Annotated in this window: 91 protein-coding genes and 1 other RNA gene (1 of these 92 running past the window's edge); 27 read left to right on the plus strand and 65 right to left on the minus strand. The window is 68.2% G+C overall.

The window, feature by feature from the left end; all coding sequences use genetic code 11:
- The 6 genes from prmA to WKR98_RS27825 form a co-directional block, all read right to left on the minus strand.
- Positions 1–89: the beginning of a 50S ribosomal protein L11 methyltransferase gene (prmA, locus tag WKR98_RS27800; protein ID WP_124691167.1), read on the minus strand. The gene continues 805 nt to the left of window position 1, outside the view; only the first 89 of its 894 coding nucleotides appear in the window; the start codon lies at positions 87–89; the stop codon falls past the left edge of the window.
- Positions 90–104: 15 nt separating this feature from the next.
- Positions 105–1,454, minus strand: a complete 1,350-nt coding sequence (accC, locus tag WKR98_RS27805; protein ID WP_124691168.1) for an acetyl-CoA carboxylase biotin carboxylase subunit — start codon at positions 1,452–1,454, stop codon at positions 105–107.
- A gap of 168 nt (positions 1,455–1,622) precedes the next feature.
- Positions 1,623–2,084 carry an acetyl-CoA carboxylase biotin carboxyl carrier protein gene (gene accB, locus WKR98_RS27810; RefSeq protein ID WP_124691169.1) on the minus strand — a complete coding sequence of 154 codons (462 nt, stop codon included), beginning with the start codon at positions 2,082–2,084 and terminating at the stop codon, positions 1,623–1,625.
- 22 nt (positions 2,085–2,106) lie between these two features.
- A complete protein-coding gene (gene aroQ, locus WKR98_RS27815; protein ID WP_124691170.1) occupies positions 2,107–2,541 on the minus strand; it encodes a type II 3-dehydroquinate dehydratase in 435 nt (144 codons plus the stop codon).
- 139 nt (positions 2,542–2,680) lie between these two features.
- The gene (locus WKR98_RS27820) at positions 2,681–3,211 is read right to left on the minus strand and encodes a TlpA family protein disulfide reductase (RefSeq protein WP_238160178.1); all 531 of its coding nucleotides are present in this window, start codon (positions 3,209–3,211) and stop codon (positions 2,681–2,683) included.
- Positions 3,212–3,288: 77 nt separating this feature from the next.
- Positions 3,289–3,906 carry a hypothetical protein gene (locus WKR98_RS27825; protein WP_124691172.1) on the minus strand — a complete coding sequence of 206 codons (618 nt, stop codon included), beginning with the start codon at positions 3,904–3,906 and terminating at the stop codon, positions 3,289–3,291.
- Between the two features lie 112 nt (positions 3,907–4,018).
- On the opposite strand from WKR98_RS27825, the gene mpl reads away from it, so the two are divergent.
- The 3 genes from mpl to WKR98_RS27840 are packed head-to-tail and all read left to right on the plus strand — an operon-like array spanning position 4,019 to position 8,086.
- Entirely contained in the window at positions 4,019–5,419 is a 1,401-nt protein-coding gene (gene mpl, locus WKR98_RS27830) for a UDP-N-acetylmuramate:L-alanyl-gamma-D-glutamyl-meso-diaminopimelate ligase (RefSeq protein WP_124691173.1), read from the plus strand.
- On the plus strand, positions 5,416–6,030 hold the full coding sequence (locus WKR98_RS27835; protein ID WP_124691174.1) for a YqiA/YcfP family alpha/beta fold hydrolase: 615 nt from the start codon (positions 5,416–5,418) through the stop codon (positions 6,028–6,030). Before mpl ends, WKR98_RS27835 begins: the two co-directional genes overlap by 4 nt.
- A gap of 7 nt (positions 6,031–6,037) precedes the next feature.
- Positions 6,038–8,086 (plus strand): ribonuclease catalytic domain-containing protein, encoded by a 2,049-nt coding sequence (locus WKR98_RS27840; RefSeq protein ID WP_124691175.1) that lies wholly within the window; start codon positions 6,038–6,040, stop codon positions 8,084–8,086.
- A 37-nt stretch (positions 8,087–8,123) separates the two neighbouring features.
- On the opposite strand, the gene WKR98_RS27845 is transcribed toward WKR98_RS27840, so the two are convergent.
- From WKR98_RS27845 to WKR98_RS27865, 5 genes are read right to left on the minus strand one after another with little or no spacing between them, the layout of a single operon-like run.
- Complete coding sequence (locus WKR98_RS27845; RefSeq protein ID WP_124691176.1) at positions 8,124–8,777, minus strand: GntR family transcriptional regulator; 654 nt, start codon at positions 8,775–8,777, stop codon at positions 8,124–8,126.
- A 32-nt stretch (positions 8,778–8,809) separates the two neighbouring features.
- Entirely contained in the window at positions 8,810–9,226 is a 417-nt protein-coding gene (locus WKR98_RS27850) for a RidA family protein (RefSeq protein ID WP_124691177.1), read from the minus strand.
- A gap of 22 nt (positions 9,227–9,248) precedes the next feature.
- Complete coding sequence (locus WKR98_RS27855) at positions 9,249–10,187, minus strand: alpha/beta hydrolase (RefSeq protein WP_341435263.1); 939 nt, start codon at positions 10,185–10,187, stop codon at positions 9,249–9,251.
- Positions 10,174–11,391 carry an FAD-dependent oxidoreductase gene (locus WKR98_RS27860; protein ID WP_341435264.1) on the minus strand — a complete coding sequence of 406 codons (1,218 nt, stop codon included), beginning with the start codon at positions 11,389–11,391 and terminating at the stop codon, positions 10,174–10,176. Before WKR98_RS27860 ends, WKR98_RS27855 begins: the two co-directional genes overlap by 14 nt.
- An 18-nt stretch (positions 11,392–11,409) precedes the next feature.
- Positions 11,410–12,402 carry a Bug family tripartite tricarboxylate transporter substrate binding protein gene (locus WKR98_RS27865; protein ID WP_341435265.1) on the minus strand — a complete coding sequence of 331 codons (993 nt, stop codon included), beginning with the start codon at positions 12,400–12,402 and terminating at the stop codon, positions 11,410–11,412.
- A gap of 218 nt (positions 12,403–12,620) precedes the next feature.
- On the opposite strand from WKR98_RS27865, the gene WKR98_RS27870 reads away from it, so the two are divergent.
- The 6 genes from WKR98_RS27870 to mgtE all read left to right on the plus strand — a co-directional run bounded on the left by WKR98_RS27870 (position 12,621) and on the right by mgtE (position 18,386).
- Complete coding sequence (locus WKR98_RS27870; RefSeq protein WP_124691180.1) at positions 12,621–13,028, plus strand: VOC family protein; 408 nt, start codon at positions 12,621–12,623, stop codon at positions 13,026–13,028.
- A gap of 56 nt (positions 13,029–13,084) precedes the next feature.
- Positions 13,085–14,035 (plus strand): NAD(P)-dependent oxidoreductase, encoded by a 951-nt coding sequence (locus tag WKR98_RS27875; protein ID WP_341435266.1) that lies wholly within the window; start codon positions 13,085–13,087, stop codon positions 14,033–14,035.
- Positions 14,036–14,052: 17 nt separating this feature from the next.
- Positions 14,053–15,036: an energy transducer TonB gene (locus WKR98_RS27880; protein ID WP_124691182.1), complete on the plus strand. Its 984-nt coding sequence runs from the start codon at positions 14,053–14,055 to the stop codon at positions 15,034–15,036.
- Positions 15,036–15,875, plus strand: coding sequence for a shikimate dehydrogenase (aroE, locus tag WKR98_RS27885; RefSeq protein WP_341435267.1), 840 nt, complete (start codon positions 15,036–15,038; stop codon positions 15,873–15,875). The genes WKR98_RS27880 and aroE overlap by 1 nt, the downstream gene beginning before the upstream one ends.
- Position 15,876: 1 nt before the next feature.
- Positions 15,877–16,662 (plus strand): monofunctional biosynthetic peptidoglycan transglycosylase, encoded by a 786-nt coding sequence (gene mtgA / locus WKR98_RS27890; protein ID WP_124691184.1) that lies wholly within the window; start codon positions 15,877–15,879, stop codon positions 16,660–16,662.
- A 254-nt stretch (positions 16,663–16,916) separates the two neighbouring features.
- The gene (gene mgtE / locus WKR98_RS27895; protein ID WP_124691185.1) at positions 16,917–18,386 is read left to right on the plus strand and encodes a magnesium transporter; all 1,470 of its coding nucleotides are present in this window, start codon (positions 16,917–16,919) and stop codon (positions 18,384–18,386) included.
- Between the two features lie 4 nt (positions 18,387–18,390).
- Here mgtE and WKR98_RS27900 read toward each other — a convergent pair whose 3' ends face one another.
- The 7 genes from WKR98_RS27900 to WKR98_RS27930 form a co-directional block, all read right to left on the minus strand.
- Positions 18,391–19,068, minus strand: a complete 678-nt coding sequence (locus WKR98_RS27900) for a 4-carboxy-4-hydroxy-2-oxoadipate aldolase/oxaloacetate decarboxylase (RefSeq protein WP_124691186.1) — start codon at positions 19,066–19,068, stop codon at positions 18,391–18,393.
- A complete protein-coding gene (locus WKR98_RS27905; RefSeq protein ID WP_124691187.1) occupies positions 19,065–19,715 on the minus strand; it encodes an RraA family protein in 651 nt (216 codons plus the stop codon). Before WKR98_RS27905 ends, WKR98_RS27900 begins: the two co-directional genes overlap by 4 nt.
- A gap of 35 nt (positions 19,716–19,750) precedes the next feature.
- Complete coding sequence (locus WKR98_RS27910; protein WP_124691188.1) at positions 19,751–20,419, minus strand: RraA family protein; 669 nt, start codon at positions 20,417–20,419, stop codon at positions 19,751–19,753.
- A 30-nt stretch (positions 20,420–20,449) separates the two neighbouring features.
- A complete protein-coding gene (locus WKR98_RS27915) occupies positions 20,450–21,457 on the minus strand; it encodes a DODA-type extradiol aromatic ring-opening family dioxygenase (RefSeq protein ID WP_341435268.1) in 1,008 nt (335 codons plus the stop codon).
- A 45-nt stretch (positions 21,458–21,502) separates the two neighbouring features.
- Positions 21,503–22,561 (minus strand): CobW family GTP-binding protein, encoded by a 1,059-nt coding sequence (locus WKR98_RS27920; RefSeq protein ID WP_341435269.1) that lies wholly within the window; start codon positions 22,559–22,561, stop codon positions 21,503–21,505.
- A gap of 50 nt (positions 22,562–22,611) precedes the next feature.
- Positions 22,612–23,619 (minus strand): amidohydrolase family protein, encoded by a 1,008-nt coding sequence (locus WKR98_RS27925; protein ID WP_124691191.1) that lies wholly within the window; start codon positions 23,617–23,619, stop codon positions 22,612–22,614.
- Positions 23,620–23,691: 72 nt separating this feature from the next.
- Positions 23,692–24,960 carry an aromatic ring-hydroxylating dioxygenase subunit alpha gene (locus WKR98_RS27930; protein ID WP_341435270.1) on the minus strand — a complete coding sequence of 423 codons (1,269 nt, stop codon included), beginning with the start codon at positions 24,958–24,960 and terminating at the stop codon, positions 23,692–23,694.
- 143 nt (positions 24,961–25,103) lie between these two features.
- Between WKR98_RS27930 and WKR98_RS27935 the strand changes: the two genes are divergently transcribed.
- Both WKR98_RS27935 and WKR98_RS27940 read left to right on the plus strand, forming a co-directional pair.
- Positions 25,104–25,850 carry a FadR/GntR family transcriptional regulator gene (locus tag WKR98_RS27935; protein ID WP_124691193.1) on the plus strand — a complete coding sequence of 249 codons (747 nt, stop codon included), beginning with the start codon at positions 25,104–25,106 and terminating at the stop codon, positions 25,848–25,850.
- A 162-nt stretch (positions 25,851–26,012) separates the two neighbouring features.
- On the plus strand, positions 26,013–27,008 hold the full coding sequence (locus tag WKR98_RS27940) for a tripartite tricarboxylate transporter substrate-binding protein (protein WP_161567922.1): 996 nt from the start codon (positions 26,013–26,015) through the stop codon (positions 27,006–27,008).
- Between the two features lie 22 nt (positions 27,009–27,030).
- On the opposite strand, the gene WKR98_RS27945 is transcribed toward WKR98_RS27940, so the two are convergent.
- Positions 27,031–28,209 carry an alpha-hydroxy acid oxidase gene (locus tag WKR98_RS27945; RefSeq protein WP_341435271.1) on the minus strand — a complete coding sequence of 393 codons (1,179 nt, stop codon included), beginning with the start codon at positions 28,207–28,209 and terminating at the stop codon, positions 27,031–27,033.
- A gap of 102 nt (positions 28,210–28,311) precedes the next feature.
- On the opposite strand from WKR98_RS27945, the gene WKR98_RS27950 reads away from it, so the two are divergent.
- Positions 28,312–28,974 (plus strand): glutathione S-transferase family protein, encoded by a 663-nt coding sequence (locus WKR98_RS27950; RefSeq protein ID WP_124691195.1) that lies wholly within the window; start codon positions 28,312–28,314, stop codon positions 28,972–28,974.
- A gap of 28 nt (positions 28,975–29,002) precedes the next feature.
- Here WKR98_RS27950 and WKR98_RS27955 read toward each other — a convergent pair whose 3' ends face one another.
- Both WKR98_RS27955 and WKR98_RS27960 read right to left on the minus strand, forming a co-directional pair.
- Entirely contained in the window at positions 29,003–29,977 is a 975-nt protein-coding gene (locus WKR98_RS27955; RefSeq protein WP_124692487.1) for a PDR/VanB family oxidoreductase, read from the minus strand.
- 14 nt (positions 29,978–29,991) lie between these two features.
- Positions 29,992–31,743 (minus strand): thiamine pyrophosphate-requiring protein, encoded by a 1,752-nt coding sequence (locus WKR98_RS27960; protein ID WP_161567923.1) that lies wholly within the window; start codon positions 31,741–31,743, stop codon positions 29,992–29,994.
- A 270-nt stretch (positions 31,744–32,013) separates the two neighbouring features.
- On the opposite strand from WKR98_RS27960, the gene WKR98_RS27965 reads away from it, so the two are divergent.
- Both WKR98_RS27965 and WKR98_RS27970 read left to right on the plus strand, forming a co-directional pair.
- Positions 32,014–33,291 carry an aromatic ring-hydroxylating dioxygenase subunit alpha gene (locus tag WKR98_RS27965; RefSeq protein WP_124691197.1) on the plus strand — a complete coding sequence of 426 codons (1,278 nt, stop codon included), beginning with the start codon at positions 32,014–32,016 and terminating at the stop codon, positions 33,289–33,291.
- 131 nt (positions 33,292–33,422) lie between these two features.
- Entirely contained in the window at positions 33,423–34,673 is a 1,251-nt protein-coding gene (locus WKR98_RS27970) for a porin (RefSeq protein ID WP_124691198.1), read from the plus strand.
- 68 nt (positions 34,674–34,741) lie between these two features.
- Here the strand turns inward: WKR98_RS27970 and WKR98_RS27975 are convergent, their stop codons facing one another.
- Complete coding sequence (locus WKR98_RS27975; protein WP_124691199.1) at positions 34,742–35,242, minus strand: aromatic-ring-hydroxylating dioxygenase subunit beta; 501 nt, start codon at positions 35,240–35,242, stop codon at positions 34,742–34,744.
- Complete coding sequence (locus WKR98_RS27980) at positions 35,239–36,666, minus strand: aromatic ring-hydroxylating oxygenase subunit alpha (protein WP_341435272.1); 1,428 nt, start codon at positions 36,664–36,666, stop codon at positions 35,239–35,241. Before WKR98_RS27980 ends, WKR98_RS27975 begins: the two co-directional genes overlap by 4 nt.
- Before the next feature lie 103 nt (positions 36,667–36,769).
- Between WKR98_RS27980 and WKR98_RS27985 the strand changes: the two genes are divergently transcribed.
- Positions 36,770–37,780: an NAD(P)-dependent oxidoreductase gene (locus WKR98_RS27985; protein ID WP_341435273.1), complete on the plus strand. Its 1,011-nt coding sequence runs from the start codon at positions 36,770–36,772 to the stop codon at positions 37,778–37,780.
- Between the two features lie 39 nt (positions 37,781–37,819).
- On the opposite strand, the gene WKR98_RS27990 is transcribed toward WKR98_RS27985, so the two are convergent.
- Entirely contained in the window at positions 37,820–39,259 is a 1,440-nt protein-coding gene (locus WKR98_RS27990; RefSeq protein WP_341435274.1) for an amidohydrolase family protein, read from the minus strand.
- Between the two features lie 113 nt (positions 39,260–39,372).
- Between WKR98_RS27990 and WKR98_RS27995 the strand changes: the two genes are divergently transcribed.
- Positions 39,373–39,723 (plus strand): non-heme iron oxygenase ferredoxin subunit, encoded by a 351-nt coding sequence (locus tag WKR98_RS27995; RefSeq protein ID WP_341435275.1) that lies wholly within the window; start codon positions 39,373–39,375, stop codon positions 39,721–39,723.
- A 9-nt stretch (positions 39,724–39,732) separates the two neighbouring features.
- On the opposite strand, the gene WKR98_RS28000 is transcribed toward WKR98_RS27995, so the two are convergent.
- From WKR98_RS28000 to WKR98_RS28040, 9 genes are all read right to left on the minus strand, one after another.
- Positions 39,733–40,563 carry a FadR/GntR family transcriptional regulator gene (locus WKR98_RS28000; RefSeq protein WP_161567925.1) on the minus strand — a complete coding sequence of 277 codons (831 nt, stop codon included), beginning with the start codon at positions 40,561–40,563 and terminating at the stop codon, positions 39,733–39,735.
- An 83-nt stretch (positions 40,564–40,646) separates the two neighbouring features.
- Complete coding sequence (locus WKR98_RS28005) at positions 40,647–42,107, minus strand: aldehyde dehydrogenase family protein (protein WP_124691205.1); 1,461 nt, start codon at positions 42,105–42,107, stop codon at positions 40,647–40,649.
- 44 nt (positions 42,108–42,151) lie between these two features.
- Positions 42,152–43,189, minus strand: coding sequence for an ABC transporter ATP-binding protein (locus tag WKR98_RS28010; RefSeq protein WP_124691206.1), 1,038 nt, complete (start codon positions 43,187–43,189; stop codon positions 42,152–42,154).
- A complete protein-coding gene (locus WKR98_RS28015; RefSeq protein WP_341435276.1) occupies positions 43,186–44,208 on the minus strand; it encodes an ABC transporter ATP-binding protein in 1,023 nt (340 codons plus the stop codon). Before WKR98_RS28015 ends, WKR98_RS28010 begins: the two co-directional genes overlap by 4 nt.
- Positions 44,205–45,116 (minus strand): ABC transporter permease, encoded by a 912-nt coding sequence (locus WKR98_RS28020; protein ID WP_341435277.1) that lies wholly within the window; start codon positions 45,114–45,116, stop codon positions 44,205–44,207. Before WKR98_RS28020 ends, WKR98_RS28015 begins: the two co-directional genes overlap by 4 nt.
- Positions 45,113–46,027, minus strand: a complete 915-nt coding sequence (locus WKR98_RS28025; RefSeq protein ID WP_341435278.1) for an ABC transporter permease — start codon at positions 46,025–46,027, stop codon at positions 45,113–45,115. The genes WKR98_RS28020 and WKR98_RS28025 overlap by 4 nt, the downstream gene beginning before the upstream one ends.
- 7 nt (positions 46,028–46,034) lie before the next feature.
- Entirely contained in the window at positions 46,035–47,573 is a 1,539-nt protein-coding gene (locus WKR98_RS28030; protein ID WP_124691210.1) for an ABC transporter substrate-binding protein, read from the minus strand.
- 24 nt (positions 47,574–47,597) lie between these two features.
- On the minus strand, positions 47,598–48,878 hold the full coding sequence (locus WKR98_RS28035; protein WP_341435279.1) for a Rieske 2Fe-2S domain-containing protein: 1,281 nt from the start codon (positions 48,876–48,878) through the stop codon (positions 47,598–47,600).
- Positions 48,879–48,900: 22 nt separating this feature from the next.
- Complete coding sequence (locus WKR98_RS28040) at positions 48,901–49,914, minus strand: DODA-type extradiol aromatic ring-opening family dioxygenase (protein WP_341435280.1); 1,014 nt, start codon at positions 49,912–49,914, stop codon at positions 48,901–48,903.
- A 305-nt stretch (positions 49,915–50,219) separates the two neighbouring features.
- On the opposite strand from WKR98_RS28040, the gene WKR98_RS28045 reads away from it, so the two are divergent.
- Positions 50,220–50,972: a FadR/GntR family transcriptional regulator gene (locus WKR98_RS28045; RefSeq protein ID WP_161567926.1), complete on the plus strand. Its 753-nt coding sequence runs from the start codon at positions 50,220–50,222 to the stop codon at positions 50,970–50,972.
- A gap of 38 nt (positions 50,973–51,010) precedes the next feature.
- Here WKR98_RS28045 and WKR98_RS28050 read toward each other — a convergent pair whose 3' ends face one another.
- Together WKR98_RS28050 and WKR98_RS28055 are read right to left on the minus strand one after the other, a co-directional pair.
- Positions 51,011–51,997: a Bug family tripartite tricarboxylate transporter substrate binding protein gene (locus WKR98_RS28050; protein WP_124691214.1), complete on the minus strand. Its 987-nt coding sequence runs from the start codon at positions 51,995–51,997 to the stop codon at positions 51,011–51,013.
- A gap of 37 nt (positions 51,998–52,034) precedes the next feature.
- Positions 52,035–53,105, minus strand: coding sequence for a mandelate racemase/muconate lactonizing enzyme family protein (locus WKR98_RS28055; RefSeq protein WP_341435281.1), 1,071 nt, complete (start codon positions 53,103–53,105; stop codon positions 52,035–52,037).
- 138 nt (positions 53,106–53,243) lie between these two features.
- Here WKR98_RS28055 and WKR98_RS28060 point away from each other — a divergent pair, with 138 nt between their 5' ends.
- On the plus strand, positions 53,244–54,206 hold the full coding sequence (locus WKR98_RS28060; RefSeq protein WP_161567929.1) for a LysR substrate-binding domain-containing protein: 963 nt from the start codon (positions 53,244–53,246) through the stop codon (positions 54,204–54,206).
- A gap of 6 nt (positions 54,207–54,212) precedes the next feature.
- Here the strand turns inward: WKR98_RS28060 and WKR98_RS28065 are convergent, their stop codons facing one another.
- Complete coding sequence (locus tag WKR98_RS28065) at positions 54,213–54,530, minus strand: YciI family protein (RefSeq protein ID WP_124691217.1); 318 nt, start codon at positions 54,528–54,530, stop codon at positions 54,213–54,215.
- 169 nt (positions 54,531–54,699) lie between these two features.
- On the opposite strand from WKR98_RS28065, the gene WKR98_RS28070 reads away from it, so the two are divergent.
- Positions 54,700–55,170 carry a RidA family protein gene (locus tag WKR98_RS28070; protein WP_341435282.1) on the plus strand — a complete coding sequence of 157 codons (471 nt, stop codon included), beginning with the start codon at positions 54,700–54,702 and terminating at the stop codon, positions 55,168–55,170.
- Between the two features lie 283 nt (positions 55,171–55,453).
- Here the strand turns inward: WKR98_RS28070 and secA are convergent, their stop codons facing one another.
- The 4 genes from secA to WKR98_RS28090 all read right to left on the minus strand — a co-directional run bounded on the left by secA (position 55,454) and on the right by WKR98_RS28090 (position 61,202).
- A complete protein-coding gene (secA, locus tag WKR98_RS28075) occupies positions 55,454–58,198 on the minus strand; it encodes a preprotein translocase subunit SecA (protein ID WP_341435283.1) in 2,745 nt (914 codons plus the stop codon).
- Between the two features lie 198 nt (positions 58,199–58,396).
- Positions 58,397–59,359 carry a tripartite tricarboxylate transporter substrate-binding protein gene (locus WKR98_RS28080; protein WP_124691223.1) on the minus strand — a complete coding sequence of 321 codons (963 nt, stop codon included), beginning with the start codon at positions 59,357–59,359 and terminating at the stop codon, positions 58,397–58,399.
- A 77-nt stretch (positions 59,360–59,436) separates the two neighbouring features.
- Positions 59,437–60,318, minus strand: coding sequence for a phosphate ABC transporter substrate-binding protein (locus WKR98_RS28085; protein WP_341435284.1), 882 nt, complete (start codon positions 60,316–60,318; stop codon positions 59,437–59,439).
- Entirely contained in the window at positions 60,318–61,202 is an 885-nt protein-coding gene (locus tag WKR98_RS28090) for an amidohydrolase family protein (RefSeq protein WP_341435285.1), read from the minus strand. The genes WKR98_RS28085 and WKR98_RS28090 overlap by 1 nt, the downstream gene beginning before the upstream one ends.
- Before the next feature lie 111 nt (positions 61,203–61,313).
- Between WKR98_RS28090 and WKR98_RS28095 the strand changes: the two genes are divergently transcribed.
- Complete coding sequence (locus tag WKR98_RS28095) at positions 61,314–62,378, plus strand: LysR substrate-binding domain-containing protein (protein WP_341435286.1); 1,065 nt, start codon at positions 61,314–61,316, stop codon at positions 62,376–62,378.
- A 53-nt stretch (positions 62,379–62,431) separates the two neighbouring features.
- Here the strand turns inward: WKR98_RS28095 and WKR98_RS28100 are convergent, their stop codons facing one another.
- On the minus strand, positions 62,432–63,388 hold the full coding sequence (locus WKR98_RS28100) for a M23 family metallopeptidase (RefSeq protein ID WP_124691227.1): 957 nt from the start codon (positions 63,386–63,388) through the stop codon (positions 62,432–62,434).
- Positions 63,389–63,470: 82 nt separating this feature from the next.
- On the opposite strand from WKR98_RS28100, the gene WKR98_RS28105 reads away from it, so the two are divergent.
- Positions 63,471–63,959 (plus strand): DciA family protein, encoded by a 489-nt coding sequence (locus WKR98_RS28105; RefSeq protein WP_341435287.1) that lies wholly within the window; start codon positions 63,471–63,473, stop codon positions 63,957–63,959.
- 230 nt (positions 63,960–64,189) lie between these two features.
- On the opposite strand, the gene lpxC is transcribed toward WKR98_RS28105, so the two are convergent.
- The 16 genes from lpxC to mraZ all read right to left on the minus strand — a co-directional run bounded on the left by lpxC (position 64,190) and on the right by mraZ (position 83,485).
- Positions 64,190–65,113, minus strand: coding sequence for a UDP-3-O-acyl-N-acetylglucosamine deacetylase (gene lpxC / locus WKR98_RS28110; protein ID WP_124691229.1), 924 nt, complete (start codon positions 65,111–65,113; stop codon positions 64,190–64,192).
- Between the two features lie 117 nt (positions 65,114–65,230).
- Positions 65,231–65,734, minus strand: a complete 504-nt coding sequence (locus WKR98_RS28115; protein ID WP_124691230.1) for a peroxiredoxin — start codon at positions 65,732–65,734, stop codon at positions 65,231–65,233.
- A 303-nt stretch (positions 65,735–66,037) separates the two neighbouring features.
- Positions 66,038–67,216 (minus strand): cell division protein FtsZ, encoded by a 1,179-nt coding sequence (gene ftsZ, locus WKR98_RS28120; RefSeq protein ID WP_124692488.1) that lies wholly within the window; start codon positions 67,214–67,216, stop codon positions 66,038–66,040.
- Between the two features lie 279 nt (positions 67,217–67,495).
- Positions 67,496–68,728 carry a cell division protein FtsA gene (ftsA, locus tag WKR98_RS28125; RefSeq protein WP_087841729.1) on the minus strand — a complete coding sequence of 411 codons (1,233 nt, stop codon included), beginning with the start codon at positions 68,726–68,728 and terminating at the stop codon, positions 67,496–67,498.
- Complete coding sequence (locus WKR98_RS28130; RefSeq protein WP_124691231.1) at positions 68,725–69,540, minus strand: cell division protein FtsQ/DivIB; 816 nt, start codon at positions 69,538–69,540, stop codon at positions 68,725–68,727. Before WKR98_RS28130 ends, ftsA begins: the two co-directional genes overlap by 4 nt.
- Before the next feature lie 20 nt (positions 69,541–69,560).
- Positions 69,561–70,505: a D-alanine--D-alanine ligase gene (locus WKR98_RS28135; protein WP_341435288.1), complete on the minus strand. Its 945-nt coding sequence runs from the start codon at positions 70,503–70,505 to the stop codon at positions 69,561–69,563.
- Positions 70,502–71,941, minus strand: a complete 1,440-nt coding sequence (gene murC / locus WKR98_RS28140) for a UDP-N-acetylmuramate--L-alanine ligase (RefSeq protein WP_124691233.1) — start codon at positions 71,939–71,941, stop codon at positions 70,502–70,504. The genes WKR98_RS28135 and murC overlap by 4 nt, the downstream gene beginning before the upstream one ends.
- 6 nt (positions 71,942–71,947) lie before the next feature.
- A complete protein-coding gene (murG, locus tag WKR98_RS28145; RefSeq protein ID WP_124691234.1) occupies positions 71,948–73,015 on the minus strand; it encodes an undecaprenyldiphospho-muramoylpentapeptide beta-N-acetylglucosaminyltransferase in 1,068 nt (355 codons plus the stop codon).
- Positions 73,012–74,205 (minus strand): putative lipid II flippase FtsW, encoded by a 1,194-nt coding sequence (gene ftsW / locus WKR98_RS28150; RefSeq protein WP_124691235.1) that lies wholly within the window; start codon positions 74,203–74,205, stop codon positions 73,012–73,014. Before ftsW ends, murG begins: the two co-directional genes overlap by 4 nt.
- 4 nt (positions 74,206–74,209) lie before the next feature.
- Positions 74,210–75,748 (minus strand): UDP-N-acetylmuramoyl-L-alanine--D-glutamate ligase, encoded by a 1,539-nt coding sequence (gene murD, locus WKR98_RS28155; protein WP_341435289.1) that lies wholly within the window; start codon positions 75,746–75,748, stop codon positions 74,210–74,212.
- 24 nt (positions 75,749–75,772) lie between these two features.
- Positions 75,773–76,942 carry a phospho-N-acetylmuramoyl-pentapeptide-transferase gene (gene mraY, locus WKR98_RS28160; protein WP_087841735.1) on the minus strand — a complete coding sequence of 390 codons (1,170 nt, stop codon included), beginning with the start codon at positions 76,940–76,942 and terminating at the stop codon, positions 75,773–75,775.
- Complete coding sequence (gene murF / locus WKR98_RS28165) at positions 76,932–79,895, minus strand: bifunctional UDP-N-acetylmuramoyl-L-alanyl-D-glutamate--2,6-diaminopimelate ligase MurE/UDP-N-acetylmuramoyl-tripeptide--D-alanyl-D-alanine ligase MurF (protein ID WP_124691237.1); 2,964 nt, start codon at positions 79,893–79,895, stop codon at positions 76,932–76,934. Before murF ends, mraY begins: the two co-directional genes overlap by 11 nt.
- 2 nt (positions 79,896–79,897) lie before the next feature.
- Positions 79,898–81,634 carry a peptidoglycan D,D-transpeptidase FtsI family protein gene (locus tag WKR98_RS28170; protein ID WP_124691238.1) on the minus strand — a complete coding sequence of 579 codons (1,737 nt, stop codon included), beginning with the start codon at positions 81,632–81,634 and terminating at the stop codon, positions 79,898–79,900.
- Positions 81,631–81,981: a cell division protein FtsL gene (gene ftsL / locus WKR98_RS28175; RefSeq protein ID WP_124691239.1), complete on the minus strand. Its 351-nt coding sequence runs from the start codon at positions 81,979–81,981 to the stop codon at positions 81,631–81,633. The genes WKR98_RS28170 and ftsL overlap by 4 nt, the downstream gene beginning before the upstream one ends.
- Positions 81,982–81,990: 9 nt before the next feature.
- Positions 81,991–83,052 (minus strand): 16S rRNA (cytosine(1402)-N(4))-methyltransferase RsmH, encoded by a 1,062-nt coding sequence (gene rsmH, locus WKR98_RS28180; protein ID WP_124691240.1) that lies wholly within the window; start codon positions 83,050–83,052, stop codon positions 81,991–81,993.
- A 4-nt stretch (positions 83,053–83,056) separates the two neighbouring features.
- Positions 83,057–83,485 carry a division/cell wall cluster transcriptional repressor MraZ gene (gene mraZ / locus WKR98_RS28185; RefSeq protein ID WP_124691241.1) on the minus strand — a complete coding sequence of 143 codons (429 nt, stop codon included), beginning with the start codon at positions 83,483–83,485 and terminating at the stop codon, positions 83,057–83,059.
- Between the two features lie 407 nt (positions 83,486–83,892).
- Here mraZ and WKR98_RS28190 point away from each other — a divergent pair, with 407 nt between their 5' ends.
- Genes WKR98_RS28190 through WKR98_RS28210 form a run of 5 tightly spaced genes read left to right on the plus strand, consistent with a single transcriptional unit; the run spans position 83,893 to position 89,646 of the window.
- Positions 83,893–85,062 carry an acetyl-CoA acetyltransferase gene (locus WKR98_RS28190; protein WP_341435290.1) on the plus strand — a complete coding sequence of 390 codons (1,170 nt, stop codon included), beginning with the start codon at positions 83,893–83,895 and terminating at the stop codon, positions 85,060–85,062.
- A gap of 11 nt (positions 85,063–85,073) precedes the next feature.
- Positions 85,074–86,633 (plus strand): class I adenylate-forming enzyme family protein, encoded by a 1,560-nt coding sequence (locus WKR98_RS28195; protein ID WP_341435291.1) that lies wholly within the window; start codon positions 85,074–85,076, stop codon positions 86,631–86,633.
- Positions 86,630–87,607, plus strand: a complete 978-nt coding sequence (locus WKR98_RS28200; protein ID WP_341435292.1) for a Bug family tripartite tricarboxylate transporter substrate binding protein — start codon at positions 86,630–86,632, stop codon at positions 87,605–87,607. Before WKR98_RS28195 ends, WKR98_RS28200 begins: the two co-directional genes overlap by 4 nt.
- Before the next feature lie 51 nt (positions 87,608–87,658).
- Positions 87,659–88,669, plus strand: coding sequence for an MBL fold metallo-hydrolase (locus tag WKR98_RS28205; RefSeq protein WP_341435293.1), 1,011 nt, complete (start codon positions 87,659–87,661; stop codon positions 88,667–88,669).
- Positions 88,669–89,646, plus strand: coding sequence for a fumarylacetoacetate hydrolase family protein (locus tag WKR98_RS28210; protein WP_341435294.1), 978 nt, complete (start codon positions 88,669–88,671; stop codon positions 89,644–89,646). Before WKR98_RS28205 ends, WKR98_RS28210 begins: the two co-directional genes overlap by 1 nt.
- A gap of 10 nt (positions 89,647–89,656) precedes the next feature.
- On the opposite strand, the gene WKR98_RS28215 is transcribed toward WKR98_RS28210, so the two are convergent.
- From WKR98_RS28215 to WKR98_RS28245, 7 genes are all read right to left on the minus strand, one after another.
- Positions 89,657–90,214, minus strand: a complete 558-nt coding sequence (locus WKR98_RS28215; RefSeq protein WP_124691247.1) for a LuxR C-terminal-related transcriptional regulator — start codon at positions 90,212–90,214, stop codon at positions 89,657–89,659.
- 53 nt (positions 90,215–90,267) lie between these two features.
- An RNA gene (gene rnpB / locus WKR98_RS28220) (RNase P RNA component class A) lies at positions 90,268–90,679 on the minus strand.
- An 11-nt stretch (positions 90,680–90,690) separates the two neighbouring features.
- A complete protein-coding gene (locus tag WKR98_RS28225) occupies positions 90,691–91,521 on the minus strand; it encodes a DUF3025 domain-containing protein (RefSeq protein WP_341435295.1) in 831 nt (276 codons plus the stop codon).
- Entirely contained in the window at positions 91,503–92,558 is a 1,056-nt protein-coding gene (gene pyrC / locus WKR98_RS28230) for a dihydroorotase (RefSeq protein ID WP_341435296.1), read from the minus strand. Before pyrC ends, WKR98_RS28225 begins: the two co-directional genes overlap by 19 nt.
- Positions 92,559–92,688: 130 nt before the next feature.
- Positions 92,689–94,191, minus strand: a complete 1,503-nt coding sequence (locus tag WKR98_RS28235; RefSeq protein WP_341435297.1) for an amidohydrolase family protein — start codon at positions 94,189–94,191, stop codon at positions 92,689–92,691.
- A gap of 90 nt (positions 94,192–94,281) precedes the next feature.
- On the minus strand, positions 94,282–95,475 hold the full coding sequence (locus WKR98_RS28240; RefSeq protein ID WP_341435303.1) for a M20 aminoacylase family protein: 1,194 nt from the start codon (positions 95,473–95,475) through the stop codon (positions 94,282–94,284).
- Positions 95,476–95,527: 52 nt separating this feature from the next.
- Complete coding sequence (locus WKR98_RS28245; protein WP_341435298.1) at positions 95,528–96,367, minus strand: DUF3047 domain-containing protein; 840 nt, start codon at positions 96,365–96,367, stop codon at positions 95,528–95,530.
- 256 nt (positions 96,368–96,623) lie between these two features.
- Between WKR98_RS28245 and WKR98_RS28250 the strand changes: the two genes are divergently transcribed.
- Positions 96,624–96,995 carry an SWIB/MDM2 domain-containing protein gene (locus WKR98_RS28250; protein ID WP_087841749.1) on the plus strand — a complete coding sequence of 124 codons (372 nt, stop codon included), beginning with the start codon at positions 96,624–96,626 and terminating at the stop codon, positions 96,993–96,995.
- An 82-nt stretch (positions 96,996–97,077) separates the two neighbouring features.
- Here WKR98_RS28250 and WKR98_RS28255 read toward each other — a convergent pair whose 3' ends face one another.
- A complete protein-coding gene (locus tag WKR98_RS28255; protein WP_341435299.1) occupies positions 97,078–98,265 on the minus strand; it encodes a PQQ-dependent sugar dehydrogenase in 1,188 nt (395 codons plus the stop codon).
- Between the last annotated feature and the right edge of the window lie 230 nt (positions 98,266–98,495).

Below are 98,495 nucleotides of genomic sequence, written 5' to 3' on the forward strand. Positions count from 1 at the left end.
ACCGACACCGACAACACGCCCGCTTCCAGCAGCGCGTCGGACAGCGGCTCGGCCAATTGCTCGGGGCAGTCGAACACCAGTTCGCGCATACGGACTCGCTACCTTCAGTCCGGACGCTGGGACAGGCGATGCTCCAGATAATGGATGTTGGTTCCGCCTTCGATGAAGCGGGCATCCTGGAGCAATTCGCGATGCAGCGCGATGTTGGTCGAAATGCCGTCGACCGCCATTTCCGACAGGGCGATGCGCATACGCGCCAGCGCCTGGTCGCGCGTATCGCCATAGGCGATGACCTTGGCGATCATGGAATCGTAGTTCGGCGGCACGAAATAGCCGTTGTAGACGTGCGAATCGACGCGGATGCCGGGGCCCCCGGGAACGTGCCAGTTGGTGATGCGGCCCGGGCTGGGGGTGAAGCGGAACGGATCCTCGGCGTTGATCCGGCATTCGATGGCATGGCCGCGGAACACGACGTCGCGCTGGCGCAGCCGCAGCTTCTCGCCGGCGGCGATGCGGATCTGCTCCTGCACCAGGTCCACGCCGGTGATCGCCTCGGTGACCGGGTGCTCGACCTGGATGCGGGTGTTCATTTCGATGAAATAGAACTCGCCGTTCTCGTACAGGAACTCGAACGTGCCCGCGCCGCGATAGCCGATCTTGCGGCAGGCGTCGGCGCAGCGGTCGCCGATGCGGTCGATCAGCCGGCGCGGGATGTGCGGCGCCGGCGCTTCCTCGATGATCTTCTGGTGGCGGCGCTGCATCGAGCAGTCGCGCTCGCCCAGCCAGATCGCGCCGCGCTGGCCGTCGGCCAGGATCTGGATCTCGACGTGGCGGGGGTTCTCGAGGAACTTCTCCATGTACACGTCGGGATTGTTGAACGCGGCCGCGGCCTCGGACCGCGTCATGGTCACGGCGTTGAGCAGCGCGGCCTCGGTGTGGACCACGCGCATGCCCCGGCCGCCACCGCCGCCGGCGGCCTTGATGATGACCGGATAGCCGACCTTGCGGGCGATCTGGATGATTTCCTTCGGATCCTCGGGCAGCGCGCCGTCGGAACCGGGCACGACGGGAACGCCGGCCGCGATCATGGCCTGCTTGGCGCTGACCTTGTCGCCCATCATGCGGATGGATTCAGGCTTGGGGCCGATGAACACGAAGCCGCTCTTCTCGACCCGCTCGGCGAAATCGGCATTCTCGGACAGGAAGCCGTAGCCCGGGTGGATGGCCTCGGCGTCGGTAACCTCGGCCGCCGAGATGATGGCCGGCATGTTCAGATAGCTCTCGCGCGAAGGCGCGGGCCCGATGCAGACCGACTCGTCGGCCAGCTTGACGTACTTCGCCTCGCGGTCGGCCTCGGAGTGCACGACCACGCTCTTGATCCCCAGCTCGCGGCAGGCGCGCTGGATGCGCAGGGCGATTTCCCCGCGATTCGCGATCAGGATCTTTTCAAACATGAACGAATGTCCTGAAAAAGTCGGACGGCTGGTCGGGGCGCCTTCCTCCGGCGGCGTCGCGGCGGACGATGCCTTGCCGGGACTGGCGCGCCGGTCCCGGCGCCCGACTGATAACACGGTGTGGAGCGCATCAACGGGCAAGGTGTCGATGCGCATGGTGTGGACCGGTCAGCCGATCACGAACAGGGGTTGGCCGAATTCGACCGGCTGGCCATTCTCGACCAGGATTTCCTTGATGGTGCCGGCCTTGTCCGCCTCGATCTCGTTGAGCAGCTTCATGGCCTCGATGATGCACAGGGGATCGCCTTCCTTGACCGCCTGGCCCACGTCCACGAACGCCGCGGCGCCGGGGTTGGGCGCGCGGTAGAAGGTGCCGACCATGGGCGACTTGACGACGTGGCCCTGGGCCACGACGGGCGCCGGGGCGGGCGCGGCTTCCGGGGCCGGAGCCGGCGCGGCGGCGGCCTGCGGCATGACCTGATAGGCCTGGACCGCCGGCGCGGCGGTGAACTGGCCACCTTGCGCGAACTTGACGATGCGCACCTTGCCTTCGCCTTCGGTGATCTCCAGCTCGGCGATGCCGGACTCGGCAACCAGGTCGATCAAGGTTTTCAGTTTTCTAAGATCCATGGGGCTTCCCCAGTAATTTTCTTCAATGCGACAGCGCGTAGCGCACGGCCGCTTCATAGCCATCGGCGCCCAGCCCGGCGATCACGCCCACGGCCAGGTCGGAAAAATAAGAACGGTGCCTGAAGGCTTCCCGCTTGTGCACGTTCGACAAATGAACTTCGATGAACGGCACCGCCACCGCCGCAAGCGCGTCCCTGACCGCCACGCTGGTATGCGTGTAGGCCGCCGGATTGATCACGATGAAATCGACACCTTCGCCCGCGGCCGCCTGGATGCGGTCGACCAGCGCACCTTCGTGGTTGCTCTGGAACGAGGCGAGCGATGCGCCGTGCTGCTGTGCCAGGGCCAGCAGCCGTGCATCGATGTCGGCCAGCGTCGTCGCACCATAGATACCGGGCTCGCGCGTGCCGAGCAGATTCAGATTCGGGCCGTGCAAAACCAGGATGCGATGGGCCATATGCCTGCGATGCGATACGGAAGGGCGCGATTTTTACGCAAAACACGCCATATTGTCTATCAATTGTAACGAATTCGACGATTCTGCCTATGTCGGGGACATCCCGCCGCCGGGGATGCCCCGGGGATCCGCACCGCATTCAGGCAGTCTTGAGCACGCCCCGCAGGGTGTCGGGCTTGATCCGGCCGGAATACTGATGGATTACTCCCCCTTTTTCGTCGATCACTACCGTATACGGCAGGCCGCCGCTGGCGTTGCCCAGCTCGCGCGCCAGTTCCGTACCGACATTGCCGGCGATCAGCAAAGGATAACCCACGGGCACCTTTTCGACGAATTTCCGCATGTTGGCGGCCGAATCGATGCCGATCCCGACAAACTGCGCCGTATTGGCGAACTCCTTGTGCAACATGTCCAGTTCCGGCATCTCGTCCACGCAGGGCGGGCACCAGGTGGCCCAGAAATTCACCACCAGGCGCTGTCCCCGCCATTGCTGGAACGGATAGGCACGGCCGTCCAGCCCCTCCAGCGTCTGCGCGTACAGGATATTCACCGCCCGGTCGGACGCGGCATCGGGCGCCAGGCGCCACCAGGCCACGCCGCCGCCCACCAGGGCCGCCGCGACGCCCGTGCCGCCGTACACCAGCAGCCGGCGGCGGGAAGACGAGTTCACTGGACTACCCTCCTGTCGCTGCGCGACATCCTCCCCGCGGGAGGTCGCGCGCCCTTCGGGCGGCCGGGCGGGCGCGCTCATGCCGTTTCCCCCTGCATCCGCCCCTCCACGTCGTCCAGCAGCCGGGCGACGGCCCGCGCGTCGCCGCGCTCGGGGCGGCCGTCCGGGCCGGGCTTCAAGGCCCCGCGCAGCGCCAGGCCATCATAGATGCTCAACATGACGCCTTCCTCCTGCCAGAGGAAGTACAGGGCCTCGACCTTGCCGCGGCCGCGGAAATCCGGGCGCTCGCCCACTTCGTATTTGATGCCATGGTTCAGGAGGAATATCTCGACTTCCTTGGACGAATCGGCGAAGCACTGCAGGGCGATGTCGGAATGCTCGCCGGCGGTGCCGTTCCAGACAGGACCGACCAGGTAGGGCTGGAATCGTTCCAGCAGGTCCATGACCGACAGCGCCACCCGCCGCAGCCTGGCGAGGCGCGCGGGCTGGGTATCCCCCATGAACAAGGCCTGATATTCGCGGACCTCGCTCTCTATTTCGTCATTGTCCGGCAGCACGTCGCCGCGGGGCAGGCTGCCCGCCCCGACCAGCTGCTTGACCGCCTTGCGCTTGGCCGTGCTGTAGTCCAGGCCGTCCTCGGCGATCATCCGGGCCGCGGCGGCGGCGATTTCCTGGCGCAAAGAAGAAAACGACATGATTGCTCCGAGGAGGTGACCCCGACATCATACTTCGTCCCCGGTCCGACCCGCGGCGGCCCGGTCCGGCCCGGGCGTCTACAATCCATACCCCGACCGGAAGCAGGCAACCATGCATCTACACATACTCGGCATCTGCGGCACCTTCATGGGCGGCCTGGCGCTGATCGCGCGGGCGGCCGGGCACCGCGTCACCGGCTGCGACGCCGGCGTCTACCCGCCCATGAGCACCCAGCTCATGGAACAGGGCATCGAACTCATCGAAGGCTTCGACGCGAGCCAGACGGCGCTGAAGCCGGACCTGTTCGTGGTCGGCAACGTGGTAAGCCGCGGCAATCCGCTGATGGAAGCCATCCTGAACGAGGGGCTGCCCTACACCTCCGGTCCGCAATGGCTAGGCGAGCACGTGCTGCCCGGCCACCACGTGCTGGCCGTGGCCGGCACGCACGGCAAGACGACGACGACCTCGATGCTGGCCTGGATCCTGGAATCGGCCGGACTGCAGCCGTCCTTCCTGGTGGGCGGCGTGCCGCAGGACTTCGGCGTATCGGCGCGCCTCCTGCCCGGCCGGGGCGCCGCGCGGCCGGTATTCGCGATCGAAGCCGACGAGTACGACACGGCCTTCTTCGACAAGCGCTCGAAGTTCGTCCACTACCGGCCCCGCACCGCCATCCTGAACAACCTGGAATACGATCACGCCGACATTTTCCCGGATCTGGCCGCGATCGAAACCCAATTCCACCACCTGGTGCGGACCATCCCCGGCCAGGGGCGGGTCGTGGCGCCCACCCGCACGCCCGCCATCGATCGGGTGCTGGCGCGCGGATGCTGGTCGGAAACGGTCACATTCGGTGCCGAAGGCGACTGGCAGGCGGGGCCGGAGGACGCCTCGGGCACCTTCGAGGTCGTCCACCGGGGCAGGTCCGCTGGCCATGTGGCCTGGACGCTGAGCGGCGAACACAACCGGATGAACGCCCTGGCGGCCATCGCGGCGGCCGAGCACGCGGGGGTCGCCCCGGCGGACGCCGTGGCGGCCCTGAGCCGCTTCGCGGGGGTCAAGCGCCGCATGGAGCTGCGCGGCACCGTGGACGGCGTGCGGGTCTACGACGACTTCGCCCACCATCCCACCGCCATCGCCACCACCCTGGCCGGCCTGCGTGCCCGGGTGCCGGGCCAGCGCATCCTGGCCGTACTGGAACCGCGCTCGAACACCATGAAGCTGGGCGCCATGAAGGCCCAGCTTCCCGGCTCGCTGCAAGACGCCGACCTGGTGTTCTGCTTCGGCGCCCAGGACGGCAAGCACGCGCTGGGCTGGGACCCGGCCGAGGCGCTGGCGCCGCTGGGCGACCGGGCCAGCGGCTGGTCGGACCTGTCCGCCATGGTCGCGGCCATCGCCGCCGCCGCGCGCCCCGGCGACCACGTCGTGGTGATGAGCAACGGCGGCTTCGGCGGCGTGCACGACAAGCTGCTGCGGGCGCTGCGCGAGCGCGCTCCCGGCGCCGGGGGCGCATGATGCTGCTCTACCTGCACGGGTTCCGGTCCTCGCCCGCCTCGGCCAAGTCGCGGCAGCTGGCGCAGGCCATGGCCGAACGCGGCCGCCGGCGCGAATGGGCCTGCCCGCAGTTGCCGGCCAGCCCGCGCGCGGCCATGGAACTGGTCGAGCCGCTGGCGCGCGACATGCAGCAGCATGCGCGCGCGAACGGCGGCGAACTGACCCTGGTGGGCTCCTCGCTGGGCGGCTACTACGCCACCTGGCTGGCCGAACGGCTGGGCTGCCGCGCCGCGCTGCTCAACCCCGTCGTGCACGGGGCGCGCGACCTCGCCACGCAGGTGGGCGAACACCTGTCCTACCACGACGGCCAGCCTTTCAGCTTCACCGCCGGCCACGTGGACGAGCTGCGCGCCTACGCCGTCGCGCGCATCACCCGTCCCTCCCGCTACTATCTATTGGCGGCCACCGGCGACGAAGTGCTGGATTGGCGCGAAATGCGCGACCACTACGCGGGCGCGCGGCAGCACATCATCGAAGGCGGCGACCACGGCATCACCGACTTCGAGCCTTACCTGCCCGGCGTCCTGGCTTTCGCCGACGCCGCGGCAGACGACGAATCACTCCCTGGGTAAACACACGATGCATGTCCTCTACGAGGATGACGGCGGATTCAAGGCCGCCACTGTCCTGAGCGAAACCGACACCAGCCTGCAGGTCGAGGCGGCCAGCGGCAAGCGCAGCAAGATCAAGAAATCCGCGGTCATCGTGCGTTTCGAGCAGCCGTCGCCCGAGGCCCTGCTGAAGGAGGCCGACGCGGCCTCGCAGGACCTGGACCTGGAATTCCTGTGGGAATGCGCGCCCAAGGACGACTTCGACATCCCCGTGCTGGCCGAGGAATACTACGGCCACCCGCCCACCCCGGTGGAACAGGCCGCCATGCTGCTGCGCGTGCACGGCGCGCCGGTCTATTTCCACCGCCGCGGCAAGGGCAAGTACCGCCCCGCCCCGCCCGACATCCTGGCGGCCGCGCTGGCCGCGCTGGAAAAGAAGAAACGCCAGGCCGAACAGCAGCAGGCCTGGGTGGACGAGATCAAGGCCGGCACCCTGCCCGAGCCGCTGGCCCGGCAGGCCGAGACCCTGCTGTTCAAGCCCGACAAGAACACCCTGGAGTGGAAGGCGCTGGACGCCGCCTGCACCCAGTTGCAGAAGCGCCCCGAGCGGCTGCTGATGGACCTGGGCGCCTTCCCCAGCGCGATCGCCATCCACAAGCGCCGCTTCTATACCCAGCAGTTCCCGCGTGGCACGGGCTTCGCCCCGGCCGAGGTGCCCGCCATCACGCGTGAACTGCCGCTGGCCGAGGTCGAAGCCTATTCGGTGGACGACATCACGACCACCGAGATCGACGATGCGCTGTCGGTGCAGGCGCTGGAGGACGGGACGCTGCGGGTCGGCATCCACATCGCCGCCCCGGCCCTGGCCGTCACGCGCGACAGCGACCTGGACGCGCTGGCCCGCGCGCGCATGTCCACCGTCTACATGCCGGGCGCCAAGATCCCGATGCAGCCCGACGAGGTGATCGCCGCCTTCTCGCTGGATGCCGGCCGGCCCGTGCCCGCGCTGTCGCTGTACGTCGTCGCCCATCCCGACACCGGCGAGGTCCTGTCGCACGAATCGCGCATCGAGCGCATCGTCGTGCGCGAGAATCTGCGCCACAACACGCTGGACGATCTGGTCGGCGAAGAACAGCTGGACGACCCCGCCGCCGAACTGCCCTACGGCCACGTCTTCCGCCCGCTGTGGCGGCTGGCCAAGGCCCTGTCCCGCCGCCGCGACGAAGTCCGCGGCAAGCCCGAGTCGAACAACCGGGTCGACTTCAGCTTCTACGTGGACGGCGACCCCGATCACCCCGAGTCGGCGCATGTGCGCATCGAGCAGCGCAAGCGCAACGCGCCGCTGGACCGGCTGGTGGCCGAATACATGATCCTGGCCAACAACCTCTGGGGCGGGCTGCTGTCGTCCTGCGGGGTGCCGGGCATCTACCGCTCGCAGCAGATGGGCCGGGTGCGGATGGGGACCGCCGCGGCGCCCCATGATTCGATAGGCGTGCCGCAGTACGCCTGGTGCACTTCGCCGCTGCGCCGCTATGTGGACCTGGTCAACCAGGGCCAGTTGATCGCCGCCATCGAGCACGGCGTATCGGCACGCCTGGTCGCCCCCTTCAAGCCGCGCGAGGCCGACCTGTACGCCGTCATCAGCGCCTTCGAGGCCAAGTACGGTGCCTATGCCGATTTCCAGCAGGCCATGGAACGCTTCTGGTGCCTGCGCTGGATCAAGCAGCAAGGCCTGCGCCGGATCGAAGCCGTGGTCCTGCGCGAAGACCTGGTCAGGTTGAAGGACGCGCCCTTCTATACCCGCGTGGGCACCCTGCCCGACCTGGAGCGCGGCCGCCACGTCCTGCTGGAAGTGATGGGCGACGACGAACTCGACCTGAGCCTGGACTGCCGCTTCCTGGACGTGGTGGATGCGCAGGGGGACGCCGAGGACATCGAGGACGAGCCGACGGCCGAAGCCGCGGCGGAAATCGCCGAGACCGACGCGGCGGACGGCCCCGACGCCACGGACCAGCGCCTGGACGGCGCGGGCGCGCCCGCCCCTGACGACGGGCCGAAGCCGGAAGAAGGGGCCTGAGGCACCCTGGCCTCAGCGGTCGCCGGCCGGTCCGGGCTCAGGCGTCCTCGTCCTGGCGCGAGCGGATCAGCCGCAGCACGTGATTGCTGAGGCGGGCATGGTGGCTGCGCATGGCGTTGTACGCCGCCTCGCAGTCGCCGCCCAGGATGGCATGGACGATGGGCCCGTGCTCGTCCTGCGACACCGACAGCCGGTCGTGCACGTGGGCCTGGGCCTGGCGGAACGGCGCCAGCCGCTCGCGCAGGTCGGCCACCATCGAGGCCAGCACCTCGTTGTGGGCGCCGGCCAGGATCTGGGCGTGGAACTGGCGGTTGTTGTTCAGATACCCGGCGACGTCCTCGTTCCGGGCGAACTCGGCGCTCTGTTCGTAGATGAACTCGAGCTCTTTCTTCTCCATGGCCGTCATGCATTCGGCGGCGCGGCGCGCGCACAGCGCCTCCAGCTCGCAGTCGGCCTCCAGCAGCTTGGCCAGCTCCTTGACGCCGATGGAGGCGACCACCACGCCCCGGCGCGGCATCACCTCCACCAGCCCCCGGCTGCCCAGTTCGCGCAGGGCCTCGCGGATGGGCGTGCGGGACACGTTGAACTTCTCGGCCAGCGACCGTTCCTCGAGCTTGGTGCCCGGCGGATAGGTGCCGTCGATGATTTGTTCAGCCAGCTGCTTGGATATCTTGGAGGAAATCGTGGACATGACTACCCGATTGGTCAGTAGGCCGCATGCGGTCACGGCCGGGGCCGGCATGCCACCACTTTCATCTCGACGATCATGTCGGGACGCGGAAGCTCGCTGACCGCCACCGTGGTGCGGGTGGGGCCGCCTGCATCGAAATACTCGCCGTAGACCGCATTGTATTTCGGGAAGTCCTTCATATCGGTCAGGAATACCAGGATGTCGATGCAATCGGCCAGGGTTGCGCCGGCCTCGGCCAGCGTGGCCCGCACGTTCTCGATCACCACGCGGGTCTGGACCTCGATGTCGCGGGTCACGCTGCCGTCGGCATGGCGGGTGGCGCCGGCGATGGAGCCGTCGGGCAGCCGGGCGCTGATGCCCGACAGGTAGATGCTGTCGCCCATCGTCTTGTAGTGGGGATACTTGCCCAGCGGCTGGGCGCGGGTGGCAAGCGTGGCGGAATCACTCATGGGGAACCTCGAAGAAGGAAGATCAGGCGATGCTGCGGAAGAAATCCAGGATCTCGCGGCCCAGCGTTTCCTCGCCGCTGTCGAAGTGGGCCACGATGGACGTGTGGTTGTGCCGCATCATCTGCACGAAGCGGGGAACATAGCCGCGCGCGCGGGCCACGCGCTGGCAGAACTCCAGCCCGTAGAGGTCCAGGTAGGGATTCTCGTACTGCGCGATGGCGATCATCACCGGCAGGTCCGACTCGGCGGCGTAGGCCATGGGCGAATCGGTCTCGTGGCGGGCCGGATCCGTGCCGAAGTAGGCCTCGACCGCCCTGGCGTTGGGATTGCCCGGCAGCGTGTCGGCCTGCAGCCGGGCGCTGACCAGCACCGCGCCCAGCACGCCGGGGTCGGGCCGGTAGCCCCGGCGCGGATCGAAGCAATAGGTAGCCACGTGCGTGCCGCCCGCCGAATGCCCGATCAGGAACATGCGGCGGGGGTTGCCGCCGTAGGCGGACACGTGTCCGGCCAGCCAGCGCACGGCGGCGGCCACGTCGTCGGCGCCGCCCGGGAACGGCGCCTCGCCCGCCAGGCGGTATTCCATGTTGACCGCCACCATGCCCTGGCGCGCGAACCAGTACGACACGTTGTCGTAGATGTGGCCGTTGGAGCTCTTGGACCCGCGGATGAAGGCGCCGCCATGCACGAAGACCACGACATCGGCATCGCGCGCGCCGTCGGGCGTGAAGACGTCCAGTACCTGGCGCGCGCTGTCCCCGTACGGCAGGTCGCGCGCGACGGCGATCCCGTCCTTGGGCGCCGCCGCGACCAGCGGCGAATACAGCTTGACGACCAGGTCGCGGAAGCGGTTGATGTCGGTGCCCCAGACGGGGCCGGCGCGCTCGAGTTCGGCGGCCTGCTCGGGCGGCAGGCTGCCCAGCGTGCGGGTGGGGTCGATCATGGTGTCCTCAGGTGATGGCATTGGCGGTTTCCAGGCTCTCCAGCAGCGAGGCACGGCGCATGTATTGCCGCGCGCCGGCCGGATCGTCCGCGATGCGAGCCAGCTCTTCGAATTTCTTCTGGCGGCTGGGCTCGTCTTTTTCTTCCAGCATTTTCTTGTTGGCGATGGTCTGCGCCTGCACGAAGGCCACCGCGGCATGGCGTCGCTGGCGGCTGTACTGGTCCAGCAGCGCCTCGTCCGCGCCCCGCAGCACCGCGCCCAGCTTGCCGGCCAGGTTGATGGCGTCGTGGATGCCGCCGTTCATGCCCATGCCGCCGATGGGATTGTTGACGTGCGCGGCGTCGCCGGCCAGCAGCAGCCGGCCGCGCCGGAAAACCTGCGCCACGCGCTGGTTCACGCCGTACACGTTGCAATAGGCCACCTCATAGCGCCCGGCCTTGGGGAAGAACTTCTGCAGCCGGGCCTCGACGCCCCGTTCGCTCAGCGCCTCTTCCTCGGACTCGTCCACGCGGGTCGGGAAGATGGCGCGCCATAGCCCTTCCCCGGCCTCGCCACGGACCTTGAACAGGTTGCACCATTCGTCCGGGTCGGAGAAATAGTTGCGGTAGGCGTAGTCGGGATGGGCCCCCTGGAAATCGAAACTGGTGGCGATCTTGATGAAACGTTCCTGGTAGGTGAAGCCTTCGAACGGGATGCCGGCGGCCTTGCGCACCGTGCTGCGCCCGCCGTCGGCGCCGATCAGGTAGGCGCCGCGATAGCGCCGTATGCCGTCGGGCCCCCGGGCCGTGATCTCGACGTGGTCGGCATGCTCCTCGACCTGCTCGACCGCATGCCCGTAGCGTACGTCGAAATCCGACTCGTCGGCATACTGCTGCGCGATATCGCCCGTCAGCTTGTACTGCTCGTACTGCAGCACGAAGGGAAAGCGGAAGACGTCCGCCATCGCGCGCAGGTCGAACTCCGCGATCAGCTTGCCTCTGACCCGGTCGCGGTACTGGTAGGTCTCGGACACCAGGCCGCGCGGCACGATGGTCCGGGTCACGTCCAGTTCGTCCAGCATTTCCAGCGTGGTCGGGTGGATGGACGCGGCGCGCTGGTCCTTGACCGGTCCGGGCTCCTGCTCGAACACGGTCACCGGTATGCCCTGCCGGTTCAGCGCCAGCGCGCACACCATGCCCACGGGGCCGGCCCCGACGATGAGAACGCGCTGCTTGTCTGCTTGCATGATGATCCTTCTCCTGGGTTATTGGGGCTTGATGCCGGCCATTTCGATCATCGGCTTCCACACTTCGATGTCGCGGCGAATGCGCTGGGCGAACTGCTCCTTGACCTCGGGCAGCGGGGTGATGCCGGCATCCTCCAGCTTCTTGCGGAAGGCGGGGTCGGCCAGAGCCGCCAGCACCGCGCCGGAGATCCGGTCCACGGCTTCGGCCGGCATGCCCGCCGGCCCCAGCAGCCCGTTCCAGGTCTCGACCTCGGGAATGCCGGGTACCGATTCGGCCAGCGCCGGCACGTCCGGCAGCTGCTTGACCCGATTCTTGCTGGATACGCCCAGCAGCCGCACGCGCGCGTCGCGGGCATAGGGCACGACCTCGGACAGGTTGCCGGAATACATGTCGATCTGGCCGGCCACCACGTCGCCCAGCGCCAGCGACGCCCCCTTGTACGGCACTTCCACCACATCGATGCCCGTGTACTTGGCGAAGACCAGCGCCGACAGGTGCGTCAACCCGCCCACGCCGGCGTTCCCCATGTTGAGTTTGCCGGGATTCTTCTTGGCATAGGCGATCAGCTCCTGCACGTTCCGCGCCGGAACCCGGGCGTTGACCGTGATCACGAACGGATTGCCGCCCACGTTGGCGATGGGCACGAAGTCCTTCACCGGGTCGTAGCGGATCTTGTTGGTGAACGGCGCCGTGGATATCTGCGTAAGCGTGCCCATGAACAAGGTGTAGCCGTCGGCCGGCGAACGCGCCACGTATTCCGCCGCGATCAGGCCCGCCGCACCGGCCTTGTTGTCGACCACGACCGGCACGTGCAGCGCCTTGCCGAGCTGCTCGCCGATCAGGCGCGCCATCAGGTCGGTGTTGCCGCCGGGTGCATAGGGCACCACGATGGTGATCGGCCGCACCGGCCAGGAGGGTGCGGCCGCGCCGGCCGTGAAGGCCGCCCCCGATGCCGCCATGGCCAGGGCCACGGCCCCCGCCTTCATGCAAGACCTGCGTTGCTTTTTCATTCCGAGCTCCAGTTTGGTGGGGTGACCCATGACGCACTCGCCCGAGGCGCCGGGCCACACGGAGACATCCGATGCAACTTACATGCCAAATCAATTTTAGGTATTCACTAAACCAACAACAAAAATCCTTTTCTAATTTTGGTATACCTGTAATATAGAATGGAACACCAAAAAATGGGAAGCCCCATTTTTCATCCCTCGAACGACCAGGAGCATTCATGGAAAAACTCAGGCACATCGCCCTCTCGGTGGAAGATCCCGAAGCCGCCGCCCAATTCTTCGAAAAAGCCTTCGGCATGACGCGGGCCGGCAAGGCCATGCGGGGCGTCTACATGACCGACGGTGTCATGAACGTGGCGCTGCTGAACTTCGCCAACGAGACCGTGCCCGGCTACGCGGGCCTGAAGGACGTGCGCGGCGTGATCCACTTCGGCATGTGGGTCGACGACCTGGAAGCCGCCGAGAAGCGCATCACCGAAGCCGGCGGCACCTACCTGACCGGCCGCAAGGAAACCGACCCCAACGTGTTTTATGAGGTCAAATACCGGATGCCGGACGGCACGGTCTTCGACATCACGGAAAATGGCTGGAAGGGCGCCGTGAAGGAAGTCAAGCCGGCCGGCTGAAACGTCCGAGCCCCTGCGCCGCGCGCGGCGCACCGCCCCATTCCTGGAAGCCCCCGATGACCCGACACGTCCTGACCACCATTCCCCTGCCGCCGGCGCTGCGCGACGGTATCGCGCGCCACTATCACCTGCACGAGAGCGCATCGGACTTCGGCGACGGTGCCACCGCCGACGTCGAAGCGGTGGTCACCAACGGGTCGATCGGCCTGACCGCCGCTCAGATGGACAGGCTGCCCCGCCTGCGGGTGGTCTGCTCCATGGGCGCCGGCACCGAGAACATCGACATCGCCGGTGCCCATGCCCGAGGCATCGTGGTCACGAACGCCCCCGGCGCCAATGCCGCCACGGTGGCCGACCATGCGATCGGCCTGGCCCTCGCGGTCGCGCGGGGCCTGCGGACCCTGGGCAACCGGCTGGCCCGCGGCGAAGCCTGGACCGCCCTGCGCGCGCCCCGCCCCAGCCTGAACAAGTCCCGCGTGGGCGTCATCGGCCTGGGCCAGATCGGCCGGATGGTGGCCGACCGCGCCGCCGCCTGCGGCGCCGACATCGGCTATCACAACCCTTCCCCCAAGCCCGGCGCGCCCGGCACCTACTACGCCGATCCGCTGGAGCTCGCCCGCAACAGCGATTTCCTGTTCGCCTGCTGCCCCGGCGGCCCGCGCACGCGCCACCTGTTGAACCGCGAGATGTTCCAGGCCCTGGGGCCCGGTGGCGTCGTCATCAACGTCTCGCGCGGATCGGTGCTCAAGACCGGCGACCTGCTGGAGGCGCTGCGCGCCGGTCAACTGGCCGGCGCCGGGCTGGACGTGCTCGAGGAAGAACCCGAACCGCCCGCCGCGCTGCTGGCTGAGCTGGCGGGCATGGACAACGTCGTGCTGACGCCCCACATCTCGGGCCGCTCGCCCGCGGCCATCCTGGTGCAGCTCGACATGATGCTGGAGAGCCTGGAAGACGGCCTGGCCGGCCGCCCGCCGCGCTACGCCGTACGGCCATCCGCTTCCGCCTGACGCTTTACAATCGCGGGGTGTCGCATTCCCCCGCTCCCCTCCCCCCTGACGGCAAGCCCGCGGCCTCCGGCCCCCGGCCTTCTTCCACGCAGGATCCGCTGCCGCGCCGGCTTCGGCGCGCCGGCGCGCGCGTCCTCGACCAACTGGCCGAGGACTGGACCACCCGCCCCGACCGGCGCTATCTGATGAGTGCCCTGGCGATCTCGCTGTTCGCCCACCTCATCCTGTTCGCGCTGCATTTCACCGCGCCCCGGCCCACGCGCCCCGAGCGCGACGACGGGCTGGAAGTGGTGCTGCTCAACGCCGGCACCGGCCACGCCCCGGCCCAGGCCCAGCTGCGGGCGCAGGTCGCCAGCGACGGCGGCGGCGATGCCGCGTCCGGCCATGCCAAGGCGCCGGTGCCGCACTCGGCCGCCAGCCGCGACGGCAAGCTGCTGGCCGAACTGCAGCAGCGCCAGGCGGCGCTGGAGGCCGAACAGCGCCGCCTGACGGCTTCGCTGTCGCGCGACCACGGCCAGGCGCCCACGCCTCCCGGCCCGCTGGGTGCGCCCGCCCCCGAACGCAACCCCACCCAGGTCCGGGCGGAACAGCTCGCCCGCCAGTTCGCCGAAATCTCCCAGCGCGTCGACGACTACAACAAGCGTCCGCGCCGGCACTTCTTCGCCCCATCCACCTCGGAATACCGCTTCGCGGTGTACGTCGAGCAATGGCGGCAGCGGGTCGAGACGCTGGGCAACCGGAACTATCCGGCCGCCGCCCGCGGCAAGGTGTACGGCTCCCTGCGCATGACGGTATATATACGCAGCGACGGCACCGTCGAACGCATGGACATCGACAAGCCTTCAGAACATAAAATACTGAACGACGCGGCCAGGCGGATCGTCGCGCTGGCCACGCCGTTCGCCCCGTTCCCGCCCCAGATCGCGCGCGACACCGACGTGCTGGCCATCACGCGCACCTGGTACTTCACCAACGACAAGCTACTCGCGAAACCCGGCTGATGTCCTCCGCTCCCGCCCGCTACGCCGTCATCGGCAACCCCGTCGCCCACAGCAAATCGCCCTGGATACACGCGCGGTTCGCCGAGCAGACCGGCCAGGCCCTCACCTACGAGGCCATCTGCGCGCCCGTCGACGGTTTCGCCGCCCAGGTGGCCGGATTTTTCGCGGCGGGCGGCGGCGGACTGAACGTGACCGTTCCCTTCAAGCTGCAGGCCTTCGAACTGGCCCGCGCCCACCTGAGCCCCCGCGCCATGGCGGCCGGGGCGGTCAACACCCTGTGGATGGCGGACGGACGGCTGCACGGCTGCAATACCGACGGCGTCGGCCTGATCGCCGACCTGCGGCGGCTGGGCGCGCGCCTGGCCGGCGCGCGCGTGCTGCTGGCCGGGGCCGGCGGCGCCGCGCGCGGCATCCTGCTGCCGTTGATCGAGGCCGGCTGCGCCCGCATCGACATCGCCAACCGCACGGCGGCCCGCGCCGAGGAACTGGCGACTGCGTTCCCGGCCGGGCAGGCCGCGCTGCGGGGCAGCGGCTATGCCGACCTGCAGGCCGGCGGCGGCTGGGACCTCGTAATCAATGCCACCGCCAGCAGCCTGGACGACCAGGCCCCGCCCCTGCCCGCCGGCGCCTACGCCCCCGGCGCGATGGCCTACGACCTGATGTACGCCGCCCGGCCCACCGCCTTCCTGCGCCAGGCGGTGGCCGACGGCGCCTCGGCCACCGCCGACGGCCTGGGCATGCTGGTCGGCCAGGCGGCCGAGAGCTTCCACATCTGGCGCGGCGTGCGGCCCGATCCGGCACCGGTGCTGGCCGCGCTGCGCAAGCTGCTCTCCGCCTGACATGCCTCCCCGCCGCCCCCCACGCGCCACCCGCCGCCGTCCGCTGGCCGGCCGCGTCGCGGGCATGGCCATGCGCCTGGTGCTGGCCGCGGTGGCGCTGTTGCTGCTGTACCAGGTCTGGCTGTTCGGCTGGGTGCTCTGGTATGCCTACATGCCGCCGGGCTCGACCTCGGTCATGCGCAGCGAGCTTGCGCGCCTGCAGGAGCGCGATCCCCACCGGCGCCTGAACTACCAGTGGGTGGACTACGGCCGCATCAGCAACAACCTCAAGCGCGCCGCCGTCGCCGCCGAGGACGCCAATTTCCTGGAACATGGCGGCATAGACTGGAACGCGGTCGAAAAGGCCTACGACCACAACCGCCAGTTGGCCGAAGCGACCGAACGCGCGATGGCCCGCGGCCGCAAGCCGCCCTCGCGGCCCATGCGCGGCGGCTCCACCATCACCCAGCAGGTCGCCAAGAACCTGTTCCTGTCCAACTCCCGCAACTACCTGCGCAAGGGCCAGGAAGTGGTCATCACCTACATGATCGAGCTGGTCATGACCAAGCAGCGCATCCTGGAGCTGTATCTGAACATCGCCGAATGGGGCGAGGGCGTCTTCGGCGCCGAGGCGGCGGCCCGCCACTATTTCAAGACCTCGGCCGCCAACCTGTCGTCCTACCAGGCCGCGCGGCTGGCTTCCATGCTGCCCCGGCCCCGCTTCTACGACAAGAACCGGGGCTCGGCCTACCTTGCCTCGCGCACCGACCGCCTGCTGCGCTGGATGCCGGGCGCGGCCATTCCGTGACGCAATTGCAACCAAGCGCGCCAACTGGCGGAGCCACGCAGACGAATGTCATGTGGCGCGCGTACAATTGCCGCGTCGTCAACTTCGCAGTGCGTGCGTGCTGCTTTCCCGGTATGGCCTCACAGCCACGACCTAGACCCTTACTACCAGCCGGCCTTTTGTTCCCCGGCCCGCGTTCGAGCCCCATCTGAGTCCGCCCGCGTCAGGCGCCAGACCCAAGGCCCGTGCGGGGCCGTCTTGTGTTTTCCCGCGCGATGGTCGAACAAGCAACCCAACTCAAATCGCTCGAGCGCAATCGGCTCGAGCCCGAAGATGCCCAGGAAGCCCTGGAGCATGTCCAGGAACTGCTGCGACGCCAGCACCTGGTCGAAGAACTGGTGCACCGGCAGGAAGCCGGCGATACCCGCGCCCCGCTGGTCGAGGCCCTGGTCCATCGCCAGCATGACGCCGAACTCGGCGCGCTGCTCGAGGACCTGCATCCGGCCGACATCGCCTTCATCCTCGAATCGCTGCCCAAGGAAGACCGGCAGGCGGTCTGGCAACTGGTCCGCCCCGAACGGGCCGGCGAGATCCTGCTCGAAGTGGCCGACTGGGTCCGCGAGTCGCTCATCTCGACCATGGACCAGGAGGAACTGGTCGCCGCGACCGAGAACCTCGAAGCCGACGAGCTGGCCGACCTGGCACCCGACCTGCCGCCCGAGGTGGTGGCCGAGGTCCAGAAGGGCCTGACCGACGAGGAACGCGCCCGCCTGACCGAAGTCATGAGCTACCCCGAGGATTCGGTCGGGGCCATCATGGACTTCGAGATGGTCCGCGTGCGCAACGACGTCACGCTGGAAGTGGTGCTGCGCTACCTGCGGCGCCTGCAGGAACTGCCCGACCACACCGACCAGATCTTCGTGGTCGACCGGCACGACAAGCTGATGGGCAGCCTGGCCATCAACCGCCTCATCGTCAGCGACCCCGAGACGCAGGTGGCCGACGTGATGGAAACCGAGATCCTGACCCTGGCGCCGCTGGACGAAGCCGACGAGGCCGCCGCCGCGTTCGAGCGCTACGACCTGGTGTCGGCGCCGGTGGTGGACGCCGTGGGCCGCCTGATCGGGCGCGTGACCGTGAACGAGGTGGTGGACGTGATCCGCGAGGCCTCGGACGAGCAGGCGCTGTCCAAGGCCGGTCTGCAGGAGGAAGACATCTTCGCGCCCATCCCGCAGGCCATCCGCAACCGCGCGCCCTGGCTGCTGGTCAACCTGTGCACCGCCTCGACCGCCGCCTTCGTCGCCTCGCGCTTCGAGGACACCGTGGGCCACATCGTCATCCTGGCCTTCCTGATGTCCATCGTCGCGGGCATAGGCGGCAACTCCGGCAACCAGACCATGACCCTGATCATCCGGGCGCTGGCGGTGGGCCGCATCAACTCGGCCAACGTCGGCAAGCTGGTGCGGCGCGAGCTGGAGATCGCATTGGTGGTGGGACTGGGCGGCGGCGCGGTGGCCGCTTTGTTCGCCTGGGCGATCTCGGGCCGCTACTCGCTCGGCCTCGTCATGATGGCCGCCATGGCCCTGAACCTGCTGGTCGGCGCCTGCATAGGCATGCTGGTCCCCCTGACCCGCAGCCGCTTCGGCAAGGACCCGGCCATCGGCTCCTCGGTGCTGCTGACCTTCGCGACCGACACCATGGGGTTCTTCATCTTCCTCGGCCTGGCGACGCTGTTCCTCCTATAGCCGGTCACCGGTTCCAGTTATAGATGTCCAGGGAGTTTTCGCCGGCCGCCAGGCGTTCGATGATCCTGGCTTCATCCTCCTCGCGCTGGCGGGCCTTGGCCAGGACCTCGTCGACGCGGGCCCGGGGGATGGCGACCACGCCGTCGGTGTCGCCGACGATCAGGTCGCCCGGCTGCACGGTGACGTCGCCGAACAGCGTCGGCGCGTTGATCCAGCCGCGCGCATCGAAGTCCTTGCCCGTGCCCCGTATGCACAGGCCGCGCGCGAAGACGGGAAAGCCGAAGCGCTCCAGGATGGCGCCGTCGCGCACGCAGCCGTCGATGACCAGCCCCGCCAGCCCCCGGGCGCGGGCCGCCTGCGACATGACCTCACCCCAATAGCCCGCCTCGTAGTGGCCGCCGACATGCACCACCAGCACGTCGCCCGGCCGGGCGGCGACGATGGCGCGATGCAGCCACAGGTTGTCGGCCGGCGGCGACTGCACCGTGACGGCGGCACCGCAGATGCGGAACGAGGGATGCACCGGCTTGATCGCCGACGGCAGCGCGCCGATCTTGCCGGCCGCTTCGTGCAGGGTCGAACTGGGCAGCGCCGAAGCCTGCTCCAGCTGGGCCGGACTGGGCCGCTCGATGTCCACCGTGACGGTGGGCAGCGACATGAACGGGAAGCGGCTCTGGCTCATTTCTTCCTCGTCTGCAGGGTGTGGTAGCCGAATTCGCGCCGCGCCTCGTCCAGGCGCATGCCGCCTCGCACCGCCTCGCGGATGCGGTCCTCCACCATCGCGATTTCCTCGGCCGCCGCCAGCACGGTTTCCTCGTGCACCTGCGGCACCACGATCAGCCCGTCGGCGTCGCCGCGCAACAGGTCGCCCGGCGCGACGCGGGCATTGCCGATGTTGACCGGCACGTTGGTGGCCTCGACCTGCACGCGGTCCTTGCCGGTGCGCATCCAGTGGTCGCGACTGAACACCGGGTAGCCCAGGTCCATGCACAGCGACACGTCACGGCAGATGCCGTCGATCACGGTACCGCCCAGCTTCCGGCGATGGGCGATCTCGGTCATGATGTCGCCCCACACGGTGCAGTCCACCCGTCCGCCGTTGTCCAGCACGACCACGTGGCCGTCGGGGACGTCGTCGATGAAATCGCCCACCGTGCCCGGCGGCGTGGAAGCGGGGCCGTACAGGATGGTGAAGGCGCGCCCCGCCAGGCGGAAGCCGGCGGTGCGCGGCTTGATGCCGTGGCACTGGCCCTGGATGCCCAGCCTGTCCAGCGCGTCGCTCAGCGTGGCGGTATCCAGCCTGGCGATGCGTTCTACGTTCTTGTCCATGTCGTCTCCGGTTGTTCCTGGTTGCCGGTCCGCGCTCAGCGGGCCAGCATGTTCTCGTAGTTGGCGCCCATCACGTCGGTGATGCGGCGGCCGGCCATCAGCGCCCGGGCCATGGCGGCCTCGCGCGCGGCGATCTCCTCGGCCACGCGCAGCACGGCCTCGGCCTGGGCGGCGGGAATGAACACCGCGCCGCTGCTGTCGGCGACCGCGTAGTCGCCGGCCTCGACGGTCACGTCGCCGATCCGCACCGGCACGTTGGTGCCCGCCTCGGCCACGCGGCCGCGCGCGGTGAACGCGGTGGTGGCGCGCGCATAGATGGGAAAGTCGTACTCGTGCGCCTCATCGGCGTCGCGCACCGGGCCGTCGGCGATCACGCCCGCCAGGCCTCGCAGCTTCGCGCCCAGCGACAGGATGCCGCCCCACGATCCCGCGTCCACGCCCGTGCGCTGCTCGACGACGACGATGTCGCCCGGCTCGGCCGACTCGATCGCGGTCGTGCCCAGGTGCCGGGGCGGTCCGTCGTGCCGGGGCGCCTGCGAGGCCTCGACCAGCTTGAGCGTCACCACCCGCCCGGCGATGCGGCGGCTGGCGGCGCGCCTGGGCAGGCCCGTCACCGTCCCTTTCAATCCCAGCTTGTCCAGCGCATCCGAAAAGGCGCAGCTGTCGATGCGCTGCATGCGCCGCACGATGTCCTTGCTATCCATGTCTTGCGTTCCCTTGGTTCTTGCGCCGCGTCACTGCCACGACGCGAAGGCCATGCCGCTGCCCGTCCCGGCCTCGGTCCGGTAGCACGGCACGTAGTCGATCACTTCCATCTTGCGGCCCAGGTCGTTCATGGCCGCCACCAGCGGATACCAGCTCTTGATCTCGCAGGTATTGCCCTCGAAATGCGACTCGGGCACCGCGGCCAGCGCCGCCTCGTCGCCCCGGCGCATGGCGTCCAGGATCCGGCGGTCCAGTTCCTCGTCCACGACGAAATGGGTGAACCCGCCCGAGGCCACGATCGCCACCCGCAGGTCGGACGGCAACGCCGCGATGCCCTTGGCCAGCGCGTGCCCCATCTGCAGGCAGCGTTGCGTGAGCGGCCGGTTGGGCGGCACGCCCACATTGGTGAAGACCGGCACCGACGGCGGCGGCGCATCCTCCATGATGCGGCGATAGATGAAGCCAAAGGCATGGGGGATGCCGTGCTGGCGGTCCATGCCGCCGGGCAGCCGGTACGACACCGCCACGTCGAAGGACTCGGCCACCAGCGTCTGCACCAGGCTCTCGGCGATCCGCTTGTCGCCCGGGTAGACCGCGCCCCCCGGCGGGCAGTGGCCTTCCTCGGCCACCGCGACGCCAGGCGGCAGGCGCCGGACCTGCTCTTCGGACAAGGGGGTGTTGGGAATCTCCTCGCCGGCGTAAATGGTGAAACCGGCGGTCAGGTCCTCGCGAAAGACCTCGCGCTGGTCGTTGCCCAGGATGATGGCCACGTCCGCCCGCGCCGCGCGGAAGCGCCGCGCCATCTCGTCCAGCGCTCGCTGGCAGGCGTCGTAGCGCACCTGCCGCTGCGACAGGCCGGCCTCGTCGTGAAAGCCCGGCTGCCGTTCGGCCAGCAGCGTGGCGTAGTCCATTTGCCGGCCGCGGTACCAATGCCGCTTGTTCTCGCGGTCGGAGCCGGCGCGCAGGTCCCACATGTCCGGCGGCGTCGCCAGCAGGGGGCCGTGCGAACACGCCAGCGCGCACACTACCTCAGCCATTTCCTTCTCCTTGGATCACGGCGTGCGTTCGATACATTGTCATGGTCAGTCCTCGGCCATGGCCAGGGCGAGCGCATCGGCGATCACCTCCCGGTCCAGGCCCTGGGTGATGAACACCAGGCGGGAATCGCGGTCCTGGTCGGGCCACCGCGCCAGCGTGACGGGATCGTGGAACAGATGCTGCACCGCGTGCACCGCGACCGGCGCGCTTTCGTTGCGCAGATTCAGCAGGCCCTTCATCCGCAGCAGCGCATCGCCATGGAAATAGGCCAGCCCGCCCAGCCAGGCGCTGACGCGCTCCCAGTCCAGGGGCTGCGCGAAGCGGAAGGCATGCGTGCGTATGCCGGCGTCGTGCCGGCCCGGCCTGCCCGCATGGTCGCAGTCCGGGCTGCAGACGTGGCGCATGACGTCGGCCAGGTAGCCGTCCGATTCCGGTTCATCGCCGGATTCGGAGGCGCGATGCCGCGGCAGCGCGTCCACCTCGAACAGGCGCGCCGGATCCACCTCGCCGCGGTCGGCGCGCACCACGTCGGCCTCGGGGTTCAGCCGCGCCAGCCGCCGCAGCAGCGCCTCGGTCCGGACCTCGTCCGCCAGATCGGTCTTGGTCAGCACCAGCCGGTCGGCCACCGCCGCCTGCTTCACGGATTCGGGCTGGCGATCGAGCTGGGCTTCCCCGTTGACGGCGTCGACGGTCGAGATCACGCTGTCCAGCGCGTACAGCTGGCGGACGTCGGCATGCTTGAGCAGCGAATGGATGATGGGCGCGGGATCGGCCAGCCCCGTGGTTTCGATCACGACCCGGCGAAAGGCCGGGATCTCGCCCCGTTCGCGCTTGTCGTGCAGCTCGCGCAGCGTGGCGGCCAGGTCGTCGCGTATCGTGCAGCAGACGCAGCCGCTGGCCAGCAGCACGGCCTCGCCGCTGACGGCCTCGACCAGGTGATGGTCCAGGCCTATTTCGCCGAACTCGTTGATGATGACCGCGGTGTCGGCCATGCCCGGATGGCGGATCAGGCGGCCCAGCAGCGTGGTCTTGCCGCTGCCCAGGAAACCCGTCAGCAGCGATACGGGGGTGCGCAGCGCGGGCGCGATGGCGGTCGTGCTCATGTCCGTCCCTTCGGGCGCGGGGCGCGCCGGCGGCGGCCCCGTCCTGGTTCCTACTGCCGCAGCTTGAAGACCTTGCGGGCGTTGTCCTCGAAGATCTTCTTCTTGTCGGACGCGCTCAGCCAGTCGAAGCCCTCGATCATGGGCTTGACGTCGTCCATCGACCGGCCGGTGGCCGGATTCACCGACGACCCCACCCCCGGGCACTCCGTGCCGAACAGGCAGCGGTCCACGCCCACCGTCTTGATCAGCAGGCGCAGCGCCTCTTCGGTATACAGCACCGTGTCGAAGTAGAGCTTTTCCATGCGATCCGTGAAGCGGTCGCCTTCCGGCCGCCGCAGCGAGGGCGCCTGGAAGCGGCCCAGCTGATAGGGGATGGCGCCGCCGCCGTGGCTCACCACCACCTTCAGGTCGGGGAAGTCCTTGTAGACGTTGGAGTTCAGCAGGCCGAACACCGCCACCGTCTCTTCATTGATGAAGTGCAGCGAGTACGGCACCCGCTCGGAGCGCGAGCCCGTGCCGTGGATGTGCGCCGGCACGTCCAGCTCGCACAGCTTCTCGTACAGCGGATACCAGTAGCGGTCGCCCAGCGGCGGCGCTTCTTCCGAACCGTTCTCGAACGGATCGGGGTTCAGCAGGCAGCCGCCGAAGCCCAGTTCGCGGATGCAGCGCTCTAGCTCGGGCAGCACCCGTTCGACCGGTTCGCCCGCCACCTGGGGCAGGCCGGCCACGCCGGCGAAGGTCTCCGGGAAGAGCTGGGTCTGCCGGTAGATGATGTTGTTGCACTCTTCGGTGAACCAGTCGATGATCCGCGCCGGGCGCTCGGACTGCATCAACTGGAAAGGCCGGGGCGACACCAGTTGCAGGTCGGTGCCGTGTTTCTTCAGGTAGTCCAGGTGCCCCATCGGCCAGGTCTCGGCCTTGTTGGCGGCGGCCCGGATCTCGTCGTCCGTGACTTTCACCTTGCCGCGGCCGTGGCTGCCGCGGCTGGCGAGCAGGCTCGCCTTGTAGGCCCACAGTTCCGTGGGCGCGCTTACGTGGGCATGGCAATCGATGATCATGGGTGGGTCTCCTCCATCCTCGCTATAACACTCATACAGTATTATACATATCCACCGCGTTTGGACCAGGGCTCAGTGGCCGCCGCCCTCGTCCAGACCCATGGCTTCGCGATAGGCGCGCGCCACCGGCTCGGGCTGGCCGGCCTGGAAGACGTAGTCGTGCAAGTGCCGGCCGAATATCGGATGGGCCTTCAGTTCCGCCAGCGGCATGCCGCCGGTCAGGATCTCGCGAAAGGCCAGCGGCAGTTCCACCTTGTGGTTCCGCTCCGGATCGCGCAGCACCCCCTTGGGGTCGGCGCCCGCCGCCACGGCGTCCAGTTCCTCGAAGAATTTCTTGCGGATCATGGTGATGCCCCGGTCGCTGGCGCTGAGGTTCTCCAGGCTGCGGTCGGCGATCCGCCCCTGCCCCACCCATGCCACGAAGTCCTGGTTCATCACGTGCGACGAGATCCAGTCGCCGTTTTCGTCGCGGATGGGACCGTGCCAGGTGGGAATGGACGCCTGCACGTAGGGTTCGCTTTCACGGGGAACGCGGGTGTAGGACCAGCACACGCTAAGCGTATTCTCGTCGTCGATGGGGACGCGCCATTCGAAGTGGTCGCCCAGGAAGACGGCGTTGGGCCACAGGCACACGCGCCCCACCGCCCACATCGGATCCTCCTTCCTGCCATTGCCCCGGACGCGCCGGTACAGGAAACCGTGCTCGAATTCCTCGAAGCCGACTTCCTTGTGCGCGGGCGAATAGGGTTGCAGCACGCCCCGCTGGCGCAGGCTCCAGTTGTTGTGCATCCATTCGAAGTGCACCGGATCGATGGAGTTCTCCTGGCACTGGAACCAGTTGCAGGGGATTTCCGAGATGACGATCTGGCGAAAGCCGTTGGGCCAGGAAAAGGCTTCCCAGTCCGGCAGGAGCGGCGCGGGCGCCGGCCCCATGTAGGCCCACAGGAGACCCGCCTTTTCCTGTACGGGATAGGCCGTGATCCGGATGCGGTCCTTCATCCGGGCCTCGGGATGGGCGACGTCCTCGTAGGGCTGCTCCAGGCAGGCGCCGTCCGCGCCGAAACGCCAGCCGTGGTAGTTGCAGCGCAGCCCCTCGGACTCCACAAAGCCGTAGACGAGGTCCGCCCGGCGGTGGGGACAGTGGCGATCGACCAGCCCCCACTTGCCCTCCAGGTCGCGATAAAGCACCAGGTCTTCGCCGAACAGACGCATCGGCTTGGTGGCGCGGCGCTCGAACTCCGTGACGCCCGCGATCGGCATCCAGTAGCGCCGCAGCAGGTCCCCCATGGGCGTGCCCCGTCCCACGCGGGTCAGCAACTCGTTCTTCTCTTGGTTCAGCATGATCAGCCAGTGTCTAAGGATCGAAAGGAAGAGCGCGAGGCTCCTTGGCCTATCTATATTATATATCATACTTAAACCCGACAAGGTATGGCACCCTATAATGCGGTCCACCGCCATCACGCTTTGCGCTCAAAGGAACCGGATTGGCCAGCAAGTCCCTTTCTTCGCCCCCGTCGTGGGCAGCCGTCCCCAACGCCACGCTGTCGGGCGGCATCGTGGCGCAGATACGGGCGGCGGTCCTGAGCCGGGAAATCGTCGCCGGGCAGTTCCTGGGCAGCGAAGCCGCGCTGTCCGAGCAGTTCGGCGTCAGCCGCATGGCGGCGCGCGATGCCCTGCGCACCCTGGAAGGCCTCGGCATCGTCGAGATCCGCATGGGCGCCCGCGGCGGCGTCTGGGTCGCCCAGGGCAACCCGGACCGGCTGGCCGACGCGCTGGCCATCCATCTGAAGCTCATCGGCATCACCTCGGGCGAAGTGTTCGACGCCCAGATGGCGATCGAGGAAATGGCCGCCAGGCTGGCCGCCGAACGGCGCGACGAGGCCGACCTGGAACATCTGCGCGCCGTCCTGGCCGAGCTGTCTGCGCTGAAAAATGAACTCGACCGCTTCGCCGATGCGGCCATGCGTTTTCACGAAGCCATCGTGCGCGCCTCCCACAGCCGCATCCTGCTGGCCCAGTTCCATGCCTTGAGCTTCGTGCTCGAACCGGTGCTGCGCCCCAACCTCACCTCGGCCTCGGCGGTCCGCATCGTGCGCCACCACAAGCTGCTGCTCGAGGCCATCGAGTCCGGCGACGGCCTGGAGGCGGCCCGGCTCATGCAGGAGCGGCTGGCCTACCAGCGCGCCAGGACGCTGTCCCAGGAAGCGGATCCCGCCTCGCGCGGGGACTGACGCCCCCACTTTTTTAGGACCCGGCCCGCCGCCTTTGATCAAAGGCGGCGGGCGCCGTCACGTGCGAAGCATGCTTTCTCTTTTCAAGATTTATATATATTATATATTATAGATAGAGCCCGGCGCACAGAAAGCCGGTCCCACCCCAATATGGAGACAGCCATGGTTCACGCGTTCCCGTTCTCAGCCGGACTGCCGCTCGCGGTCGGGCTGCTCGTCTGTTGCACCGGCGTCCAGGCGCAGCCCGACCCGGCCGCCCCGTCGCCCTACCCCCGCCGCGCGATCAAGATCGTCGTGCCCTACAGCCCGGGCACGAGCGCCGACGCCATTGCCCGCCGCGCGGCCGAACAACTGTCGCAGCGGCTGGGGCAGAACACCTACGTCGAGAACCGCTCGGGCGCCAGCGGCATCATCGGCACGGCCTATGCCGCCGGCGCCGCGCCGGACGGCCACACGCTGATGGTCGGCCCCACCACGCTGGTCATCACGCCCGCTTTCCGCCCCACCCCCTACGATCCGGTCAAGAGCTTCGTACCCGTGGGCCAGATCGCCGAAAGCGCCCAGGTCGTCGTTACCGGCGCGAACACGCCCGCCGGCAACTTCAAGGAACTGGTGGCCCTGCTCAAGGCCCGTCCCGACGATGCGTCCTATGCCTCGCCGGGCATCGCGTCCACCGCCCACCTGTATACGACCGTGCTGCAGAACATGGTGGGGGTGAAGATGCGCCACATCCCCGCCAGCGGCCTGAACACCGCGCTCATGGACGTGGTCCAGGGCAGCGTGACCATGATGATCGCGCCCATCGAGGCGGCGCGGCCGCTGGTTGCCTCGGGCAAGCTCAAGGCCATCGCGCAGACGGGCGGCGCGCGCTCGCCGCTGATGGCCGACGTGCCCACGCTGGAGGAACTGGGCTATCCCGGCTACCGGCTGGCGGTCTGGGTCGGGCTGTACGCGCCGGCGGGCACGCCGGCGCCTGTCGTGGCGCGGCTCAACCGCGAACTGAAGGCCATCTTCGATGCACCGGCCATGCGCACCGCGCTGGCCGATACGGGCTTCAACGTGGCCCTGGGCTCGCCCGAGGACCTGGGCCGCCTTACCCGTTCCGAATTCGATCGCTGGAAGCAGGTCATCAAGGCCGAAGGCATCAGCCCGGAATAATCCACGTCTCGTGGGAGGCTCGTCAGGCCGCGCGGGCCGCCTCGGCAGGCTCGCCCTGCCCGGGCTCGCCGCGGTGGATGAAGGCCGGCGACAAATCCCCGAAGCGGCGGCAGCCGATCTGCGCCAGCGTCGTCCGTACCTCGTCGGCCAGTACCGCATGCGCCTTGGCCACGCCGGCGGCGCCGAATGCCGCCGCGCCGAAGATGGGCGCGCGCCCGCAGAAGGCCATCGTGGCCCCCAGTGCGCCGGCCTTGACGATGTCCTCGCCGCCGCGCACGCCGCTGTCGAACAGCACCGGCAGCGTCCCCACCGCCTCCCGCACCGCCGGCAGCACCGCGATGGTGGCCGGCGCGGATTCGAGCTGCCGGCCGCCGTGGTTGGACACCCAGACGGCATCGGCGCCCTCCCGGGCCGCGCGCGAAGCATCGCCGGCATCCAGGATGCCCTTGACCACCAGCGGGCCCTTCCACTTCCGGCGCAGCATGGCGATGTCGCCCCAACTCACGCCGCCGCGCGACTGCGCCTTCATGAAGGCGGCCACCCGGTGGATGTCGCCGCCTTCCACGTAGCGCGAATAATTCATCAGATTGGGCATGCCGGCGCGCGCCGTGCGCAAGGCCCAGCGCGGATGCCGCGCCACGTCCAGCACGAAGCGCGGATGCGGCTGGAACGGCTGCTCGAAGCGCTCGCGGATGGAACCGTTGCGCCGCGAGCGCACCGGCGTGTCCACGGTCACGACCAGGACCTCGATGCCCGCCGCCGCAACCCGGTCCAGCAGCGCGAAGTTCAGTTCATCGTCGCGCAGCATATAGAGCTGGAACCAGCAACTGTCGGGCGCGCGCCCGGCCAGTTCCTCCAATTCGGTCGACGCGGCCGTGCTGATCACATAGGGCAGCGATTCGCGCTGGGCCGTCTCGGCCAGCATGAGATCGCAGCCGGCCCAGGCCAGGTTGGCCATGCCGACCGGCGCGAAGCCGAAGGGCTGCGCATAGGCGCGGCCGAACAGCTGCACGCTCGTGTCCACGCGCCCCGTCGCCATGCCGCGCGGGGCGAACAGCAGGCGCGCCAGCGCTTCCTCGTTGCGGCGCACCCCGGCGTCGTTGCCGGCGCCGCCGGCCAGAAAGGTGTAGGCGAATCGCGGGATCCGCGCCAGCGCGGCACGCCGCAGGTCGTCGATGCACGACACCGACTCGATATGCATGGCTGTCCCCTGCCTTGACTTGGATTCTTAATTACGCATACTGTATTACTATATACATAATGGTGCAAGCCTTGCGCCACTCGTCCACCCAAGGAGACCCTCATGAAACTCATCGGCTTTCCCCCCTCGCCCTATACCGCCCGCGTCATGCTGTTCGCGCGGCTCAAGGGCCTGGACCTGACCCGCGAATCGCCCCCCGGCGGCCTGCATTCGCCGGAGTTCAAGGCCATCAACCCGATCGGCAAGATACCGGTGCTGCAAACGGACGACGGCCAGTCGCTGCCCGAATCGAGCGTCATCTGCGACTACCTGGAAGACCTGCATCCGGAGCGCCCGGGGCTGCCGGGCACGCCGCGGGACAAGGCGCGGGCCCGTCTCATCGCCCGCGTCTACGACCTGTATGCCGCGGCGCACAGCACCACGCTAATGCGACAGGTGGGCGTGGCCGACGCCGACCTGAAGGCCCGTGCGGCGGCGCTCGAAGGCCTGGCGGCGGGGCTGGCCCACGTCGAACGCCACATGGCCGATGCGCCCTATGCCGCCGGCAGCCAGCCGTCCCTGGCCGACTGCGCGCTGCTGCCGCCCATGGTCCAGATCCGCCGCGTGGCCGCGCCCATGTTCGGACTCGCGGATCCGACCGCGGGCACGGGCCGGATCGCGCGCTGGTGGAAAACCATGGAATCGGACCCGGTGTTCGCGGAGTTCGCGGCCAGCTACGACAAGGCGGTGCAGGGCCTGGTGGAGAAGCGGCTGGCGGGCGCCTGAAGCCGGCGGGGCGGCGTTCCCGCCCCGTTCAAAGATCCAGGACCAGGCGCTCGCCCTTGCAGCCGGAGCAGCAGACCATGATGCTCCGGTTGCTGGCCTTCTCCGCCCGGGTCAGGACCAGGTCGCGATGCTCCGGCACGCCCTCCAGCACCGCCACCTCGCAACTGCCGCACACGCCTTCCAGGCACGAATGGCCCACGTCCACGCCCGCGCCAAGCAAGGCGTCGAGGATGGAGGAACCCGCCGGCACCGCCACGTCGCGGCCGGCCTTCGCCAGATGGACCGTGAATCCCCCCCGCGCCGGTGCCGGCGCGGCGTCGGCGCCGAAGTGCTCCAGATGGACGCAGCCCGCATCGCGGCACGCGGTGGCCGCTTCGAAGGCGCGCAGCATGCCGGCGGGACCGCAGCAATAGAAATGCGCATCCGGCGCCGCCGCGGATACGATGGCGGCAAGATCCAGCATCCGCGCGCCCGGCTCCTGGTCGAAGTTGACGTGCACGCGCCGCCGGGCCTGCGGCGGCAATTGCTCCAACCGGTCCAGCAGCGCCGCGTGCTGCCGGGTCCGAGCGCTGTAGTGGAGTTCCCACGAGCGGCCCAGGCGTTCAAGCTTCTGGACCATGGACCACAGCGGCGTGATGCCTATGCCTCCGGCGATCATGACCGAATGCCTGGCGCCTTCGTCCAGCGCGAAGTGGTTGCGCGGCGCGCTGATCGCCAGGCTGTCGCCGACCTTCAAGGCTTCGTGCATGTAGCGCGATCCGCCCCGGCCAGCGGGATCCTTGTTCACGGCGATGACGTAGCGCCCGCGCTCGGCATCGTCGTTGAGCAGGGAATAGCTGCGCACCATGCCGTCCCGCAGGTGGACGTCGACATGGGCGCCCGCGGTGAAGGGCGGCAGTTCCGCGCCGCCCTCGTGCGGCAGCGGCCGCAGCTCGTACGAAAGAATGCCCCGCGCCTCGTAGCGGATGGCGCGGATGTGCACGTGGAGGCTGGCGCTCACGATACCGGCCCCCGGGGTCAGGCGCCGATCACGTTCAGCAGCGCATGGCGCTTTTCCTTCCTGACCACCTCCAGCGCGCGCTTGAGCGCGGGGACCAGGTCTTCGCGGCGCGTCACGCGCTCGGACCAGCCGCCGGAGGCCTCGGCGTACTTCTCGAAGTCCGGCACCGGGTCCAGCGACGACAGCGGACCGGTCTTGGTCTCGTGCTCTTCCGCATAGCGGGCGGCATGCGTGCCCGGATAGACCGTGAGCGTCGATCGATACACGGCTTCCCAGCGGGCATTGTTGAATACCACGGTCAACACCGGCAGCTTGTGCGCCGCCGCCGCGTGGTGGCAGGCGGCGGGATTGGCGAAGATGTACGCGCCATCGCCCACCACGCAGATGACGGTCTTGTCGGGTGCCGCCTGCTGCGCGCCCAGCGCGGCGGGCAGGCCCCAGCCCAGGCCGGCGGCGGACGGATTGCCGAAGTAGGTGCCGGGCTCGTCGAAGCACATCTGCGGCCGGATGGCCGAATACTCGTTGACGAGGATCGCGTCCTGCGGACGCACCTCGTCCAGGCAGTGTGTCAGGAACAGCTTGGTGATGGGGCCGTCCTTGGCCAGCACGCGCTGCATCACGCCGGCCGCGGCCTGCCGCGTGGCGGCGGCCGACGCTTCCAGGGCGGCACGGCGGGCGGCCGCGCCGTCGGCCGCGCCCAGTTCTTCCAGCGCGGCATGCAGCGCCTCGATCAATGCGCGGGCGTTGGTCGTCAGCGTCAGATCGGAGCGGAAGCTGCGCACCGCATAGCGGTTGAACAGCGGATCGGTGCCGGCATGGGCGACGAAGGCCTCGTCGCGCGGCCGCGTCTTGCCCGGGATCCAGGGCACGTCGGTCTCCAGGAACAGCAGCGCGTCAGCCTGGGCGAAGACCGCGTCCGCATCGTGTCCCAGGTGCAGCGCGTGGCTGGACGGGAAATTGGTGTGGCGAGCCTTGGCCTCGGCCACGCCCACGCCGAATCGTTCGGCCAGCTTGACCAGCAGGCCCACGGTTTCCGGATCCGCGCCGCTGGCGGTGGTGACGATGACCGGATGGCTGGCCGCGGCGATCCGCCGGGCGAGTTCGCGCACGGCCTGGGCATCCGGATGGGGCGGCGCGGGAATGGCCACGGGCTTGGACGGCCGGAAGCCGTCCACTTCCTGGGCCAGGATCTCGCGCGGCAGCATCAGATAGACGGGTCCGCGCGGCTCGGTCATGCTGATGCCGATGGCGCGGTCGACCACCTGCTCCATGTTGCAGCCGTCCCGCAGTTCATAGTCCCACTTCACCAGCTCGCGCACCATGCCGCCCTGGTCGAGCATCTCCTGCGCCCAGTGGATTTCGCCGTTGCGCGAACCGCGCTTGCCGTCCTGGAACAGCGGCGTGCGCCCGGCCGTGAACAGCATCGGGACCTGGCTGCGCGAGGCGTTCATGATCCCGCACACCGCGTTGGCCGCGCCCACGCTGACGTGCAGCATCACGACCTGGGGCTTCTGCGAAATCATGTAGTAGCCGTGTGCCATGCCCACGGCCAGGTTCTCGTGCGTACACAGCACGGGCGTCGGGAAAGCGATGCCGGACTGGTCCGCGCGGGCGTAGGCCTCGACGATGGATACCGTATCGGTGCCCGCGCCGACGTAGAAGTAGTCGATACCGCGTTGCTTGAGCAGCGCGAGGTAGGACTCGCCTACCGATTGCGCCGGAATGACTTCGCCGCCCTGGGGGGCGGCATTCGCTTGGTCTTGTCTCATCTTGATCCCTGGCTTCGAGTGAATGGTCGTGATCTGCATTTGCACTAACTGTAATACCATTATATAGATTAAGTCTATAATCCTGACCAGGGATTTCCCGAGGAACATCGCCAGACATGCTCGTGCGCCACGACTGTCCGTGCCGTTCCAACTTGACACGAACGCCCTAACACGCATACTGTATGTTAAATAGCAGACTTGATTCACCGACAATGAACGACTTGCAGGCAGCCCCGCATGGTGGTCGCCGGATGCAGAGGGAGACGACACATGCTTAGCGAAGCGAAGAACCGCCAATTGACCCAGGTAGGGCCCGGCACCCCCATGGGAGAATTGCTGAGGCGCTACTGGCACCCCATCGCGGCGGCCAGCGAATTCGACAAGATGGACACCAAGCCCATCCGGCTGCTGGGGGAAGACCTCGTCCTGTACAAGGACCTGGGCGGCAACTTCGGCCTGATCGACCGCCGCTGCGCCCATCGGCGCGCGGACCTGTCCTATGGCTTCGTCGAACAGTCGGGCCTGCGCTGCAACTACCACGGCTGGCTGTTCGACCGCGACGGACGCTGTACCGAGCAACCCTACGAGGACATCGCTGCGCCGCACGCGCGCATGAAGGAACGCCTGCGCATCACCGCCTATCCCGTGGAGCAGAAGGCCGGCATGCTGTGGGCCTATCTCGGCCCGCAGCCCGCGCCGCTGGTTCCCAACTGGGAACCCTTCACCTGGAAGAATGGCTTCGCCCAGATCGTCATCTCCGAGATTCCCTGCAACTGGCTGCAATGCCAGGAGAATTCGATCGACCCCGTGCACTTCGAATGGATGCACTCGAACTGGAGCATCCGCCTGAAAGGCGAGACCGGCCCCTACGCCCCCACGCACGTCAAGGTGGACTTCGAGGAATTCGACTACGGCATCATCTACAAGCGCCTGCGCGAGGACACCAGCGAACGCCATCCGCTGTGGACCGTGGGCCGTGTCTGCCTGTGGCCGCAGGCCTTCTGCCTGGGCGACCACATCGAGTGGCGCATTCCCATCGACGACGAGAACACGCTCAGCATCGCCTGGGCGTTCTCGCGCGTGCCCAAGGAACAGGAACCCTATGAACAAGGCCCCATCCCGGCCTGGCACGGGCCCGTGGTGGACCCCGACACCGGCCGCTGGATCTCCAGCCACGTCATGAACCAGGACTTCGTGGCCTGGGTCGGACAAGGCACCGTGGCCGACCGCACCAAGGAAAACCTGGCCTCCAGCGACCGCGGCATCGCCATGCTGCGCAAGCGCTTCGGCGAGGACATGGACGCCGTCGCCGACGGACGCGATCCCAGCGGTCTGATCCGCGATCCGGCCGCCAACGAATGCGTCGAACTGCCCATCGCCGGACGCCACCTGTTCACCGAAGGCCTGACCCGCGAACAACTGCTGGCGCATCCGATACTCGGCAAGCACCTGGCCGACTATCCGTTCCAGGCCGGCCAGCCGGACGAGGTCAAGGCCGCGTACCGCCAGGCAATGGGCCTGCGCGACGAGGACGTCCAGGCACACTAGCCTGCTCGCGCGCCCGCCAGCAAAAACCCGGCATGCCGGGTTTTTCTTCGTTGACACTCCTTTCTTTTGCTCATACAGTATGCGCAAAACAATAACACGCATACAGTAATATCAAAAAGGAGGAGACAACGATGAAACTGGATCGTCGCCGTAACGGCAATCGCCTGCATCTGTCCTGTACCGTGGCCGCCCTTGCCGCGGCATGCATCGGCCAGGCGCACGCCCAGGCAGGAGGTGGCAGCGGAGTTCAGATCTACGGCAAGGCCTCGGTGGGCCTGGACATGTACAAGGCGGCCGGCGCCACCGCCGGCCCCGCCTCGGACATTCCCCGCGTGCGCCGCCTGTACGACTCGGGTTCGCGGCTGGGCTTCCGGGGCACGGAATCGCTGGGCAACGGATTAAGCGCGCACTTCGTCATCGAAGGCGGCTTCAACATGGACAACGGCGGCAACATCGGCCCCAACGGCAAGCCGAACACGTCCACCGGCACCCTGGGATCGCGCACCACCTACGTCGGCCTGAAGAGCGACGCGCTGGGCACGCTGCGCTTCGGCCGGCAAGACCTGTTCTGGACCAGCCCCTACATCAACCAGACCGGCTCGGACTGGGTTTCCAGCGGCTTCGGCGTGCAGAGCGGGGGAATCGGACGCGGCATGGCGGTGGGCGTGGTCCGCGTGAACGATGCCGTCAAATACATATCTCCCCGCCTGTTCGGCCTGTTCGAGGTCATCGTGGGAGCCTCGAGCACCCACCGCGAGACGATCAACGCGACCACCAGGAACAACGGTTCACTCTGGGCCCTGACCCTGCAAGGCACGAAAGGCCCCTTCGGGTACGGCTACGACTACGCGCGCAATCGCGGCAACGAACTGACCACGCCCAGCGGGGCGCTGCCTGCCGGCACCCAGGGCCAGAGCGAAGGTCACAAGCTGAGGCTGCGCTACTCCTACTCGGATACGGGCCAGGTCAGCCTGATCCTGCTGCAAAGCCAGATCACCAACGGCGGCGCGTCGCTCAATGTCGGCGCCACCGCCGACCCCAGCGCCCACAAGCTGCGGCAGCGCGGCCTGGTCCTGGGCATGTCGCAGTATTTCGGCCAAGGCAAGCGCTACCACTTCATCGCCGAGTACATGCACCTGGCCAACATCAGCGGCTGCAACGTGGCCTCGCGCTGCGACGACACGGGCGCCCACGGCTACCTGCTGGCCTTCCGCTACCTCCTGTCCAAACGCACCAACCTGTACGTCAACTACCAGAAGATCCTGAACGACAGGAACTACAACCTGGACTGGAACGGCAACAGCATGAGTTCCGCGCCGTCCGGACTGCCGGTGGGGGCCGACCCGCAGCTCGTGGGCATAGGCATCATGCACCGGTTCTGAGGCCGGCGGCGGCGCAATGGAAAAAGGCCGCCGGGGTTCGCGCCCCGGCGGCCTTCTTCGTTTCCCGCTCACACCATGTACAGGTCCAGGACCGTGGGGATGAAGTCGTTCATCAGCGTGATCTTCTTGCGGGCGATCTTCCAGCCCTCGTCCACGCGCTGCAGCCGGTGCTCGTACGATCCGAAGTAGACGTGCTGCGACTTGTACTTGGGATTGTAGACATGCGAGGTCCAGCTCGAGCGCAGGTCCATCGTGTCGTCGCCGGCCTGCTCGACGATGACGTTGGACACCGCATGGGCCGTGCGGGCCAGTGGCATCGAGGCGACCGACAGGTTCGAGCTCAGGCGCCAGACGCGGTCCACCAGCGCATTGCGCGATGCGCAGTAGACCAGCGACAGTTCGGTCTCGGGGTTCTCCGTGGGCTGATGTTCGCTCTTCCAGGCCGGGATCCAGTAGACCGCGTCGCTGGTGTACAGGTCGACCCATTCGTCGAAGCGCTGCCGGTCCAGCAGGTGGGCCTCGCGGTACAGGTATTCCGCCGCGTGGGCAGGCGTCAGGGCTTGGTTCATCGTACGGTCTCCACGAGGCGGGCGGATGCGGGGGCGGGCTGGCTGCGTGCGGCGGCCTCGTCGGCGCGCTGGCCCGCCTGCAGCAAGGCCCGCCAGGAACGGTAATAGGTGTGGAAGATGGTCTCGTCGCCCAGTTCCACGCCGCCGATGACCGACGACAAGGCCTTGACGCCCAGCCGGTCGATGAACGGATCGCCGTCGGGACCGGCTAGCATCATGCCGCGCGCGTGGCCTTGCAGCCAGGGGGAGACCGGATTCAGGTGGCCGTCCTGGCAGTCTTCATAGTTGACGGTGTCGTCGGGCGTGGCCAGGCCGCTGGGATTGAAGAAGTCCTCGTATTGCCGGATGCGCTGGGCCCGCGCCGCGGCGCTTTCGCCGACCGGCGCTATGCAATAGGTCAGCATCTCGGTCTTGTCGACCGAGATCGGGCGAATGATGCGCAGTTGGCTGGAGGCGTTCTCGGCTACCTGCACATTGGGAAACAGCGTCAGGTTGCGGGTGTTGAACATCCAGTCCCGCCGGGCTTCGCCGAACCGTTCCTTGAGTTCCTCCGCGCGCTCGAACAGGGGATGGCTGTCGTTGACGGTGCGCCGGTTCCAGTTCAGGTTGTGGCCGTGCTCGAACGATGTGGAGCCGCCGGCGATGTGCTCGAGCCCGTCGGCCGGAAACTGCATGGCCTTGCGCCCGCCCCGCCCCCGCACGTTGGCGCGCACGGTGCCTTCCCAGCCTTTCTCGGCGCGCCGGTCCAGCACCTTGAGATAGGACGGGTGGGTGGAGGTGAAGTGATACTGGTCCGAGCAGTTCTCCAGTTGCAGCTTCCAGTTGCCTTCGAAGGTGAAGCCGACCACCCCCGGCACCAGCTCCAGACCCTGCGGACTGGTATCGACGGCGATGTCGATGAAGGTCCTGGCCTCGCCCAGGTATTCGGACAGCGGCAGGACGTCGGCGGACAGGGCACCGAACATGAAGCCCCGGTAGACCTCGAAGCGCGGCAGCGCCGCCAGATCGTGGCTGTCGTTGTCGAAGGCGGGGCTGTACTGGCCGTCGTCCTTGAACTTCAGCCCGCGTATCCGGCCCGCGCTGTCGAACGACCAGCTGTGGTACTGGCAGACGTGGATCTTGCGATTGCCCTGCGCGAGGTGGCACAGCCTGGCCCCCTTGTGCGGACAGCTGTTGATGAAGGCATTCAGGTTTCCTTCCCCGTCGCGCATGACGACGACCGGATGGCGGCCCACCGTCGTCGTCATGTAGTCATGGGGATGGGGGACTTGCGAGTCCAGGCCCAGAAAAACCCAGTTCCGCTCGAAGATGTACTTCATTTCCATCTCGAAGATCTCGGGGTCGCTGAACACGCTGCGGTGCAGGCGGAAGACGCCGTCCTCGGGACGGTCGTCCACCAGCGAAGCAATGTCTTTCTTGCTCATGTCTCTCTCCTACCGGGGGTTTGCTTATTTGGTATTACCAAATAATTAGTATAATGGTATAGCTGTATAAAACGATTGGCAACCGGAAGAGAGGAGCAAAGCAATGGCATACAACGTGGTCATCTCGGCCCGCCTGGGGCCCTACGAAAGCCTGGCCGACCTGCTGGCATCGGCCGGCTGCGCGGTCAGCCGGCTGCCGGTGGAGGCGCAGCACTGGACCCCGGAACTCATGGCCCGTTTCTGTCCCGAAGCCGACGCCTACGTCGGCATGTTCAACGGCATCCGCATTCCGGCCGAAGTGCTGGAGGCGTCGCCCCGGCTGAAGGTGGTCACCTCCCCCATCATCGGCACCGAGCACATCGACGTCGCCCGCGCCAGCGAACTCGGCATCGTGGTCGCGCATGGCGCGGCGGCCGAGAACTTCGTCGGCATGGCCGAGGCGTCGGTCATGCTGATCGCGGCGCTGCGCAAGCGGCTGCTGGCGAAGATGCGCACGCTGGCCGACGGCGTCTGGCGCCCCGCGCCCCTGGGCGGCATGGTGCATGGCTCCACGGTTGGCCTGGTGGGCTTCGGCAATATCGGCCGCACCGTTGCCCGGATGCTGGCCCCCTGGGGCTGCCGCATCCTCGTCGCCGACCCCTACGTGCAGGCCGACGTGGTCCGGGACCACGGCGCCGAACTGGTATCGCTGGACACCTTGCTGGCGGAGTCCGATACCACCGTCGTCCTGGTCACGCTGACCCGGGAAACCCATCACCTGATCGACGCGGCCGCGATCGCGAAGATGAAGGCAGGCGCCAGCCTGATCAACGTCGGCCGCGGCGGCTGCGTGGACGAGGCGGCGCTGCTGGCCGCGCTGGAATCGGGACGGCTGTCGGGCGCGGCCATCGACACCTGGGAGACCGAGCCGCTGCCGGCGGACGACGCGCTGCGCCGGCATCCCGCGGTGATAGGCACCGGCCACGTCGTCGGCCATTCGGAAGAGCTGTATGCCCGCATGCCGGGGGTCGCGCTGGAGAACACCCTGCGTGCGCTGCGGGGGGAAACGCCGCTACACGTGCGCAACCCCGAGGCGCTGCCGCGCTGGCGCGAACGCCTGGCGGCGCTGGCCTGAACACGGCGCGCTCCGGACCGCGTCCGGAGCGCCGGCGGATCAGGCCGCCGCCGGCGTGCGCTCCCGCAGGAATGCCTGCGCCGCGTCCTGGATGACCGTCCCATCGAAATAGGCGGGATTCATCGACAGCATCATTTCCGCGCAGTTGTCGAAGGTCAGCGCCTTGAAGTCCTCTTCCGTGATCAGCTCGGCCTGGATCAGGTTGTAGGCTTCGGACAGGATGCTGCGCGCGTCCATCACGTCCCAGTGTCCGATGTCGGAACCGAACATGGCCTTGAGCGTGGCGCCCACCGGATTCAGGCGCCGGTTGAACGCCACCGACAGCATCCGGTCGTCGGCCTCGCAGCCGAAATAGAAGTTGTCGCAGAACAGCCGGCGCAGGTCGCGCACCTCGGTCATGCCAGCCGCGCCGAATTCATCGAACAGCGCCGGCCGCCCCGGCCGGGCCAGCCCGTGGTGCGGGTTCTGCAGAAAGCGTTCGGCCGTGTGGCGCGCGTCGCCGAACTTCTCGAACAACTCGGCCATCAGCGCGATGTCCAGCTTGTCCGGGTCCAGGCTGCTTTGCAGATAGCGCACGTTGCGCTTCTCCCAATGCTCGACGATGTCGTTCAGCAAGGTCAGCGCCCAGCCCGCTCCGCACTCCAGGAAACCGAACTTCAAGGTCGGAAAGCGGTTCGTCACGCCGCCCAGGAACAGCGAGCGACAGAAGTACTCGGATCCCGACGCGAAGCTGCCCAGGTGGTTGAAGACGTAGTTCGTGGGCGAGTTGCGCGTACGGGCGCCATGGGCCGAGGTGTGGCACAGCGGCGCCACGCCCAGCTCGACGCAACGGCGCCAGAACGGGTCGTAGTCGTGCGGGCTGTCCATGGCGATGGACGTCACCTTCTGCGCGTGCGCCGCCAGGTCTGGCGCGGCCGCGGCAACGTCGGGATGCGGCGTGCGGATCTCCGTGCCTATCATCACCGCCTTGTGTCCCAGCTCGAGCACCGCGTGATCCAGCTCGCGTATGGCTTCCTCGGGCGTGTAGGTGGGAATGACGGCCACCGGGCGGATGCGGTCGCCCACGTCCCTGAACATGTCCGCGTACATGGTGTTGAGCGCGCGGCAGCGGACCTGGCGCAGCTCGTCGTCGGGGATGTACAGGCCACCTATGCCGTTGGTCGTCAGCATGTGGGCGAAGTCCAGCCCCGCGCGGTCCATCTGCGAGCGGAAGTACTTGGGCAGCATGGCCATGGCGCGGTCGCTGGTGTTCCTGCCCGACGGCGCGCCCCACCACAGCCCCTTGGTGGCGTTGTCGGAAAACGCCGGCCCCTTGCGGCCGCGCTGGCGCGACCGCTCCATCAGCTCGGCACCGCCGATCTCTTTGACGTAGTCGTTCAGCACGAACTCGCACTCGATGATGTGCGCGTCGCTGTCGATGATGGGATGGCGGACCTTGGCCCGCACCTGGTCTCCCGGATAGTCTGCGAATCCTGACACGATGCTCTCCTCTTCACGGATGTTCTCTTGCGTCTTACAAACACGCATACTGTTTTACCATGCTACCATACGCAAAAAAGAAAGCCCATCGATAACCGACGAGAAGGTGGAACATGCAAGCGCGTATTGCGGCAGTGGAGACCGACGCGGACCAGGCGCTGTCCTGGCATCCGGTATGCGGCGCGGACGACCTGGAAAGCGGCGGAGTGCTGCACGTGGAAACGGGAGGGCTGGAACTGGCGCTCTTTCGTCTTGACGACGGCTATCACGCCACGTCGGACATCTGTACGCACATGCGTTCGCGCCTGTCCGACGGCTACGTCAAGGATGGCACCGTCCAGTGCCCGCTGCACTTCGGCAGGTTCGACATCCGGACCGGGCAGGCGCTGTCCGCGCCCTGCAAGAAAGGCGTGCGGACCTTCGCCACGAAAGTCGACGGCGGCCGGGTCTGGATAGGGATGTAGGCGGAGGGATCAGGCCCGGCGCGCGCGGCGCGGTGCCGGTGCGGGCGCCGGGGCGGCCTGCGGTTCGGGTTCCAGCCAATAGGCGCCGGTCAGGTCCAGCGTGGCCGTGCGGATGTGGGCCAGGCGCGCGGCCATCTCGTTGCGCGCCGCTACCGCGTCTCGCGCACGGAAATGCGCCAGCATCTTCTGGGCGAATGCCACCGTGCGCTCGGCCCGGTCCTGGCGCGCGTGCAGACTGTAGTTCGATTGCAGGATCTGCCGGATGGCCAGGAACTGCGCGGACAGCGCGCGGTTCTTGGAGGCCTGCACCACCAGGGCGTGGAAATCCATCGCCAGGCCGGTGAACACTTCCGGCTCGTTCATCGAGGCGTGCAGGCGCGCCACGAATTCCTCGAGCCGCGCCAGGTCGTCAGGGCCGGCATGCAGCACGGCAAGCCCGGTGGCCTGGATCTCGATGGCCGCCTGGGCATCGACCATCTCCAGTTCCGTTACCCCCATCATCCGCAACTGGATGGACAGCAGATCGGCGTAGTGGGAGATATTGCCGGCGGCGATCCAGGCGCCACCGGCCTTGCCGGTGCGCACCTCGATCAGGCCGATGGCCACCAGCGAGCGCAGCGTGTCCCGGATGGCGACCCGCGAGACGCCGAACTGCTCGGCCAGCGAACGCTCGCTGCCCAGGTAGTCGCCCGTCTTGAGCCGGCCGGCCAGGAAGGAATCGCGGATCTGCTGGATAAGCTGGTTGGACAGCGTCTCGATGTGGACCGGTTCCCACGCGGGCGTGGCCGATGCGGTTTCGGCGCCCGCGCGGCCTTGCCTGGCGCGCTTGGAATCGGTCATGAGGCGGAGCATGGGGAAAATGGATGCAAAATTGTACACGCCGGCCGCGGGGCCCTGCCCCGCTCCCGGCTTGCGTTTCCCCGTCAGCCGGCGCGGGCCACCTTGACGACCTGCGCCTCCATGTAGCCCTTCAGGCCCAGCTCCGAGTATTCCCGCCCGAGGCCCGATTCCTTGCAGCCGCCGAAGGGCACGCCGGGCTCGGTGCCCACGTGCTGGTTGACCCAGGTCGTTCCGGCTTCCAGCCGCGAGGCCAGCGCTTCGCCGCGCACCAGGTCGTTGGTCCATATCGAACCGCCCAGGCCGAAGCGCGTATCGTTGGCGCGCCGGATGGCGTCGTCGACGTCGGTGTAGCGGATCACGGGCAGCACCGGACCGAAGGGTTCCTCGTCCACCAGGCGGGTGCCCTCGGCGATGTCGGCGACGATGGTGGGCTCGATGAAGTAGCCCGGTCCCGGCCGCGCGTTGCCGCCCGCCAGGATGCGCGCCCCGGTCCCCTTGGTGTCTTCCAGGATGCCGAGCACCCGCTCGTACTGCATCTTGTTCTGCACCGGTCCCATCGTCACGTCCGGATCGAAACCGTCGCCGACGCGGACCTTCCCGGCCAGGGCCGCCAGTTCGGCGCACATGTCATCGTAAATGCTGTCATGCACGTACAGGCGCTTGATGGCCATGCAGACCTGGCCGCTGTTGACGAAGGCGGCCTGGAAGATGCGGGGCGCGATCTCGGCCGGCTTGACGTCCTCCAGCACGATGGCCGCGTCGTTGCCGCCCAGCTCCAGCGTCACCCGCTTGAGCGTGCCGGCGGCGCTGGCCAGCACGCGCTTGCCGGTGGCCACCGATCCGGTGAACGAGATCTTGTCGATGCCGGGGTGCTCGGTAATCCATTGGCCGAGGTCATTGCCGCCCGCCACCACGTTCAGCACGCCCGGAGGCAGCACGCGCTGGGCCAGCTCGCCCAGCTTGAGCGTCGTCAGCGGCGTATACGGCGAAGGCTTGACGACCACGGTATCGCCCACATACAGGGCCTGCGTGATCTTGGGCACGGCCAGCACGATGGGCACGTTCCAGGGCGTGATCGCACCGACCACACCCAGCGGGCGGTAGTGAAGTTCGGTGCGCCCCTGCGCGTCGTCCCGGAACACTTCCGGCTTGATCTCGATGCGCGACAGCAGATCGAACTGCGCCACCGCGCGGTTCAGTTCCTCCCGGGCGCGCGCGAGCGGCTTGCCTTGTTCCGAGGTCAGGAGAGGAGCCAGTTCCTCGATCGACTCCTTCAGGGCCTGTCCGAGCTTGAGCAGGTATTCGCGGCGCTGGGCGAACGACAGTTCGCGCCAGGGCACGAACGCCCGTCGCGCCGCCGCGACCGCGCTGTCGAGCTGCGCGCGCGAGGCGTCGGGACAACGGGCGAAGGGCTGGCCCGTGGAAGGATTGACGACGTCGAAGTGCGCGCCGCTGCTTTCCGGCTTGCCGTCGATGGTATGGAAGAATTCGCCGAATGCGGAAAGCCTGGAGGCGTCCGCCGCCGCTGCCTGAGAATGACCCATGATGTAACTCCGCGTGAATGATGGGGAAAATACCGTGAAAAGGCCTAGGTGCCCGTTTTCCAGGAGATGACCTGCGCGGGCGCGCCGCCTCGCAGGTGGCACTCCACCATGCCCTGTTCGTCGTGCCGCTGGGGTGGCGCCGTCGTGCGGCAGATATCGGCGGCCTCCGGACAGCGGGGGTGGAAGTGGCATCCCGGCGGCGCGTTCAGCGGATCCGGAAAACCCCGGCCCAGGTGCAGCTCGGGCAGCCCCAGCGCCGGATCCGGCGTCAGGATGGACCCCATCAGCGCCTGGGTGTACGGATGGCGCGGCGCGGACATCAGGCGCGAGGCCTTGCCGGTTTCCACCACCCGCCCCATGTACATGACCGCGACCCGGTCCGAGATGTATTCGACCACCCCCAGGTCGTGGCTCACGAAGACATAGGTCAGTCCCAGCTCCTGGCGCAGGTCCTTCAGCAGGTTCAGGATCTGCGCCTGCACCGAGACGTCCAGCGCCGACGTCGGTTCGTCGCACACCACGATCTCGGGCTTGAGCACCAGGGCGCGGGCGATCGCCACGCGCTGGCGCTGCCCGCCCGACATCTGGCTGGGATAGGCATGGGCGAAGCGCGCGGGCAGGCCGACCTTGTCCATGATCTCGCGCACCAGCCGCGTGCGCTGGGCGGCGTCGCCGACCCGGTGCACGGCCAGCGGCGCGCCGACGATCTCGCCTATGGTCTGGCGGGGATTGAGCGACGAATACGGATCCTGGAAGATGGGCTGGATCTTGCGGGCGATCTCCAGCCGGTCGAACGAGGCGATCGGGCGGCCCTCCACCGTCATCTCGCCCGAGCTGGGCCGCAGCAGGCCCAGCATCATCCAGCTCAGCGTGGTCTTGCCGCTGCCCGACTCGCCCACGATGCCCAGCGTCTCGCCGCGCTGCACCGTCAGGCAGACGTCGTCCACCGCGCGCAACGGGCGGGGCGGCTTGAACAGCCCGCCGCCCACCGGATAGGTCTTGCACAGATGCTCCACGGACAGCACCGTGGCCTTGTCCGCGGCCACGGCGGGACGCGCGGTATCCAGGGAAACCGTGTTCATTGCAGCGCCTCCTGGACGGCATGGCGTCCGCTTTCGGCCCCCGCGGCCAGGACGCAGCGGTAGTGGTGCCCCGCGCCGGCATCCCGCATCGCGATGACGCCGTGCCCGCAAGCCTCGCCCGCGTGGGCGCAGCGATTGCGGAACGCGCAGCCCTGGGGCGCGCCCACCAGCGAGGGCACGGTGCCCGGTATGGAGCCCAGGCGCTGGCCGGGACCCGCCTCGCCCCGCGTGGGCATGCAGGCCATGAGCCCGCGCGTATAGGGATGGCTGGCGCGGCCGAAAACCTGCGCCGGCGAGCCGGACTCCACGATGCGCCCGCCGTACATGACGGCCACGTCGTCGGCCATGCGCGCCACCACGCCCAGGTTGTGGGTGATCAGGATGATGGCCATGCCCATCTCGGCCTGCAGCTTCTTGAGCAGTTGCAGGATCTGTACCTGCACGGTCACGTCCAGCGCGGTGGTGGGTTCGTCGGCGATGACCAGCGAGGGCTCGCACATCAGCGTCATGGCGATCATGACCCGCTGCCGCAGCCCGCCGGACAACTGATGCGGATACTGCGCCAGCCGTTGCCCCGCCGACATGATGCCGACGCGCTCGAGCAGCTCGACTGCCCGCTCGCGCGCCTGCTTGCGGCTGGCGCGCCGGTGGCGCACGTAGACCTCGGCCAGCTGGTCGCCGATGGTGTAGACGGGATTGAGCGCGGTCATGGGGTCCTGGAAGATCATGCCCATCCGGTCCCCGCGCAGCCGCGCGATCTCGCGCGGCGACATCCGCGCCAGGTCGCGTCCCTCGAACAGGATGCGTCGCGCCGACAGCCGGGCCTTGCGGGGCAGCAGCTGCATCAGCGCCAGCGAGGTCATGGTCTTGCCGCAGCCCGACTCGCCCACCAGGCAGAAAGTGCGGCCCGCGCCGACCTCGAAGCTGACGTCGCTGACCGCGTGCAGCAGGCCGGCCGGCACGTCCATTTCCACCGACAGGCCGTCGACCTGCAGCAGGGGTTGGGAATTCGCGCTCATGCCCTGCCCTCCGGCGCCGTGATGTCGCGCAGTCCGTCGCCCGCCAGGTTGATCGCCATGACCAGCAGGAAGATCGCCATGCCGGGCAACACGATCAGATAAGGTTTGAAGAACATCATCGCGCGCCCTTCCGAGACCATCAGACCCCAGGACGGCGTGGGCGGCTGCACCCCCAGGCCGAGGAAGGACAGGGCCGCCTCGATCAGGATGACGATGGCGATCTCCAGGCTGGCCACGACGATGATCTGGTTCATGACGTTGGGCAGGACCTCGCGAAACAGCACCCGCGTGTGCGAGGCGCCGATGGCCTGCGCAGCGTGGATGAACTCGCTGCTGCGCATCTGCTGCACCACGCTGCGCGTGACCACGGTGTAGCGGTCCCAGGTCAGGAGACCCAGGATGACCACCATGGCCGTCATCGACCCGCCCACGATGGAAACCAGCGACAGGGCGATCAGCACGCTGGGCAGCGCCAGCTTGACGTTCAGCACGTACACCACGAAGGTGTCGACCCGGCCGCCGAAGTATCCGCCCACCAGGCCCAGCAGCGAACCGATCACCCCGGCGATGGCGGCGGCGCCGAAGCCCACCGTCAGCGACACCCTGGCGCCGTAGATCAGTCGGCTCAGGTAATCCCGGCCCAGCGAGTCGGTGCCCAGCACGTGCTCCCAGGAGCCCGTGGTCCAGACCGGATCGACGAGCGTCTTGGAAAGATCCTGCGCATAGGGATCGTAGGGCGCCAGCCACGGCGCGCACACCGCGACCAGCACGGCCGCCAGCACGATGCCCGCGCCGATCAGAAAGCCGACGTGCGAGCGGGCGCGCCGCCGCATGATCGCCCGCGGCGAAGTCGGATCCCTGCGCGCAGCGCTTGGGTCCGCCAGGTTTGCGTCCATGACAGTGCTCATAGCTTGATCCTCGGATCCAGGCGCGCGTTGATCAGATCCGCCAGCATCGTCAGGAAGATGTAGCAGAACGCCAGGAAGACCAGGATGGACTGCACCACGGGGAAGTCGATCTGGCTGATGGACTGGAAGGCCAGTTGGCCGATACCGTTCAGGCCGAACACGGATTCGACGATGACCGAGCCGCCCAGCAGGAAACCCAGCGACACCGCCGACACCGAGACCACCGGCAGGATGGCCGTGCGCAGCGCGTGCTTGAACAGCACCGCACGGGCCGACAACCCCTTGGCGCGCGCCGTGCGGACGAAGTCCGAGGACAACGCATCGATCATGCCGGTGCGCGTGAGCCGCATCTTGGCCGGCATGGTCCCCAGCCCCAGCGTGACAGTCGGCAGGATGAAGTGCACCCAGGTGTCCGATCCCGAGACCGGCGCCCATTGCAGCTTCACGGCGAACACGAAGATCAGGATCAGCGCGAACCAGAAGTTGGGAATGGCCTGGCCGAACACGGCCAGCGCGAGCGCCGTCCGGTCGATCCAGGTGTTGGGCCGCATGGCCGCCACCACGCCCAGCGGAATGGCGACGAGCAGCGACAGCAGCAGCGAGCACAGCGCCAGCGCGATGGTCACGCCCAGGTGATCGACGATCAGTTCCAGCACGGGCACGCGCGAGAACAGCGAGGTACCCAGGTCGCCATGCAGCGCGCTCCACACCCAGTCGAAATACTGGACGTACAGCGGCCGGTCGAGGCCGTACATGGCGGCCACGCGGGCGATCTCCTCGGGCGTGGCGGTTTCGCCCGCCAGCGCCGAGGCCAGGTCGCCGGACAATCGCAGCAGGGCGAAGCCGATCACCGAGACGGTGATGGCCACCAGCAGCGAGACGCCCAGCCTGCGGATGAAAAACTGGAGCATGCCGTCCTCACTTCCAGTGGACTTCGTAGAAATCGAGTCCGTAGACGCCGCCCGAGGTCTTGTCCAGCACCAGGTCGCGGTTGTGGATGAATACGTCCGGCTTGGTCGACAGCGGCACCACGTACGCCTGTTCGTTGACCCGGTCGTAGGCCTTCTTGTAGATGGCTTCGCGGCGCTCTTCGTCGGTGGTGGCCATGCCCTCCTTCATCCAGGCCTGGATCTGCTTGTCGTGCCAGTAGTCGCGCGCGCCCGGGGCGAACAGGAACTGGACCGGCGACGAGGCATCCGGCAGGCCGCCCGAGGTCCACAGGCTGATCAGCACCTGCTGCTTGCCCTGGCGCTGCTTCTCCCGATATCCGGCGAAGGTGATGCGATCGACCTTGGCCCGGATGCCGACCTTGCGCAGTTCTCCCGCGACCGCCTCGGCCAGCCCGGTGGACCCCGGCGTCGCGGTCAGCTCGACGTCGAAGCCGTTGGGGTAGCCGGCCTCGGCCAGCAGCTTCTTGGCGCCCGCCGGATCATAGGCCGGGGGCTTGGTCGAGTAGGCGCAGGCGCGGTGGATGGGCAGGCACAGCGCATCCGGCGCCATCACGGCATCGCCGCCCGGCGTGACGCTGCGCGCCACCAGCGTGCGATTGACCGCCATCGCCATCGCCTGCCTGACTTTCAGGTTCGACAGCGCGGCGTTGCCCGAGCGGCCGGCCGAGTCGATGGCCATGAACTGGAAGGTCAGGCCCTCGTTGGCGCTCATCTTCAGGGTCGGCTGCTTGGACAGCATGTCGGCCTGGGCCTTGTCCGATACCTTGATGAAATCGATGTTGCCGGTCGCCAGGTTGGCGATCTGGGTCTGCGTGTCCGGCATAGGCACGGCCTCGACCCGCGCCACGCGTGCCGCCGGTTTGCACGGCGTGCCGTGCGTGTAGTCGGGGTTGGGCACGAGCACGATCCTGTCGGTCGTGAAGCTCTCGACCTTGAACGGTCCGGTGCCGATCGGGGTCTTGCGGCCGAAATCGCCCTTGTTCTTGTACTTGCCGTGCAGGTCGGACGGCACGATGGGCGTGGAGTAGGCCAGCCGCAGCATCGCCGTGGGTGCCGGGCCGTTGGTGTGGATGCGCACCGTGTACTGGTCGACTTTCTCGGCGCGCTTGAACGGCGCGTAGTTCTCGGCGAAGCGCAGGCCGTTGTTGGGATCGGTCAGCCAGCCGAAGGTATAGATGACGTCGTCGGCGTCGAAGGCCGACCCGTCGTGAAATTTCACGCCGGTGTGCAGCTTCAGTTCCAGCGTCTGGTCGTCCAGCCACTTCCAGGAGCTGGCGAGATTGGGCGCGAACTTGCCGGTGCGATTGTCGAAGCACAGCAGCGGATCGAACAGCCCGCGCGAGAACATGCCCACCTCGGGATTGGGCCCGTCGTACAGGATCATGCTGGAGATGGGTTCGACCAGTCCGATGCGCAGCGTGTTCTTGGCTTTCTGCGCGTAGGCCGCGCCGGCCGTGCAGGCCAGCATACAGGTGGCCAGCATCGTGGCGAGTCTCTTGCCTTGCATAGTGTCTCCTCCTTGTTTGGCGTGTCAGCGGTCCGCCGGGGCGGGCGCCGCTTTCAGCAATCCGGCGGCGCCGGTCTCGACCGGCACGTCGGCCGGCAGCACCACCGAGGCCGAGCGGACGCGGTACAGGTCGCCGCGCCGCGCGGCCTCGGGCACCTCGCCGGCCGCCAGCGCCTTGGCCAGGCGCAGCATGAGCCGGCGGAAGTTCACGATGCCGCGGTCCGAATGGCCGAGGTTTTCCTTGGAACGGTCGACCACCGCGCCCATGCTTTCCTGCACGGCGGCGTCCTGGTTGGGAATGCCGGTGATGCCGGTGAAGTTGTCGTTGCGCTGCTTCTCGCGGTCGATGCCGTAGTCGTTGTCGGCGCTCAGCAGGGGCAGGTAGGCCTCGTCCACCGGCCCCCAGAAGCCCTTGCGTCCGCCGCGCGTCTCGCGTTCCTCGTCCGAGTACGGGCGTGCCGGGCTGGCGCTGAACGACCAGGTCCAGGTCGTGTGGTCGTCGATCGGCACCCAAGCATGGCCGTCATAGGGCTCGCGGCTGGATTCCTTGAACGCGCCCACCGGCGGGATCATCGTGTAGAACGGCAGCAGGAACTGCGTGACGCGCCAGTAGTAATGGCCAGGCTCGGCGTTGCGGCGGGCGGCGATCACCAGCCCGGCCTCGCTCTCGCTCACTTCGAACACCGGATGCCGGTCGCTCTGGTGATAGGGATTGCGCGGCCCGGAGTCCGTGCCCTCCTTGCGGCTGTGCAGGAAGGAGATGTGGCTCGAGTCTATGCCGCCTTCCACAGCCTGCGCCCAGTTGCAGCGTTGCAGCCGCTTGGTGGCCGTGCGCTGCGCGACGGGCAGCTCCGACCACTCGAATTCCGGCAGCGGCCCCTGGGTGCCTTCGGGTCCCATGTAGGCCCAGACGACACCGCCGCGTATGGCCGTGGGATAGGCCGTGATCCGCACGCGGTCCTTGTAGTTGGTCTCGTGCGGCTCGGACGGCATGTCCACGCAGCGGCCCTCCACATCGAACTTCCAGCCATGGTAGACACAGCGCAGGCCGTTCTCTTCGTTGCGGCCGTAATAGAGCCCCGCGCGGCGGTGCGCGCAATAGGCATCCACCAGCCCGACCCGGCCGCTGGTGTCGCGGAACGCCACCAGGTCCTCGCCCAGCAGCCGCAGCCTGACGGGCGCGCCGTCGGGCTCGGGCAGTTCCTCTTCCAGCAGGGCCGGCAGCCAGAACCGGCGGAACAGCTCGCCCATGGGCGTTCCCGGCCCCACCTGTGTCAGCATGTCGTTGTCTTTCCTGGACAGCACTTCTTGCTCCTTTGCCGCGGCCTTATCGCCAGGCCGCGAATGCCATGGCCGTGCCGGTACCCGCATGCGAGCGGTAGCACGGCACGTAGTCCACCAGTTCCATCTCCAGCCCGGCCTCGGCGCACGCCGCGGCCACGGGCAGCCAGTTCTTGCACTCGGACGTGCCCGATTGCAGGGTCGCCTCGTCGATGCCGCGCAGCCAGTCCTCGTCGCGCCGCCGCATGGCATCCAGCAGGGCGCGGTCGAAGGTCTCGTCGATGACGAAGTGGCTCAGCCCCCCGGAGGCGATCAGCGCCACGCGCAGCGCCTGCGGCCACGCGGCCACCGCCTGGGCCAGGGCCCGGCCGAAGTCCATGCAGCGTGCGGCGCGGGGCTGATTGGGGGGATAGAAGGTGTTCAGCATGAACGGCACGTGCGGCAGCACGCTGCCCTTCATCAACCGTTGATAGACGAAGCCGAAGGCATGCGGCATGCCCGTGGCCGGACCGGGTCCGCGCTGCGGCATCTCGTCGGACTGCGCCAGGTCGAAGCCGGCGTCGGCCAGCGCGGCGCCCAGGTGGGCCGCCAGTTGCGGGTGGCCGGGGTAGCGCGACGACACGGCGGGCTTGATGGCCGTTGCCGAAATGGCAATGGCCGGCGACAATTTCGCCAGGCGCTCGGGATGCACGGGCTCGTCGGCGACCTCGGCCCCCGCGTACATCCACAGCGCGGGCGTCAGGCGCGCGCCGAACACCTCGCGCTGGTCGTTGCCGACGATGATGGCCACGTCCACGCGGGCTTCCTGCAGGCGCGCGGCCAGTGATTCGACCGCCTCTGCGCAGCGCTGCGCATGGCCGGCCATGGCATCAGGCGTGACGCGTTCGTCCAGGCCTTCCGCCGCCCGCATCGCGGCCAGTTCGTCGAAGCCGTAGGTGGCGCCGCGATAGGGATGCGCCGTCTCCGCCCGGTCCGCTTCCACCCGCAGGCGCCATTTGTCGGGAGGCGTGGAAAGCTGCGGCCCGTGCGAGGTTCCCAGCCCGAGGACTATTTGCGCCATGCCGCGCCCCTCGAGCCATATCGATGTGTCCCCATTTGCCCGTTTTCTGGTAAGTTATTTTAATAGTCATACTGTATGAGTGATCACCAGGAGTGTCAAGGCCGCTCCCTCGCGGCCCGACACGCGCGCGGACCGGGCAGGCCGTCTTAACGCATTGATTCCGTAATGTTTTTTGATGAGATGAGCGGATTTTTTAGTGTTTATACTGAGCCCGGGTCGCCGTATCGCGGCAGGGGGCCCGAGGTCATGAGAGCGGATATAATCGCTCATACAGTCTGCGACTTATGAACGGTGGAACAGAAAAAATGGCACGTACGAGAGCCGATCTACCTGTGTGGCGCGCCGGACGCACCGAATCCACGGCCATGCGCGTTGAAAAACAGATCAAGGAAGCCGTGCTCGACGGCAAGCTGCAACCCGGCGATTTCCTGGGTTCCGAGAACGATCTGGCCGAGCAGTTCCAGGTCAGCCGCCTGCCCATCCGCGAAGCCATGGGGCGCTTGCAGGCGCTGGGCGTGGTGGACGTGCGCACGGGCGCGGGCGGCGGCACGCGCATCGCCAATGGCAACGACGCGCCGGTAGTCGAGGCGCTGGCCATCCAGCTCAAGCTGATCGGCGTCGGCTCGGACGAGGTCTTCGACGCTCAGCTCATCATCGAGGCCAGCGCCGCCGAGATCGCCGCCAAGCTCGCGAACGCCGACGACATCGCCAAGATGGAAGCGTGCCTGGCACGGGTCGAGGAACTGGTGTCCTCGCCGGAAGACTTCACGCCGGAGAAACTGACCACCGCCTCGCTGGCCTTCCACCAGTCCATCGTCGACGCCTCGCACAACCAGTTCCTGTCGTCGATCATGAAGGCGATCTCGTACGTGCTGTACCGCTCGGTCAATCCGTACACGACGCCGGCGGTGGGCAAGCGGCTGGTGCAGCGGCACCGCAAGATGCTGGCGGCCATCGTGGCGCGCGACGGCGAACTGGCCAGGCAGCTGCTGGCCGACCACGTGGCCAAGGTCCGCGCCAAGCACGGCGCCGCGGACAAGAATACGGCCGGCAACTGAACCGGCCCGGGCGGCCCCGCGGGCCGCCCGCCAAGCGGTTAGTCGACCTGGATGTTGCGCGCCTTGATCAACCGCGCCCAGCGCGCCTGCTCGTCGCGCATCAGCGTGGTCATCTGCGCCGGCTGGTTCAAGGCGGGAACCGAACCGATTTCCTTCAGGTTCTCGATCATGGCCGGATCGGCCAGGACCCGCGCGATGCCCGCGTGAATGGCCTGCACCTTGTCGGCGGCCATGCCGGCGGGCGCCAGCACGCCGAACCAGCTCACGCCATCCACTCCCGGATAGCCCTGCTCGGCAATGGTGGGAATCTCGGGCGCCGACGGGCTGCGCTCGGTGCCCACCAGCCCCAGGGCCTTCACCTTCCCCCCCTTGAGCAGCGGCAGCGCCGCCGGCAGGTCGACGAACACGCCGGCGATCTGGCCGCCCATGACGTCGGTCAGCGCGGGCGCCACCCCCTTGTAGGGCACGTGGACGAAGTTGCCGCGCGTGGCATCCTTCATCAGCTCCATGTACAGGTGCGTGATGTTGCCCGTCCCCGCCGAACCGATCGGAACGGGATTCGCGGACTGGCGCGCGTAGGCGACGAACTCCTTCATGTCCTTGGCCGGCAGTTGCTTGCCCACGAGCAGGGCGGTGCCGTTGGCCACCACGCGGCCGATCGGACTCAGGTCCTTCAACGGGTCGTAGTTCAGGTCCTTGTACAGGACGGGGCTGATGGTCAGCATGCCCGAGGTCGCGAACAGCAGGGTCCCGCCGTCGGGCGCAGCCTTGGCCACCGCCTGCACGCCTATCGTGCCGTTGGCGCCGGGGCGGTTGTCGATGATCACGGTCGCCTCCAGCTGCGGCCCCAGGCGCTCGGACAGCTTGCGCGCGATCAGGTCGGCCGGACCGCCGGGCGAGAACGGCACGACCATGCGGATCTGGCGCGGCAGCGGCTGGGCGGCGGCGTTGCCGGCCAGCGTCGCGGCCAGCAGGAACAGTGCGGATTGCAGGAGGGGGCGGCGGGGAAGCATGGTCAATTCCATGGACGTTCCTTGAAAAGAAATGTACGGACGGACGCGATCAGGACGCGCGGCGGACGACGCCCACGCCCGGGCCTTCCGGAACGTGGAGATGGCCGTCCACGACCTTCAGGCCCTCGAACGGATCGTTCAGCAGCTTCTGGAACTCGGCCAGCTCGCAGGCATAGGTGATGTTGGGCAGCGCCACGGCCAGGTGCAGGGCATGGGCGGCCAGCAACTGGCTGCCGACGTTGGCGCCCATCCGGCATCCCAGGTGCGCGACTTCGCAGATGCGCGCGGCCGTCTGCACGGCGCGCAGGCCGCCCATCTTGGGCACCTTCAGGCTGACCGCGTTGATCGAGCGGCTCGCCGCCAGGCGGTAGGTCGACGACGCGTCATAGGCGCTTTCATCGGCCTCGATGGCGATGCTGGAGGCGCGCGTGACTTCCTGCAACCCGTCCAGGTCGTCGGCCCGCACCGGCTGCTCGATGATGTCCACGTCGAATTCGACGGCCCGCTGGGCGAACACGATGGCGTCCTTGGCGCGGTAGGACTGGTTGGGGTCGGCCACCAGCCGCACGGCGTCGCCCACCTGGCGCCGCACCGCGCGCAGGCGCTCGATGTCCTCGCGCACGGAACCGCCCACCTTGAGCTTCAGGTGGCGGTAGCCCTGGTCCACCAGGCGCTGCGCGCGCTCGGCCATCTCGGGAGGCGTCTTCAGGCCCAGCATGCGGCAGATGGCGATACGGTCGGTGGTCTTGCCGCCCAGCAGCTCGTACAGCGGCACGCCCAGGAGCCTCGCCTTCAGGTCGTGCAGCGCGCAGTCGATGGCCGCCTTGGCGGGATTGTTGCCCACCAGCGCGGCCTGAACGCGCACGAGGTTCGCCTCGATCGCCATCGCGTCCTGGCCGACCAGCGCCGGGCAGATGCGCTGCAAGGCGCCTTCCACCCCCAGCGCCGTCGCGGCCAGATGGGGAAAGGCCGCGGCATAGCCCCAGCCTTGCGTGCCGTCCTCGGCCGTCAGGGTCAGCACGACGGCATCGTTGGTCGGATAGGCCTGGCCCGCGAATTTCCAGTTGGGATCTTCGTCGGGCAGGCTCAGGTGTTCAAGGGAAAAAGCGGTGATCTTCAAGGCACTCTCCGGCATGGCAGGGATGCGGCCACTCTATCAGCGGCCCGGCCGTGCGATCATTCGCATTCGGGCGGCCGGGCAAACCAAATGGTTATGGGTCGGCCTCCACCCTCTCCTTCCTGCCGTCGGGGTTCATACATGGAAGCCGAGCGATCGATCGAGCGCGTGCTGACCACCCAGGTCAAGCTGCGCCATCTGCTGATGTTCAAGACCGTGGCCGAATGCGGTGCCTTGTCGCGCGCGGCGGAAACGCTGCACATGTCGCAGCCCGCGGTGTCCAAGACCATCCACGAACTCGAGACGCTGCTGGGCGAGCGGCTGCTGGATCGCACCGCCAAGGGCGTCGTGCCCACCGTGTTCGGTAGCCACGTCCTGCGCTATGCCCATTCGCTGCATGCGGAACTCAAGCGCGCGGCCGAGGAACTGACCGCCCTGCGCCAGGGATCGGCCGGCAAGCTGGCGATAGGCAGCTACATGGTGGCCCTGCCCACGCTGCTGCCGCGCGCGCTGTCGCTGTTCTTCGCCGGCGGCGACGCCACGCGCGTATCGGTGGTGGACGGCAGCAAGGAAAGGCTGCTGAGCGGGCTGCAATCGGGAGAAATCGACATCGTCGTGGGACGCATGTCCGAGCAGGACGGCCACGGGCAGATCCGGCAGATCCCCTTGTACTTCGAACCCATCGTGCTGGTGGCCGGACGCCAGAATCCGCTGGCGGACAAGGCCGCGCCCACGCCCGCGGACCTGGCCGCGCAGGAATGGGTCATGCCGCACGCGAGCAGCGTCGCGCGCACGCCCATCCATATGTTCTTCGCGCGCGAGGGGCTGGACCTGCCCGCCCGCATCGTCGAGACCCTGTCGTTCCCGCTGATACGCGCGCTGCTGCTGCAACGGGACATCGTGGCCGCGCTGCCCTGGCAGATCGTCCAGGCCGACATCGAGCAAGGCATCCTGGCCAAGCTGCCGGTGGACATCGGCTATCCCGCCCTGCCCGTGGGCATCATCACCCACGCCCACAACAGCTTGTCGGCCGCCGCGCTGCGCATGGTGGACAGCCTCGAGCAGGCCGCCGGCGAACTCTACCACCGCCCGCCCGCGGCCTGATGCCGGTCAGTTGCCCTCGGCGGTGGCGGGCGCGGCCGCCGGATTCCATTGTCCGCGCCGCATGCGCGAGATCTTCACGCTCTTGAACAGGCCGGCCTTGCGGAACGGCTCGTCGCGCGAGAACGCCTCGGCCTCGGCCAGGCTGCCCACGTTCAGGATCAGCACGCTGCCCGTGCGCCCGACGCCGTCCTCGGCCAGCATGGCCCCGCCCAGCACCAGCCTGGACTCGAACCGGGCCAGATAGTCCAGATGCGCGGGCTTGACCTGCTTGCGGATCTCCGCCGCGCCGTCGTCCCGGTCTTCCTGATAGATGATGTACAGCATGCGTGCTCCTTGTCGAAACGGCCATGATACGGAGCCCCCGGCAGCGGCCGCATTCCAGTTTCGCCCGCGGTTCCAACCGGATGGTTATGGCCCCGGCGCGAAAAATCAGCCCGCGCCATGAGCCCGGGCGAGAGAATGGCTTCCTTTGTCATCATCGGGAGTCCCACCCATGCCAAGCCCCATCGACGCCCGCCTGTCGGCCCTGGGCATCGTCCTGCCGCCCGCGCCCGCGGCGCGCGCCGCGCGCATCCGCATGGCGCGCAAGCTGGGCAACCTGCTGTTCGTCTCGGGCCAGTTGCCCAGCGTGAACGGGCAACTGCGCCACGTCGGCCGCGTGGGCGACACCCTGGACCTGACCCAGGCCCAGGAGGCCGCGCGCGCCAGCGCGCTGAACGTGCTGGCCCAGGCCCACGCCGCCCTGCCCCACGGCCTGGACGACATCGTGTCGGTGGTCAACCTGCGCGGCTTCGTCGCCGCCACGCCGGACTTCGTGCGCATCGCCGAGGTGGTGAACGGCGCCTCGGACCTGATGGTGGAGGTGTTCGGGGAAGCCGGCGCCCATACACGCACGGCCGTGGGCGTGAACAGCATGCCGCACGGCGTGGTGGTCGAGATCGAGGCCATGTTCGAGGTGGTGTAGCCCCCCCCTACGCGCTTACGCGCGCCCCCCAGGGGGCGAAACCGGCGGACTGGCAAAGCCAGATCCGCGGTTTCCTGGGTCTCGTACGCGCTTCTTGGATTGGATCACCGTTGCTACCGCTGGCTGCCAGCGATAGCAACCGCGCCAAACCCAAGATAACGGTACTAGACCCAGGATGCGGTGGATCCGGCTTTGCCGCTCCACCCGCATCGCCCCCTTGAGGGGGCCCGCGCAAGCGGGTAGGGGGTGGGCCTACCAGGAAACTCGCGTAGGGGGTTCCCCCCTACGCGAGTTTCCCGTGGCACTGCTTGTACTTCTTGCCGCTGCCGCAGGGGCAGGGATCGTTGCGTCCGACCTTGGGCAGCACGTTGCGCATCGGTTCCTGTCCGGACCCCGCGGCCGCATTGGCGGCGGCCAGGGCCTCGTCGTAGTCGGAGTGGTGGTACTGCACGTTCTGCACGTGCGGCAGGGCGGCGTCCTGCTCGACCTGTTCCACCTGCTCGGCCGACTGCACGCGCACGGTCATCAGCACCTTGACGACGTCGTTGCGGATGCGGTCCAGCATGTTGGAGAACAGCTCGAAGGCTTCGCGCTTGTATTCCTGCTTGGGATTCTTCTGGGCGTAGCCGCGCAGGTGGATGCCCTGGCGCAGGTGGTCCAGCATGGCCAGGTGCTCGCGCCAGTGCGTGTCGATGGACTGCAGCAGGATGGAGCGTTCGAACTGGCCCCACATCTCGATGCCCACCAGGGTCACCTTGGCATCGTAGGCGTCGGCCGAGGCCTTGAGCACGCGCTCGAGCAGGTCGTCGTCGGTCAGGTTGGGTTCGGCTTCCACCATCTCGGCCAGCGGCAGCTCGACCTGCCATTCCAGCTCCAGCGCCTTCTGCAGGCCCGGCACGTCCCATTGTTCCTCGACCGAGTCTTCGGGCACGTAGCCGCGGAAGGTCTCGGTGAAGGTGGCCACGCGCAGGTTGGCGACCACGTCGGCGATGGAGGGGGCTTCCAGGACTTCGTTGCGCTGGGTGTAGATGACCTTGCGCTGGTCGTTGGCGACGTCGTCGTACTCCAGCAATTGCTTGCGGATGTCGAAGTTGCGGGCCTCGACCTTGCGCTGGGCCGACTCGATGGAGCGGGTGACCATGCCGGCCTCGATGGGCTCGCCCTCGGGCAGCTTGAGGCGCTCCATGATGGCGCGCACGCGGTCGCCGGCGAAGATGCGCATCAGCGAATCTTCCAGCGACAGGTAGAAGCGCGACGAACCCGGATCGCCCTGGCGGCCGGCGCGGCCGCGCAGCTGGTTGTCGATGCGGCGCGATTCGTGGCGCTCGGTGCCGATGATGCGCAGGCCGCCGGCGGCCTTGACCTGCTCGTTCAGCGGCTTCCATTCGTCGCGCACGCGGGCGATGCGGATGTCTTTCTCGGTCTCGGACAGCGCGTCGTCGGCGCGGATCAGGTCCACCTGCTTGTCGACGCTGCCGCCCAGCACGATATCGGTGCCGCGGCCCGCCATGTTGGTGGCGATGGTGATGTGGCCGGGCTTGCCGGCCTCGGCCACGATCTCGGCTTCGCGCGCGTGCTGCTTGGCGTTGAGCACCTCGTGCTTCAGGCCGGCCTTCACCAGCATGGCCGACAGCAGCTCGGAATTCTCGATGCTGGTGGTACCCACCAGCACCGGCTGGCCGCGCTTCTGGCAATCGCGGATGTCTTCCAGGATGGCGTTGTACTTTTCCTGGTCGGTCTTGAAGACCTGGTCGTTCTGGTCGGCGCGGATCATGGGCCGGTTGGTCGGCATGATCACGGTCTCGAGGCGGTAGATTTCCTGGAACTCGTAGGCCTCGGTGTCGGCCGTGCCGGTCATGCCGGCCAGCTTCTCGTACATCCGGAAGTAGTTCTGGAAGGTGATCGAGGCCAGGGTCTGGTTCTCGTTCTGGATCTTCACGCCTTCCTTGGCCTCGACCGCCTGGTGCAGGCCGTCGGACCAGCGGCGGCCCACCATCAGGCGGCCGGTGAATTCGTCGACGATGACCACTTCGTTGTTCTGCACGACGTAGTGCTGGTCGCGGAAGAACAGGTTGTGCGCCCGCAGCGCCGCCATCAGGTGGTGCATCAGGCTGATGTGGCGCGGCTCGTACAGCGACTCGCCCTCGGGCAGCAGGCCCTGGCGCTCCAGGATCTGCTCGGCCTTCTCGTGGCCGGCTTCCGACAGGTAGACCTGATGGCTTTTCTCGTCCACCCAGAAGTCACCCTCGGGCTCGGGCTCGTTGGACTTGGGCTCGGACGCCATCCGGGTCAGCAGCGGCGGCACCGCGTTCATCCGGATGTACATCTCGGTATGGTCTTCGGCCTGGCCCGAGATGATCAGCGGCGTGCGCGCCTCGTCGATCAGGATGGAGTCGACCTCGTCGACCACCGCGTAGAACAGCGCGCGCTGGCGGCGGTCCTCCACGCGGTATTCCATGTTGTCGCGCAGGTAGTCGAAGCCGAATTCGTTGTTGGTGCCGTAGGTGATGTCGGCCCGGTAGGCCTCGATCTTTTCCTCGTTGGGCTGCTGCGAGACCACCACGCCCACCGACAGGCCCAGGAACTTGTACAGGCGGCCCATCCAGGCCGCATCCCGCTGCGCCAGGTAATCGTTGACCGTCACCACGTGCACGCCCTTGCCGGCGATGGCGTTCAGGTAGGTCGGCAGCGTCGCCACCAGGGTCTTGCCCTCGCCCGTGCGCATTTCGGCGATGCGGCCGCTGTGCAGCACGATCCCGCCCAGCAGTTGGACGTCGAAGTGGCGCATGCCCAGCACCCGCTTGCCGCCCTCGCGCACGACGGCGAAGGCCTCGGGCAGGAGGTCGTCCAGCGACTCGCCGTTCTGGTAGCGTTGCTTGAACTCTTGCGTGCGGGCCGTGAGTTGCTCGTCGCTGAGTGCGGCGGTCTGGGACTCCAGCGTGTTGATCCGAGCGACCAACTTGCCGTACTGCTTCAGCAGCCGGTCATTGCGGCTGCCGAAAATTTTCTTGAGCAGAGAGGAAACCATGCGCGATATTTGCAAGCAACCGGGGCCGGGCCGTGGCCTAGCATCCCAGCCGGGATAGGGGATAAGCCAGCCAGTTTAGCACCGTGGGAGGACGTTGAATCGCGCGCCCCGTCCGCATGGACATCCCCGCCCGGCCGCCGCCCCGGCGGCTGGGCCGGCCCGGAGACGGCGCCCGCCCCTGGCCGGGACCGGTCCGGGTCAATCCCGGGTGAGCCTGGCCTCCTTGACGATGCGGGCCATCAGTTGCCTGTCCTGGACGAACAGTTTGCCAAACTCATCGACGTTCATGGCATCCGGCGCCACGCCCTGGGTGGCCAGGCGCTCCTTGATGACCGGCATCTCCAGCACCTTCGCCACGGCGGCGTTGATGCGCTGGACCACCGGCGCGGGCGTGCCGGCGGGCGCCAGCAGGCCGAACCACGACTCGAACACGTAGGAAGGCAGGCCGGCCTGGGCGATGGGCGGCACGCTGGGCAGCAGGGGCGAGGGCTGGCGCGAGGTCACGCCGATGATGCGCAGCCTGGCATCCTGCAGGTAGGCGCCAACGCCGGCATTGGGCACGATCACCGCCTGCGCCCGCCCGCCGGCCACGTCGTTGGCCGCTTCCTGGGTGGATTTGTAGGGGATGTGCAGCATGTCCAGCCCGGCCGTGCTCAGGAAATAGGCCATGGCCAGATGGGTGGAGCTGCCGATGCCGGCCGAGCCGTAGTTCAGCTCGCCCGGGCGCTTCTTGGCATAGGCAATGAATTCGGCCACGTTCCTGGCCGGCAGCGCGCTGCTGATCATCAGCACGTAGCTCTGGGTGCCGATATTGGCCACCGGCGTGAAATCCTTGACCGGGTCATAGTGCGGCTTGGCGCCCAGCGCGGCCGTGACGAAGTGGCTGGACGCGGCCATGAGCAGCGTGCGACCGTCCGGATCGGCCCGCCCCACGTTGGACGTCCCGATGGCGCCGCCCGCGCCAGGCCGGCTTTCGATGATGATGGTCTGGCCCAGCTGCTGGCCCAGTTCCTGGTAGAACGTGCGCGCCAGCAGTTCCCGGGCTCCGCCCGCCGCGAACGGCACGACGATGCGGGTGACCTGGCCGCCCACCTGGGCCTGCGCGGGAAGCGTGGGAACGGCGGCCGCCACGCAGGCGGCCAGGATTGCGAACCATTTCATGTTGTCTCCTGGGAATGAAGGCGACGGCCCCCGCCGCCGCCATAGTCGTGGCGGACCGGCCCCGTGGCCGGCTCCGGTCACAGCACGCGGGTCACGTCGTCGAACAGCTCGTCGACGGCATAGCGGCGCGGAATCAGTTTCTGGTCGTAGGCGTAGTGGATGATCAGTTCCAGCGCATGGCGGTTGGGCTCCACGCCGAACGGCGTCAGATCCGGCCCGCCGGCGTCCCGCCGGGCCGCGGCCTTGCTTTCCTGCAGCAGCCGGTAGACCTCGCGGACCACCTCCGGACGCGTCTCGCACAGCGCCCGGTCCACGGCCACCATATGGTTGATGGGCACCATGGCGTGCCGGGCACCCCACGCGGCGGCGGCCGCATGGGGATCGGGCAGCACCGGCGCCAGGCGCGGATCGTCGGGCAGGTCCGTGCCGATGATGGCCGCGTCCAGTTCTCCCGCCAGCAGCATCTCCACCATGTTCCGGCCCTCGGCCCGCGTCACCCCGGGCGGATCGGCAAATTCGGCCAGGTGCCCGTCCTCGAACGTCACCCAGCGTATTCCGTTCAGGTCCACCCCATAGTCGTCGGCCAGGATGCCCCGCACCCAGGCCACCGTGGTCTGGGCGTAGGCCCGGATCCCGATGCGTTTGCCGGCCAGCTCCGCCACCCGCAGGCGGCCACGCTCGACGTTGTGGACCAGGCAGTGATGCTGGTAGCGGCCCGCCCCCACCACGGCCGGCATCAGCACCAGGGGCTTGCCGTAGGCCTTGGCCTGCAGGAAGGTCACCAGCGCCAGCTCCGCCACGTCGAAGGCGCCCTCGCGCACCACGCGCTTGAACGCCCGGTTGGCGGTCTTGACCGGATCGAACTCGAAACCGACGGACGCCGATGCGAGCTCGCCCCGTTTCAGGGCCAGCGTGTTCGGATAATCACCCAGCAGGGTGCGCAGCATCGTCGAACCCATCACGCCCCCCTTGCCGAGGCGGCGTCCAGCGCGGGATACAGAGCCCGGGCCGTGCGATGGAAGATCCATTCCCGTTCTTCGCCGGACAGCGAGGCGGTGGCCTCCAGGGCCTCGCCCAGCAGGCTGGCCAGGCTGCCCGCCGATGCCGGGAAATTCGATCCCCAGGCGATGCGGCGGACGCCGAACACGTCGATCGCGCGCCGCAGGAAGCTGGCCTGCGTGGCCGCCCCTTCGCGGGCCTCCCGGACGTTGTGGGTGGTGAACTTGAAGAACAGGTTGGGATGGTCCGCCAGCGCGAACAGGCTGGCCGCCGCCGCATAGGGTGGGCCGTCGTCCAGCCGGGGCCGGGCGAAGTGGTCCAGCAGCACCCGCACGCGCGGGAAGCGCCGCAGGATATTCTCCAGTTGCGGCAGGCCATCGGCCCGCAGCTGCACGCACACGGGGATATCCAGTTCCTGCGCCTGCTCCCAGGCGGGAAAGCCCAGCGGGTCGTCCAGCCGCGCGGCGTGGTCGGCCGCGGTGTGGCCGGCGATGAACACGCGCATGCCCTGCAGCCCGCGGCCGTGCCAGTAGGCGACGCGCTCGGCGGCGCCGGGCTCGGCCAGGCCGATCGAATAGACGCCGATGAAACGGTCCGGCCGGGCGGCGACGGAATCCGCGACATAGCTGCTGTCGTGGCCATAGCAGGTGGAAGCCTGCACCAGCGCGACCTGCGCGATGCCTGCCTCGTCCATGGCCGCCAGCATGGCCTCGCGCGTGACCGGCCGCTCGCGCGACCAGTCGGACTGCCGGCCGGACAGCGGCGCCAGCGGATAGGCCTGCTGGTCCGAGGCGATGACGTGGGTATGAAGATCGATGATCGATGTCGGCTTGGGATGGGACACGGGGACTCCTGATCGAAGGCGCCCATCATGCCCGCATCAACATAAGCAAACCACTTAATAATCCGGCGATTATCATAAGCATTCACTTATGAAATTCCGGAGAGATCCGCCATGGCGAGACTCGACTGGTACATCCGCGCCAACCTCAAGCCGCGCCACCTCCAATTGCTGGTGGCGCTGGACGAGCTGCGCAACCTGGGCAAGGTCGCCGCCAGCCTCAACATCACCCAGCCGGCGGTGTCACTGGCTCTGTCCGAGCTGGAGAAAGGCCTGGGCTTCAAGCTGTTCGACCGCACGGCCCGGGGGGTGCAACCCAACGTCTACGGCGAATGCCTGATCCGCCAGGCCCGCGTGATGCTGAACACCCTGGCCCAGACCCGCGACGAGTTGCGCGCGCTGCTGTCCGGCGCATCCGGCCGGGCCGCGCTGGGCGCCATGCCCGCGATGACTTCGGCGCTGGTGCCCCAGGCCCTGGCCGCCCTCAAGCGGGTTTCGCCCACGACCACGGTGCACGTGCAGGAAGGCTCGATGAACACGCTGCTGCCGCAGTTGCGGCGCGGCGACCTGGACGTCCTGGTGGGCCGCCTGTCCAGTTGGCCGTCGGCGGACTTCGAGGAAGCTCCGCTGTTCGAGGGGTCGAGCATGGTCGTCGTGGGCCGCCAGCATCCCCTGGCCGGGGCGTCGTCCCTGCACTGGCGCGACCTGGCCCCCTATCCCTGGATTCTGCCGCCGGTCGCGTCCCTGCCCCGGGAGCCGCTGGAGGCCGTGTTCCAGGAACACGACATCGCCATGCCCAGCGACTACATCGAAACCCTGTCGGTGCCGGTCATCGCGACCTACCTCCAGTCCACCCAGGCCGTCGGCCTGCTGTCCCGCGTCGCGGCGCGGCACTACAGCGATCTCGGCATGCTGGCCATCCTGCCGCTGGAACTCCCCGGCCTGTTGCGCCCCATCGGCCTGACCTGGAGCAAGCAGCGCGCGCTGTCCCCCGCCAGCGAACGCCTGATGCACTGCCTGCGGGAGGTCTCGGCTGATTATGGTCCCCCCCCTACGCCCTTCGGGCGCCCCCCAGGGGGCGATGCGGGTGGACCGGCAAAGCCGGATCCACCGCATCCTGGGCCCGGCGCCGGGCCGCCCCAAGGCGGGCCCAGGCCCCCTCGGGGGGCTGCCGCGTAGCGGCTGGGGGCTCACCATCCAGGGCGCGCGTCAGCGCGTAGGGGGGCCTCTCTCTAGTCCAGCGGTCCGGGGGCTGGCAGGGTGACGACCTTGGAGAACGGTTCGACGGGCTGTTTGCCGGGGCCGTGGGTCAGGAAGTTGTTGGGGTTGACGGCGACGCCGCCCAGCCGCACCTCGAAATGCAGGTGGGAGCCGGTGGAGCGGCCGGTGCTGCCGACGGCGGCGATGCGCTGGCCGCGCTTGACCAGGTCGCCCGGCTTGACCAGCAGCTTCGACGCATGGGCATAGCGGGTGACCAGGTCATTGCCGTGGTCGATGTCTATCATGTAGCCGTAGCCGGAATGGAATTCGGCCACCTGCACGACGCCGCCCGCCGCCGCCACGATGGAAGTGCCCGACGGCGCGGAGAAATCCACCCCTTCGTGCAGGGAGCGCGTACCGGTGAAGGGGTCGACCCGCCAGCCGAACGAGGAACCGTTGTACCCCTGCGTGACGGGCATGACGGTGGGCGTCATGGCCTTGCGCACCGACAGGGTCGTCAATTGCGCGTCCAGGACGCTGAGATAGTCGGAGCGCTCGGCCAGTTGGGCTTCGAGATGATCGAGTTCGGAGCTGACGTCCTGGGGCGACATGGGCTGCGGCGACACCAGCAGCCCGCCGCGGCCCGGCACGCCCTTGGCGGAAAACGCCGGGGACACCCCCGCCAGGCCGGCGACGCGCTCGCCCAGCGCATCGAGCTGCATCAGCTTGGCCTGCATTTCACCCACGCGCTTGGCGAGCAGGTTGATGTTCTCGCGCAGCACCGCCTGCTGGCGGGCTTCTTCGCGGCTGCGCTCGGACAGGCCGGAATCGCTCCAGGGCCAGGCGATGCCGGACGCGGCGTAATTCAACAGTACGGCCCCGAGAATCAGGGCGGCACCGATTGCGGCGATCATCCCCGCAGCGAAACGGGGGGTTATGGTCAGCGTCCTCGCCTCGGACAGGCGCGGATGCACTATGATGATCTGCACGGAACGTGCCTCCTGGCGTGAGAGACGCGCCTTGCTCGGCGCCCCGTATCCTCTTGAATGTTCCCGAGACTCCAGGGAGTTCGTGATCGAAACTTTTCGTACCCGGCCCGCCGCGCCCTTCCGGAAGCGGCGCAAGCCGCAGACCCAGGCAGATCCCGCGCAGTACACCGCCACGCTGGCGTGCCTGGGACGTGACGGCAAGGGTGCCAGCCTGCTGGGCACCGCCCGCCGCCTGCTGGACCTGCAACGCCAGGTCTGCGCCGCCCTGCCCGCGCCCCTGGGCCCAGCCTGCCACGTGCTGCGCTTCGAGGATGGCCAATTGACGCTGGGCGTACCGGCCGCGGCCCATTCGGCCAAATTGCGCCAGCTGGCGCCCCGGCTGGTGGCGGCCTTGGAAAAGCAAGGGTGGCAGGTTAACGGAATCGCCGTCCGCGTTCAAGCAACGCTTACCCGTCTGGAAGAGACCGGATTGTCCCGCCCGGCCCCGCGGGCCCCGACTCGCCAGGCCACCGAGCTGGGCACCCAGGCCCTGGCCGAACTGAAAAAGAGGTTACCCCCCCCTACGCGCTGACGCGCGCCCCCCAGGGGGCGATGCGGGTGGACCGGCAAAGCCGGATCCACCGCATCCTGGGTCTAGTACCGCTGTCTTGGGGCGTAGCATTGTTGCTATCGCTGGCTGCCAGCGGTAGCACCGGTGATTCAGTTCAAGGTGGTTTCCCTAGACCCAGGAAACCGCGGATCTGGCTTTGCCAGTCCGCCGGTTTCGCCCCCTGGGGGGCGCCCGTAAGGGCGTAGGGGGGGTCACACGGTCACCCAGTCTTCGCGGAAGGCTTGGGGGGCGACCGACTTCGATTCGAAGGTGGCCAGTTCCCAGGCGTGGCGGCGCTCCAGCAGGGCGCGCACGAGCTGGTTGTTCATGCCGTGGCCCGACTTGTGGGCCACGTAGCGGGCGATCAGGGGCTTGCCCACCAGGTACAGGTCGCCGATGGCGTCCAGGATCTTGTGCTTGACGAACTCGTCGTCGTAGCGGAGCCCATCGCTGTTCAGGACGCGGAATTCGTCCATCACGATGGCATTGTCCAGGCTGCCGCCGCGCGCCAGGCCCGCGGCGCGGAGGTTTTCCACGTCCTGCATGAAACCGAAGGTGCGGGCGCGCGCGATTTCCTTGATGTAGGAATGCTTGGCGAAGTCGATTTCGGCGAAATTCGACGTGGCGTCGATGGCCGGATGGTGGAAGTCGATGGAGAAGGCCAGCGAGAAGCCGTCATAGGGTTCGAGCCGGGCCCATTTGGCGGAGGCGCCTTCGCCCTCGCGCACTTCGACCGGCTCCAGCACCCGGATGAATTCCTTGGCCGCGTTCTGTTCCTCGATGCCCGCCGATTGCAGCAGGAACACGAAGGTACCCGCGCTGCCGTCCATGATGGGCACTTCCTCGGCCGTCAGGTCCACGTGCAGATTGTCGATGCCCAGGCCCGCGCAGGCGGACATCAGGTGTTCGACGGTGGAGACCCGCACGTCCCCCTGCTGCAGCACCGACGCCATGCGCGTGTCGCCGACGGCCATCGCGGAAGCGGGCAGGTCGACGGGTTCGGGCAGGTCGATGCGGTGGAAGACGATGCCGGTATTGGGCGCCGCCGGACGCAGCGTGATCTCGACGCGCCGCCCGGAATGCAGACCGACTCCGGTGGTTCGAGTGACGCTTTTTATTGTGCGCTGGCAAAGCATGGCGGCTAGGAATCCGGGTTAATACTATATTGTAACGTTTCCGTGTTAGAGCGGGTCGGACGCCACAGGTTCCGATACGGCCGCGCACACCGTGCCGCGGCCGTGCCGGAAACGGAATTACAGCTGCTTGAGCAGGGTTTCCGCGTCGCTGATTTCGTACTTGCCGGGCGCCTCGACGTTCAGCACCTTGACGGCGCCGTCGTCCAGCAGCATGGAATAGCGCTGCGAACGCACGCCCATGCCACGCTCGGTCAGGTCGAACTCCAGGCCCAGCGCCTTGGTCCACTTGGCCGAACCGTCGGCCAGCATGCGGACCTTGCCCTGGCTGCCCTGGTCCTTGGCCCAGGCACCCATCACGAACGCGTCGTTGGTGGCCACGCACCAGATCTCGTCCACGCCCTTGGCCTTCAGGGCGTCATGGTTCTGCAGGTAGCTGGGCACGTGCTTGGCCGAGCAGGTGGGCGTGAAGGCGCCCGGCACGGCAAACACGGCAATCTTCTTGCCCTTGACCAGATCCGCGACCTGGAACGCGTTGGGGCCGAGCGAGCAGCCCTCGGTCTCCACGGCGATGAACTCGGTCAGGGTACCGTCGGGGACGCGATCGCCTACTTTGATGGTCATGGAAGACTCCTAAAAAAAATGTCCCCCCCTACGCGCTGACGCGCGCCCCCCAGGGGGCGAAACCGGCGGACTGGCAAAGCCAGATCCGCGGTTTCCTGGGTCTAGTGGGGACTGGTTGGGTTGTACCACCGGTGCTAGCGCAGGCAGCCTGCGAAGCAACAGCGCCAGGACCTCACGATACAGGAACTAGACCCAGGATGCGGTGGATCCGGCTTTGCCGGTCCACTCGCATCGCCCCCTGGGGGGCGCGCGTCAGCGCGTACGGGGGGGCTCACCCACCCAGCAAGCTGATTGAGCCTTGGCTCAATCAGCTTGCTTGCGCAGGAAGGCCGGGATGTCCAGGTGCTCCATGCCCGAGCTTTCCAGCGCCTGCACGCGCATCGACGCATCCCGCGGGTTGCGGAAGACCGTAGGCGTGTCGTAGTCGTGGTAGTTGGTGCCACCCGCCTGGGCGTTGTAGGCCGGGACGTTGTCCGTGCCCGTGCGCAGTTGCTGCATGGTGTTCTGCACCAGCTGCGGCTTGGCCTTGGTGCGGCCCAGGCCGGTCGCCACGACGGTGACGCGCAGGTCTTCGCCCATCGCATCGTCGTACGACACGCCGAAGATCACGGTGGCGTCTTCCGCGGCGTAGCTGCGGATGGTGTCCATGATCTCGCGGGTCTCGCGCATCTTCAGCGAACGGCTGGCGGTGATGTTGACCAGCACGCCGCGGGCGCCGTTCAGGTCGATGCCTTCCAGCAGCGGGCACGCGATGGCCTGCTCGGACGCCACGCGGGCGCGGTCCACGCCGCTGGCGATGCCGGTGCCCATCATGGCCTTGCCCTGCTCGCTCATGATGGTCTTGACGTCTTCGAAGTCGACGTTGACGTTGCCGTCCACGTTGATGATCTCGGCGATGCCGGCGCAGGCGTTGTGCAGGATGTCGTCGGCGGACTTGAAGCAGTCTTCCTGCGTGGCGTCTTCGCCCAGCAGTTCGTACAGGTTCTCGTTCAGCACGACGATCAGCGAATGCACGTGCTCCGTCAGGGCGTCGATGCCTTCCTCGGCCATGCGCATGCGCTTGCTGCCTTCGAAGTTGAAGGGCTTGGTCACCACGGCCACCGTCAGGATGCCGAGTTCCTTGGCGACCTCGGCCACCACCGGGCCGGCACCGGTACCGGTGCCGCCGCCCATGCCGGCGGTGATGAACACCATGTTGGCGCCCTGCAGCGCGTCGCGGATTTCTTCGCGGGCGGTCTCGGCGGCGGCGCGGCCCTGCTCGGGCTTGGCGCCGGCGCCCAGGCCGCTGCGGCCCAGGCGGATCTGCACCGGCGCGTTGGTATGCGACAGCGCCTGCATGTCGGTGTTGGCGCAGATGAACTCCACGCCCTGCACGCCGCGACGGATCATGTGAGCAACGGCGTTGCCGCCGGCGCCGCCCACACCCACCACCTTGATGACCGTTCCACGGGTATCGGTGTCTAGCATTTCGAATTTCATAATGACCTCCGGGGGTTCTGGCGGATAAGTGGCGGCTGGGAAATGTGAAATGTGAAATGTGATCGGGCCGGAATCGACCATCTGACTGACCCCGCCTTGGGATCGCGCTTCACGTTTCACCTTCCCCGGTCACGCACCTCCTCGACTCAAATAAAAAAACTGGTTTGAACGGACTGCTGGATACTCTGGACCTGCAACTGCACGGACTCAAAGAACGGGCACTGCTTCATCGGACTGCGAAGGACTGCACGATTCGGGCAACGTATGCGACGGGGGATCGCTTCAAAAATTCCCCAGGAACCACTCTTTCATACGAGAGAAAACCTGTGTGACATTTCCGGTCTGCTGCGCCACCTTGCGGCCGCGCACGCGCTGCAGCCGGGCCTCGGCCAAAAGGCCCATCACGGTCGAGAAGCGCGGGCTGCGGACCACGTCCGCCAGGCTGCCGGTGTATTCGGGCACGCCCAGGCGCACGGGCTTCAGGAAGATGTCCTCGGCCAGTTCCACCACGCCGGGCATCTGCGAGGTGCCGCCGGTCAGCACGATGCCCGACGACAGCAGCTCGTCGTAGCCCGACTCGCGGATCACCTGCTGCACGAAGGTGAACAGTTCCTCGACCCGCGGCTCGATCACGGCGCCCAGCGCCTGGCGCGACAACTGGCGCGGCCCGCGGTCGCCCAGCCCGGGCACCTCGATGCGTTCGTCGGGGCTGGCCAGCACCTGCTTGGCCACGCCGTAGCGCAGCTTGATCTCTTCGGCATCGGGCGTGGGCGTGCGCAGCGCCGCGGCGACGTCGCCGGTGATCTGGTCGCCGGCAATCGGAATGACCGCGGTGTGGCGGATCGCGCCGCCGGTGAAAATGGCGATGTCGGTCGTGCCGCCGCCGATGTCCACCAGGGCCACGCCCAGTTCCTTTTCGTCGGGCGTCAGGCAGGCCAGGCTCGAGGCCAGCGGCTGCAGGATCAGGTCCTGCACTTCCAGGCCGCAGCGGCGCACGCACTTGACGATGTTCTGGGCCGCGCTGACCGCGCCGGTCACGATGTGCACCCGCACTTCCAGGCGTATCCCGCTCATGCCGATGGGCTCGCGGATGTCTTCCTGGCCGTCGACGATAAACTCCTGCGTCAGCACGTGCAGCACCTGCTGATCGGTCGGGATGTTGATGGCCTTGGCGGTCTCGATGACGCGCGCCACGTCGGTGGCGGTGACTTCCTTGTCCTTGATCGCCACCATGCCGCTGGAATTGAAGCTGCGGATGTGGCTGCCGGCGATACCCGTGAAGACGTCCCGGATCTTGCAGTCGGCCATGAGCTCGGCCTCCTCCAGCGCGCGCTGGATGGAGTTGACCGTGGTCTCGATGTTGACGACCACGCCCTTGCGCATGCCGCGCGACTCATGCTGCCCGAGACCGAGCACTTCGAAGCGCCCTTCAGGCAGCATCTCGGCCACGACCGCCACCACCTTGCTGGTGCCGATGTCGAGGGCAACGATCAGATCCTTGGTTTCACGAGTCATGGTCTTTTCTGGTTAGGTTGCATGGTTGATGCAGGTTTCCTTGGATTCGGTTTGGCGCTGGCCGGCGGCCGGGCGGTGGTGACCGCGAAGCCGTTCGGATAGCGCAGGTCCGCATGTTCCAGCTTGCCGATGCGCGACTCGATCACCGGAATCGCCTGCACGAAGCGCTGCACGCGGGATTCCAGCGATGCGGTGTCCGTGCCGGGCGCGGTGGTCGGCTCGCGTCCCAGGTCGATGATCGCGCCGTTGGACAGCTCCACCTGCCAGGCGTAGCGGGGCGTCAGCACCACCCGCAGCGGATCGAGCTTGACCGGCGCGAACCAGCGCGTCAGTTCGGCGTAGCGCTGCGCCACCAGCTTCTCCGAGCCCTCCGGGCCGCCGAAGATCGGCAGTTGGCGGTCGTCCTCGGCCTCGCCCAGATTGGCGGTGAACGATTCGCCGTAGGTGTTGAGCAAGCGGTTCTCGTTCCACAGCCCCAGCGGCTGGTGCTCCTGTATGGTCACGACCAGCGAATTGGGCCATTGCCTGCGCAGCGAGGCCTGCCGCACCCAGGGCACCGTCTCGAACACCTGGCGCATCTGCTCCAGGTTGGCGGTAAAGAAGTTGCCCGTCAGCCGGCCGGCGATGGCCGGATGCACGCTGGCCGGCGTCACATGCTGGAGCGTGCCATCCTCGGCCTCGATCCAGATCGTCTGCAACGCGAATACCGGTCGCTGCGCCAGCCACAGCAGCGCGCACGCCGTCAGCACCAGCGCCGCGGCGAGGTACAGGGTATTGGCGATGAGGTTCAGGGTACGGGAGTCGTTCCACACAGAGTGTCCGATTCAATCTCTTACGAAGACCGGCCTGAAACCTTGCAGCGGGCGTCCTTCAGGATCTCCACGCACAGGGTTTCATAGTTCATGCCGTCGGCGGCGGCCGCCATCGGCACCAGGGAATGGCCGGTCATGCCGGGCGAAGTATTGACCTCCAGCAGATAGGGTTGGTTGTCGGCGTCCAGCATCACGTCCACCCGCCCCCAGCCTTCGCAGCTCAGGACGCGATACGCGGCCTCGCTGATTTCCTGGACGCGCTGGGTGACCGCGGGCGGCAACTGCGCGGGGCACAGGTAGCGGGTGTCGTCGGTGAAATACTTGTGTTCGTAGTCGTAGTTGCCTTCGGGCGCCACGATCTCGACCACCGGCAGGGCCCGCGCCGAGGCGCCGGTTCCCAGCACGGCCACGGTCAGCTCGCGGCCCTGGATGAAAGCTTCGGCCAGGACGTGCTCGTCGTACTCGGCCGCCAGGTCGTAGGCCGCGCGCATGCCGGCCAGGTCCGTGACCTTGGTCACGCCTATGGTGGATCCCTCGTGCGGCGGCTTGACGATCAGCGGCAGGCCCAGGCGCGTGGCCACCGCGGCCAGGTCGGACTGGCGGTCCAGGGTCTCGAAGCGCGGCGTGGGCAGCCCTTCGTGGACCCAGATGCGCTTGGTCATGGTCTTGTCCATGGCCAGCGCGGAGGCCAGCGGCCCGCTGCCGGTATAGGGGACACGCAGCAGTTCCAGCGCGCCCTGGATCGTGCCGTCCTCGCCATAGCGTCCATGCAGGGCGATGAAGACGCGGTCGAAGCGTTCCTCGGCCAGCTCGGCCAGCGAGCGCACGCCGGTGTCGAACAGGTGAGCCTGGACGCCCGCGCTGCGCAGGGCCTTGTGCACGCCGGTGCCCGACATGATGGACACGTCGCGCTCGGCGGACTTCCCGCCGTACAACACACCGACCTTGCCGAATTGCGCGCTCATTGCCCTGTCCCTTCCTGATCCGATGCTGGAGCGAACAGCGCTCCCATTCTTGCCGGCATGCTGCCGATGGAGCCGGCGCCCATCGCGATGACGACATCGCCGTCGCGCGCGAAATCCGCGATGGTCTGCGGCATGTCGGCGATGTCCTCGACGAACACCGGCTCGACCTTTCCGGCCACGCGCACGGCGCGGGCCAGCGAGCGGCCGTCCGCCGCCACGATGGGCGGCTCGCCCGCCGCATAGACCTCGGCCAGCAGCAGCGCATCGGCCGTACCCAGCACTTTGACGAAATCCTCGAAGCAATCCCGTGTGCGTGTGTAACGATGGGGCTGGAACGCCAGCACGATGCGCTGCCGCGGATAGGCGCCGCGCGCCGCTGCCAGCGTGGCGGCCATTTCCACCGGGTGATGGCCGTAGTCGTCGATCAGCGTGAAGCTGCCGCCACCGTGTTCGGCCTTCACCGGGAACACTCCCGCCTGCGTAAAGCGGCGATTGACGCCCTTGAACGCCGCCAGCGCCTCGCGGATGGCGTCATCCGGCACGCCCAGCTCGGTCGCCACCGCGATGGTGGCCAGCGCATTACGCACGTTGTGCTCGCCGGGCAGGTTCAAGGTGATGTCCAGCGGCGGCAGTTCGACCTGCCGGTCGCGCCGCCTGACGGTGAAGCACATGCGCGGGCCGTCGGTGTGGACCTCGGTCGCCCGCACCTGGGCATCGGCGGAAAAACCGTAGGTCGTGACCGGCCGCGACACGAAGGGCAGGACCTCGCGCACGTTGGCGTCGTCGATACACAGCACCGCGGTGCCGTAGAACGGCATCCGCTGCGTGAATTCCACGAACGCGCTCTTGAGCCGCGCGAAATCGTGGCCGTAGGTATCCATGTGGTCGGCGTCGATGTTGGTGATCACCGACATGACCGGCAGCAGGTTCAGGAACGAGGCGTCCGACTCGTCGGCCTCGACCACGATGAACTCGCCCTGCCCCAGCTTGGCGTTGGCGCCCGCCGAATTCAGGCGGCCGCCGATGACGAAGGTCGGATCCAGCCCGCCGGCCGCCAGCACGCTGGCGATCAGGCTGGTGGTGGTGGTCTTGCCGTGCGTACCCGCCACCGCGATGCCGCGCTTCAGGCGCATCAGCTCGGCCAGCATGACGGCGCGCGGCACGACGGGGATGCGCTTGTTGCGCGCGGCGATCACTTCCGGGTTGTTGCCCGCGACCGCGGTGGACGTGACGATGGCGTCCACGCCCTCGACGTTGTCGGCGCTGTGGCCCTGCGTGATGTGCGCGCCCAGCTCCGCCAGCCGGCGGGTGGTGGCGCTGTCGGCCAGGTCGGAGCCGCTGATGCGGTAGCCGAGGTTCAACAGCACCTCGGCGATCCCGCTCATGCCGGAGCCGCCTATGCCAACGAAATGGATGTGTCGGATTCGATGTCTCATGATGTATCAGCGTCGCGCCGCCGCCTCGCAGATGTCGGCGATCCGCTCGGTAGCGAACGGATGCGCCAGCGCTCGCGCGCGGGTCGCGGTTTCGGCCAGTTCGGCCCGTGTGCGTTGGCGCAGCCAGCCGGCCAGCCAGTCGGCCGTCAGGGCCGATTGCGGCTGCAGCCATCCGGCCTGCGCATCGCTCAAATACTTGGCATTGGTGGTCTGGTGATCGTCCACCGCGTGGGGAAACGGCACGAACAGGGCCGCCACGCCCGCCGCGCAGACCTCGGCCACCGTCATCGCGCCGGACCGGCAGATGACCAGGTCGGCCTCGGCATAGGCGGACGCCATGTCGGCGATGAACGCGCGGCAGTCGGCGTCGACCCCCGCCCGGGCATACGCGGTGCGCAGTTCGTCGATGTGTTTCTCGCCCGCCTGGTGCACCACCTGCGGACGCGCGTCCGCCGGCAGCATCGCCAGGGCGGCGGGCACGGTGCTGTTGAGCGCCTGCGCGCCCAGGCTGCCGCCCACGACCAGCAGGCGCAGCGGACCGGCGTGGCCGGCGAAGCGTTCGGCCGGCGGCGCCACGGCGGCCACCTCGGGCCGGACGGGATTACCGGTCAGCTCGCCGGGCAAGGCGCCGGGGAAGGCTGTCAGCACCTTGCTGGCCCAGCGCGCCAGCACGCGATTGGTCATGCCGGCCACGGAGTTCTGTTCGTGCACCACCAGCGGCGTGCCGCGCAGGCGCGCCATCAGCCCGCCGGGCAGCGCCACATAGCCGCCCATGCCGAGCACTACGTCGGGACGATGGCGGCGCAGCGCCGACAACGCCTGGGCCGCGGCACGGGCCAGCGTGAACGGCAGCTTGAGCAGCGTGGCCGGGCCCTTGCCCCGCACGCCGGAGAAACGCACGGGCGCCATCGGAATGCCCTGGGGCGGCACCAGCCGGCCCTCCATGGCGTCCGGGTTGCCCATCCAGACCACGTTCCAACCGCGCGCGCGCAGCGCGCCGGCTACCGCCAGCCCCGGCATGATGTGGCCGCCGGTACCGCCGGCCATGACCATCAGCGTGCGCGGCGCGTTCATAGGCGCCCTCCGCGCATCAGGATGCGGTTCTCGTAGTCCACGCGCATCAGGACGGCCAGCGCCGCCATGTTGGCGATGATGCCCGAGCCGCCGAAGCTCATGAAAGGCAGCGTCAGGCCCTTGGTCGGCAGGAGCCCCAGGTTCACGCCCATGTTGATCAGCGCCTGCACGCCTATCCACAGCACCACGCCCTTGGCGACGAGGCCGCTGAACACGCGGTCCATGGCGATGGCCTGGCGGCCAATCTCGAAGCCCCGGCGCACGATCACGAAGAACAGCGTGATCACCACCAGCACGCCGACGAAACCCAGTTCCTCGCCGATCACGGCCAGCAGGAAGTCGGTGTGCGCCTCCGGCAGGTAGTGCAGCTTCTCCACGCTGGCGCCCAGCCCCACGCCGAACCACTCGCCGCGGCCGAAGGCGATCAGCGAATGCGACAGCTGGTAGGCCTTGCCGAGCGCGTTGACCTCGGTCCAGGGATCCAGGTAGGCGAACAGCCGCTCGCGCCGCCAGGGCGCGGCCCAGATCAGCAGCAGGAAGGTCGACACCAGCACGGCGGTCAGGCCGCCGAACAGCTTGCCGTTGATGCCGCCCAGAAACAGGATGCCCATCGAGATCGCGACGATGACCACGAAGGCGCCCAGATCGGGCTCGAGCAGCAGCAAGAGGCCCGTGGCGGCCATCGCGCAGGCCATGGGCAGGAAGCCGCGCACGAAATTCTGCATGTAGGCCTGCTTGCGCACCGTATAGTCGGCGGCATAGATCAGCACGGCCAGCTTCATCAGCTCGGAGGGCTGGAAGTTGACGAAGCCCAGCGGCAGCCAGCGATGCGAACCGTTCACTTCCTTGCCGATGCCGGGAATCAGCACCGCCACCAGCAGGAACAGCGCCACGCCGAACACGGGCATCGAGAACTTCTGCCACACGTCCATCCGGATGGTGAACGTGGCCGCGGCCACCACCACCCCCAGCGCCAGGTACAACGCATGGCGGATCAGGAAATAGTAGTTGCCGTAGTTGGCGAACTTGGGCGAGTCGGACAGCGTGACCGACGCGGAATACACCATGACCAGCCCGATCAGCAGCAGCGACAGGGCCGAGGTGACGAGCGCGGCGTCGTAATTCAGCATCCGCGTGCGGCTGGGCCGCACGGCGTTGACGCTACCGGTCAGTTCGGCGAACAGGCTCATCGGGCTACACCTCCCCCCGGTCGGCCGCGAGGGACTGCACGGCGTCGACGAACTGGTCGGCGCGGTGCTTGTAGTCGCGGAACATGTCGAAGCTGGCGCAGGCCGGCGACAGCAGCACGGCATCGCCCGGCTGCGCCAGATCCAGGGCGGTGCGCACGGCGGCGTTCAGGTCGTGGCCGGTGGCCAGCGGCACGCCGGCGTCCTTCAGCGCCTCGGCGATCAGCGGCCCGTCGCGGCCGATCAGCACCACGGCGCGCGCATGCAGGGCCACGGCGCGGGCCAGCGGCGAGAAATCCTGCCCCTTGCCGACACCGCCGGCGATCAGCACGCTGCGCTGTCCCAGCCCCTCCAGCGCGGCGACGGTCGCGCCCACGTTGGTGCCCTTGCTGTCGTCGATGAAGTCGACGCCGGCGATGCCGCGCACGAATTCCACGCGATGCGGCTCGCCCCGGTACTCTCGCACCGCGCGCAGCAGCGGCGCCCAGGGCAGCCCCAGGCTGCGCGCCAGCAGCAGCGCCGCCTGGACGTTCAAGGCGTTGTGCAGGCCCCGGATCAGCAGCGCATCGACCGGCATCAGGCGGTTCACCCGGCCGTCGGGACGGGTCACGACCTCGCCCTTCTTGCGCTTGGGCGGCGGCGCGTCGAAATCCTCGGCCGCCGCTTCGGCCAGCCAGGCCACGCCGTGGCTGTGGTCCAGCCCCAGGTCGCCCGTGGCCACCGGCGCCTCGCGCCCGAAGCTGCGCACGTGCTCGGCATCCAGCCGCTCGACCATGGCGGCCACCTGGGCATCGTCGCGGTTCACGACAGCCACCGACGAGGCCGCGAGCAGCCGGGCCTTGGCCGCGCCGTAGGCGCGCATGTCGCCGTGCCAGTCCAGGTGGTCCTGGGTCAGGTTCAGCACCGCGCCCGCGTCGGGCCGCAGGCTGTGCGTGGTTTCCAGCTGGAAGCTGGACAGTTCCAGCACCCAGACGTCCGGCAGGCGGTCCTCGTCCAGCGCGGCGATCAGCGCGGTCAGCGCGGCCGGGCTGATGTTGCCCGCCACGGCCACCGAACGGCCGGCGGCTTCGATCAGGTGCCCCGTCAGCGCGCAGACGGTGGTCTTGCCGTTGGTGCCGGTCACAGCCAGCACGCGCGGCGCATACGAGCGGGTCGCAGCCAGTTCGGCCAGGGCCAGCGCGAACAGTTCGATCTCGCCGATGACCGGAATCCCGCGCTCGCGCGCGGCGCCGACCAGATCGCCCGCGGGCGCCGCATGCGGCGGCAGGCCCGGGCTGATGACGACGCACTCGACGCCTTCCAGCAGGGCGGGATCGAAGACGCTCGCACCGCCGCTGTCCCGCATGGCGTCCGCGCCCAGCCGGAAGTCGGCATGCGGCGCCGCTTCCCGCAGGGCCTGCAGGCCCGCCGGTTCGGCGCGCGAGTCGGCCACGCGCAGGCCCCCGTCCGCCCGTGCGCACCAGCGCACGGCGGCCGCGCCCGACTCGCCCAGGCCCAGGACCAGGGTGAACGGCGCTCGCGCGGCGGTTTCAACGGGGGTTTGCATGTTCAGCGATTCGTCCGACACGGTTCAACGCAACTTCAACGTCGCCAGTCCGATCAGCACCAGCATCATGGTGATGATCCAGAACCGGACGACGACCTGGGTTTCCTTCCAGCCGCTGACCTCGAAGTGATGGTGCAGCGGTGCCATCTTGAATATCCGCCGGCCCTGGCCGTAGCGTTTCTTGGTGTACTTGAACCAGCTCACCTGCAGGATGACCGACAGCGTCTCGACCACGAACACGCCGCCCATGATGAACAGCACGATCTCCTGCCGCACGATCACCGCCATGGTGCCCAGCGCGCCGCCCAGCGCCAGCGCGCCGACGTCGCCCATGAAGACCTGGGCCGGATAGGCGTTGAACCACAGGAAAGCCAGCCCCGCGCCGCCCAGGGCGGCGCAGATCACCATCAGCTCGGAGGCGCCCGGGATGTAGGGGAACAACAGGTAGCGGGAATAGTCGACGCGGCCCACGACGTAGGCGAACACGCCCAGCGCCGTGCCCACCAGGACGGTGGGCATGATGGCCAGGCCGTCCAGCCCGTCGGTCAGGTTGACCGCGTTGCTGCTGCCGACGATGACCGCCCAGGTCAGCGCGATGAAGCCGATCACGCCCAGCGGATAGCTCACGCTCTTGAAGAAAGGCACGATCAGGTCGGCGCGCGGCGGCAGGTGGTAGCCGAAGCCGCCCGAGATCCAGTCGACGAACAACGACCAGGTGCCGCCGGCGTCCGGCGCCGAAATGGCGAAGGCCAGGTACACCGACGCGACCAGCCCGATCAGCGTCTGCCAGAAGAATTTCTCGCGCGCGGGCATGCCTTCCGGATCCCGCCGCACGACTTTGCGGTAGTCGTCCGACCAGCCTATCCAGCCGAAACCGAAGGTGACCAGCAGCACGACCCAGACGAAGCGGTTGCTCCAGTCGGCCCACAACAGCGTCGACACGCCGATGGAGATCAGGATCAGCGCGCCGCCCATGGTGGGCGTGCCGCTCTTGATCAGGTGGGTTTCCGGACCGTAGGTGCGGACGGCCTGGCCGATCTTGAGCGCGGTGAGCTTGCGGATCACCCACGGTCCCGCCATCAGGCCGATGAGCAGCGACGTGGCGCACGCGAGCACCGCGCGCAACGTGATGTAGCTGAACACCGAGAAAGCCCGGTAATCCTCGGATAACCACTGGGCCAGTTCAAGCAGCATGCTTATTACCAATAGAAGAATGATCCGACGGGGGGCCGGCCTGCAACGCCTGCACCACCCGCTCCATGCGCATGAAACGCGAGCCCTTCACCAGTACCGACGCGGGACCGGCCGCGATCACGGCGGGCGCCACCAGCTCGACCGCAGCGGCATGCATGCCGCCGGCGCCGAACGCCTGGACGGAGTCGCGCGTCGCCTCGCCCAGCGCGAACAACGCGTCGATGCCTCGTTCCCTGGCATAGGCGCCAACCTCGGCGTGCATGGCCGGGCCCTGGTCGCCCACTTCGCCCATGTCGCCCAGCACCAGCACCCGTGGGCGTGGCAGCGTGGCCAGCACGTCGATCGCGGCGCGCACCGAGTCGGGGTTGGCGTTGTAGGTATCGTCGATCAGCAACGCCCCGCCGGACAGGCGGTGCCGCTGCATGCGGCCCTTGACCGGCGCGAACTCGGCCAGGCCGCGGGCGATGACCTCCAGGTCCATGCCCGCCGCCAGCGCGCAGGCGGCGGCGGCCAGGGCATTGCGTACGTTGTGCAGGCCCGCCGCGGCCAGCGCCACGTCGGCCTGGCCGTCGGGCGTGCGCAGCTGGAAGCGGGTCTCGAAGGCATCCAGCCGCAGGTCCGCGGCCGTGACCTCGACCTCGCCCGACAGGCCGAAGCGCAGGCAGCGGCGAGCGCCGGCCAGTTCGGTCCAGACGGGGGTATAGGGGTCGTCGCCGGGGAACACCGCAACGCCATCGGCCGCCAGGGCCGAGATGACGGCGCCGTTCTCGCGCGCAACGGCTTCCACCGTGTGCATGAACTCCTGGTGCTCGCGCTGGGCGTTGTTGACCAGCGCCACGGTGGGAGCGGCGATGCGCGACAGCTCGGCGATCTCGCCGGGATGATTCATGCCCAGTTCGATGACGGCGCAGCGGTGCGTATCGCGTAGCCGCATCAGCGTAAGCGGCACGCCGATCTCGTTGTTCAGGTTGCCCTGCGTCGCCAGCCGGCCGTCGACGCCATGGCGCGCGGCGAAGATGGCGGCGATCATTTCCTTGGTGGTGGTCTTGCCGTTGCTGCCGGTCACGCCCACCACCGGGATCGCGAACCGTCCGCGCCAGGCGGCCGCCAGGTCGCCCAGGGCGCGGCGGGTGTCGGCCACGACGACCTGCGGCATTCCGGCATCCTCGACGGGACGCTGCACCACGGCCGCCGCCGCGCCGGCCTCGTGCGCCGCGCGCACGTAGGCATGGCCGTCGAAACGCTCGCCGCTCAGGGCGAAGAACAACTCGCCGGCGGCCACGTTGCGCGAGTCGCTGCCGACGTGGGAGAACGCCATGCGGTCGGCACCGGCCTCGCCGTGCACGACGCCCCGCATGGCTTGCGCCGCGTCGGCTACCGTCATCAACCCGCCGGGGGCGGGCTCGGCGCGATAGGTGGCCAGGACGGCCGCGGCCTGTTCGACGTCCGAGAACGGATGGCGAACGCCGTCGATTTCCTGATAGGCCTCGTGGCCCTTGCCGGCCAGCAGGATGATGTCGTCGGGCCCTGCCTGGACGATGGCTTCCCGGATGGCGAGCGCGCGGTCGGGCCGGACGCGCACGGGGCAGCCCTCGGCCACGCCCGCCAGGATCTGGTCGATGATGGCCTGGGGCCGCTCGCTGCGGGGATTGTCGCTGGTCACCACGACGAGATCAGCATGGGCGCACGCCACCTGGGCCATCTGCGGCCGCTTGCCGGGATCGCGGTCGCCGCCGCAGCCGAATACGCATATCCGCCGGCCGCCACGGGTGCGCGCCACCGGCACGAGGGCCTCGAGCGCGCGCGCCAGGGCGTCCGGGGTGTGCGCGTAGTCGACCACGACCAGGGGCCCGCTTTCGCCGGGGGCACGGCCCGGCGCCGGCACCGCCTGCAGACGGCCGGCCGCCGGCTGGGCGGACGACAGGGCGGACGACACGCGCTGCACGCTCCATCCGAGCTCAAGCAACACGCCCGCCATCGCCAGCAGGTTGGAAACGTTGTGCTCGCCCAGCAGCGGTGTGGCGATCTGCACCGCGTGGGCCTGCCAGTTCAGGGTGAAGACCATGCCGCTGCCGGTGGCATGCAGGTCGGACGCGCGCAGCACCCGGGGCGCCGCATCGCCGGCCTGCGCCGGCTCCAGCGTGTAGGCGGTCAGCGCCACGGCCCGGCCGCTGGCCTGGAGCGAGGCGAGCAGCCGCCGGCCGGCCTCGTCGTCCTGGTTCACCACCGCCGCGGCCACGCCCGGCCACGAAAACAGCCGCGCCTTCTCGGCCTCGTAGGCGGCCATGTCGGGGTGGTAATCCAGATGGTCGCGGGTCAGGTTGGTGAAGGCGGCGATGTCGACGTGCAGGCCGTCCATCCGCCCTTCGGCGATGCCGATCGACGACGCCTCGATCGCCACCGCCGCGACGCCGTCGCGGCGCATGTCGGCCAGGGCGCGGTGCAGGGCTACCGCATCCGGCGTGGTCAGGCCGGTGGCCAGTGCCCGCGAACCGCCGTCGGGCCCAGGGATCTGGATGCCCAGCGTGCCGATCACGCCGCAGGGCATGCCGCCATCGGTCAGCGCGCGCGCGATCCACTGCGTGCACGAGGTCTTGCCGTTGGTCCCGGTGACGGCGATTACCTTCATCTCGCGCGAAGGGTCGCCATACCAGCCGGAGGCGACGATGCCCAGCGCGGCCTTCAGGCCCGCCACCGGCAGAGCCGGAATGCCCCGTTCGGCCAGGTTGCGCCTGAGCGCGGCCGTGCGGTCGGCCATGGTGTCTTCGAACACCACCGCGCTCGCCCCGCGCTCGAGCGCCTGGCCGATGAAATCGCGGCCGTCGCTGCGGGCGCCCGCATAGGCCAGGAAGATGTCGCCCGCCTGCACCGCCCGGGAGTCCAGGCGCAAATGCGAACCTGGAGAGGCATGCTTGCGCAGCCACTCCAGGATGGAGGCGGGAGACGTCGCCATCGTCACAGGCTGTCCTCCAGCGGATGCTCGGGGATGACGAGCGACTTGAACGGCGCGTCGGGTTCGACACCCAGCATGCGCAGCGTCCCGCCGGTGATCTTGGAGAACACCGGTCCGGCCACCGCGCCGCCGTAGATGCTGCCCGCCGTGGGTTCGTCGATCATGACCGCCACGACGATGCGCGGATTCGACACCGGCGCGAAGCCCGAGAACGACGCGACGTACTTGGTGGCGTAGGCACCGTTGATGATCTTGCGCGCGGTACCGGTCTTGCCGGCCACGCGATAGCCCATGACCTGTGCCTGCGAGGCCGTGCCGCCCGGCCCCACCACCGCCTCGAGCATCTGGCGCATGGTGCGCGCGGTCTTCGAGGAATAGATGCGGGTGCCGGCGGGCGGGCGCTCGGTCTTCAGGAAGGTCAGGGGCACGGTGTCGCCGTCGCGCGCGAACGCGGTGTAGGCGTGGGCCATCTGCACCAGCGACACCGACAGGCCATAGCCGTAGGACATGGTCGCCTTCTCGATGGGCCGCCATTTTTCATAGGGCCGCAGGCGGCCCGCAACCGCGCCGGGGAAATCGAGCTTGGGCGCCTGGCCCAGGCCGAGTTCCGTGTATTTCTCCCACATCTCCTTGTTCTCGATACGCTGGGAGATCAGGGTGGTGCCGATGTTGCTGGACTTCTGGACCACGCCGGCCACGTCCAGCTTGCCATAGCCGTGGGTGTCCGAAATCGTGCGCCCGTAGAAGGTCATGCGGCCGCCGCCGGTGTCGACCACGGTCGAGGGCTGCACCCGGCCCAGGTCCAGCGCCAGCGCGATCGAGAACGGCTTGATGGTCGAGCCCGGCTCGAAGGTGTCGGTCAGCGCCCGGTTGCGCAGGCGCGCACCGGTCAGGGTCTCGCGGTGGTTGGGGTTGTAGGTGGGCATGTTCGCCAGGGCGAGGATCTCCCCGGTGCGGGTATCCACCACGATGGCGGCGCCACCCTTGGCCTTGTGGCGCTCGACGGCTTCTTGCAACTGCGAAAACACTAGGTACTGCACCCGGGTATCGATGGACAGGGTCAGGTCGTGACCGTTGGCGGGCGCGCGCACCGCCTGCACGTCCTCGACCACCCTGCCCAGGCGGTCCTTGATGACCCGGCGGCTGCCCGCGCGGCCAGCCAACTGGGAATTGTAGGCCAGCTCGATGCCTTCCTGCCCGCGGTCCTCGACGTTGGTGAAACCCAGCACATGGCCGAGCACCTCGCCCTCGGGGTAATAGCGCAGCGTCTCGCGCTGCTGGTGGATGCCGTCCAGGCCCAGCGCCGCCACCTTCTCGGCCACATCCACCGGCACCTGCCGCTTCAGGTAGACGAAGGTCTTGTCTTCGTTGGCCAGCTTGCGTTGCAGGTCGCGCAGGGGGATCTCCAGCAGCTTGGCCAGTTCGGCCAGCGTGCCCGGAGGCGCCTTGACGTCCTCGGGAATGGCCCAAACAGCGCGGGCCGGCACGCTGGAGGCGACCACGACCCCGTTGCGATCGGTGATCTTGCCGCGGGAGGCCGGCAGCACCAGCGTACGGGCATAGCGCGACTCGCCCTGCTTTTGCAGGAACTCGTTCGACAGCCCCTGCAGGTACAGCGCGCGCACGGCCAGCGCCGTGAATCCGGCGAACAGCATGAACAGCACGAAGCGCGACCGCCACGCCGGCAGCTTCAGGTTCAGGACAGGATTCTCGGACGAGAAACGGACACGGCGCTTCATCGCGCACCTCCCGCTTTCGGCTTGGCCGGCAGGGGAACGCCCGGCGGACCATAGGGCAGCAGGGCCGGACCGCTCTGCGCGTCGCGCGACTGCGCCAGGTAGATCGTGCGCGCGGGCGTGACCGGCTCCATCTTGAGCGTCTTGCGGGCCACGTTATCGATCAGCGCGTGCTTGGCATGGTCGGTCTGCTCGAGCTGCAGCCGGCGCCAGTCCACGTCCAGGTCGCGCGCCACGGCCTGGGCGCGCTCCAGTTCGACGAACAGGCTGCGCGCCTTGTACTGGCTGCTGACCAGGGACAGTGCGCACCCTATCAGGGCCACCGTCAGGACGAAGAGCAGGCGCCCCATGCCGGCCTCCTATGCGCTGGCGAAAGTATGGGCGCGCGGGGTGCGCGTCCGGGCCGGCGGGCGCCGCTTGGCGGCGGGCGTCTCGGGCGTCTTGACAAAAGCCCTGCCGCCCTCGGCCGGCAAGGCCGTGTGGGTACGCTCGGCCACCCGCAGCACCGCCGAGCGGGCGCGGGGATTGGCGGCGACCTCGGCCTCGGTGGGCAGGACGCGGCCGATCGAGGCCAGCACCGGCTGCGGCCGCTCGCTCTCGCGCAGCGGCAGGCGCGCGGTTTCCGCGCCGGGCCGGGCCGCGGCGGCGATGAACTGCTTGACGATGCGGTCTTCCAGCGAGTGGAAGCTGATCACCGCCAGCCGGCCGCCGGGCGCCAACAGGTCGAGCGCCGCGGCTAGCGCACGCGGGAGCTCTTCAAGCTCCTGATTGAGGTGAATCCGTAGAGCTTGAAAGGTGCGGGTCGCTGGATGCTGGCCCTTCTCCCTCGTGCGGACTGCACCAGCCACGATGTCGGCAAGCTCGCCTGTGGTCGTGATAGGCCGTTTCTCGCGGCCAGCTGCAATCGTCTTTGCAATCTGGAAAGCAAACCGTTCTTCACCATAGCGTGCTATGACCTCCCGCATGTCATCGATGCTCGCATGGGCGAGCCATTGCGCGGCGGTTTCGCCGCGCGTCGTATCCATCCGCATATCGAGCGGGCCATCGCGCATGAAGGAAAATCCACGCTCGGCGTCGTCGATCTGCGGAGACGAAATACCCAGGTCCATCATCAGGCCGCTGATGCGGGCGATCCCCAGTCGGGACATTTCCTCGGCCAGTCCGCCAAAACCTTCGTGGACCACCGTCACCCGGCGGTCCTGCTCAGCCAGCGCGCGAGCCACCGAAATGGCCTGCGGATCCTTGTCGAACACCACCAGCCTGGCCTCGGGCCCGAGCCGCGCGAGCAGTTCGCGGGCGTGGCCGCCTCGGCCGAAAGTGGCGTCGACCCATACCCCGGCGCCAACGCCGTCGGCGGGTACGGCCAACGCGTCTATCGTCGGCTCGAGCAGGACGGGCCGATGCAGGAATGGGGTCGTCACGGCGTCAGAAAGAAAACTGGTTCAGGACTTCGGGCATGCCCTGCGCCAGCATCTCCTGCTCGCGCTGGGCCAAAACGGCAGCGTCCCACAGCTCGAAGTGAGCGCCCAGGCCGAGCAGCATCACCTCGCGCGTCAGGGCGGCGGCGGTGCGCAGCTCGGGAGCGATCAGGATGCGGCCCGCGCTATCGAGCTCGACATCCTGGGCGTTGCCCAGCAGCAGCCGCTGCAGCGCGCGCGCCTGCATCGGAAATGCGGCGATCTGCTCGCGCTTCACCTCCCAGATGGGACGGGGGTAGATCAGAAGGCAACCGTCGGGGTGCCGGGTCAGGGTCAAGCGGCCTTCGGCCTGCATCATCAGCGCGTCACGATGCCGGGTAGGGATAGACACCCTTCCCTTCGCATCGAGCGTCAGCGCGCTGCTACCCTGAAACACGGCTTTTCACCCCACTTTTTTGCACAAAATTCTACTATTTCCCACTCTAAATGAGCGATTACGCGGGGTCAAGCCGCCCGATCACGGTTTCTTCAGTAGTAACAAGGACTTAGGCGCACTTCCTCAAACCTTCACATTGCGAAATACTCTATGAAATCAGTGCATTGGCATTTGAAGTGAAGGTGTCGCGTGAAGAAAAACCGGAGAAGTGACATAAAAGGGGCGACAAGGTAACAAAACACTGCCCTTGGCCCAGGCGCCACGCGGGTCCGGCGGCTGCCGGACCCTGCGACCGGGGGCGCTACTAGCGTATTCCTACGACTAGGCCCGGCCTGCGCGGCTGGAAATAATGGCCTCCATAACGACATGCGCCGTCCCACCGCGGCCGGCGCCACCAAGGAGACGCCATGGAGACCCCCTGCATCGTGGGATGGGGCCATACCCCGTTCGGCCGCCTGGACCATTTCGACCTGGAGGGACTCATGGTCGAATCCACGCGCCTGGCGCTGGCCGACGCCGGGCTGCGGGCGGGGGACGTGGACGCGGTATTCGTGTCCCACTTCAACGCCGGCATGGTGCCCGACGGCTTCCCGTCCTCCCTGCCCTTCGGTGCCGACGACGACTTCCGCTTCACGCCCGCCGTGCGCCTGGAGAACGCCTGCGCCTCCGGGTCGGCCGCCATCCACGCCGCGCTGGACGCGATCGGCTCGGGCCGCATCCGCACCGCCCTGGTGGTGGGAGCCGAGAAGATGACGGCCGCCGACGGCCCGGCCGTGACCGCGGCGCTGGCCCGCGCGAGCTACCACCGCGAGGAAGGCGCGCGCGGCCTGACCTTTCCCGGCATCTTCGCCCTGATCGCCCAGGAATATTTTGCCCGCCACGGCGACCACGGCGCGACGCTGGCGCGGATCGCCGCCAAGAACCACGCCAACGGCGCCCGCAACCCGCTCGCCCACCTGCGGCGCGACCTGGGTTTCGATTTCTGCAACACGGTGTCCGAGCGCAATCCGCTTATCGCGGCACCGCTGCGCAAGACCGACTGCTCCACCGTCGCCGACGGGGGCGCCGCGCTGGTGCTGGCCGCCGCCCCGCTGGCGCGCGATTTCCGGCGCGCGGTGCGCTTTCGGTCCACCGTCCAGGTCAACGACTTCCTGCCCATGTCCCGGCGCGATCCGGTCGCCTTCGAAGGACCGCGCCGGGCCTGGCGGCGCGCGCTGGACGAAGCCGGTATCGGCATCCGCGACCTCGACCTGGCCGAGGTCCACGACTGCTTCACCATCGCCGAACTGCTCAGCTACGAAGCCATGGGGCTGGCCGAGGCCGGCCAGGGTGTCCGCTGCGTCGACGACGGCACGGTAGCTCCGGGCGGCGCGCTGCCCGTCAACCCGTCGGGCGGCCTCAAGGCCAAGGGCCATCCGGTCGGCGCCACGGGCGTGTCCATGCACGTCATGGCGGCCATGCAGCTGTGCGGCGAGGCCGGGGACATCCAGGTGCCGGGTGCCGAACTGGCGGGCGTCTTCAACATGGGCGGCTCCGTCGTCGCCAACTATGTCAGCGTGCTGGAACGCGCAGTCTAGGACCGATCCCGATGAATGTCGTCCAATTGCTGGTGCGCGCCGCGCGGACCCACGGCGATCGCCCCGCCCTGTACCACGGGGCCTCGCGGCTGCTCGACTACCGCGGGCTGGCCGCACGCGCGGCGGCCGTGGCCGGCGGCCTGCGCCGCCGCGGCCTCGTGCCCGGCGACCGGGTGGCGCTGTTCATGGCCAATTGCCCGGAATACCTGGAAGCCCTGTACGGCGCCTGGTGGGCCGGGCTGGCCGTCGTCCCCATCAATGCCAAGCTGCATCCGCGCGAAGCCCTGTTCATCCTGGAACATGCCCGGGCCGGCGCGCTGTTCATCAGTCCGGACCTGGCGACGGGCCTGCTGCCCCTGCTGGACGAGGCGCCGGCGATCCGCCACGTATTCGAGACCGGCACCGCCGGCTACCGGGACCTCCTGGGCGCCGTCCCCGTGCCGCCCGCCCCGCGCCGGCCCGAGGACCTCGCCTGGCTGTTCTATACCTCGGGCACCACCGGGCGCCCCAAGGGCGTCATGCAGACGAACCGGATGCTGCTGGCCATGACGGCCTGCTATTTCTCGGACGTCGATCCCGTGGACGCGGACGATGCCGCGGTCTACGCCGCGCCCATGTCCCACGGCGCGGGGCTGTACAGCCTGCCGCACATGGCCGCGGCGGCGCGCCACGTGGTGCCGGCATCCGGCGGCTTCGATCCGGCGGAGCTGGCCGGCCTGGCATCGAGCGTGGGCCGGCTGTCGATGTTCGCCGCCCCGACCATGGTCAAGCGGCTGGTGGCCCACGTCGAGGCGGCGGACGCCGACCCCTCCGGCTTCAAGACCCTGGTCTACGGCGGCGGCCCCATGTATGTGGAGGACATCCGGCGGGGGCTGGCCGTGATGGGCGACCGCTTCGTCCAGATCTACGGCCAGGGCGAATCGCCCATGACGATCACGGCGCTGCCGCGCCAGCAACTGGCCGACCGCGGGCATCCACGCTGGCTGGAGCGCCTGGCCTCGGTGGGCTACGCCCAGTCGCAGGTGGAGATGCGCGTGGCCGACGAGCACGGCGCCCCCCTGCCCGACGGCGAAATCGGCGAGGTCCAGGTGCGCGGCGACGTGGTCATGGCTGGCTACTGGCGCGACCCCGAGGCCAGTGCCCGGGCGCTGCGTGGCGGCTGGCTGTGGACCGGCGACGTCGGCGCGCTGGACGCGGAGGGCTTCCTGACGCTGAAGGATCGCTCCAAGGACGTCATCATCTCGGGCGGCTCCAATATCTATCCGCGCGAGATCGAGGAAGTGCTGCTGGCCCATCCCGGCGTGGCCGAAGTCGCGGTGGTCGGCGCGCCCGACCCGGAGTGGGGCGAGGAGGTCGTGGCCTTCGTCGTGCCCCGGGACGGCGCGCCGCCGGATCCGGCGGCGCTCGACGGCCTGTGCCTGGACCGGATCGCGCGCTTCAAGCGCCCCAAGCGCTACCGCTTCGTCGATGCACTACCCAAGAACCACTACGGCAAGGTTCTGAAAACCGAGCTCAAGGCCGCGCTTGCCGGCGGCCGCAACGAGCCAGCCCCTCCCAAGGAGACGACATGAAGACCCCTGTTGCACGCTTGTTCGGCCGCGCCGCGCTGGCCCTCGCGCTGGCCGCCTCCTGGCCCGCCCACGGATCGGAGAAGAGCTTCCCCACCCGGCCGGTGAAGGTCATCATCCCGTTCGCGGCCGGCACCTCGCCCGACGTGGTCATGCGCATCGTCGGCCAGAAACTGGGGGACATCTGGGGCCAGCCCCTGATCGTCGAGAACCGTCCGGGCGCGGGTGGCGCCATCGGCGCGACCGCGGTCGCCCAGGCCCAGCCCGACGGCTATACCCTGCTCTATACGGTCAACTCGGTGCTGTGCGCCAACCCCCACCTGTACGGCAAGCTGGGCTACGACGCCTTCAAGAGCTTCGCGCCGGTGTCGCTCATGGTCAACCTGGGCTACGTGCTGCTGGCCCGAAGCGACCTGGGCGTCAACAACATCGCCGAGATGGTCGCCTATGCGAAGAAGAATCCCGGCAAGCTCACCTACGGGTCCGCCGGCAACGGCTCGGGCAACCACATCGTGATGGAGCTGCTGACCAGCATGACCGGCACCCGCATGCTGCACGTTCCCATGAACACGAACAAGGTGCTGGCGCTGCTGAGCGGGCAGATCGACCTGGCCATGGAGCCCTATACCAACGGCGTCGCCGCGGCACGCGACGGCAAGGTGCGGCCGCTGGCGGTAACGCTGGCCAAGCGCAGCGAGAACATTCCCGACGTGCCGACCGTGGGCGAGACCGTGCCCGGCTACGTCGCCGACGCCTGGCACGGCCTGTTCGCCACCGCGGGCACGCCGCCCGAGGTGGTCGACAAGATCAGCGCCGACGTCGCCCGGGTGCTGGCCATGCCCGACGTGCGCGAGCGCCTGGCCACCGCCAGCCTGGAGCCGGTAGGATCGACGCCTGCCGAACTGCGCGACATCGTGCGGCGCGACTACGACAAATGGGGCGCCGTGATCCGCAACGCGAACATCCGGCTCGATTAGGCCACCACCGGTGGATATACACAGAACGCGGGACAACCAGAAGGAGACGACATGACGACCTCGACCGCCAAATGGCGCTTCACCAAGGGCTTGCACGATCTGGGCAACGGCCTGCACGCCTACCTCGTTCCCGACGGGAGCTGGGGCTGGTCCAACGCCGGGCTGATTTCCGACGGCGGCGAATCGCTGCTGGTCGACACCCTGTTCGACCTGCCCATGACGTCCGAGATGCTGGCCAGCATGCGCGACGCCGTGCCCGCCGCGAAGCGGATCGGTGCCCTGGTCAACACCCACGGCAACGGCGACCATACCTTCGGCAACCAGTTGCTGGAGGGATCGCGCATCATCGCTTCCAACGGCTGCGTGGAGGACATGAAGCACCGCCCACCCGAACAATACGCGGGATGGCAGAAGGACTGGCCGAACATGGGCATGGCCGGCAAGTTCTGGCAAGAGGTGATCGGTTCGCGGTTCGACTTCAGCGGCATTCGCCTGACGCTGCCCACCGAGACCTTCGATCACCGCATGGACCTCAAGGTCGGCGACAAGGAAGTCCAGCTCATCGAAGTCGGCCCGGCCCATACGCGCGGCGACGTACTGGTCTACGTACCGCAGGACCGCACCGTCTTCACCGGCGACATCATGTTCGTCGGCGCGCATCCGGCCATCTGGACCGGCCCGGTCTCGAACTGGATCGCCGCCTGCGACCGGATGCTGGGCTGGGACGTCGAGACCATCGTGCCCGGCCATGGCCCGATCACGGACAAGGATGGCGTGCGGGAATTCCGCGATTACCTGATCTACCTGCTGGCCGAATCCCGCCGCTGCCTCGAAGCGGGCATGTCCTTCGAGCAGGCGGTGGACGCCATTTCGATGGACCGCTGGGCGAACTGGGGCGAGGACGAACGGTTGTGCGTCAATGTCTACGCCTGCTACCGCGAAATCTCGGGCGGCGCGCTCCCGGCTCCCAACGTCATGGACATGCTGGCGCTGATGGGCAAACGCCATTTCGCGCGCCAGCCGCACGCCTGCGGACACGAACACTGCGACGGGAACCACTGATGAAACTGACCACCTTCCTTGCCCCCGGCGGCACGGCGCACATCGGCGCGCTGCTGCCTGGCGAAGCCACGATCACGGACTTCACCGCGGCCGACGCCGCGCCCTATTTCCGCAGCATGCTGGACCTGATCGACGCCGGGCCGGCGGCGCTCGACCACGCGCGCCGGCTGGTCGAGCGCCCCGGCGCCACCCATGCCGTGTCGGCCGTGGCGCGGCAGGCGCCGCTGCCCCAGCCCCGCCGCCTGCGCGACTGCCTGTGCTTCGAGACGCACTTCCGGCAATCGCGCGCCAACCGCTACCTGTTCGGCATCGGCACGCAGCGGCTGGACCCGGCCTCGGTCGAGCTGCCGCGCGTCTGGTACGAACGCCCCATCTACTACAAGGGCAATCCCTTCAGCGTGGTGGGCGACGGCGCCGACGTGCACTGGCCGGCGTATTCGCAAGTCATCGACTACGAACTGGAGATCGGAATGGTCACCTCGCGCGGGGGCAAGAACATCCCCGCGGCCGAGGCCGCCTCCCACATCTTCGGCTACACCATCTTCAACGACTTCTCGGCGCGCGACGCCCAGTACACCGAGATGCAGGGCGGCCTGGGCCCTGCCAAGGGCAAGGATTTCGACACCGGCAACGCCATGGGCCCCTGGCTGGTCACCGCCGACGAGATCGCCGACCCCCAGGCGCTGACCATGGTTACCCGGGTCAATGGCGAGGAATGGTCGCGCGGCAACTCCCGGGACATGCACCATACTTTCCTGGACATCCTGGCCTACGTATCGTCCGACGAAACCCTGTACGCGGGCGAGGTCCTGGGATCGGGCACCGTGGGCGGAGGCTGCGGCAACGAACTGGGCCGCTTCCTGAAGCACGGCGACGTGCTGGAACTGGAGGTCAGCGGGCTGGGCACGCTGCGCAACCGCATCGTGGCGCCGCACGTGCCGTCGCCGCCGCCGTTTCCCATCCGCATCCCGGTCTAGGGAACGGCCGCTAGGGCAGGCCCAGCAGGCGGGAAATGAGTTCGCCCACGGTCCGGGCCTCGAGCTTGCGCATCAGCCGCAGTCGGTAGGTCTCGACCGTGCGCGGGCTCAGCGCGAGGTCCTTGGCGATCTGCTTGCTGGTCCGTCCGGCCAGGATCTGCGCCGAGATCTCCCGCTCGCGCGGAGTCAGCGCCAGGCGGACCGGACGCACCGGGCGCAGGTCCTCGAATACCCAGATGGCGCAGGCATAGGGTTGGGCCGGGTCCACCGGCTGTCCGGACACCGCGCACCAGAACAGCTCGCCGTTGCGATGGACCATGATGCGCTCGTCGCGGTGGATGCCCTCGGCCAGCATGCTGCGCACGCCGCGCGCGCCGATGTCCTCGTACTCGGAATGGGAGGGATACAGCATTTCCGTGGTCTGGCCCACCAGTTGCTGGCGGCTGTACCCGAACATGCTCGCGAACGCGCGGTTGCAGCGCTCGATGACCCGGTCGCGCGTCACCAGCAGGCCGACGGGGGCCAGTTCGAAGGCAAGATCCGAAGGGGTAGGCAGGGCGGCGGTCATGGGGCTCGCGGCGAAGGACTTGCCCCGGATGGACGGCCAGGCGCAAAAAATCAAGGCAAAGCAGATCGATAGGCCGGATTCTGTACACGGGCGTCGCCCGCGGGCAGTCATTCCTCTGGGCCGGCCGTTGCCGGACGGCTCTAGCCACCTACCCGCATGCTCGGGCGGACCGCCCTGAACGGCCGAAGCCGCGCGCATGCCTATTTGGTGTTGCTCCGGATGGAGGTTGCCGCGTTTCACCCTGCCGCGACTCGCACGGTTGCCCGTACGAACGGTACGGAGTGGCCGTACCGGTGCGGACATCGTCCGCCCTCGCCGCAGACTCGTCTCTGTGGCCCTGTTCCTCGGCTTCGCGCCCGGGCTTGCGCCCTGGCGATCGCCGGACGGCCGTTAGCCGCCATCCTGTCCTGTGGAGTCCGGACCTTCCTCGATGCCCGAAGGCACCGCGACTGCCTGATCTGCTCTGCGCCGTTATTTTACCGCTGACGGGTGCGGCCGGGGCGGAAAACCTCGGTATCGTCGTAGAACCCCGGCGACGTGTTGTCGGGCCACCAGCCGGGCAGGCCCAGCACCGGCAGCGGACACAGGTCGCGCGCGGTGAAGAAGGGCCAGTTGTCCAGCCAGTCGGCCACCAGCCGATCGATGGTGGTGCGCCGCTGCTGGGGGGAGGCCCGGAAATACGAATCGTCGACCGGCACGATCAGCGTGTGCGCGGTAATGGCCTTGTAGGGCCGAACCAGCTTCTCCAGCAGCCCGTGGCCGACCGCCCAGGGCTCGGTCTGCATCAGCGTCGCGGTGCGGCGTTCGACGAACAGCGTGCGCCAGTCGAAGCGGCGCAGCGCCTGGGCCAGCTCGTCGCTGGAGCAGGCCAGCACCAACCCGTTCTCGTCGAAGATGGTTACCGCGTCCCGCAAGGGCCCCCGGCCCTCGGCGGCGGACGCCTTCTTCAGCGCGCGCGCCTGCATCGCGTTCAACCGCGCCTTCGTCTGCGGGAAGGCGAACCACGCCAGTCCGTTGAAGAGATCGTGCAGGTTGTCCCGCGTGGGAATGCGGCCGGTCTGGTGGATGTGCGCCTCGTAGGCCCGGCCCTCGGGCAGGTCGGACTGCGGCACGAACACCAGCGGCTTGCCCGAGGCCACTCGCGTGCGTCCGCGCGCGCCGTGGCCGCCCTCGCCCGCCGTAAGCAGCCGGTTCAGGCTGTCGCACAAGGGCTCGTCGCCCGAGGGCGCCAGCAACTCGCCCTTGTGGGCGATGCCGGCGAACCAGGGCTGGCCCCAGTCGATGTGGGTCAGATCGAGACCCGCCACGGCAGGGTCTCCCCGCTGGCCAGCGGCACGATGGTCTGCTGGCCGAACGACAGTTCGTCGGGAATGCGGAAAGACTCGCGCACCAGCGTGAGCTTGCCGGTATTGCGCGGCAGGCCGTAGAAATCGGGTCCGTGGAAGCTGGCGAAGCCTTCCAGCGCATCCAGCTTGCCGGCGTCGTCGAAGGCCTTGGCGTACAGCTCCATCGCGTGCAGCCCCGTGAAGCAGCCCGCGCAGCCGCAGGCGTGCTCCTTCAGGCCGCGCGCGTGCGGCGCGCTGTCGGTACCCAGGAAGAAACGCGGATTGCCGCTGGTGGCGACGTCGACCAGGGCCTGGCGGTGCGTCTCGCGCTTGAGCACCGGCAGGCAGTACCAGTGCGGGCGCATGCCGCCCTGGAACAGGGCATTGCGGTTGTACAGCAGGTGCTGGGGCGTGAGGGTGGCGGCGATGGGACCCTCGGCATCGCGCACGTATTGCGCGGCATCGGCCGTGGTGATGTGCTCGAACACCACCTTCAACACCGGGAACGCGCGGCGCAGGGGAATCATGACCCGGTCGATGAAGACCTGCTCGCGATCGAATACGTCGATGGCCGGGTCGGTGGCCTCGCCATGGGTCAGCAGCGGCATGCCGACCTTCTCCATGGTTTCCAGGACCTTGGCGCAGCGGCCCAGCAGGTCCGTCACGCCGGCATCCGAGTTCGTCGTCGCGCCGGCCGGATACAGCTTGACCGCATGGACCGCGTCCGATTCGCGGGCGCGCTGGATTTCCTCGGGTGCCGTATTGTCGGTCAGGTACAGCGTCATCAGCGGCTTAAACGTGTCCGGCCCGATGCCGCTCTTGCCGAGCGCCGCCAGGATGCGGTCCCGATACGCCAGCGCCTGGGACGTGGTCGTGACCGGCGGCTTCAGGTTGGGCATGATGATGGCCCGGGCGAACTGGCGCGCGGAATGGGCGGCGACGGCCTCGAGCGCCTCGCCGTCGCGCAGGTGCAGGTGCCAGTCGTCGGGGCGGGTGATGGTCAGCGTGGAAAGGGTCATGGATGCGGCCAAGGGGCGTATCGGAAGGTCGGCCGGCGCACGCGTATGCCGCGCGCGCCGGCTAGGTTGCCTTCATTTTACGGCCCGAACCCGGCCCCGCGCCAACCCCCGCGCCCGCGCGCGTTCCCGCTCATCCTTTCCGGTTCAGGTCGCCCAGGTTCTCTTTCCGGTTCGAGATGATGCCCTCGAGCCGCTCGTGCATCCGGCTCCCGGCCTGCGCGGCCAGGTCCGCGACCTCCTGGACGTCCAGCGTCGCGTGCCGCCCGCCCCGCAGCAGCACGCGCCCCCCCACCATCACGGTATCGACGTTGGCGGGCATGCCCGAATAGACCAGCGAGTAGTACGGGTCGATCACCGGGGCCATGTTGATGTCGTTCTTGCGGACCAGGATGATATCGGCCTGCTTGCCGGCCGACAGCGACCCGATGGCGTCATCCATCCCCAGCGCCTTCGCGCCGCCCAGCGTGGCGATCTCGACGATGCGGCGCGGTTCGAGCTTGCGGTCCACGTCGGCGCGCTGCTTGTGGGCCCACAGCAGCGCCCGCATGACGGTAAAGAAATCGCCCGTCGCCAGCGCGCTGGACGCATCGACCGACAGGCTCAGGCTGGCCCCCAGCGCCTCCAGCTCCGCGAACTGGATGTAGCCGTTGCGCACCGTCGAATACGGGATCTCGATGGCCGGCGACATGCTGAAGTGCACCTGTTTTTTCACCATCAGCTCGCGCTCGGCGGCCGTGTAGCCCTGGGTGTGGATCATCAGGATGTCCGGCCCCAGCAGGTTGCTTCGATCCATCAGCCCCACGAGTCCGTGCGCCGTGTCGCCGTAGTGGAGCGAGATCGGCAGCCCCAGCTCCCGCGACGCACGCACTTCGCCGACGAAGGTCTCGTCGCTGCCACCGGCCTTCAGCACCGCCGGCGACGGCAGTTGCAGGTTGACGCCCAGCCTCAACCTGGGGTCCGCGCGGCCCCAGTTCGCCAGCGTCGCCTTGACGCCGGCCAGGTCCAGGCGCTCGCCCCGGCCAGGCGTGCCGTACGAGAAACGGGTGCGGGCCCCGACGTCCAGCGCCGCGCGGATCTCGGCATCGGCGTGCGCGACGGACCGCGTGTTGTGCGAGAAATTGTTCAGGCAGGTCACGCCCGACAGCAACTCCTGCATCAGCCCGAACCGGACCGAATGGAAGGCATCGTCCGGCGTGCATAGCGGCGCGGCGCGATTGGTCGTCGGGAAATAGCCGCGCAGGGGATCGTCGCCCCGCACCGAACCGCGCAGGAAGGCGTTCCACAGATGGGAGTGGGCATCGACGAAGCCCGGCATGACGATCATCCCGCGCGCGTCGATGACCTGCGCGCCGGGCACGGACAGCTTGCGGCCCACCGCGACGATGGCGCCGTCGCGTACGTGGACGTCGCCCTCGGGCAGGTCGCCCACGCTCCGGTCCATCGACAGCACATGGCCGCCGGAGATCAGGAACTCGCGGCCTGGCGCCCGCGCCCCTTCCGCCTGGCCCCGCGCCGGGCCCGCCGCGGCGATACCGGTTCCGGCCACCGCCGCCGCCATCGCGCCGCGCAGGAAGTCCCGGCGGTCCAGGCCACCGGTCCCGGCGTAGGCCGCCGAGCGTTTTTCGTTCGCCATGTCATCCTCCCATTTTGCTTTAGATGTACAAAGTTTATTTCTAAAGCAATTGGAAGGAAGGCTGGTGCAAACCCGCCCCCTCGGGCGGGCTCAGTCCACCACCGGCATGCTGCGTTCGACCAGCGAGGCCATGATGCCCGCGCCCAGGGGGATCACCGCGTCGTTGAAATCGTAGCTGCTGCTGTGCAGGAAACAGCCCCGCTCCGCGCCGCCCTGCCCCAGCCGGAAGTAGGCGCCCGGCCGTCCTTGCAGCATGAACGAGAAATCCTCGGCGCCCATCGACGGCGTCAGGTCGCGGATGACGTTTTCCTTGCCCAGCATCGCGGTCGCCACGTCGGCCACGAAATTGGCTTCCCGCGGCGTATTGATGGTGGCCGGATAGATGCGGTCGTACTTCAGCGTGGCCGTCGCCCCGAACGCGGCCGCGATCGACGAGGACAGATCCCGCAGCCGCGTCTCGACCATCTCCTGCACCGTGCGCCGGAAGGTCCGCACCGTACCCACCAGGCGCGCCTCGCGCGGAATCACGCTCATCGCGCCGGGATTGCCGGCCTGCACCGAACAGATGGACACCACCGCCGAATCCAGCGGATTGACGTTGCGCGAGACGATGGACTGCGTGGCGGTAATGATCTGGCCCGCCACCACGACCGGGTCGATCGTCTGGTAGGGGTGCGCGCCATGGCCGCCCTTGCCCTCGATGACGATCTCGAAGCGGTCGGACGCCGCCATCATCGGTCCGGGATTGATGCCGACCTTGCCGGCCGGCAGCCCGGGCCAGTTGTGGAGCGCGTAGATTTCGTTACAAGGATAGGTATCGAACAGCCCATCGTCCATCATGGCGCGGGCCCCGCCCAGCCCTTCCTCGGCGGGCTGGAAGATCAGCACCGCGGTGCCGTCGAAATTGCGCGTCCTGGACAGATAGCGCGCCGCGCCCAGCAGGATGGCGGTATGGCCGTCGTGGCCGCAGCCGTGCATCAGGCCCGGCTTGCTGGAACGGTGCTCGAAGGCGTTGTCCTCGGCCATCGGCAGCGCGTCCATGTCGGCCCGCAGGCCGATCATGCGGCCGCTGTCGCAACGCCGGCCGTGGATGATGCCGACCAGTCCGGTCTTGCCTATGTTCCGGTGCACCTCCACGCCCAGCAGCTCCAGCGCCTTGGCGATGATGCCCGAAGTGCGGACCTCTTCGAATCCTAGCTCGGGATGCGCGTGCAGGTCGCGCCGCAGCAGCGTCAGATCATCGTGAAATTTGCGTATGGCTTCCAGCGGCGAACGCAACGCCACCCCAGCATCCATTCCTGCTCTCCGGTCCTGCGGCCGCTCGGCGGCCCGAATGTCAATCGATAACCGGTCCGTCCGGGAGTTCCCCCAGCGCGGTACGACTTGGTGTCAAAAGCTGAATGTCGCCATACCAGCTTTCAGCATAGCCCCGGGTGTTGTCCGAGTCGGTCATGACCCCCACGCCGATCAGCGTGCCGGGCTCTTCTCCGAACAGCTCGATGTAGTCCTGCACGTAATTGCGTTCGTAGTCCAGCCAGCGGCCCGTGCGCTCGGGACCGGACTCGACCACCTTCAGGCGGATGCGGGACGTGTGGGCATTGGCCAGGTTGGCGCCCACCGGCTTGCCGGTATCCCAGGTGTAGATCAAGGTGGCGTAGGGCACCTCGCGCCCCAGCAGCATGCGCGCGGTCTCGGCCAGCATCTGGTCGCGCAGCGGCAGCTTGCGCCAGTCGCCGTCGAAGGCCAGCACGAGGCGCGCGGGCGCGTCCTCGGTCTCGGGACGGGAACTGTCGGCCCGCTCGATCATCGTGTCGGTGCGCCAGGACCAGCGCACATACGGGGCCTGCGCGGCGGGCAAGTGCACGGGCACCCACATCCCGCTCGCGGCCGATTCCGCCACGGCATGCAGCACCGGGCGCTCGTGTCCGTCCACACTGGCGCGGACGACCTGATAGCGGGTCCGGGTCTTGTCGGGCCGGATGATCCAGGGCCGCCATCCCGCCGGGGTCTCGCCCACGGTCGAGGACGACTGCGACAGCATCAACGCCGCGGCGCCGTCGACCGGGTCCGCCTGCTCGGCCCGCTCGGGGGTGGGTCCGGCACAGCCCGCGACCAGCGCCGCGAAAGCCAGCCACAAAGCGGACGAGCGGATACGAAACGGAACAAATGCAAACATCGGCGAGCGCATCCCGGCAAGGGCATGGAAGGGCAATGTGACCATTCTACCGGCCATAGCGGCCCGCCAAGCGTTGCATCCCCGTCTAAAACCCCGGGGAAACGCCGTTTCTGTTGGAATTTTGTTGTGGCTTTGCCCAGCAAGGCGATATGCTGCGCTCGCGGGGTTATTCCGCAGTTCTGGAGTCTGCCTCTCGCGCACTGCGGTGTGGCCCTGCCAACGATCTGACGATTGAACCCCTTTTTAGGAGTACAGCATGGCCACAGCCAAGAAGGCGCCGGCGAAGAAAGCCGCGCCCGCCAAGAAAGCCGCTCCGGCTAAGAAAGCCCCGGCCGCCAAGAAGGCCGCTCCGGCCAAGAAGGCCGCGACCAAGGCTCCCCGCAAGGTCAACGCCGCCTTCCTCAAGCCCATGACCCCCAGCGCCACGCTGGCCGCCATCATCGGCCCGGCCCCGCTGCCGCGTACCGAAGTCACGCGCAAGATCTGGGAATACATCAAGAAGCACAAGCTGCAGGATCCCAAGGCCAAGCGCAACATCAACGGCGACGCCAAGCTCAAGGAGCTGTTCGGCAAGCCCAGCGTCGACATGTTCGAGCTGACCAAGATCGTCAACGCTCACCTGAAATAAGCAGGCAGCCCCGTCCGACGGGACTCCCGCCAGCGCCCGGCCAACATGGTCCGGGCGCATCGCAGGCCCGGCCTCGCCCGGCCTACGAACCTCCGGCGCCCGCGCCGCGCAGGATCAGGATCTTCCCCTGCCTGGCATCGGTCAGCAGGTACAGTTCTCCCGACGCCCCCATCACGACATCGCGGATCCGGCTGCCCATGCCGGTCAGCAGACGCTCTTCGCGCACGACTTTCTCGCCGTCCAGCTGCAAGCGTATCAACGCCTGTCCGCTCAAGGCGCCGGTGAACAGGCTGCCCGTCCACGAAGGAATGGCCTGGCTGGTATAGAACGCCAACCCGCTCGGCGACACCGACGGCACCCAGCTGTACAAGGGCGGTTCGAAGCCCGGCGGCGACGCCTCCTGCCCGATCCGGCCGCCGCCATACTCTTCGCCGTACGTGTACAGGGGCCAGCCGTAATTCTTGCCGGCGCGCACGACGTTCAACTCGTCGCCGCCCTGCGGACCATGCTCGATCATCCACAATTCGCCAGTACCTGGATTCAGCGCCGCGCCCTGGGGATTGCGATGGCCCAGCGACCAGATCTCGGGCAGCGCCCCCTTGTCGCCAGCGAACGGATTGTCGCGCGGCACGCTGCCATCGTCGTTGACCCGGACGACCTTGCCGTGGTGCGTGTTCAAGCCCTGGGCGTCCGGACGGGTCTGGCGGCTGGAGCGTTCGCCCAGCGTGATGAACAGTTTGCCGTCGCGCGCGAACACCAGGCGGGAACCGAAGTGCAGCGTGCTGGCGAACTTGGGAGACTGGCGGAAGATGACCCGGGAGTCGGCAAAGCGCCAGTGGCCGCCTTCCTGCACCAGCTTTCCGCGCGCGACCGCAGTACTGTTCCCCCTCTCGCCCGCCTCGGCATAGCTCAGGTACACGAGTCCATTGCGCGCGAAATCCGGATGCAGCACCACGTCCAGCAAACCGCCCTGGCCACGAGCGTCCACCTTGGGTACGCCCTCCACGGGCGCCGAGACCTGCCCCTGCCCCGACACCACGCGCAAGCGTCCGGGCCGTTCGGTTACCAGGGCGCCCCCTTGCGGCAGCAGCGCAAGACCCCAGGGGTGCTCCAGGCCCTCGGCCCAGGTGGACAACTGCACGCCCGCAGGCAGCGCCGCGCGAGTCATGGGTACGTCCTGCCCTGGCCGCACGGGCTGGGCCACCGACGTGGCGCCCACCGTGATGCCAAGCGCCACGGCCCATCCGGCCATCCAGCGTCCTGATCTCATGTCGTTCTCCTTGTCCGCGATCATTTCTTGACCGGGAAAAAGGCGTAGCCGTTCCCCTGCGGGCCCACAGGAGGTCCCATCACAGGAAACAAGAGGTAGGAAGACGCTACGCGGAATGCGCGGCCGTAAAAGACAAAACCCCCGGCCGGAGAACCGGTCGGGGGTTTTGGTTGTAGATAGCCTGACAATGACCTACTTTCACAGACGTCCGTCCACTATCATCGGCGCAA

Origin of the sequence: Pigmentiphaga sp. YJ18, from assembly GCF_038066655.1 — a bacterium.
GTDB lineage: Bacteria > Pseudomonadota > Gammaproteobacteria > Burkholderiales > Burkholderiaceae_B > Pigmentiphaga.

What these genes read in the sequence shown, in the direction of transcription:
- ftsL (WP_124691239.1), bottom strand. Translation starts at nt 81,981, where the DNA reads ATGGGGCGCCTGCTCTTCGTCCTGACGGTGGCCCTGATAGGGTGCGCA.
- WKR98_RS28005 (WP_124691205.1), bottom strand. Translation starts at nt 42,107, where the DNA reads ATGGGTCATTCTCAGGCAGCGGCGGCGGACGCCTCCAGGCTTTCCGCA.
- WKR98_RS27905 (WP_124691187.1), bottom strand. Translation starts at nt 19,715, where the DNA reads ATGGACAAGAACGTAGAACGCATCGCCAGGCTGGATACCGCCACGCTG.
- WKR98_RS27980 (WP_341435272.1), bottom strand. Translation starts at nt 36,666, where the DNA reads ATGAGCAAGAAAGACATTGCTTCGCTGGTGGACGACCGTCCCGAGGAC.
- mraY (WP_087841735.1), bottom strand. Translation starts at nt 76,942, where the DNA reads ATGCTGCTTGAACTGGCCCAGTGGTTATCCGAGGATTACCGGGCTTTC.
- WKR98_RS28010 (WP_124691206.1), bottom strand. Translation starts at nt 43,189, where the DNA reads ATGAACACGGTTTCCCTGGATACCGCGCGTCCCGCCGTGGCCGCGGAC.
- WKR98_RS27950 (WP_124691195.1), top strand. Translation starts at nt 28,312, where the DNA reads ATGAAACTCATCGGCTTTCCCCCCTCGCCCTATACCGCCCGCGTCATG.
- WKR98_RS27910 (WP_124691188.1), bottom strand. Translation starts at nt 20,419, where the DNA reads ATGGATAGCAAGGACATCGTGCGGCGCATGCAGCGCATCGACAGCTGC.
- murF (WP_124691237.1), bottom strand. Translation starts at nt 79,895, where the DNA reads ATGGCGACGTCTCCCGCCTCCATCCTGGAGTGGCTGCGCAAGCATGCC.
- WKR98_RS28020 (WP_341435277.1), bottom strand. Translation starts at nt 45,116, where the DNA reads ATGAGCACTGTCATGGACGCAAACCTGGCGGACCCAAGCGCTGCGCGC.
- WKR98_RS27900 (WP_124691186.1), bottom strand. Translation starts at nt 19,068, where the DNA reads ATGAGCCAGAGCCGCTTCCCGTTCATGTCGCTGCCCACCGTCACGGTG.
- WKR98_RS28070 (WP_341435282.1), top strand. Translation starts at nt 54,700, where the DNA reads ATGCCAAGCCCCATCGACGCCCGCCTGTCGGCCCTGGGCATCGTCCTG.
- WKR98_RS28065 (WP_124691217.1), bottom strand. Translation starts at nt 54,530, where the DNA reads ATGCTGTACATCATCTATCAGGAAGACCGGGACGACGGCGCGGCGGAG.
- murD (WP_341435289.1), bottom strand. Translation starts at nt 75,748, where the DNA reads ATGCAAACCCCCGTTGAAACCGCCGCGCGAGCGCCGTTCACCCTGGTC.
- WKR98_RS28205 (WP_341435293.1), top strand. Translation starts at nt 87,659, where the DNA reads ATGACGACCTCGACCGCCAAATGGCGCTTCACCAAGGGCTTGCACGAT.
- ftsA (WP_087841729.1), bottom strand. Translation starts at nt 68,728, where the DNA reads ATGACTCGTGAAACCAAGGATCTGATCGTTGCCCTCGACATCGGCACC.
- WKR98_RS28170 (WP_124691238.1), bottom strand. Translation starts at nt 81,634, where the DNA reads ATGAAGCGCCGTGTCCGTTTCTCGTCCGAGAATCCTGTCCTGAACCTG.
- lpxC (WP_124691229.1), bottom strand. Translation starts at nt 65,113, where the DNA reads ATGCTTTGCCAGCGCACAATAAAAAGCGTCACTCGAACCACCGGAGTC.
- WKR98_RS27845 (WP_124691176.1), bottom strand. Translation starts at nt 8,777, where the DNA reads ATGTCCACGATTTCCTCCAAGATATCCAAGCAGCTGGCTGAACAAATC.
- mgtE (WP_124691185.1), top strand. Translation starts at nt 16,917, where the DNA reads ATGGTCGAACAAGCAACCCAACTCAAATCGCTCGAGCGCAATCGGCTC.
- WKR98_RS27865 (WP_341435265.1), bottom strand. Translation starts at nt 12,402, where the DNA reads ATGAAAAAGCAACGCAGGTCTTGCATGAAGGCGGGGGCCGTGGCCCTG.
- WKR98_RS28085 (WP_341435284.1), bottom strand. Translation starts at nt 60,318, where the DNA reads ATGGGTTCGACGATGCTGCGCACCCTGCTGGGTGATTATCCGAACACG.
- mtgA (WP_124691184.1), top strand. Translation starts at nt 15,877, where the DNA reads ATGCCTCCCCGCCGCCCCCCACGCGCCACCCGCCGCCGTCCGCTGGCC.
- WKR98_RS28215 (WP_124691247.1), bottom strand. Translation starts at nt 90,214, where the DNA reads ATGACCGCCGCCCTGCCTACCCCTTCGGATCTTGCCTTCGAACTGGCC.
- WKR98_RS27945 (WP_341435271.1), bottom strand. Translation starts at nt 28,209, where the DNA reads ATGCATATCGAGTCGGTGTCGTGCATCGACGACCTGCGGCGTGCCGCG.
- WKR98_RS28015 (WP_341435276.1), bottom strand. Translation starts at nt 44,208, where the DNA reads ATGAGCGCGAATTCCCAACCCCTGCTGCAGGTCGACGGCCTGTCGGTG.
- WKR98_RS28250 (WP_087841749.1), top strand. Translation starts at nt 96,624, where the DNA reads ATGGCCACAGCCAAGAAGGCGCCGGCGAAGAAAGCCGCGCCCGCCAAG.
- WKR98_RS27995 (WP_341435275.1), top strand. Translation starts at nt 39,373, where the DNA reads ATGCAAGCGCGTATTGCGGCAGTGGAGACCGACGCGGACCAGGCGCTG.
- WKR98_RS27840 (WP_124691175.1), top strand. Translation starts at nt 6,038, where the DNA reads ATGCATGTCCTCTACGAGGATGACGGCGGATTCAAGGCCGCCACTGTC.
- WKR98_RS28115 (WP_124691230.1), bottom strand. Translation starts at nt 65,734, where the DNA reads ATGACCATCAAAGTAGGCGATCGCGTCCCCGACGGTACCCTGACCGAG.
- WKR98_RS28045 (WP_161567926.1), top strand. Translation starts at nt 50,220, where the DNA reads ATGGCACGTACGAGAGCCGATCTACCTGTGTGGCGCGCCGGACGCACC.
- WKR98_RS27920 (WP_341435269.1), bottom strand. Translation starts at nt 22,561, where the DNA reads ATGAGCACGACCGCCATCGCGCCCGCGCTGCGCACCCCCGTATCGCTG.
- WKR98_RS27850 (WP_124691177.1), bottom strand. Translation starts at nt 9,226, where the DNA reads ATGAGTGATTCCGCCACGCTTGCCACCCGCGCCCAGCCGCTGGGCAAG.
- murG (WP_124691234.1), bottom strand. Translation starts at nt 73,015, where the DNA reads ATGAACGCGCCGCGCACGCTGATGGTCATGGCCGGCGGTACCGGCGGC.
- WKR98_RS27875 (WP_341435266.1), top strand. Translation starts at nt 13,085, where the DNA reads ATGACCCGACACGTCCTGACCACCATTCCCCTGCCGCCGGCGCTGCGC.
- WKR98_RS27975 (WP_124691199.1), bottom strand. Translation starts at nt 35,242, where the DNA reads ATGAACCAAGCCCTGACGCCTGCCCACGCGGCGGAATACCTGTACCGC.
- WKR98_RS28235 (WP_341435297.1), bottom strand. Translation starts at nt 94,191, where the DNA reads ATGGCGAACGAAAAACGCTCGGCGGCCTACGCCGGGACCGGTGGCCTG.
- WKR98_RS28000 (WP_161567925.1), bottom strand. Translation starts at nt 40,563, where the DNA reads ATGACCGATTCCAAGCGCGCCAGGCAAGGCCGCGCGGGCGCCGAAACC.
- WKR98_RS27930 (WP_341435270.1), bottom strand. Translation starts at nt 24,960, where the DNA reads ATGCTGAACCAAGAGAAGAACGAGTTGCTGACCCGCGTGGGACGGGGC.
- accC (WP_124691168.1), bottom strand. Translation starts at nt 1,454, where the DNA reads ATGTTTGAAAAGATCCTGATCGCGAATCGCGGGGAAATCGCCCTGCGC.
- WKR98_RS28190 (WP_341435290.1), top strand. Translation starts at nt 83,893, where the DNA reads ATGGAGACCCCCTGCATCGTGGGATGGGGCCATACCCCGTTCGGCCGC.
- WKR98_RS28050 (WP_124691214.1), bottom strand. Translation starts at nt 51,997, where the DNA reads ATGGAATTGACCATGCTTCCCCGCCGCCCCCTCCTGCAATCCGCACTG.
- WKR98_RS27870 (WP_124691180.1), top strand. Translation starts at nt 12,621, where the DNA reads ATGGAAAAACTCAGGCACATCGCCCTCTCGGTGGAAGATCCCGAAGCC.
- WKR98_RS27825 (WP_124691172.1), bottom strand. Translation starts at nt 3,906, where the DNA reads ATGTCGTTTTCTTCTTTGCGCCAGGAAATCGCCGCCGCCGCGGCCCGG.
- WKR98_RS28030 (WP_124691210.1), bottom strand. Translation starts at nt 47,573, where the DNA reads ATGCAAGGCAAGAGACTCGCCACGATGCTGGCCACCTGTATGCTGGCC.
- aroE (WP_341435267.1), top strand. Translation starts at nt 15,036, where the DNA reads ATGTCCTCCGCTCCCGCCCGCTACGCCGTCATCGGCAACCCCGTCGCC.
- murC (WP_124691233.1), bottom strand. Translation starts at nt 71,941, where the DNA reads ATGAGACATCGAATCCGACACATCCATTTCGTTGGCATAGGCGGCTCC.
- WKR98_RS27855 (WP_341435263.1), bottom strand. Translation starts at nt 10,187, where the DNA reads ATGCCATCACCTGAGGACACCATGATCGACCCCACCCGCACGCTGGGC.
- WKR98_RS27860 (WP_341435264.1), bottom strand. Translation starts at nt 11,391, where the DNA reads ATGCAAGCAGACAAGCAGCGCGTTCTCATCGTCGGGGCCGGCCCCGTG.
- WKR98_RS27940 (WP_161567922.1), top strand. Translation starts at nt 26,013, where the DNA reads ATGGTTCACGCGTTCCCGTTCTCAGCCGGACTGCCGCTCGCGGTCGGG.
- WKR98_RS27835 (WP_124691174.1), top strand. Translation starts at nt 5,416, where the DNA reads ATGATGCTGCTCTACCTGCACGGGTTCCGGTCCTCGCCCGCCTCGGCC.
- WKR98_RS27925 (WP_124691191.1), bottom strand. Translation starts at nt 23,619, where the DNA reads ATGATCATCGATTGCCATGCCCACGTAAGCGCGCCCACGGAACTGTGG.
- WKR98_RS28255 (WP_341435299.1), bottom strand. Translation starts at nt 98,265, where the DNA reads ATGAGATCAGGACGCTGGATGGCCGGATGGGCCGTGGCGCTTGGCATC.
- secA (WP_341435283.1), bottom strand. Translation starts at nt 58,198, where the DNA reads ATGGTTTCCTCTCTGCTCAAGAAAATTTTCGGCAGCCGCAATGACCGG.
- WKR98_RS28060 (WP_161567929.1), top strand. Translation starts at nt 53,244, where the DNA reads ATGGAAGCCGAGCGATCGATCGAGCGCGTGCTGACCACCCAGGTCAAG.
- mpl (WP_124691173.1), top strand. Translation starts at nt 4,019, where the DNA reads ATGCATCTACACATACTCGGCATCTGCGGCACCTTCATGGGCGGCCTG.
- WKR98_RS27960 (WP_161567923.1), bottom strand. Translation starts at nt 31,743, where the DNA reads ATGAGACAAGACCAAGCGAATGCCGCCCCCCAGGGCGGCGAAGTCATT.
- WKR98_RS28080 (WP_124691223.1), bottom strand. Translation starts at nt 59,359, where the DNA reads ATGAAATGGTTCGCAATCCTGGCCGCCTGCGTGGCGGCCGCCGTTCCC.
- pyrC (WP_341435296.1), bottom strand. Translation starts at nt 92,558, where the DNA reads ATGACCCTTTCCACGCTGACCATCACCCGCCCCGACGACTGGCACCTG.
- ftsW (WP_124691235.1), bottom strand. Translation starts at nt 74,205, where the DNA reads ATGAGCCTGTTCGCCGAACTGACCGGTAGCGTCAACGCCGTGCGGCCC.
- aroQ (WP_124691170.1), bottom strand. Translation starts at nt 2,541, where the DNA reads ATGGCCCATCGCATCCTGGTTTTGCACGGCCCGAATCTGAATCTGCTC.
- WKR98_RS27915 (WP_341435268.1), bottom strand. Translation starts at nt 21,457, where the DNA reads ATGGCTGAGGTAGTGTGCGCGCTGGCGTGTTCGCACGGCCCCCTGCTG.
- WKR98_RS28200 (WP_341435292.1), top strand. Translation starts at nt 86,630, where the DNA reads ATGAAGACCCCTGTTGCACGCTTGTTCGGCCGCGCCGCGCTGGCCCTC.
- WKR98_RS28210 (WP_341435294.1), top strand. Translation starts at nt 88,669, where the DNA reads ATGAAACTGACCACCTTCCTTGCCCCCGGCGGCACGGCGCACATCGGC.
- WKR98_RS28040 (WP_341435280.1), bottom strand. Translation starts at nt 49,914, where the DNA reads ATGGCGCAAATAGTCCTCGGGCTGGGAACCTCGCACGGGCCGCAGCTT.
- WKR98_RS28095 (WP_341435286.1), top strand. Translation starts at nt 61,314, where the DNA reads ATGGCGAGACTCGACTGGTACATCCGCGCCAACCTCAAGCCGCGCCAC.
- WKR98_RS28195 (WP_341435291.1), top strand. Translation starts at nt 85,074, where the DNA reads ATGAATGTCGTCCAATTGCTGGTGCGCGCCGCGCGGACCCACGGCGAT.
- WKR98_RS28135 (WP_341435288.1), bottom strand. Translation starts at nt 70,505, where the DNA reads ATGAGCGCGCAATTCGGCAAGGTCGGTGTGTTGTACGGCGGGAAGTCC.
- WKR98_RS27985 (WP_341435273.1), top strand. Translation starts at nt 36,770, where the DNA reads ATGGCATACAACGTGGTCATCTCGGCCCGCCTGGGGCCCTACGAAAGC.
- WKR98_RS28025 (WP_341435278.1), bottom strand. Translation starts at nt 46,027, where the DNA reads ATGCTCCAGTTTTTCATCCGCAGGCTGGGCGTCTCGCTGCTGGTGGCC.
- WKR98_RS27965 (WP_124691197.1), top strand. Translation starts at nt 32,014, where the DNA reads ATGCTTAGCGAAGCGAAGAACCGCCAATTGACCCAGGTAGGGCCCGGC.
- WKR98_RS28245 (WP_341435298.1), bottom strand. Translation starts at nt 96,367, where the DNA reads ATGTTTGCATTTGTTCCGTTTCGTATCCGCTCGTCCGCTTTGTGGCTG.
- accB (WP_124691169.1), bottom strand. Translation starts at nt 2,084, where the DNA reads ATGGATCTTAGAAAACTGAAAACCTTGATCGACCTGGTTGCCGAGTCC.
- WKR98_RS27970 (WP_124691198.1), top strand. Translation starts at nt 33,423, where the DNA reads ATGAAACTGGATCGTCGCCGTAACGGCAATCGCCTGCATCTGTCCTGT.